Source organism: Mycobacterium sp. NGS63 (assembly GCF_059812295.1).
In genome coordinates, this window is sequence record NZ_JCALCJ010000005.1 from 280,748 (window position 1) to 393,615 (window position 112,868).

Consider the following 112,868-nt stretch of genomic DNA (forward strand, 5'->3'; position numbering starts at 1 on the left):
GGCGCTGCAGCGCGCGATCGACCAGGGCTGGCACGCCGGTCCGCGGATCGTGCCGGCCGGCCACGCCGTCACGCCGTACGGCGGGCACCTGGACCCGACGGTCTTTCAACGGCTGGCCCCGGGCATCATGCCGCTGAGCGTGGCCGAGGGAATCGCCAACGGGGTGCCCGACGTCCGGGCGTGCGTGCGCTACCAGATTCGCCACGGCGCCAAGCTGATCAAGGTGTCGGCGTCCGGCGGCGTGATGTCGCACAGCACCGCGCCCGGCGCCCAGCAGTACTCCGACGAGGAGTTCGCCGCCATCGCCGACGAGGCGCACCGCGCCGGCGTCCGCGTCGCCGCGCACGCCGTCGGCGACACCGCCATCCGCGCCTGCATCAGGGCGGGCATCGACTGCATCGAACATGGCTTTCTGGCCACCGACGACACGATCCAGATGATGGTCGACCACGGCACCTTCCTGGTGTCGACTACGTATCTGACCGAGGCGATGGCCGTGGACCGGATCGCGCCGGAACTGCGCAAGAAGGCCAACGAGGTGTTCCCGCGGGCAAAGTCCATGCTGCCCAAGGCGATTGCCGCCGGCGTACGCATCGCCTGCGGGACCGACGCGCCGGCCATCCCGCACGGCCAGAATGCCAAGGAGCTGTGCGCGCTGGTGGACCGCGGCATGACGCCGATGCAGGCGATCCGCGCGGCGACGGTGACCAGCGCCGAGCTGATCGAGGCCGAGCACGAGCTGGGGCGCCTCGCCCCCGGTTATCTCGCCGACGTCATCGCGGTGCCGGGGGATCCCTCGCGGGACATCGCGACCACCCTCGACGTTCGCTTTGTCATGAAAGACGGCCGCGTGCACCGGGTTTCGGAGCCGGGCGCATGAACCCCGCCGAGCTCACCGACAACATCCTGTGGCTGCTCAAGCAGGCGTTCCACTTCTCGCTCACCACCGTCAACGAGGCCATCAGCGGACACGGTGTGACGACCGCCCAGATCGGTCTGATGCGCCAGCTTGCCGACGACCCCGGCCTGTCGGGCGCCGAGCTGGCCCGCCGGCTGCTGATCAGCCCGCAAGGAGTCCAGCTCGCCCTGTCCGCACTCGAGAGGCGCGGCCTGGTGGAGCGCAAGCAGGATCCGCAGCACGGACGGATCATGCAGACTTACCTCACCGACGAGGGACGCGCCGTCACCGCGGCGGTGCTGGCCGATGCGATCGCCGCCCACGAGAGCGTGTTCGGGGTGCTGACCGAAGACGAACAACAGCTGCTGCACGATCTGCTCGCCCGCGTAGTCGAGAAGGGCACCGGACACACGTTGCTCAGCGAGCGCAACGAATCCTGATCGGCGCGTGATGGCTGAGGCGGTACTTGTCACCGGTGCCTTTGGCCTGGTCGGCTCGGCGATGGTGAAGCGGCTGGCGGCCGACGGCCGCCGGGTGATCGCGACCGGCCGCGACAGCCCGGCCAATCGCAAAGCCGCGCAACGACTCCCGGCCGGTGTGGACCTTCGCTGGGCCGATCTCGCCGATCCCGCCGACATCGAGCGGGTGGTCGCCGAGGTCAAGCCGACCGCGATCATCCACCTCGCGGCCGTCATCCCGCCCGGGATATATCGCGACGCCGTCTTTGCCCGCAAGGTCAACGTCGACGCGACCGCGGCCCTGGTGCGCAGCGCCGAGGCCCTGCCGAATCCGCCGCGTTTCGTGCACGCGTCGAGCTCGGCCGTGTACGGCGCGCCCAACCCGCATCGGTTCCCGGAGCTGTGTCGCCCCGACACGCCGACCCGGCCGTGCGATCTGTACGGCGGGCACAAGCTCGAAGCCGAGCAGGCGGTCCGGGCGTCGGGCCTGGAGTGGGTGATCGCGCGGCTCGGTGCGGTGTTCACCGTCGATCCGGCCGAAGAGCACTTCGACACCGACATCGCGTTTTTCGGCAGCCTGCTGCCGACGGATGAACGGGTGCACTCCGTCGACTCGCGCGATGTTGCCGTCGCACTGGCGGCGGCAACGACCGCGAACGTCGTCGGGGAAACCCTGCTGGTCGCCGGCGACGAGTCACACCTGTTGACGCAGCGGGACACGACAGAGGGTCCGGGGGACGCGCGGGGGCTGCAAGGACTGAGCGAGGCGATGTGCGGGCGGCCGGGAAATCCCGACGGCGACGACGACTGGTTCCTCAACTGCTGGATGGACGTCAGCCGGGCCCAGGAGGCCCTGTCGTTTCAGCGGCATTCGTGGCCGGACATGCTCGAGGAGATGCGGGCGATCGCGGGCTGGAAGCGCTACCCGATGCGGCTGGCCGCCCCGCTCGTGCGCAGCGCGCTCAACCGCCGATGCGCCTACCGCGATCGGCCCGGCGAGTACGCCGATCCGTGGCCCGGGCTGCGCGCGCGATACGGCGAACCCAGCCTGGACGCCACCGCGCCCTAGGCCTATGTCAAGTACTTGATAACTATGACAAGTGCTTGATACTCTGACGCGGATGGGACAGCCAGGTGGAGGTCCGGATCCCCAAGACGATTCGGCGGCCGACGGTTTCGCGGCGCTGCGCATCAAGCGGGTGGTGCGGGAAACCGGCGACGCCGTGTCGCTGGTGCTCGACGTGCCCGCCTCGGACGAGCCCCGGTTCTGCTACCAGGCCGGCCAATTCCTCACGCTGCGGGTTCGGGTGAACGGCCTCGAACACCGGCGCTGCTACTCCATGTCGTCGACGCCGGTCGCGGGGGAGGACCTGCGCATCACGGTCAAACGCGACGCCGGCGGGGTGGTCTCGAACTGGATCAACGACACCGCATCGGCCGGCGACGAAATCCACGCGGAACCGCCGGCCGGGCGCTTCGTCCTGCATGACAGCGATCGCGACCTGGTGGCCTTCGCCGGGGGCAGCGGCATCACCCCGGTTTTCTCGCTGATCCGCTGGGCGTTGGCGAACACGAGCCGGACGGTCCGGCTGTTCTATGCCAACCGCAGCCGAGATTCGGTCATCTTCGCCGACGCGCTGGCCCGGCTGGCAGCGCACCACCCCGACCGGCTGGTGGTCGAGCACCACGTCGACGACGACAGCGGGGTGGTCCGCGCGGACCAGATCAACGGGTTCCTAGGGCGTCCCGACCACGCCGACGTCTACATCTGCGGGCCCGCGGCCTTCATGGACATCGCGGAGGGGGCCGTGCTCGGCAGCGGCGTGCCCCGCGACCGAGTCCACTTGGAGCGCTTCGACATTCCGCAGGTGCCCCAAGCCCCGGCCGGAGGTCCGGCCACCGCGGAGGTAACCATCCATCTCGACCGCCAGAAGACCAGGGTCGCCTACCGCGGCGGCGAGACCCTGCTGCAGACGGCGCGCTCGGCGGGACTGCGGGCGCCGTCGTCGTGCGAAACCGGTTCCTGCGGAACGTGCATGGCCCGGCTGACCGAGGGCAGCGCGCGAATGATCAACAACGACGCACTGACCGAGGAGGAGGTCGCCGACGGCTGGGTCTTGACCTGCCAGTCGGTGCCGACCAGCCGAACGGTCACGGTGGTCTACGAGTGATGGGACGGACAACAGTGAGGCACACACGATGACGCGGGTGGCGGTGGTGACGGGCGGCGCGTCGGGCATGGGCGAGGCCACGTGCCACGAGCTGGGCCGGCGCGGGCACAAGGTCGCGGTGCTCGACGTCAACGGTGAAGCGGCGCAGCGGGTTTCCGAGGAGCTGCGCGGTGACGGGGTCGCGGCGCTCGGCGTCGCCGTCGACGTCACCGACCGCCCCGCGGTGGAGGAGGCCTTCGCCAAGGTGCGCAACGAGCTGGGGCCCGTGGGCATCCTGGTGACCAGCGCCGGGGCGGTCGGCTTCGACGACTTCATCGACATCAAACCGGAGGCGTGGACGCGGATCATCGACGTCAACCTCAACGGCACCTTCCACTGCTGCCAGGTGGCGCTGCCCGACATGATCGCCGCCAAATGGGGCCGCATCGTGATGATTTCGTCGTCCAGCGCGCAGCGCGGATCACCGAGGATGGCCCACTACGCGGCCTCCAAGGGCGCGGTGATCACGCTGACCAAGTCGCTGGCCAACGAGTACGCGCGGCTGGGCATCACGGTGAACAACATCCCCCCGTCGGGCATCGACACCCCGATGCAACGGCAGTCGCAGGCCGACGGGAACGTGCGCTCCAACGAGGAGATGGCCGCCCGGATCCCCATGGGCCACCTCGGCACCGGCGACGACATCGCCGCGGCGGTGGGCTTCTTGTGTTCGGAGGAGGCCGGCTTCATCACCGGCCAGGTGCTCGGGATCAACGGTGGGGCCGTGATGTGAGCAGAGCAGATGATTTCGGACAGCCACGGAAAACCTTCAAGAGAGGCGGATTCTGATGGGTCGATGGCCTAAGCCGGCGGAGGGCAGCTGGACCGAGCACTACCCGGAGCTGGGTACCGGACCGATCTCCTTCCGGGATTCGACGTCGCCGGAGTTCTACGACCTCGAACGGGAGGCGATCTTCAAACGGGCCTGGCTCAACGTCGGGCGCGTCGAGGAGCTGCCGAAAGCCGGCAGCTACTTCACCAAGGAGATCGAGGCCGCGCGCGCGTCGGTCATCGTGGTCAAGGGCAAGGACGAGGTGGTCCGCGCCTTTTACAACGTCTGCCGCCACCGCGGTAACAAGTTGGTGTGGAACGACTTTCCGCGCGAGGAAGCCCGCGGGACCTGCCGGCAGTTCACCTGCAAGTACCACGGGTGGCGCTACGACCTCAACGGCGCGCTGACGTTCGTGCAGCAGGACTCGGAGTTCTTCGACCTCGACACCGACGACTACGGCCTGCGGCCGGTGCACTGCGACGTGTGGAACGGCTTCATCTTCATCAACCTCGACGAGCACCCGCGCCAAGGCCTGCGTGAGTTCCTCGGGCCGATGATCACCGGGCTCGACGACTACCCGTTCGGGGCGCTCACCGAGCGCTACGACTTTCTGGCGCACAACAACAGCAACTGGAAGATCTTCGCCGACGCCTTCCAGGAGTACTACCACGTCCCGTCGCTGCATCCCCAGCAGGTGCCGTCGGAAGTGCGCGACCCCAACGCCGGGTTCGAGTGCGCGCACTTCCAGATCGACGGGCCGCACCGGGTGGTCTCCACCGCGGGGACCCGCCGCTGGCTGCTGGCACCGGAATGCATGTACCCGATCGAACGGGCCACCCGCAGCGGGCTGGTCGGGCCTTGGCGCACACCGGATCTCGGTAAACTGCCCGACGGGCTCAACCCCGGCGGCATCGAGCCCTGGGGCATCAGCAACTTCCAGATCTTCCCCAACCTCGAGATCTTGATCTACGGCGGCTGGTATCTGCTCTACCGGTACTGGCCGACGTCGCACAACACCCATCGGTTCGAGGCGTACACCGCGTTTCACCCCGCCCGCACCGTGCGTGAGCGGATCGAGCACGAAGTGGCCGCGGTGGTGCTCAAGGAGTTCGCCCTGCAGGACGCCGGCATGCTCGGCGGGACCCAGGCGGCCCTGGAAACCGGCGTCGTCGACGAGTTCCCGCTCAACGACCAGGAGATCCTGGTCCGCCACCTGCACAAGGAGGTCGTCGACTGGGTCGAGCGGTATCAGCGCGAGCTGCAGCCGGCGGGGGTGTGAGCCATGACCAAGCCCCTATTGCCCAGCGCCTTCGCCGAACTCGAAGGGTTCGCGCAAACCTGGTGTCTGGCAACCGAAGCCGAGCGCTGGAACCAGCGGATGGCCAGCAGCATGCCCGAGATGCGCAAGTTCTACGACGCGTTCTTTCCCCGGCTGGAAGAGGCGATCGACTACTGCGACAAGTTCCCGCTCGACGACCTTCCCGAGGACGCGTTGCACCTGCTGCACCTGATCTATTCGTTGGTGATGGTCGCGATGGCGGTCGAAGTCTTCGCCCAGCCCAAGCCCACCGACTCCGCCGACGCCGTCCTCGACCGCGTCGGCGAACCAGTGCCGTGACTCCCACCAGAAAGGACGGGCGATGAGCCTGATCACCATCAACAAACTGACCGCGTCGGTCGGCGCCGAAGTCCTCGGCGTGGACGCCGAGCGGTTGGCCTCCGATGACCTGCTCGGCGCCGCGGTGATGGAGGCGCTGGAGGACAACGGCGTCTTGGTCTTTGGCGGGCTCGGGCTAGACCCCGAGGCGCAGGTGGAGTTCTGCCGCCGCCTCGGCGAGGTGGACTATTCGTCCGACGGCCACCACCCGGTGGCGGGCATCTACCCGATCACGCTCGACACGTCGAAGAACTCGTCGGCCGCCTACCTTCGGGCCACCTTCGACTGGCACATCGACGGCTGCACCCCCGTCAACGACGAGTGCCCACAGAAGGCGACCCTGCTGTCGGCCGTGGCGGTCGCGGAACGCGGCGGCGAGACGGAATTCGCCAATTCCTATGCGGCCTACGAGGAATTGACCGACGAGGAAAAGCGGCGGTTCGGCTCGCTGCGGGTGGTGCACTCCCTGGAGGCCTCCCAGCGCCGCGTCACCCCCGACCCCACGCCGGAGCAGGTGCGGCGCTGGCGGCAGCGGCGCACGCACGAGCATCCCCTGGTATGGACGCACCGCAGCGGCCGCAAGTCGTTGGTGCTGGGCGCCTCGGCCGACTACATCGTCGGCATGGACCTCGACGAGGGCCGCGCGCTGTTGGCCGAATTGCTCGACCGCTCAACGAGTCCCGACAAGGTGTACCGCCACAACTGGTCGGTCGGTGACACCGTCATCTGGGACAACCAGGGCGTGCTGCACCGGGCGGCGCCCTACGACCCGAACTCTCCGCGGGAGATGCTGCGCACCACCGTGCTCGGCAACGAACCGATCGAGTAGAGCAACCGACCCGAGGAGCTCCATATGCGGCTGCCGCCGCTGCCCGACGGCGACTGGGACGACGACGCCCGCGCCTCCGTCAAGGCCCTGCTGCCGCCCCAGCGCGCCAACGCGCGCGACGCCGGCAACGTGCTGGCGACCATGGTCCGCCACCCCGACCTCACCCGCGCGTATCTGCGCTTCAACGCCTACCTGCTGCGGGACTCCACGCTGAGCGCGCGGGTGCGCGAGGTCGCGTTGCTGCGCATCGTGCACCGGTGCGACTGCGACTACCTGTGGTCACACCACGTGCCGATCGCGCACCGCGCGGGGCTGACGTCAGCGGAGATCGACGCGATCCGCGACGGCGGGCTGAGCCGGGAGCCGGACCGGCTGGTGGTCCGCGCGGTGGACGAACTCGACGAGCACAGCGCGATTTGCGATGCGACTTGGGCGGAACTCGGCCACCACTTCGATGACCGCCAACGCATGGACCTGGTGTTCACCGTGGGTGGCTACCGCCTGCTCGCGATGGCGGTCAACACGTTCGGAATCCAGGAGGAAGACCCCCATGCGCGGGACTGATCTATAGCGGTGTGGCCTGCTGGGCCAGGTTCAGCAACATGTAGGCGAGGCAGAACAGGAAGTTGAGCACGACCAGAACCAGCCCCACGAACATCAGGGAGCGGGTGCCGCGCCGCTTCAGGCGCTTCAGCTTCGCGCCGCGCGCCTCCCGGTTCAACTGCATCGCGATCAAGGCGAAATTCACATCCGTCACTTCGTCGCGCGCGACCGGCACGCCCGCCAGCATCGCCCGCAGGCGCTCCGGCGCGGTGTAGACCCCTACGCGCGCGAAACGGTGACACAGACGCCGCGCCCTGCGGCGGCCGAGCGCCTGATAGCGCAGCTGTATTTGATGCAGGAGATGACCACGTTCGTCGCCCCAGGCGTTCGACCGGGTGGTCACAAGCCCGGAGTCTAATTCGATTCGGCGTGATTTCGGGAGGTCTGAGCCAAGAAACGAAGATTGATTCTGCGGCCATGGCGACAAAGTGCGAGAAGACTACGCCCTCAACGCAGAATCAACGCAACATCCGCCACACTGGCTTCGATGCTGCGGCCGAGGCCGCGCGCTCAGGGCCTGAGCTCAATGAACCCGGCCGCGCTGAAATCTTCGTCGAACGCGTACGCCTCGCGGAGTTTCTTCTTACGCATCAGCGCGAAACTCGCGGCATCGACGAACGAATACTCTCGCTCGTCGTGTCGCGCCAGCCATTCCCACGCCTCTTCCTCGAGCTCGGCCGTCACGTGTTCGACCCGAACGCGACTGCTGTAGCGAATGGCAGCCGCGGCAGCCGCGACTCGATGGCCGCAGCGCCGATTGAGCAGTGTCCATGTTTCGCCCAGCACGTGGTTCGACGTCATGACGACGGAAGGCTTGCCGGCCCAGAGTTCCTTGGCGGTCGCGTGGTGGGCGTCCGTGGCGTTCCCGAGAGCCGCCCAGAATGATGTGTCAACGAAGATCATCCACGTTTTCCGTAGACCACGTCATCAATGGACGTGGATAGGTCCGCTCCGCCGTCGAATGAACCGATGAAGGCATCGACCGGGTCCGGGTCGCGCGCCCGAAGACGATCGGCCACGTACGCCCGGATGAGAGCGGCTTTCGATTTGCGCTGCCGGCGAGCCTCGGCGCCAAGGGCTTGATCCAGCTCTTCTTCGATGTAGATCTGCAGCCGCTTCATGCGCCGATCATACGTCGTCGCGTGCAGTGATGTATACATCACTTAGGCGCGGCGATCCGATCGCGCAGTCGCTCAGCCTCGGGCAGGTCCAGGTAGCGCTCGAGGTTGCGGTGCATGTTGATCACGCGCCGCTCCTCGCCGGAGAGCGCCAGGTGGGTGAAGCCGGGCTGGTGCAGGCCGCGCTGCAGGCCGGCGAGCAGGCGGATGTCCTGGGTGAGCACCAGGCCGGGCTCGGCCTCGCCGGCGGTGGTGCGCATCTCGGCCGGCTTGGCGCGCGGCGCGCCGGGCGCCATCCGGGTCATCAGGAAGATGACCAGCTCGCCGTGATCGGGATCGGACCCGGGCCGCGAGCACATGATGGTCAGGTGGTCGGCGTTGGCCAGAAACGTCATGTTCGGGAACACGTTGTACTGGTGCAGCCGGGTGATCCGGTCGGTGTCGGCCCAGTCGAGGTCGACGCCGCGGGAAGCCGCGAACGCCCGGGTGCGTTCGGCGATCAGGTCGGCGACCGTCTGCCCGGGCCGGCGCTCGTCGGCCGGGAAGGGGGTGCCCTCGGCCGCCCCCATCAGCGCGCCCTGCGTGTAGACGTAGGCGTCCCACACCTCTTCGTCGCTCAACGCGCCGCCGAAGCGGGGGCTCTGCACGCCGTAGGGCTGGTCCGACTTGCCGGTGTGACCCCAGATCCGTTGCGGCGCATGGATATCGTCGACGCACCGCAGCAGCTCGGGATGCAGCGTCTGGATGTGGTAGGTCTCGCTGTACCCGTCGGCGATCGTCTTCCAGTTCGCGTCGACGTCGACGGTGAGGGTGGCATAGCAGCGGAAGTCGCCCAGCCGGCACCAGGCGATGTCGTCGGGCACCGCCTCCAGGTAGTCGAGCAGCGGCATCGCGCCGAGGTCTAGGTTGACGAAGACCATCCCCTCCCAGGCGTCGACCCGGGCCGGGATCAACGGGAAGTCGGACATCTTCAGCGAGCCGAAGCCCTTGCGGTTGGGGACCCGCTTGAGGGCGCCGGCCAGGTCCCACGTCCAGCCGTGGTATCCGCACTTGAGCTCGCGCAGCCCCGAACCCGAGCCGGCGCACAGCGAGTTGCCGCGATGGCGGCAGACGTTCTGGAACGCGCGCAGCACGCCGTCGTCCCCGCGGACGATCAGCACCCCGTATGGGCCGCAGCGGTATTCGAAGTAGTCGCCGGGCTCGGCGACATGGTCGACCATGCACGCCAGCTGCCACACTTTCGGCCACATCCGCTCGACCTCGAGCGCGGCGAACGCCGGCGAGTAGTAGCGCTCGGCCGGCACCAGGGTGGGGCGGTCGGGCGGGGTGCCGATCGCGTCCGCGTCCATCGAGGGACCCCTAGCGCGCTCCGCGCACCAGCCGTCCCGGCCGCGCCCCGGTGTCGACGTCCTTGCGGCGCGTGACCGTCCCGCTGACGATGGTCGCCGCGTAACCGCTTGCGCCCTGCAGGATCCGGTTTCCGCCGGCCGGCAGGTCGAAGGCCATCGCCGCGGGGTGCAGCCGCAGGGCGTCCATGTCGATGACGTTGATGTCGGCCTTCTTGCCCGGCTCGATGGTGCCGCGGTCGGTGAGCCCGAACAGGTGCGCGGTGTCGCGGGACTGCTTGCGGATCACGTACTCCAGCGGCAACTTCTCGCCCCGGCGGCGGTCCCGCGCCCAGTGCGTCAGCAGGAAGGTGGGATAGGAAGCGTCGCAGATCATCCCGCAGTGGGCGCCGCCGTCGGAGAGCCCCAGCACTCCCGCGGGGTGCAGCATCATCTCGCGGATCGCGTCGCAGTTGCCGTCGGCGTAGTTGAACAGCGGCAGCATCAGCATGTTGGTCGCGTCGGACTCGAGCATGAGGTCGTAGAGGGTCGCCAGCGGGTCCTCGCCGCGCGCCTTGGCGATCGCCGCGACCGTGCGGTCGGGCGTGGGCTCGTAGTCGGGCGGATTGCCCAGGGCGTAGAGCCGGTGCAGCGAGTGCTGCACCAGCGCGAACATCCCGTCGAACAGCAACGTCGGGTCGACGGGCAGGTCGTCCTCGGCAAGGATCGCCGCCTTCACGGCGGGGTCGGCCAGCCGCTGCGCCAGCTCGGCGCGGCCGCATTCGGCGGCCAGCCGGCGGTAGGTGGGCCGATGGCTGAAGCCGTGATGGCCCTGGAAACCGATCATCATGCCGAACGGGCGCGCCGCGATCTGGGGGTACAGGCGGGCGCCCGCCGCGTGCGCGTCGGCGGACAGGTCCAGCATCTCGCGCCAGAGCTTGGGGTCGGCATCGACCTGAATGAGGGCGAACGACACCGGCCGGTCGATCTCGCCGCTGAGCCGCCGCATCCAGTCGAGTTCCTTCTTGGGCCCGATGATGTCCTCGCCCGCGGCGCCCTGCGGGGCCAGCTCGAAGACGGCCTGGCCGCCGGCCGCCATGGCGCGGCCCAGGCCGAACAGCTCTTCCTCGGCGGCGAAGGTGCCGGGCACGGGTTCGCCGTCCATCGCGCGGTGGCCCATGGTGCGCGACGTCGAAAAGCCAAGGGCGCCGGCCTCGACCGCCTCGGTGACCAAACGGGCCATGGCCGCGATGTCGTCGGGAGTGGCGGGCTCGTTGCGGGCGCCCCGCTCGCCCATGGCGTACGCGCGGATGGCGCCGTGCGCGACCTGGCTGCCGACGTCGATCGCGAAATGGTGTTTGTCGATCGCGTCGAGGTATTCGGGGTAGCTCTCCCAGCCCCAGGTGATGCCCTCGGTGAGCGCGGTGCCCGGAATGTCCTCGACGCCCTCCATCAACTCGATCAGCCACTGCTCGCTGCCGGGCCGGACCGGCGCGAAGCCGACGCCGCAGTTCCCGGTGACCACCGTGGTGACGCCGTGCCCGCTGGACGGCTCCAGCAGGCCGTCCCAGCTGACCTGGCCGTCGTAGTGGGTGTGGATGTCGACGAAGCCGGGGGCCACCACATGACCCGTCGCGTCGATGGTTTCGGCTGCCTCGCCGGCCATCTCGGCGTCGCCGGCGCTCGGGTTGTCTGGAAGGCGGACTATGTCGACGATCTTGCCGTCCTTGATGCCGATGTCGGCCCGGTAGCGCTGCGCGCCGGTGCCGTCGACGACGGTGCCGCCGGTGATCTTCAGGTCGAACATGAGACTCCTCTTCGCCGCCGCGGGCTGTCTCGGAGGGATGAGCGGAAGGCGCCCAGCATTTCGCTACGGTAGGTAGCGTAACTCGTGGCGCGGCGAAGGCAATAGCTTCGGCCGAATTCGCCCAGCCCTACAAAGAACCCTTGAGGGCGGCAACGGTTTCCAGGTCGTCGAGCGCCGCGACACCGCGCCGCAGGCCTTCCATGGCGATGCCCTCGGCCTGCATTCCGCCCATCCCCGCGGTGATCAGCGGGGCCACGTACGCGTACAGGGCGGCCTGCCGGTACCGCAGCCACAGATCGTCGCGGTCGAGGTCGGGCCCGCCCGCCGCCGCCAGCGCGCGCCGGTAGTCGTCGAGCAGTTCGCGTTGCGTCGCCCGGCGGTCCTCGGTCGTCAGGCTGGTGATCAGCGTGTACGCCAGCTCGCGTGAGGGATGTCCGCGCCGCACCGCCTGCCAGTCCAGCAGCCCCGCCTTGCCGCCGTGGAAGTACATGTTGCCGGGGTGGGCGTCGCCGTGCATGACGGTGTGCGGGGGAGTGTCGATCAGCGTCGCGACCGCGCGGTAGTTGTCGGCGATGAACCGACCGTTTTCCACCGGGACGTCGGTGCGCTCGGCGAGGCGCTTGATCGACGCGTGCATCAGCGAGCCGGTCAGCAGCGAGGTCACGTCGCCCGACGGGGTGTACAGCCAGCCCAGCGGCCCGCGGCCGTCGCGCGGCAGGCGGTCCCAGAAGCCGGCGTGCAGGCCGGCCAGCAATTCGATGACGAGGCTGGCCCGGTCGGGGGAAAGCGGGTGCAGGGTGTCCGGGAATTCGCACGACTCGACCGGCAGGTCCTCGAGGACCAACAGGTACCGGCCCGTCCAGCTGTCGAACGCCGCGCCGTGGGCGTGCGGGACGCCGTGAACTTGTGGTGCGAGCTGGCTGTAGAAGCGCACCTCGGTGTCGCCGAGCCGCCCGAGTTCACCCATCAGGCGGGTGGCCGCGGTCTCGGCGGCGACCTTGACGAACACCGACTCGGGCACGTCCTTGCCGGTCAGCACGAGCCGGGCCCGCGACGACGTCCCCGCGTCCCGGCCCAGGATGCGCACCGTCCGGACGGTGGTTCCCATGACCTTGGACAGGACCCGGGCGTCGATGTCGTCGACCGTGCGGGGCAATCCCAGGCGGGCGCCCACCAGCGCGTCGGTGGTCACCCGGCCGACGCCGCGGCCCAGGTGAGCGGCCAGGCCCACGAACGAAAGAGCCTGTCCCACAGCGTTTTTCATATCCACACCGTCCTGGTTCGGGACCCTGCGCCGGTCGGGGGGAGCACCGGCGCAGCATCCCGTCAGACAAAAATAGCAGAACGTCTGGACTTCAGACAATCCGCGGTTATTGTCTGATCTGTGGCACCAGGGCCCGCACCACGAACTGCTCGACGAATTCGCGTTTGTCGGCCACCGGGCGGCGCCGCCACGAGGGTGCCAGCAGGAACAGCGTCGTGCTGTGCAGCCACTCGACGATTGATCGAAAGTCCAGGTCGCCGTGCAGGCGCCCCGCCGCCCGCCACCGCGTCAGCAGTGGTTCGTAGTGCCGCAGCAGCACCTCCACGAACGGCTCCGAGCTTTTCCCCAGGGCCGAGGCCACCGCGGTGCTCTCGGCGGCGAACAGCGCCTCGTTCAGCGGGTTGCCGTCCACCGACTCGACGCGGGCCAGGACCATCTCCGGAACCGACCGAACCGGGTCGTCGGGCGCCGGCAGCGAGCGCACCAGCTCGCCGAGCGCGTTGTCGACCCGCATCAGCATCAGGCCCAGCAGGACGTCGTCGCGGCCGGGGAAGTACCGGTATACCGTCGAGCGCGACACGCCTGCCTCGTCGGCCACTTCGCCCATCCGGAACTGGGTGTTGCCGCGGCGCACGATGCAGCGGCCCGCGGCGTCGAGGATCCGCCTGCGGGCCTCCTCGTCGTCGAGGATCGCGCGGTCGGCTCCCCACCACCGGCTCGGTTCCATGGCGCCGATGGTACGGGATGCGTTGTGCTACTTCGGTATCTGATGTCGACCCGTTTTGCGCCAGGTCCGGCCGGACACGAGTCCCGTTGCGGCGCAATGGCTTAACCGGCCGGGGAGGGCGATGATGGGGTACTCCGCCGCCGACGAGTCGTTCACCCACCAGGCGCCGACGACCTTCGACCACGTGCACGACCCCGATCCGACGTGGTCGGACCGGTGCTATTTCTTCGCCGCGTCGCCGGACGGCACGATGCTGCTGGCCAGCGGCTACGGCAACAATCCGAACACCGCCAGCGGCTTGGGCTACGTCAAGGTCAGCCTCGCCGACGGGCGGCACTGGGATCTGTTGTCGGGCCGGCCGGTGACGGGCGCCGACCGCGACGACCTGCGCGCCGGGCCCATGCGCTGGACGTGCGTCGAGCCGCTGAAGAAATGGCGGCTCGACGTCGAACCGAACGGGTCCGGAATCGAGTGGGAGCTGTACTACGAGCCCACCGCCCCGATGTGGGAGCTGCTGCCGATGACGGTGCGTGACCCGGCCGGCCGGCTGCTGGCCGACATGTACCACATGAAGGAACCCGGGCGGTGGAGCGGCTGGGCGCAGATCGACGGCGAGCGCGTCAGCGTCGACGGGTTCCACGGCGGTCGCGACCGCACCTTCGGCGTGCGGGTCGCCGACCAGATCGACTTCTGGCTGTGGCTGGACGCGGGATTCGACGACCACGCGATCGAAGCGTGGATCATCGAATCCTGCGACGGCACGGTCAATTACGTCGACGGCGGCATCACCTACGCGAACGGCGAGATGTCGAAGCGATTCGTCAAGATCGAGCACGACGTCGAATTCGACGGCGACCGCAAGCGCCCGGCCCGCGCGGTCCTGGTGTTCACCGACGAGGACGGCGCGACCCACCGCGTGACCGCCGACGCCGCCCATCAGCACGTCAACGCCTACTACGGGCTGCCGATGGCGCACTGCGCATACGAGGACCTGGGTGGCGGCGCCTACTTCATCCACTTCCGTTGGGACAGCACCGATTCGGCGCAGCTGGCGGAGACGGAGGACAAGTCGATGGCGCTCGACCAGCTGATGCGGTTCGAGCGCGACGGCGACACCGGTTGGGGCATCTTCGAATTGCTGCTCGGCGGCCGGGGCTACCGCCGCTATCCCAACTGGACGGCGATGGACATGTCGGCGTTCACCCAGGACAAGACTCCAATCGAGCGCCTGCCCTCGGACGGTGCGGGCCAATGACGCTGAGCGCCAACGCCGAACGCCGCCTGGCCGCGTGGTTGCGCGCGCAGGCGCCCGACGCCGACGACGTCCGCATCGAGGGCCTGGACCGGGTGAACTTCGGGCATTCGGCCGAGATGATGACGCTGGATGTCGTGACCCGCCGCGGCGAACACGACAGCCGCCGGCCCGTGGTGCTGCGGCTGCGGCCCAAGCCGCCCGCCCTGCTGGAACCCTACGACCTGGCGCGCCAGTTCACGATCCTGCGCGCCCTGGCGGACACGCCGGTGCGCGCCCCGCGGGCGCTGTGGCTCGAGGACACCGGCGGCGTGCTCGGGCGGCCGTTCTTCGTGATGGAACGCGCGGCGGGGCAGGTCTACGAGATGGAGCCGCCGGCCGACGTCGCGGACGCGACCGTGGTGCGGATGTGTCGGAGCCTGGTCGAACAACTCGCGGCGATCCATGCCGTCGACCTCGCGCAGACCGGCCTCGACGCGCTCGACGGTGGGCGCGAGCACCTCGACCGCGAGCTCGACCACTGGGCGGCCGAGATGAACAGGGTCAAGCGCGGCCCGCTGCCCGCCCTGGAGCGGCTCCGGGAGTCGCTGCTGGCCACCAAGCCCGAGCCCTGCCCGCGGATCACGCTGGTGCACGGCGACGCCAAACCGGGCAACTTCGCCTTCACCAACGGCGAGGTGAGCGCGGTGTTCGATTGGGAGATGACCACGGTCGGCGATCCGCTGACCGACATCGGCTGGCTGGAAATGCTGTGGATGCAGCCCGTCGGCATCAACACCCATCCCGCGGCGCTCACGATCGATGCCCTGCTGGCGCATTACGAGTCGGTCAGCGGGATCCGGGTCGCCAACCGGGCCTGGTATCGGGCGCTGAACGCCTACAAGATGGCCGTCATCTGCCTCATCGGCGCCATGCTCGTCGAGGACGGTCACAGCGACGACCAAAAACTCGTGCTGGCCGCCTACGGCACCTCGCTGCTGACCAGGGCCGGGCTCACCGAGCTGGGCGTCGACGAAGCCCTCGACGACGGCCCCGTCCTGCCGCGCGACGAACGCATCCAGCAGGTCCTGGCGGGCGCGACGTAGCGGATTTCACCCCTCGGTGACGCTGTTCAGCGCGCCATCTAGCGTGCTGAACAGCGACAAAACGCCGTCCAAGCCGGTGAGCTTGATCGGCCTGCTGGTGGCCGGCCCGTTGGCGACGACCGCGAAGCGAGTGGGCGGCGCGACCTCGGACTGCGCCGTGACCAGCACGGTCATTCCGGCCGAGGCCAGAAAGTCCACCTTCGACAGGTCGACGATCACAGCCGCGGGCCCGGCGGCCAGCGCGGTGCGGATCGCCTCGTCCAGCTGCGGCGCGCTGAGCATGTCCACCTCGCCCGAGACGCTGAGCACTACGGCCCCGTCCACCTGGCGCTTTCCTATGTCGAAGGGCGCCGCGTCGGCCGTATCGCTGGATTGTTCGATCATGCTTTTCACTCACATTCGCCCGCGCGGAACACCGAAGAATCGAAATAGCCTGCAAAGACCCTCGCCAATCGGGGCTGTCGACTCAACCCGCACCACGCCGTATTGACAAGAAACACTCCATCGATTCTGCGCCACCATTCCGAGGCGCAGCCCGCGCGTGATTAGTCGATCGTAAGCCATGACGAAAACGACACCCGTAACCGCGGCCCGGAGCGGGCCGCGGCTGAACGAATTTGGGCGCCCCGACGTGGTCCGCAGTGGGCGATTTGGGCCCGGACAAATTCGAAAGGACGGTGGGCATGGAGCCCGATGACCACGGGGGCGGCCCGGGCGGCGCGCCCGGCGATACCGAGCCCGATAGGCCCCGCGTGACGCGGCGCAGCGCGCTGCTGGGAGCGGGCGCCATCGCCGGTTTCGCCGCGGCGGACGTGGGCGCGTTCGCCTACGCCGGCGGGTGGCGGCGGCCCGGGGCGGCGGCGCCGCTCACCCCGGCGGCGTTCGCGGATCGGTTCGAACAGGTCTACGGCCGCCACGCCGGGTTCCGGCGCAACCATGCCAAAGGGCTGAGCGCCACCGGATCCTTCGTGAGCAACGGCGCGGGCGCGGCCGTCTGCCGGGCCGCCGTCTTTCGCCCCGGCACCGTCCCGCTCGTGGGGCGGTTTTCGCTGGGCGGGGGCCTGCCGGAGGCGCCCGACAAGCCCGACACCGTCCGCGGCCTCGGCCTGCTGTTCGTAGCGCAAGGCCAGCAGTGGCGCACCGCGATGGTCAACCTGCCCGTCTTCACCGACAGCACCCCGCAGGGGTTCTACGAGCGGTTGCTGGCGTCGAAGCCGCGGCCCGACACGGGTAAGCCCGATCCCCATGAGCTGGCGGCATTCCTCGATCGCCATCCCGAGACCGTCGCGGCTATGAAGGTCATCAAGCGGTCACCGCCCAGCGCGGGATTCGCCGACAGCACGTTTTACGGGCTGAACGCCTTCCGGTTCACCAACGGCGCCGGCGCCACCGTTCCGGTGCGCTGGTCGGCGGTCCCGCAGGATGCCGCCGGGAGCGGCGCCCCGCCGCCGGGCCGGGATTACCTGTTCGACGACCTCATCCGCGCGGTGGCGCGGCGGCCGCTGACATGGCGGCTGATCCTCACCGTGGGCGAGCCCGGTGATCCCACCAACGACGCCACCAAGCCCTGGCCGCGATCGCGACGATCCATCGACGCCGGCACCATCACCATCACCGGTGTGCAGACCGAGCGGGCCGGCAACGCGCGCGACATCAACTTCGACCCGATGGTGCTGCCGGACGGCATCACCGCCTCCGACGACCCGCTGCTTCCGGCGAGATCGGCGGTCTACGCCCGCTCCTTCACCCGCCGCGCCGGAGAGCCCAAGTCGCCCAGCGGGGTCACCGTGGCAGGGGTGCTCTCGTGACCACAGCGGAAACCGCCGGGCCCGCAAAGCGTTTCGCCCTCACCTCCCGGATATTGCACTGGCTGACGGCGCCGATGGTCGTCGCGCAGCTGCTCGTCGGCGTCGCCATGGTCGCCTCGCTGAGCTACTACCCGTCGCTGCTGGCCGTGCACCGGCCGCTGGGGATGTTGATCCTGGTTTTCGCCGTGGCGCGCCTGGCCAACCGGCTCACGCACCGGCTGCCGCCGTTCCTGGCCACGATGGGCCCGGTCGAACGGCGCGCCGCGTCGGGGTCGGAGTACCTGCTGTATGCCTTGCTCCTGGTGCAGCCCCTGATCGGGTGGGCGATGCTGTCGGCCGCGCGATTCCCGGTCGCGCTGGCGGGACCGCTGCACCTGCCGGGCATCGCTCCGGCCCGCCTCGACCTTTACGCGGTGCTGCGGCAGGCCCACGGCGTCGTCGCCGTCCTGCTTTTCGCGACGTTCACCGCCCACGTCTGCGCGGTGCTGTTTCACACGCTGGTCCTGCGTGACGGGCTGCTGGATCGGATGGCGCTGTGGCGCACCAAGGACTCCAGCCAATAGCCGGATCCCATGCGAACATGACCGTCGTGACGTACGACAGCGACCTCACCGGCCTGGTGGTCATCGACCCGTACAACGATTTCATCTCCGAGGGCGGGAAGGTGTGGGACCGGCTCAAGGGTGTCGCCGAGGCCAACCGGTGCGTGCCGCATATGCGCCAGGTCCTCGACGCCGCGCGCGGCGCCGGCATCCGCGTTTTCTATGCGCTGCATCGCCGGTACCGGCCCGGTGACTACGAGACGTGGAAGTACGTCGCCCCGATCCAGCGGGCGGCGTGGTCGCGCAAGACGTTCGAATACGGAACCTGGGGCGCCCAGCTGCACCCCGGCTTCGAGCCGCAGCCCGGCGACGTCGTCGCCAAGGAGCACTGGTGTTCCAGCGGATTCGCCAACACCGACCTGGACCTCCTGCTCAAGAAGCACGGCATCCAGCGGCTCATCATGATGGGGCTCATCGCGCACACCTGCCTGGAGGCGACCGTGCGATTCGGCGCCGAGCTGGGCTACGACGTCACGGTGGTCAAGGACGCGACCGCGAGTTATTCCTAGCGGGAGATGCACGCCGCGCTCGAGGTCAACATCCCGAACTACGCCGGCGCGGTGCTCACCGCGGACGAAGTCGTCGCCGCGATGACCGCCCGCTGATGTAGGCGTTGCATGCTCGCGAATATGATCGGCACGATCTGAGCTTGGCGGTGCGCCGTCACCGACAGTGCCCCGAGGGAGTGGAGAGTTTCATGTCGAACCAGCAGCAAGCCGACCGGATGACGTCGGGCAAGGGGTTCATCGCAGCGCTCGACCAGAGCGGCGGCTCGACGCCGAAGGCGCTTCGCCTCTACGGCATCGAGGAGGACGCGTACTCCTCCGAGAAGGAGATGTTCGACCTCATCCACGAGATGCGTTCGCGGATCATCACCTCCCCGGTCTTCACCGGCGACCGGGTGCTGGCCGCGATCCTGTTCGAGCAGACCATGGACCGCGACATCGAGGGCAAGCCGTCGACCACCTACCTGTGGGAGACCAAGGGCGTGGTGCCCATCCTCAAGATCGACAAGGGGCTGGCCGAGGCGTCCGACGACGTGCAGCTGATGAAGCCGATGCCGGGACTCGACGACTTGCTGGAGCGGGCCGTGGCCAAGGGCGTCTTCGGCACCAAGGAGCGGTCGGTGATCGGCGGCGCCAACGCCGACGGCATCGCCGCGGTGGTCGCCCAGCAGTTCGAGGTCGGCCACCAGGTGCTCTCGCACGGCCTGGTGCCCATCCTCGAGCCCGAGGTGACCATCTCGATCGCGGACAAGGCCGAGGCCGAGGCCATCCTGCGGAACGAGATCACGAAGCGACTCGACACCGTGCCCGACGGGCAGCGGGTGATGCTCAAGCTGAGCCTGCCCACCGAGGCCAACTACTACCGGCCGCTGATCGAGCACCCGAAGGTGATGCGGGTGGTCGCGCTCTCCGGCGGCTACTCCCGCGAGGAGGCCAACGAGCTGCTGGCCAAGAACACGGGCCTGATCGCCAGCTTCAGCCGGGCGCTCACCGAGGGGCTCTCGGCCGACCAGTCCGACGAGCAGTTCAACGACACCCTGGACAAGTCGATCCAGTCGATCTACGACGCCTCGGTCGCCGGCTGAGGCTCGCGCCTTGTCTGAGGCGCCGAATGTGAATCTCGCGACGCGACTCGCCGTTGATTCGTCGTGAAATTCACTCTCGGCGAGCCGACGCTTCAGTAGCGGTGGTTGGCGAGGGGCGGCCCGCCGTGGCCGGTGTCGCCTTCGTCGGACACCAGGGCGGGCACCATTTCGCTGGTCACCAACCCCGCGTGCCGGGTGAGTTCGTCGACGACGTCGAAGCAGTCGGCGATGTTGGCGGGCGTGTCGACGACGACGGTGACGACGGGGACGCGGCGTCCCAGGGCGAGCAGCTTGTCGCCGTGGGGTGGGTGATCGCCGTGGAAGCCCCACACGCCGCGTAGCACGGTGGCGCCGTCGGGCGTTTCGCGGCGCCGCAGCCGCTGGAGCAGGGCGCGGTGAATCGGGGAACCGCCGTGGCGGGCCGTCTCGGAGGTGTAGATGGTCAGCTTCTGCCACAGCGGCAGGCCGTCCTGATCGGTCTGCGGCAACGCGTGCGGCCGCTCGAGCAATTCGCCGTCGCGCTTGCACACCCGGACCCGTTCGACGGTGACCATGGGCCGGCGCAGCAGCCCGCCGAGCTCGGGCAGGACCCGGCCGATGCGCTCCCCGGAGCCCACGGCAACGATCACCATCGGGACGTCGGCGTTGCGGCCGAGAAAGCGGGCGCGCTGCCGCTGCCCGTGCGCGGTGCCGTCGACGCCCAGGAACACCGATGCGCCGGCCAGTCGGCGGCGATACATCAGGTCGCAGATCGCGACGTGGGCGGGCACCCCGTAGACGCGTTCCTTGCGGCCGACGTAGATGGTCAGCTTGACGGCCTCGTTCAACTCGTCGGCCAGCTGAAGCGGCCCGATTTCGTAGCGCAGCAGCCGCGCCCGCTCCAGCGTGACCAGGCCGCGCTGCTTGATCGCGAGCACCGGGTCCAGCAGCGCCTCGATCGCCTTTCTGGTGTCCACCGCGACGATCGCCACGGGCGGGTCCTCGGACAGTGTCAGGGATTCGTCGGTCCGCAGGTGGCGGCCCGTGCCGAATCCGCCGATGCCGCGCAGCACGACGCTGCTGGCGATGCGGTGCTGCGCGTACAGCCGCAGCAGCACGTCGGAGACGAAGCCCTCGCGGGTCCGCCGGCGCTCGGCCATGTAGGTGGTGAGCTTCAGGCAATCTTCGTCCACGGCCGCTCCTCAGGCCTTGCCGGGCGCGCCGAGCGCCCCGACGATGATCCGGGTGGTGCGTTCGGCTCGGCGCCGCGAATACCGTTGCGGCTCGGACAAAATCGGGTACACGACCCCGCCGACGATGGCGTCCGCCGCCGACTCGGCTGCGGGCGCGTCGATGCCGCCGGCCACGAGCCGGGCCCGGACGCTGTCGTGCAGCGGCTCGCTGAACCCGGCGCGCAGCTTCACGGCGGTGTCCTCGTGCTCCATGCCGGCGACGGTCAGAATGCGCAGCATGGCCGAGCCGCGCGCCGTGGTCAGGCTGGCGACGAGCTTGCCCACCCAGCGCACCAGGTCGGCCGCCAGGTCGTCGGTGTGGTCCACCGACGCCAGGATCTTGTCGGCGTCCTCGAGCATGACGTCGGCGACCAGTGCGGGACGGCTGGGCCACCAGCGATAGATGGTCTGTTTCCCCACCCCGGCCCGCGCGGCGACGGCCTCGATCGTCAGGCCGTCGAATCCGCGCTCGAGAAGCAGCTCTCGGGTCGCGGTGACGATCGCCGTGCGCGACTTCTCGCTGCGGCGCCTCGGCGTGAGACCGGTTGGCATCTGGTGTCCTCGTTGGCGGGTCGAGCCCGCTTTACTTCTCCGGACCCGGCCCGTAGTCTGCCACAAGACGAGACGGTTCGTCTTGTAAGGAAAGGGCAGCGGTCTTCCATGGCGTGTCGTCTCAGCCGCGCGGGAGCGCCGTTATGACCCTGGGATTGACCCCGGAGCAGCAGGACCTCGGCGCCGCCGTCGCCCAATTCGCCCACCGGCACGCCCCCATCGCCGCCACCCGCGACAGCTTCGACGCGCTGGCGGCGGGGCACCTCCCGGACTGGTGGGATGCCCTGGTTGCCAACGGCTTTCACGCCGTGCACCTGCCGGAGCGCCTGGGCGGCCAGGGCGGGCGGCCGGTGGACGTCGCCTGCGTGCTGGAGGCCGCGGCCAAGGCCTTGCTGCCCGGCCCGCTGCTGCCGACCGTGATCGCGGGAGCCGTTGCGCTGCTGGCCGATCCGGGGCCGGCGGCCGAATCGCTGATCCGTGACCTTGCCGCCGGCGCACCCGCCGCGGTTGTCCTGCCCGGCGGCGCGGACTTCCGGGCCCGTCGCGACGGCGGGCGCTGGGTGCTGACCGGCAGCTCGCAGGTCACCGCGGGTGTGCGCGCGGCGCGGGTGATCCTGGTCGGGGCCGGCGCCGACGACGGCGAGGTCGTCTGGGTGCCGGTGGAAACCGGACAGCCCAGTGCCACAGTCGAATCCGTGCCCGGAACCGACCTGGTGGCCGACGTGGGAATCCTGCGGCTCACCGACTACCCTGCGGCCGAAACGCTTACCGGTATCGACCCGGACCGCGCGGCATCCGTCGCGGTGGGGCTGGTCGCCAGCACTACGGCCGGCATCGCGCAGTGGTGCGTGGACGCGGTCACCGCGCACCTGCGCACGCGCGAACAGTTCGGCAAGGTGATCGGGACCTTCCAGGCCCTGCAGCACGGTGCGGCGATGCTCCTGGTCAACAGCGAGCTGGCCACCGCGGCGGCCTGGGATGCGGTGCGCGCCGTGGACGAACCACTCGACCAGCACCGCCTCGCGGCGGCGGGGGCGGCGACGATCGCGGTCTCGCCGATCCCGGACCTGGTCCTCGACGCCCTGACGATGCTCGGCGCCATCGGTTTCACCTGGGAGCACGACGCGCACCTGTACTGGCGGCGCGCCATCAGCCTGGCGGGATCGATAGGTCCGGCGAATCGCTGGGCGCGGCGGCTGGGGGAGCTTGCGTGCACCCAGACGCGCGACATGTCGGTCAACCTCGGCGACGCGGAAGCCGAATTCCGGTCGTGGGTCGCCGAAACGCTGGATGCCGCAATGCAGTTGCGCAACGACACGCGCGCGCCGCACGGCGACTACCCGGACCAGGCCTCCGGTCCCCAGCGCACGTTGCTCGCCGACGCCGGCCTCATTGTGCCGCACTGGCCGGCGCCGTGGGGCGTCGACGCTGGCCCGTTGAAACAGCTCATCATCGACGAGGAGTTCGCCAAGCGACCCGGGCTGGTCCGGCCGTCGCTGAACATCGCCGAGTGGATCCTGCCCTCGGTGCTGGCCGCCGCGCCAAAAGAGCTGCAGGAGCGGCTGATCCCGCCGACCCAACGCGGCGACATTCATTGGTGCCAGCTGTTCAGCGAGCCGGGCGCCGGCTCCGACCTCGCGTCGCTGGCCACCCGGGCGACCAAGGTCGACGGCGGCTGGCGGATCAACGGTCACAAGATCTGGACGTCGCTGGCGCAGTACGCAGACCTGGGTGCGCTGCTGGCGCGCACCGACCCGGAAGCCAGCAAGCACCGCGGCATCGGTTACTTCATCCTCGACATGCAATCGTCCGGCATCGAAATCCAGCCGATCAAGACGGCGACCGGGCAGGCGCACTTCAACGAGGTGTTCCTCAACGACGTGTTCGTGCCCGACGAGATGCTGCTGGGCGCCCCTACCGACGGCTGGAGCCTTGCGATCGCCACCATGGCCGAAGAGCGTTCCGCCATCAGCGGATACGTCAAGTTCGACCGGGCCATTGCGCTGCGGCGGCTCGCCGCACAACCGGGGCCCGACCGCGACGACGCCTTGCGCGAGCTCGGCGAACTCGACGCCTACACCAACGCCATCAGGGCGCTCGGGGTGCGGGAAACCATCCGGCTGCTCGACGGCCAGGCGTCCGGCCCGGCCTCCAGCATCGCCAAGGTCGCGATGAATGTGCTGCTGCGGCGGACCTTCCAGGCCACGTTGCAGCTGACCGGGCAGGTCGCGATGGTCGACGACCCCGACGCCGCGGTCGTGGAACCCTACCTGCACCTGCCCGCGGAACTGATCGGCGGGGGAACGCGGGAGATCCAGCTCAACATCATCGCGCAGATGATCCTCGGATTGCCGCGAAAGTAGGACAGCTCATGGGATTACGTGGAGAAGCCGCGATCGTCGGATACGTCGAACTTCCGCCCGAACGCATGACCAAGGCGTCGCCCGCGCCGTTCGTCCTGGAACAATGGGCGGAACTCGGCGCCGCCGCTCTCGCCGACGCGGGACTGCCATTCGAGGTCGTCGACGGCATCGTGGCGTCGCACCTGGCCGAGTCGGAGATCTTCGTCCCGTCGACCATTGCCGAATACCTCGGCGTGGGAGCGAGATTCGCCGAACACGTGGACCTGGGCGGTGCCAGCGCCGCGGCCATGGTGTGGCGGGCCGCCGCCGCCGTCGAACTGGGCATCTGCGACGCGGTGCTGTGCGCGCTGCCCGCCCGGTACATCACCCCGATGTCGCCGAAGAAGCCCAGATCGCTGGGCGACGCGTTGTATTTCGGGTCGTCGAGCAACCAATACGGCTCCCCGCAGGCCGAATTCGAGATCCCCTACGGCAACCTCGGCCAGAACGGCCCGTACGGCCAGGTGGCCCAGCGCTACGCGGCGGTCTACGGATACGACGAACGGGCGATGGCCAAGATCGTGGTCGACACCCGGGTCAACGCCAACCACACCGAGGGCGCGATCTGGAAGGACAAACCGCTCACCGTCGAGGACGTGCTGGCCAGCCCGGTCATCGCCGATCCGCTGCGCATGCTCGAGATCGTGATGCCCTGCGTCGGGGGTGCCGCTGTCGTCGTCGCGAACGCCGACCTGGCGCGGCGGTCGCGCAATCGGCCGGTGTGGATCAAGGGATTCGGCGAGCACGTGCCGTTCAAGACGCCGACCTACGCCGAGGACCTGTTGCGCACCCCGATCGCCGCGGCCGCCGACACAGTCTTCGCCATGACCGACCTGAGCCGCGACGACATGGACATGGTCTCGATCTACGACTGCTACACCATCACCGTGCTGCTGTCGCTCGAGGACGCCGGCTTCTGCGAAAAGGGCACGGGCATGGAGTTCGTCGCCAACCACGACCTGACCTTCCGCGGCGACTTCCCGCTCAACACCGCCGGCGGGCAGCTGGGCTTCGGGCAGGCGGGGCTGGCGGGCGGCATGCACCACGTGTGCGACGCCACCCGCCAGATCATGGGCCGCGCGGGCGCCGCGCAGGTCGGCGACTGCGACCGCGCCTTCGTGTCCGGCAACGGCGGCATCCTGTCCGAGCAGACGACGCTCATCCTGCAGGGAGACTGACCATGGCGAAATTCGAACGACCGATGCCGGTCAAAACGCCGACGTCCGCGCCCTTTTGGGACGCGCTGGCGCAGCACCGCATCGTCATCCAGTACTCGCCGTCCACGCAGAGCTACGTGTTCTACCCGCGGGTGCGGGCCCCGCGCACCCTGGCCGACGACCTGGAATGGCGCGAGATATCCGGCATGGGAACGCTGTACTCGTTCACCGTGGCCCGCCGGCCCGTCGGCCCGCACTTCGCCGACGCCGTCCCGCAGTTGCTGGCCATCGTCGAATGGGACGAGGGCCCGAGGTTTTCCACCGAGATGGTCAACGTCGATCCCGGCCGGCTACGCGTCGGGATGCGGGTGCGGCCGGTGTTCTGCGACTACCCCGAGCACGACGTCACCATGCTGCGCTACGAGCCTGCCGACTAGGTTCACATCCGTGAACGTGCTTCTGGCCGCACACTCGAACGCCAACGTGCGGCTGACCGCACACTCGGCGAGGGATCAGCGCAGCTGTTCGGTCGGCACCCCGTAGCGGTCCTGGTACGCGCGCACCCGGTCGCGGACCTCGGCGGCGTCCAGGCCGGTGTCCGACCAGGTGTAGCGGCTGCCGCCGCCGTCGCCGGGATGGGCGGCCAGGAAGTCGCGCATCCGCTGCGCGGTCTCGGGTTTCAGTTCGCGGCCCAGCCGCCGATAGATATCGTCGATCGTGGTCCACGGGTCGTTCATGAAATCGGTGAACAGCACGTCGATCACGCGGCCGGCCGGGACGGCGCCGGCGTCGCGCAGGGACATCTCACGGTCGAGGCCGACGGCGATCTCCTCATAGGACTGGGCGGCGCACTCGGCGATGTCCGACTCGTCGCTGCCCATCCGCCGCAGGTGATGGGTCAGCGCGGCGATCGAGGAGATGACGTTGAGCGGGTCGCGGTGGGTCTGCACGATCAGTGCGTCGGGGTACTCGGCCAACAGGTCGTCGAGGTGCCACAGGTGCGCGGGCGACTTCAGCAGCCACTGGCCCCGCACGCCGGACTGCAGGTGCTGCAGGAAGATTCGGTGGAATCGGTAGGCGCCGGCGTGGTCCGCCTCGTACAGCAGCCAGCGGTAGTAGCTCGGCAGTCGGTACTGCACCGAAAAGATCATGCTGGTGAACTCGCTGGCGGTGATGCGGACGCACTCCTGCCCGACGAGGGCGCCCATCGGATGAAACGCCAGGAACCCGGGGATGATCTGCTCGGAGAGCTCGATGCCGGCCTGCGTCTGCGCGATGCGCGGATCGCTGTGGTAGGTCTCGGGCCGCGGGACCGGACAGGGCGCGTCGACCTCCCAGGTCAGCGGGGCGCGCAGGTCGGGGTCCTGGGCGAGCAGGTCGTAGAGGATCGTGGTGCCGGTGCGCGGCTGGCCGACGATGAAGATCGGCGAAGCGATCGGCTTGCCCGCGACGTCGGGATGTTGTTTGCGCCAGGCGATCACGTCGAGCCGGTTCTTCAGCGCGCGCATGATGTCGAGGTAGGCGATCTCGATGCCGATCGCCGACAGCCGCGCCTCGCTGACCAGTCCGTCGGTCAGGCAGTGCAGGCCCGGCTGCCAACCGTCCGCGCCGAAGTCGTCGCCTCCCGCCTCCTCGCAGGCGGCCTCGATGAGCCGTTCCGGCGTGAACCGCTCGCGCAGCGTCATGCCCGGTCCCCGCCTTCGCGGACGGACACCGAGACGTCGGGCGGCGTGGGGTTGTCCAGCCAGCGCACGACCACGAACCCGCGATGCCGTCCGCCGGTGTCGAGCCAATGGCCAAACCCCAAGTCCTGCGCGGAGATTGCGATCCGCACCCGGCCGTCCGCGTCGGGCCGCGCCCCGCGGTTGGTCACCGAACTGTGCCGGCGGCGCGGCTCCAGGCACTCGTGCCAGACGCTTTCCAGCGTCACGTTCCAATAGCGGGTGTCGGGCGGCGCGATGTCGAGCACGAGCGCCTGGCCGGGTTCGAGCCGGAAGGTCCCCATCATGTACAGGTTGTCCGGGGTGGTGTCGGCCGCGCCGAGGTCGGCGGCCTCCGCCGTCACCAGCGTGTTCGGCGCATTCAACAGCTCGGGCTTGATAGTGCGGTGCAGCGTAACGAGTTTCATCAGCGTCCACGCCATCGCGGTGAACTGCTCGGCAAGCTCGCCGTCGGTCACCGGCGTCACCGGGTCGGGGTCGAGCGCCTCGATGCGCAGCGTGGCCAGCCGCTCGGCGGCGGGATCGCCGATGTACTCCCGGACCACGACCGACGACGCGTCGTCGGGGATCTTGACCCACTGGGCGCCGGCGAGGTCGGCGGGCTCCTGTGGCGAGAGCACCAGCGCGAATTCGCCGCCGCTGAGCGCCAGGTCGGCGTCGCTGACGTAGTTGGCCATCCGGCGCGGGGTCAGGCCGGTGCCGGCGAGGATCTGGAAGCCGAGGTAGGCGCTGGTGCCCCGGGTGCCGGTGATCCGGTAGCTGCGGTCGCCGCGGATCATCGCCAGGTAGTAGGCGCCGTCGGGGTTGGGGCCGCCGACCATCCTTGTCGGAGAGCACATGTCGAAGAACGCGGGGTGAGCGGGATCGGCCTCGACGGACAGCTGCGAGCACAACGAGGAGACCCGGGCGATGACGCGCAGCCCCTCGAGCAGTTCCCGTTCGGTTTCGGCGTCCTCGGTCACGATCTTGGTGACATCGGCCAGCATCTGCTGGAAGAACTGCCACGCGGCGCGCGCCTGGGTTTCAGCCATAGTCACATGCATAGACGATGCGCCGGCCCGCGGGCGCCGAATCGCCCGAATGTGGTGCGGCGGTTACATCTGCGCCCAGACGACCTTGGTCTGCAGGTAGGTCTCCAGGCCGGCCTTGCCCGACTCGTAGCCCCAGCCGGATTGCTTGTATCCGCCGAAGGGCATGGAGTGGTCGAATTGCATCTGGCAATTCAGGCCGACTGTCCCGGCCTTGAGCCGCTTGGCGATTCGGTGGGCGCGGCCGAGGTCCTGGGTCCAGGCCGTGGCGGCCAGTCCGTAGGTGCTGTCGTTGGCCAGGGCGACGGCTTCGTCCTCGTCGTCGAACGGGATGACCGCGACCACCGGTCCGAAGATCTCCTCCTGGAACAGCCGGCTGGTGGTGGCGACGTTGGTGAGCACTGTCGGGTGCACGAAGTAGCCTCTGCGGTCGAGCCGGTGCCCGCCGGTGACGACCTCGACGCCGTCGGAGCGGCCCTGGTCGAGGTAGCCCAGCACGCGGGTGAGCTGCTTCTGGCTGATCAGCGGGCCGATCAGGCTGCCCTCGTCCTTCGGGCCGCCCTGCGGCAGGCCGTTGGCGACGTTGGCGAGTTGTTCCACGAACTGCTCGTAGATGCCGCGCTGCACGAAGATGCGCGACCCGCACACGCACGCCTGGCCGGAGTGGATGAAGGTGCCGAACGCCGCCATCGGGACGGCCTTGGACAGGTCGGCGTCGTCGAACACCACCACCGGCGACTTGCCGCCGAGCTCCAGCGTGACCTTTTTCAGGTTGCTCTCGCCCGCCGCGTGCACGATCGCCCTGCCGACCTCGGTCGAGCCGGTGAAGGCGACCTTCTCGACGTCGCGGTGTGCGGTGATCGCGGCGCCCGCGGTGTGTCCGTAGCCCAGCAGCAGGTTCGCGACGCCCTCGGGCACGCCCGCCTCGTGCAGGATGTTGTCCAGCACCAGCGCCGACAGCGGGGTCTCCTCGGCGGGCTTGACGACGCTGCTGCAGCCCGCCGCCAGCGACGGCGCGAGCTTGGCGCAGAAATTGAAAACCGGTCCGTTCCAAGGGAATATCAGCCCGACGACGCCGTAGGGCTCCTTGAGCGTGTAGGCGTGCTGATGCGAGTCGATGCCGGTGAGGCCGCCGGTGTGCACGTCGGCCGCGATGCCCTCGATCTTGGTGCACCAGCCGGCGTAGTAGCGGAAGAACTCCGAGCCGACGGTGACGGTGCCCTGCGCCTGCAGCGGCGTCATGCCGGCGTTAAGCGATTCGAGTTCGGCGAGGATCTCCGCGTTCTGGTCGATCAGATCCCCGACGCGCCAGAGGATCTTGGCCCGCTCGCTGGGGGCCTTGTCCCGCCAGACGCCGGACTCGAAGGACGCCTTCGCGCGGGCGACGGCGGCGTCGACGGCGTCGGGGCCGCAGTCCTTGAACTCGGTGACCTGTTCCTCGGTGGCCGGATCGACCACCGCGATCGTCTGACCGGTGCCGGGTCGTTGACGGATCTCGTCCAGCACAGCTTGCACCGACATGCATGTCCTTTCCCGCGACGTTACGATTTCGACAGCCGAGGTTATGCGCTTAACCATGAATGTCCAGCGGCGGTCTAACTCCGCAGATGAGTTAGATTTTGCGCTGAACTGTGGCATATGCGCCAGTTTGCGGAGCGTTGACTAGGTCGACGACCGCTCGATCAGGCGGGCGACGTCGGCCTGCTCGGACGACGGCGGAGCGGGCAGCCCGAGCCGTTCGAAGACGGCCGCGACCGCGGCGTCGGCGACCGCGCGCGGGTTGAACTCCACCGTCGTCAACGGGGGTGTGCTCATCGCGCCCATCGGGCTCGCGTCGACGCCGATCACGGCGAGGTCGCCGGGACAGGACAAGCCGGCGCGGTGAATGCCGTACAGGACGAGGCACGCGATCTCGTCGCTCTGCCCGCACACGGCGGTCACGCCGTCGCCCACCCAGCCGGCCACCGTGTCGGCGGCGTTGTCGAGGGTGACGACGTCGACGCGGATGGACGGAAGGCCGCGCAGCCGCGCCGCCCGCGCGACGCCTTCGAACCAGTAGTCGCCCAGCGGACGCCATTTGGCGATCCCGGTGTAGGCGAACGCGATCCGGCGGTGGCCGCGCGACACGAGATGGTCGACCCGCAGCTCGCCCACCGACAGGTGCGGGCAGCGCAGCGCGGGCAGGCTGCCCACCTCGATGTGCGGTATGCGCGCCGCTTCGACCGCGCCGGCGGCGGCCGCGCTGAGCGGGAACAGGCTCGTCACCGCGACGGGGTCGAGGCTTTCGATCGCGTCGACGACGTGGCGGTCGTCCTCGGTCTCGAAGATCTGGACCTGAAGCAGTCCCTGGCGCGCGAGTTCGGTGGTCATCCGGCTGCCGGCCTGCATCGGCATCTCGCCGACCGCCACGTGCGGCAACACGTACAGCACCACTCCGCCCTTGCCGCGGGCGAGGTTTCGCGCGGCCAGGTTGGGGCGGTAGCCGAGGAGCTTCGCGGCGCGCTGGACCGCCGCGCGGGTTTCCGCGGAGATCCGCCGGCCCTCGGCGTCGTTGAGCACATAGCTGACGGTCGCGGTCGAGACGCCGGCCAGCCGGGCGACGTCGGCGGTGGTGGGCCGCACGGCCTTGTTCGCGCTCACCCGCACCACCTTCCGCGCCGCGCCATGCCCCATCGTGGCACGCCGCGCCGGCGAGGACTAATAGTCACTCACTGCTGGCGGCGTCTGAGCGGCCAACGCGTTGGCAACGCGCGATTCTGGGCGCCGGCGCCGTTGACACTGTGATCGGAATCATTGTCTACTAGTCCCTATCCCGGCACGCGAGGAGCGCGGCATGAACAAGGACGACCTGATCCTGATCAGCGTGGACGACCACATCGCCGAGCCGGCCGACATGTTCGACGCGCACGTCCCCGCCAAGTACAAAGACCGCGCGCCCCGGGTGGTCCTCGAACCCGACGGCGTCCAGCAGTGGTACTACGGGGAGGTTCGGGGACGGAACATGGGCTTGAACGCCGTCGCCGGCAAACCCCGCGAGATGTACAACATCGACGCCTCGCGCTACGACGAGATGCGGCCGGGCTGCTTCAACGTCGACGAGCGGATCCGCGACATGAACGCCGGCGGGCAGCTGGCGGGCCTGAACTTCCCGAATTTCACCGGCTTTTCGGGCCAGGTGCTCAACCAGGGTCCGGACCGCGACGTCAACCTGGTGATGATCAAGGCCTATAACGACTGGCACGTCGACGAGTGGTGCGCCGCCTACCCGGGCCGGTTCATCCCGTGCGGCATCCTGCCCCTGTTCGACGTCGCCGAGGCGGCCAAGGAAGTCAAACGACTGGCCGACAAGGGATGTCACGCGGTGACGTTCTCGGAGAACCCCGAGGCGCTGCAGATGCCGAGCATCCACACCAAATACTGGTACCCGCTGTTCGAGGCGGTGTGCGAGAACAAGACCGTGTTGTGCACTCACGTCGGTTCCGCGTCGCGGTCCCCGCAGGTGTCCAGCGACGCCCCGCCCAGCGTGCAGATGACGGCGTCGTCGATGATGAGCATGTTCACCTTCACCGAGCTGATCTGGGCCGAATTCTGGGCCGACTTCCCGGAATTGAAGTTTTCGCTCACCGAGGGCGACGTGGGCTGGATCCCGTATTTCCTCTGGCGAGCCGAGCACGTCTACAACCGGCATTCGGGCTGGACGCTGGCGCAGTTCCCACCCGGCTACGGCGGCCCCTCCGACGTCTTCCAGCGGCACTTCTACACCTGCTTCATCAGCGACAAGGTCGGCGTGCACAACATGGACTGGTTCAACGAGGACATGCTGTGCTGGGAGTCCGACTTCCCGCATTCCGACAGCAATTGGCCGTTCGCGCCCGAGGACGTCATGGAGACCATGGGCCACCTGGACGACTCGGTGATCAACAAGATCACCCACGAAAACGCCATGGCCGCATACTCGTTCGACCCGTTCCGGTACATCCCCAGGGAGCACGCCCGCGCGGGCCAGCTGCGTTCCCAGGCCGCCGACGTCGACGTCGTCACGCACGTCGGCCGCCTGGCCAGCCAGCGTGACCGCGACGCGTGGACCCGGATGACGCAATTCGCGCAGCAGTCACAGGTCACCGCCGAAGCTGCGGGCATTGCGGGCCGCGCCACCACCCTGGGCAACTGAGTGGCCGCCCGGGCGCCCTTCGCCGGCTGGCGGGTGCTGGAGCAGTCCAACGGCATCGCGGCCTCCTACTGCGGCAAGATGTTCGCCGACGCCGGCGCCGACGTCGTGAAAGTCGAATCCTCACAAGGCGATTCGATGCGACGGTGGTCGGCCGGAGGTGCCCCGGGCGCACTCTTCGGCTATCTGGCGGCCGGCAAGAAGTCGGTGGTCGCCGGCCCGCAGCAGGCGGCGGAGCTGCTGGCCGGCGCCGACATCGTGCTCACCGACCTCACCGACGGCTGGACACTCGGGCACATCACCGCCCGCACCGGGCCGGCGGCGGTGGTGGTCGCGGTGACGCCGTTCGGCACCACGGGCCCCTACGTGGACGACCAGGTGGTCGCCAACGAGTTCATCCTGCAGGCGTTGTGCGGGTCGACCGCCGGGCGCGGCTGGCCGGGCGACGAGCCGGTGCAGGCGGGCGGGCGGCTCGGCGAGTGGCTGGCGGGCACCTTCGCCGCCGCGGTCGCCGCCGCCACCGCCCGCCACGCCGCGCGGGGCGGGCGCGGGGAGGTCGTCGACGTCTCGACGTACGAGGCGATGGTCATCGCGATGGGCGGCCTGTCGACGATGTCGGCCAGCGTGCTGGGCGCGGATTCCCTGCTGTACCAACGCAGCCTGGAGCTGCCGTCGATCGTGCCCACCGCCGACGGCATGGTGGGGTTCTGCACCATCACCGCCCAGCAGTTCTCCGACTTCCTGGTCATGATCGATCGCGCCGACCTCGTCGACGACGCGGAGCTGGCGTCGTTCGCCGGCCGGGTCGAGCGCCGCGACGAGTTCCTCGGCATGGTCACGCGATGGACCCAGGCCCGCACCACCCAGGAGATCGTCGACATCGCGGTGGCGTTCCGAATCCCGGTGGCCCCCATCGCTTCTCCGGCCACGCTGCCCACCGTCGACCACTTCGTGCAACGCGGCGTCTTCGTCGAGTCAGGCCTCGGGGCGCTGCAGCCGCGGGTGCCGTATCGCAGCGCGGCGATGGCGACCCGGCCGCCGGGGGTGCCGCCGCAACTCGGCGCCGACGGCGGACGCGTCCAGTGGCCCGTCCGCCCGAGCCGGCCCGGCGCCGCCGCCGACGCGCTTCCGCTGTCCGGCATACGCGTCACCGACCTGACCGCCTTCTGGGCCGGGCCGGTCGCGACGCAGCTGCTCGGCGCCCTGGGCGCCGACGTCATCAAGCTCGAGGGCGTCCGCCGGCCCGACGGCATGAGGTTCTCCGCCGGCCGGCCCCCGGACTGGGACCAGTGGTGGGAATGGGGCCCGGTGTTCCTGTGCAGCAACAACAACAAGCGCGGCGTCAGCGTCGAGCTCGGCACCGACGCGGGACGCGCCGTCGCGTTGGAGCTGGTCGCGGCAAGCGATCTCGTGATCGAGAACTTCTCGCCGCGGGTGATGGCGAATTTCGGCATGGAGTGGGACGCGGTGAGCGCCGCCAACCCGCGCGCCATCATGGTGCGGATGCCGGCGTTCGGGCTCGACGGCCCGTGGCGCGACCGCGTCGGCTTCGCGCAGACGATGGAGCAGGCGACGGGCATGGCGTGGATGACCGGGCACGCCGACGGCCCCCCGGTGATTCCGCGCGGCGTGTGCGACCCGATCGCGGGGCTGCACGCCGCGTTCGCCGCGGTGGCGGCGCTGGTGATCCGGGACCGCGACGGCACCGGCATGCTGGTCGAGTCGACGATGGTCGAGGCCGCGCTGAACGTGGCCGCCGAGATGCTGGTGGAGCACTCGCGCAACGGAATCGAGCTGCGGCGCGACGGCAACCGCGGCCCCGGCGCGGCGCCGCAGGGCGTGTATTCGTGCCGGGGTGACGACGAATGGGTCGCGGTGGCCGCGATGGGCGACACCGCGCGTATTGCGTTGGCGGGGCTGATCGGCCGGACCGAACTCGGCCCGGGTGAAGACGCGTGGCGGGACCGGGCCGACGAGATCGACAAACAGATCTCGCAATGGACCGCTCGTCGCACCGTGGCCGAAGCCGTCGACGCGCTGCGCGCGGTTGGGGTGGCCGCGGCGCGCGTCACCGAACCGGCGGCCCTGCTGAGCGACCCGCAGTTGCTGGCTCGCGGGTTCTGGGAAACGGTCGACCATCCGGTTGCGGGCTCGTTCCTGTGCACCGGGATGCCGTTCGCGTTCCTCGGCAAGCCGCGGCGCTGGATCCGGCGGGTGCCGCCGCTGTACGGCCAGCACACCGAGGAAGTGCTCACCGGCGTCCTGGGACGCGGTCCGCGGGACCTGAGCGAACTGCGCGCCGCCGGGATCACCAGCGCGCGGCCGGCGGGACTGTGACGTGGCGGTGACGCTGTGCGTGCCGCCGCGCCCGGGCGAGCTGTGCGCGCCGGTCCGGTTTCTGGTGCGCCGGGATTCCGTGGTGATGGAATTGACTGCGCGCCACCGGATCACCGGCGTCGAATGGGACGAGCGCGAACGTGCGGTGGCGATGGTCGTCGAGCTCACCGACCCGCAAACCGCGCGGCCCGTGGACGTGCGAATCGAGGTGGTGGAAGCAGGCGGCATGGGCATCGCCGCGCGGGCCACCACGATCGGCACCATCGAACGGGACGGACGCAGATACCACGTCGTGGGCACCTACCTGGGAGTTGTCGCGGATGAAAACTAGGCCGAAGCGCACGGCGGCGATCGTCGGGGTGCACAACACCCGGCAGGGCCGCCGCCTGGACGGCGAGACCTCACGCGGCTTGGCGCTCAAGGCCATTCACGGCGCCCTGGCCGACGCCGGGCTGGGCCTCGACGACGTCGACGGGATCAGTGCCGGACCGCTGTCCACCGCGCTGATCTACGACCTGCGCCTCGGCCCGGCCTGGCAGGGACTCGCTTTCGGGGTCGGCATGATCACCGAGGCGGCCACCGCCATCGAACACGGCATGGCCGACGTCGTCGTCCTGGTGGCCGCTCAGGCGGGCGAGTACCGCGACCACGAGGCCACGGCGCCGTGGACCAGGCCCGAGAACGAATTCGTCGCGCCGTGGGGGATGTTCACCACCGCCGAGTTCGCGCTCATCGCCCGGCGCCACATGCACGTCTACGGCACGACCCGCGAACAACTGTCCATCGTGGCGGCGACCATCCGCAACAACGGTTCGCGAAACCCCGAAGCCGTGTACTACCAACGGGGCCCGTTCACGCCCGAGGACATCACCGCGTCGCGGCCCATCGCCGACCCGTTTCACCTCCTCGACTGCGCCACCACCTCGGAGGGTGGGTGTGCGCTCGTCGTCGCCAACATCGAGGCGATCGACGTCGCAAGCCGGCCCGTCTACGTGCTGGGCAGCGGCGCGGACTTCCACGGGCCGTCGTATCAGCATCCACCGGCATGGGATCTCGCCGGCCGGCGCGGCGACCACGTCAACGGCATGGTCGGCAGGCGCGCGGCCGAGCGCGCGTTCGCCCACGCCGGGCTGCGCCGCGAGGACGTCGACGTGCTGGAGCTCTACGACCCGTTCTCCTTCGAAATCATCCGTCAGCTCGAGGCTTTCGGATTCTGCGGCGACGGCGAGGGCGGCGCGTTCGTCGCCGACGGTCACATCGCCATCGACGGCAGCCACCCGGTCACCACCGACGGGGGAACGATGTCCTTCAGCCACGCGGGCTCCAACCCGCAGATGATGCAGCGGGCCGTCCGGGCCGTCCAGCAGCTGCGCGGCCACGCCGGTGACCTCCAGGTGCCCGACGCCCATATTGCGTTGTGCAGCAACGGGGGAGCCGGCGCCCTGTTCACCACCGTGCTGATCCTGGGAGACCATCCGCTATGACATTCGAGACTTCCGAATCGCTGCGGCCGCAGACCGGGCCCGTGCCGCATGCCAGCAGCCAGCTCAGCGTGCCGTTCTGGCAGGGATGCCAGGCGGGCGAGCTGCGCTACCAGCGTTGCGGGGGCTGCGGCCTGGCCAACTTTCCGCCGACCGAGCACTGCCGCCAATGCCTTTCGGCCGAATTGGGCTGGGAGACAAGCGGCGGCCTGGGCGAGATTTACAGCTGGACGGTGGTGCATCGCCCGGTCACCGCGGAGTTCGAACCGCCCTACGCGCCCGCGATCGTCACGCTGGACGAGGGCTACCAGATGCTGACCAACCTCGTCGGGGCGACCCCCGGGGATCTGGCGATCGGCATGCGCGTGCGGGTGCGGTTCCACGCCGTGGGTCCCGAGGTGATGTTGCCGTATTTCACTCCGGTCCCGTGAGCCCCGCGCGCAGCACCGATGGCCTGCCGGTAACCGCCTACCTGGTGCTGGGCGTGCTCGCGGCGAACGACGAACGACTCACCGCCGGTGAGATCAAGATGCGGGCCGAACTGTCGGTGGGGCACTTCTATTGGTCGCCCTCGGTCAGCCACGTGCGGCGTGAGCTGAACCGGTTGCTGGCGCGGGGCATGGTCGGCGAGATCGGCGCGCAGTCCGGCAAGCGCGCGATCACGCTGTACGAGACGACGGACGCCGGGCTCGACGCGCTGCGCCGGTGGGTCCAAGACTTTCCGGGCCAGGAGCAGGTGGTCATCAAGCACCCCGTCATCCTCAAGACCTGGCTTGCCCGCGGCGGCGATCCGGAACGCGTAATCGACACGCTGGACCGGCATCTCGAGGCGACCCGGGCCCGGCTGGACGAGGCGCTGTGGTCGCGGCAGCGGTCCCGTGAACTCGGCATCACCGATGACCCGGACCAGCGTTTCTCGTTCGCCGTCCTCGACTACGCGATCCGCGGACTGTACGCGGAGATCTCCAACATCGCGCAGCTGCGCGACGAGATCGCCGGCGGCACAACCCGGGACCCCGTCAAACGGGTGCGACGGGCAAAGGGGCAGATCCGCCGTCGGGCGCCGAAGGATCCGGGGTAGCGCGGCGGTACCGTGTGCCGCGAGTCTCACGCTCCCACAGCGTTTCACCGTCGCCGACCGCCGTTCCCCGGGCGATCAGATCGCGCTTGAGCACCTTGTGGGTGGCGGTGCTGGGCAGCTCGGCGGCGATGCGGACGTATCGCGGCCAGGCCTTCGGCGACAGGTCGGGCTGCGCGGCCAGGAACGCCTCGAACGTGTCGGGGTGCAGCTCGGCGCCGTCGTTGAGGACGATCGCGGCCATCACCTGATCGCCCACCCGCTCATCCGGCACGGCGTACACCGCGGCGCGGTTGATGGCCTTGTGCCGCAACAGTATTCGCTCGATGGGCGCCGCGGCCATGTTCTCGCCGTCGACCCGCATCCAATCGGCGGTGCGGCCGGCCAGGTAGATCCAGCCCTCGGCGTCGCGGTAGGCCAGGTCCCCCGACCAGTACATACCGTGGCGCATGCGTTCGGCGTTGGCGTCGGGATCGTTGTAGTAGCCGGTGAAGAAGCCCGACCCGCTCGTGTTGACCAACTCGCCGACGGCGTCGTCGGCGTTGGTCAGCGCCCCGGTGGCGTCGAAGCGGGCGACGGCGCACTCGGTGACGGTGTCGCTGTGGTAGATGGCGACCCCGTCGGCCCCCCGGCCGATCGAGCCTTTCGGTGTGCCGGGTTCGCGAATCACGATGACCGCGTTCTCCGTCGAGCCGAACCCGTCCTCGACCTGAACGCCGAAGCGGCGCGCGAACTCGTCGATGTCCTTGTCGTTGGCCTCGTTGCCGAACGCCACCCGCAGCGGGTTGTCGGCGTCGTCGTCGCGCTCGGCGGTCGCGAGGATGTAGGCGAGGGGTTTCCCGACGTAGTTCATGTACGTGGCCCCGTACCGGCGGACGTCGTCGAGGAAGTTGCTGGCCGAGAACTTCGCCGGCACGATCGACGCGCCGGAGGCCACCGCGGGCGCCCATCCCGCGACGACGGCGTTGGAGTGAAACAGCGGCATGGACACGTAGCAGGTGTCCGCGCCGGTCAGCCCGAAGCGGCCGACCAGGCTGAGTCCGGCGACGGTGGCCATCAAGTGGGATACCTGCACCGCCTTGGGATTTCCGCTGGTTCCCGACGTGAAGATCATCATGAACGCGTCCATGGCGGTGACCTCGCGGTGGGGGACCAGCTCGCCGGCGCCGCCGACGAATTCGGCCCACCGCGGCGTCGAGATGTCCAGGATCCGGCTGCCCGCCAGGTCCAGGCCGTCCAGCAGCGGCCGGTGTTCGGCGTCGGTCACGACGAACTGGCAGTCCGCGCGGCGGACGTCGGCGGCCAGCGCCTCGCCGCGCCGCGTGGTGTTCAGGCCGCACAGCACGTAGCCGCCGAGCCCGGCCGCCGCCATCTGGGCCAGCATCTCGGGCGTGTTCCCCAGCAGGGCGCCGATGTGCAGCGGCCGCCGCGGATCGGCGGCGGCGATCAGGGCCGCGGCCCGCGCGGCCGACTCCGCCAGGTATCGGCCCCAACTCCATTGCAGATCCCCGTGTTTGACGGCGATGGCGGGGTCGGTCAGGCGCTTGCGCAGCAGCGCCTGAATCGTGTCGTCAGCCATCGGCGCGGTCCACCTTCATTTACGAGACGAGACGGTCCGTCTTATCGTAGCGGCGGCCACCGGGCGGCCTTGCCTCAGCCGCCCACCATCATCAGGCCGCCGTCGACGGCGAGCAGCTGCCCGGTGATGAAGCCCGAGCCGGGCCCGGCCAGGAACACCAGCATCGGCCCGAGGTCGCGCGCGGGGTCCCCCAGCGTCCCGCCGAGCGGGATCATCATCTTCATCTGTTGATCGATGAGCGCGGCGGCCTCGGGGCCGAGGAATTCGCGCAGGCGGTTCGCGCCGGGCGTCTGCACCGCGGGCGCCAAGGCGTTGACCGTGACGTTGTCGGGGGCCCAGGCCTTTGCCGCCGATCGGGTCCAGGCCTGCACCGCGCCCTTGGTCGCGGCGTACACGGCCGAGATGGGGCTGCCCATAACGGCTTCCGAGGATCCGAAGTTGATGATCCTGCCGCCCTTGGGGTCCTGCTCCTTCATCACCGCGTACGCCGCCTGGTTGGTCAGGATGGTCGCCTTGACGTTGGTGTCCAGCAGGAACGAGATTTCGTCGTCGCCGATGTAGCCGGGGATCCCGGCCTGCCACAGCCCCGCGGCGTTCACCAGCACGTCGAGGCCGCCGAGGCGTTCGGCCGCCTGTTGCACCATTGCCGAAACCGCTTGGGCGTCACGCACATCGCACTGCAGCCAGGCGGCCGCGAGGCCGTCGGGCGGCGGGGTCTGGTGATAGGTGGCGGCGACCTCGGCCCCCGCCGCCGTGAGCGCACCGACGGCGGCCGCGCCGATTCCGGTCGCTCCGCCGGTGACCAGGATCCTTCGGCCTTGCAAAGGTGCTGTCGCGTCTGGCATGGCGGCAACGCTAGCAGCGCCGAACGTCGAGTTGTTGAGGAAAGCGCGCGGATTCGGCTCAACAACTCGACGTTCGGCGCTCCGGGGGCTAGGCGCGCACCGCGATCGACGACAGCAGGTCGGCGAGCCGCTCGGGGCGGTCCACCATCGAGAACGTGCGCGCCCCCTCGATGACCTCGAGGCGGGCGTTCGGGATGGTCGCCGCCAGCCGTTCGCCGTCCCCGAGCTCGAAGAACACGTCGTCGGCCGACCACGCGATCAGTGCGGGCTTGTCGAACTCGGGTAGCCGCGCGGCGACGCCGGTGGTGACCTCCGTGCGCAGCGACAGGGTGAACTGGCGCAGGTCCTCGGCGACGGCGGGGTCGGACAGCCCCGGTCGCACCCAGGCCGCCGTGAGGTCGTCGATGTTGCGGTGCGCCAGCCCGTCGAACGCGCGCTTGCGCGCGGCCGGCATCCGCATGGCCTGCGCCACGGCCCGGAAGGTCGTCTTCGACTTCGCCGCCAGGATCACCGGCTTGAGGACGGGCGGCGGAAAGTGTTCGAACGCATCGCAACTCGTGAGCACCAGCGCGCCGAGCCGCTCGGGACGGTGCACCGCGACGAGTTGTGCGACGACGCCGCCGGTGTCGTTGCCGACCAGGACCACGTCCTCGAGGTCGAGCGCGGCAAGCACGTCGGCGACGATGCCGGCGACCCCGGTGATGGTGCGGTCGGCGCCGGGGCGCAGCGGCTGCGGGTGCGCGCCCAGCGGCCAGGTCGGGGCGACGCAGCGCAGGCCGCGTTCGGCGAGGCGTTCGCCGACCTGGCGCCACAATTGGGCGCCCATCATGTAGCCGTGGACGAACACGACGGGCCTGCCGTCCTCGGGTCCGGTTGCTTCGTAATGGATGGTCCCGGCACTAATGTCGATCGTCGACATGGATGACTCCTACCTCGAACGGTACATTTACAAACAGGCTGTCTGTTCGTAAGTTACCAACAGGCTGTATGGAAATCAAGAGACGCACCCAGGGGGAGCGCTCCGCGGCGACCCGCGACGCGCTGATTTCGGCCGCCCGCAAGCTGTGGGGCCTGCGCGGCTACGCCGAGGTGGGTACGCCCGAGATCGCGACCGCAGCCGGTGTCACCCGCGGCGCGATGTATCACCAATTCGCGGACAAGGCAACGCTTTTCGCCGAGGTCGTGGAGGCCGTCGAGCAGGATGTGATGGCCCGGATGGCCACGCTGGTCGCCGAGTCGGGGGCGACGACGCCCGCGCACGCGATCCGGGCGGCGGTCGACGCCTGGCTCGACGTCTCCGGTGACCCCGAGGTGCGCCAGCTGATCCTGCTGGACGCGCCCAGCGTGCTCGGCTGGGCGGCCTTCCGCGACGTGGCCCAGCGGTACAGCCTGGGCATGACCGAACAGTTGCTCGGCGAGGCCATCAACGCGGGGCAGCTGGCCCGCCAGCCGCTGCGACCGTTGGCGCACATACTGATCGGCGCGCTCGACGAGGCGGCGATGTTCATCGCCACCGCCGACGATCCGAAGCGCGCTCGCCGGGACACGGGGGAGGTGCTGCACCGGCTCATCGACGCCATGCTGTCCGAACGTTGATCGCCGGCCGGCACCGGCCCGACGGCGCTAGCCGCCGCCGTGACCGCCGATGCCGCCCGCGGCGGTGCCGCCCGAAAATTGGGTGCCGCCGCCCCCGCCGCCCCCGCCGCCGATCGCGCCGGTGCCGCCTGTCGCGCCGCTGAAGCCGCCGAAGCCGGTGCCGTTGCCGCCGCTGTTGCCGGGGCCGCCGCCCGAACCGCCGGGGCCGGTGGAAAAGGTCTGGCCGCTGCCGCCGGTGCCGCCGCTGCCGCCGGTGCCGCCGGTGATCCCGCCGCCGCCCCCACCGCCGCCGCCGACCAGCGCCTCCCCCGCGGTGGCGCCGACGGTGGCGCTGCCGCCGCCGCCGCCAAACCCGGCCCCGGTGCCGTTGCCGGTGCCGCCGAAACCGCCGAGGGCCCCGATGGATACCCCGATGGCGTCGGCCCCGCCGCCGCCGCCACCACCACCCGGGCCGCCGACGGTGCCGGCCGGGCCGCCGCCCTGGCCGCCGGTGCCGCCGGTGGCGGGGAAGAGAGTCGAGATGCCCTCGCCGGCGGTGGCCCTGCCGCCGGTGCCGCCCGCGCCGCCGATGCCGCCATAGCCGCCACCGATGCTGTCGCCGCCCTGGCCGCCGCCGCCACCGGCTCCGCCGCCGGCGGCAGACGCGGTCGCGGCGTGGACGGTGGCGTTGCCGCCGTTGCCGCCGATCCCGCCGTTGCCGCCGAGGTGGCCGCTGCCGCCGTTGCCGCCGTTGCCGCCGTTGGCGCCGTTGACGACGGCGGTGCTGGCGGTGGTGGTGACGTTGATCGAGCCCCCGTTGCCGCCACTGCCGCCGGCGCCACCGTCACCGTTGGTTCCGGCATGACCCCCGAACAATCCCGCCAGCCCCTCGGCCTGGCCACCGGCCCCGCCGTTGCCGCCGTTGCCGGCATTGCCGCCATTGGTGGGGTTCAACGCGAAGGTGCCGTTGGGGAACATGCTGCCGACGACGCCGTTGCCGCCGGCTCCGCCTGCCCCGCCCGCCCCGCCGATGCCGCCGGCACCGCCATTGCCGTACAACCAGCCGCCGTTGCCGCCCGGGCCGCCGTTGCCGCCGATGCCGCCGGCGGTGCCGTCGGTGCCATTGGCCGCGGAGCCCGTGGCGCCGGCGATGCCGGCCCCGCCGGCCCCGCCCAGGCCACCGTTGCCGAACAATCCGGCGTTACCGCCTCGGCCTCCGGTTTGCCCCGGCGCCCCGGACCCGCCGTTGCCGCCATTGCCCCACAAAATCCCGCCGGGTCCGCCGTTTTGCCCGGTCCCCGCCGCCCCGTCGGTGCCGTTGCCGATCAGCGGGCGGCCCAGCAGCGTCTCGGTGGGCGCGTTGATGACGGCCAGCGCGTCCTGCTCCAGCGTCTGCAGCGGGTTGGCGTTGGCCGCCTCGGCCAGCGCGTACTGCGCGGCGCCGCCGTTGAGCAGTTGCACGAACTGTTGGTGGAAGGACTCGGCCTGGGCGCCGAGCGCCTGGAAGGCCTGTCCGTGGGCGCTGAACAGCGCGGCGATGCTCGCCGACACCTCGTCCGCGGCCGCGGCCAGCACGCTGGACGTCGGCCCGGCCGCCGCCGCGTTGGCCTGGCTGAGCAGCGAGCCGACGTTGGCCAAATCCGTTGCCGCCGCGGTCACATACTCCGGTGCGGCGATCACAAACGACATTTCGGTTCCCCCGGCTGAGACAGAGTGGTTGCCGTCGTAGTGTGCGCAGGCGGGAAGCCGGAGTTGATCGGGAAACTTCCCTATTTTTTTTGGTGATTACGGGGTGGTTTGGGACTGCCGGACGCGGGCCGCGGCCTGGGTCCGGTTGTCGACGCCGAGTTTGGCGAGGATGGCGGCGACGTGGTGACCGACGGTCTTGGGGCTGATCGCCAGTGCGGCGGCCACGTCGGCGTCGCTGTGCCCGGCGGCGATCAGCGTGAGCACTTCGCGTTGCCGGCGGGTCAACCCGTCCGGGTCCGCCAGCGTGTCGGCGGCCCGGCCGCGCCGGACGGGGCCGCGCAGCGTCGCCAGGCGCTGTTGGGCGCGGCGGGCCGCCGCCCGGGCGCCGAGCCGGCGAAACGTGGCCAGCGCCGACTCCGCCGCGGCGATGTCGCCGCCCAATTCGGCGATGGCCGCGTCGTAAGGACAGCCGCGGCCCCGCCAGGCCTGCGCGGCGGCCTGCCAGTCCCCGCTGAGCTCGAGCTGAAACGGGGTGATCGGCCCGTCGTCGCGGACGGGCACGGAAGGCGCCTCCGGGGCGCCGCCGGGCAGTTGTGCCCAGCGGCACAGCTGCCAGATCAGCCAGGGATTGCGGTCGGCGCCCATCCTGGCCAACGCGCCGCGCGCAACGTCCCGGGCCGCCTCGTCGTCGCCGGCCAGCCAGGCGGCCTCGGCGCGCGCCGCCCAGATCGGGAAGAAGCGCTGCTGGTCGACCTCCGAGCTGGCTTCGATGTCGTCGAGCAGCGAGCCGACCGGCCGTTCGCCGCGACGGGCGTGGATCAGGGCCAGGATGAGGCGCGGCGCGATCCAGTTCACCAGCGTCAGCCCGGGCCGGCTGAGCAGGTCAACCGCTCCACCGCGTCTAGTAAACCCGCCGAACGTCGAGTTATTGTCGCGAAAGCGCGATATTTTCCCGAACAAGTCGACGTTGGAGCCCGTCGACTCAGCGCCGGCTGTGGGCGAAGAATTGCCAGATCGTGTCGGTGGCGTTGAGCGCCGTGGACGGGCCGGGGATCCCCGCGAGTTCGGTGAGCGGGCTGGGCTCGCCGCCGGGCCATTGGTGGCCGGCGCCCGACACCGAGATCAACTCGACTGTGCGCCCGTCCGGGCACCCGGCCGTCAGCGTGGTCACGCTCGCGGCGGTGGCCGAGGTCGGCGGGCCGCACGCGTCGATCGACCGCCAGGTGGCGTTGACCGACTCAACCGAGGGGCCGTCCACGCGCGGATTCCCGTTGATCGCGAAGGCTTTTCCGGGCCCGCCGTGGTAGGGCACCCGGTCGTCGGCGGTGCCGTGGATCTGCAGCACCGACGTCGGCCGGGCCTGGGAGCAATCGGTCAGCAGCGTGCCCGCCACGGGTGCGATCGCGGCGAAGGTGTCGGTCTGGCATCCCAGTCGCAGAGCCATCATGGCCCCGTTGGACATGCCGGTGGCGTAGACGCGGGCGCCGTCGATGGGGATCTGCTGTTCGATGGCCCTCACCATCGCGGTGAGGAAACCGACGTCGTCGACGTTGTCGCGCTGCGGTTGTCCGCAGCACGTCCCGGCGTTCCAGGCGCGGTTGACGCCGTCGGGGTAGGCGACCAGGAAATGCCCCTGGTCGGCCTCGGCGTCCCAGTGGTAGGACCGCTCGGCCTGTGCGCCGTTGCCGAAGCCGCCGTGCAACATCACCACCAGCGGTGCCGCGTCGGGCAGGCCCTGCGGTCGATACAGGTGAAAGGTCCTGCTGATCCCGCCCGCCTGGACGGTTTGCGTGGACTGCCCGACCGGAATCGATTGGGGGCCGGGCATTCCCAGCGCGTGTCCGCCGCCCCCGCACCCGCCCAGCGCGACGGCCACGACCGACACGAGACAGACGCCGAGGGCGCGCAGCGTTCGCATGCGCCCATCGTGGCACCCGCGCCCAAATTCGACAAGTAACTTGTCAAATTCGTTGCAAGTGGGCACACTCGTCCCATGCGTGATGCCGAATGGACACCCACCGTTCCGGCGTTGGTGAACCTGGTGGCGGCCTCGGGGGCGCCCGCGTTGCGAGCGGCGTTCGCCGCGGCCGGGCTCGACGGGATCCGCCCGGCGCAAGCGGTTGCCCTGGTCCCCCTGCGGGCAGGTGGGTTGCACGCATCGGGCCTGGCCGACCGGCTCAACGTCAGTCGCCAGGCGGTGGCCCAGGGGGTGGCGAGCCTGGAGCGGCACGGCTACGTCACCCGGGCGGCCGATCCCGGGGACGCCCGGGCCCGGATCATCGAGCTGACACCACGCGGTCGGCAGGCGCTGCGCGTGATGCGCTCGCACGCAGTCGATTTGGAGAAGCGATGGGAACGGGCGCTCGGTGCCCGCCGATTGGGCGAGTTGCGGGAGACGCTGCAGGAGCTGCTCTCCGCGGGTGATGGCCCTCCCCAGGGCGCAGGCTGTACTAGGTTCGACCCATCACGATGATTAGGAGGCCGCCGTGCCCATCTTCATGGTCGAGCGCAACTTTGCCGAGGAATTGGAACCCAGCCTCGAGATCGCCGACGGCATCAACCGGATCAACGACCACGAGGGCGTGCGCTGGATGTACTCGTTCCTGTCCGCCGACAAACGAAAGACCTACTGCCTCTACGAGGCTCCCTCGCCCGAGGCCATCCGGACGGCGGCCGCGCGCGCCGGGCTGCCGGCCGACGTCATCGTCGAGGTGCGTGACCGCGTCACCCCCGACGGCGCGTTGACCGACATCTGAGACAGTTAGCCGAGCAGTTCGTGATCGGCGGCGTACATCGCCGCCTGGGTGCGGTTGGCGGCGCCGGTTTTGATCAGGATGTTGCGGACGTGGTTGGCGGCGGTGTTGGTGCTGATGTAGAGGCGCTCGCCGATGGCGCGATTGCTCAGCCCCTCGGCGAGCAGTCGCAGCACTTCGACCTCGCGGTCCGTAAGGCCGTCCGGGCCCGTCGTGTGCAACGAATCCACCAGGTCGGCGACCCGGTTCTGGCCGATGGGGGCGGCGACGGCGCGGGCCTCGTCGGCCAGGCGCCGGGCTTCCTCGGCGCGGCCCTGCGACGCGGCGAAGAGCGCGCACCGGGCCAGCGTGTCACTGATATGAACCACCGAGCCCATCCGGCGGTCCATCTCGAGGGCGGTGTCGAAATGCCGTTCGGCCGCGGCGGTATCCCCCTCCAGCGCCGCGATGCGGGCGAGGTATCGGTCGGCGCAGCCGAACAGGGCGACGAACTGGCCGGCAACCAGATTCTTGCCGGCGTAGCGGGATACGTACGGCCGCAAGGCATGGAGCGCCTCGCGGTTGCCCAGCTCCAGCGCCGCCTCGACCATGAAGACCAGTTCCATCGGCCACTGTGCCTCGTCGGTGCGGTCGCCGATCTTGCGGTTCAGCAGATGATTGAGGGCGCGGGTCATGCCGGGCTCGCAGCCGAGTTCGGTGTACAGCGCGAGCAGGCCGGGCACCCATCGTCCGGCGAATGTCTCGCTGCCGTCGACGAATCCGGCGAATCTCTTCAGGTCCGCGGTTTCGCGCCGGATCATGAACATCTGGACGCCGTGCGAGCCCTCGGTGTCGTCCGCATCGAACATATCGCCTGTGCGCAAAGCGATGTCGGCCCACCGCTCGGCGGCGGCGAAGTCGCCGCGCAGATAGGCCAGCGCCTGCTCGACGCACGCGCCGACGAACCCGAAGACGGGTTGGCCGATGGCTTGGCCCGCGCGCCGCATGTCCGCCAGCGACGCGGCGAGGTCGTCGGGCCGGCCGGCCAGATAGCTGACCATGGCGCGAAAGTGCGAGGACGCGCCCAGCACTTCGTAGTCACGCCGCGCCAACGCCATCCGGGACACCTCGGCCGACCGCTCCGCCTGGATTTCACACTGCTCCGGGATGAGCCCGTGCCACAGGCTGGTCTTCAGTGTGTGCATCAGCACCGCCGGATCGCCGAGGGTCTGGGCGCGCTCGATGGCGTTGTTGCCGACCTCCCGCGCGCGCGTCGCCTCGCCGGCGAAGGCCAGCGCCCGCCCGAAGCTGCCGAGCGCCTGCACGTAGCGCGGGTCGTCGCTGTCCAGGCCGCAGGATTCCAGCGCCGCGGCCAGCAGGTCAGCGGCCGTCGAATCCGATTGCCCGCGACGCCAATTCGCTTCCTCATAGCCGATGGCCGCGCCCAGGCGGATCAGCGGGTCGTCCATCGCGCTGAGGCGTTCGTAGATCACCCGCGCCCGCGCGAAATCGGCGGCGCGCACGTGGTTGGCCGCCGCATCGAGGTCCAGCCTCGCCCGGTCGGCGCGGCTCAGCTCGGGCAGTGACGCCGCCCGCTCGAACCAGCGCGCCGCATCCTCGTAGGCCAGGCTCTGCTCGGCCATCCGGGCCGCCTGGTGTGCGTACCGCAACGCCTGCTCGTGGTAGCCCAGCACGTGCGCCCGCAGGTAGTGGTTCGCCAGCCGGGGCACGACCGACGGGTCGGCCCGGCCCTCGAGGGCCTCGGCCGCGCGCGCGTGCATGATCCGCAGCCGCGACGCCGCCATCCCTCCGACCACGGCCTCACGGGTCAGCGCGTGCACGAACGAGAATTCGCCGTCGGAGTCACGAACGGGCCGGATCAGCCCGACGCCGTCGGCCGAATCGACCGCCGCCAGCGTGGCGGGGAGATCGCTTTCGCTCGCGGCGACGAGCGCGGGCAGGTCGAACGTCTCCCCCAGGACCGCGGCCTGCTCGATGACGCCCCGCACGCCGGCCCCCAGCCCGCTGAGGCGGCGGGCGATGGCGTCCCCGATCGACGCCGGGACGGTCTGCTGGGCGCCCAGGGTGGCCAGCCCGCCGCGGGCCTCCAGGTCATTGACGAGTTCGGTGAGGAAGAACGGGTTGCCCCCGGTCTTGTCGCGCAGCAGGGCCGCGGCCGTGCGCGCGGACGCTGGGGCCAGCTGCTGGGTTCGCCGCACGAATTCGGCGATCGCCTCGGTGTCCAGCCCGGCGAGGTCGAGGCGCCGCACACCGTCGAAGCGGTGCAGTTCGGCCAGCCTGGTGGTGAGTTCGTCGGAGCGGTCCGGTTCGGTGGTGCGGAAGGTGGCCACCACCAGCAGGCGGGCCTCGGCGCACCCGATCAGGACGCGTTCGAGCATCGCGAGGGTGGGCAGTTGCGCCCAATGCAGGTCGTCGAGGATCAGCGCGATCGGTCGATCGACGGCCAGGCGCCGCAGGAAGCCGGTCAACGCCTCGAAAAGGGCCTGCCGCGGGGACGCGACGTCCGCCGCGGGGCCCATGCCGGGCAAGTGCCGGTCCACCTGGGGGGACAGCCGCCGCAACTGCGGTCCCGCGTCGCCGAGGATGTCCGCCATCGAACCCGGCGGCGTCGCGATCAGCAGCCGGTCCAGCGCCTCGGCGAACGGGGCATACGGCACGTCCGCGTCGGCCGTCGAACTCCCGACGAGCACCGCGACGTCATGCTCGGCCAGCTTTCCGGCCACCTCCGCCGCCAGGCGCGTCTTGCCCGCGCCGGGCTCGCCGCCGATGAACACCGCCTGTCGGCTGGCACCCTCGACGCGCTCCCACGCCTGCTCGAACGCGGCCAGCTCGGTGGCGCGGCCGACGAGCGGGCCGCGGCGACGTGCCATCAGGTCCGCCGGAAGCGGGGGTGGCACCCACTGCGCCATGGAATCAACGTAATCGCGCCGGTTTTGCGGGTCGATAGTCAGTTCTGACTATCGTTGAGCGCCTCGGAAATGCGTCGTTGTGGTCATGACGCCGGCCTTTCTCGCCCCGTAGCGTCGCGGCATCGAGACCCGTGAGCAACTCCAGGAGGTGCGGGCCATGTGCGCGACAACCGCGACCGACGAACTCCGCAGCAAATTCGGGGCGCAGGCGATCCTGCCCGGCGACCCCCGATACGACGAGGCCCGGGCGCTGCACAACGGCATGATCGACAAGCGGCCCGCGGTGATCGTGCGCTGCCGGTCCGCCGGGGACGTCGCCGGCGCCCTCGAGTTCGCGCAGACCGCCCAGAACCTCGCGGTCGCCGTCCGCGGGGGCGGCCACAACGGTCCCGGATTCGGTTGCGTCGACGGCGGACTCGTCATCGACCTGTCCCCGATGAACCGCGTCGACGTGGACCCCGACCGGCGCATCGCGCGCGTCCAGGGCGGCGCGACGTGGGCGCACGTGGACGGCGCCACGCATGCGCACGGCCTGGCGACGCCGGCCGGGATCATCTCCAGCACCGGCGTCGGCGGGCTGACCCTGGGCGGCGGCCACGGCTACCTGACCCGCAAGTACGGGCTGACCATCGACAACCTGTTGGAGGCCGAAGTCGTGCTGGCCGACGGCCGTGCGGTGACGGCGTCCGAATCGGAGCATCCGGACCTGTTCTGGGCGCTGCGCGGCGGGGGCGGAAACTTCGGCGTGGTCACGTCATTCACGTTCCGGCTGCATCCGGTGCACACCGTGATCTGCGGTCCCACGGCGTGGCCGGCTTCGGCCACCGCCGACGTCCTCAAGTGGTACCGGGACTTCCTTCCGGCTCAGGACGAGGAGCTGTACGGATTTTTCGCGGGAATCACCGTCCCGCCGGCGGCGCCGTTCCCCGAGGCGTTCCACTTGCAGAAGGCGTGCGCCGTGATCTGGTGTTACAGCGGCGATCCCGCCCGCGCCGACGAGGTTTTCGCGCCGGTCCGGCAGATGAAGCCGGCCTTCGAGGCCCTCGCCGCGGCACCCTATCCCGCGCTGCAGTCCACCTTCGATGACCTGTACCCCAAAGGGCTGCAATGGTATTGGCGCGGCGACTTTTTCCGCACCGTGACCGACGGGGCGGTCGAGGCCCATGCCCGCTTCATCGAGGAGCTGCCGACGATGCACTCCACCATGCACCTGTACCCGGTCGACGGCGCGGTCCATCGGGTCGGGCAAACCGATACGGCGTGGGCATACCGGGACGTCAACTTTTCACAGGTCATCGCCGGGGTGGATCCCGACCCGGCCAACGCCGAAGTGCTGAAGGGGTGGACGGCGGATTACTGGAACGCGACTCACCCGTACTCGGCCGGCGGAGCCTACGTGAATTTCCTCATGGAAGAGGGCCAGGACCGAGTCCGCGCAACGTACGGCCCGAATTACCGGCGGCTCAGCGAGGTCAAGGCGCAATACGATCCGCGCAACGTGTTCCACATCAACCAGAACATCGTCCCGGCCGTGACAGAAGCTGTCCCTTCGCCGTAGCTCGGGCGTGGCGGATTACTCGCGGGCGCAAACGAATTCGTGGCCGGCCGGCGCTACGGCGTCTTGAGGAACACGTCGTTGAGGGTGACCGTGCGCAGGTTTCGGTCGCGGATGATGTCGACGAGCTGACCGTAGACGTGGGTGACCGGCAGGTGGTTGAGGTGGCCGATGACGATGGCCTGCGGGGTGAAGTACTCGTCGGCCATCTTGACGATGTAGTCCTCGGTGATCAGCGTCGAATCCGACAGCGAACCCGACCACAGCGTCGGGACGGTGTAGCCGAGGTCGGCGGCCACGGCGTCGACGGCGGCGTTGCGCTTCGCGTAGGGGGGCCGCCAGTACGGTTTCGCGCCGACGCCGTAGGTCTTCTTCAGGAAGTCGTCGTTGCGGGTGAGCTGTTCGGCGATCTTGTCGTGCGACAAGGTGGTCAGATCCGGGTGCGACCAGGTGTGGTTGCCCAGCTGGATCTGCCCGGAGTCGACCAGCGGGCGCAGCATCTGAAGGTTCTCGGTCCACGAGTCGTACACGCCGTTGACGAAAAACGTCAGCCGGATGCCGGTGTCCTTGGCGAACTGCGTGTAGGCGCGCACCACGTCGCTGTTGACGCCGTCGTCGACGGTCAGCGCGAGCAGGTCGCCGTCGCCGGGAATCTTGGTCAGCGCGCCGCCGCCGGGCAGCGGGATGCGGGCGCTCGGCGGAGGCGGGGGCAACAGGGCGGCCGGCGCGGTGGGACCCGAGGTCGCCACGTCCAAGGGAGGCGTCTGGGCGAAGGTCCGGGGTTGCGGGTCGACCACCAGACGGGCGGCACCCACCCCGGCGACGGTGGCGGCGGCCAGCGCCCCCAGAAAGCGGCGGCGGTTGAGCTCCGGCACGGCGCGGCTGTGGCCGGCAACGGAGCGCTTCCGGTGCGATGGTCGTGCGCGCGACCCGGTGCCCCGGGTCCCCGCGTTACCAAACTCCGCCGCCACAGCAGCGAACCGTACCATTGCCGGTTTCCTGATGCCGGGTGCGTTACAGGAGGGTCAGCTGTGAATTCGGCGTCGAAACGGTAACGGTCGGCGCTGATCAATGCGGCGCGCCGCCGCCGCGCTGCGGCAGCCCGACGGGCTCGGCGTTCGGGGTGCCCAGCGTCGACGCCAGCCAGGGCAGCGACGCGGCGAACGCCTGGGCGGCGAACGGCCAGTCGTGCTTGCCCGGCTGGCTGACCACCGCGCAGCTGATCCCGTTGGCGGTGGCGACGGCGCACAGGGCGTGGGCGGCGGCATCCTGGCCCTCCGGGTTGGCCTCGGGGTCTGTGGTGGGGGCGCCCTGGGCGGGACCGGCTTCCTGGGCGACGGTGCGCGGCCCGGACGACGCGGGGACGTCGAACCATCCCGACAGCCCGGTGTAGGGACCGTGCCGGGCGATGACGGTGGCCGGGTCGAACCCGGACCAGGCGGCGGCGTCGCCGCCGAACAGCCGGGCGACGGTCTGGTCCTTCGACCCGATCGAAGGACTGCGGTCGCCGGCGATGTCGACGAACGCGCTGAACAGCTCCGGGTGCATGACGGCCAGGTCGACGGCGCAGGTACCGCCCATCGACCACCCGGCGACGCCCCAGTTGGCCCGGTCGGCGCTCACCCCGAAGTTCGAGACGACGAAGGGCACCACGTCCTTGGTCAGGTGATCGGCGGCGTTGCCGCGGGTGCCGTTGACGCACTCGGTGTCGTTGTCGAACGAGCCGGTGGGGTCGACGAACACCAGCACCGGGGAGAAGCCGTGATGGCGGGCGGCGAAGTCGTCGATCGCGGTGAACGCGCCACCCGGGCCCAGCCAGTCGGCGGGGGTGTTGAACGCCGAGCTGATCATCATCACCGCCGGCAGCCGGGGCGGCGGGTTGCTGTTGAACCACGCCGGCGGCAGATAGACCAGTTCCTGGCGGTGCGGGAAGTGCGAGGCGTCGGCGTCGATGTTGACGGGCACCACGACGCCCTTGGCCGGCTTGGTGTGCTCGAGCTGCATCGCGGTGACTCTCAAGCGGTCGATCTGATTGGGCAGCGGTTGCGATGTCAGTTGATTCCATGCGGCCGCGACCGTGGAGAAATAACCGACCCAGCCGTTGAGGGCCAATGCCGCGCACAGCGCGCAGAGCGGCACCGACACCACCGCCACCCCGCGGCGCCACCAGCGCGCACCGGGCCAACCCAGCACCAGCACCGCGAGCGCGAGCCCGCTCATCGCGATCCACAGCCACAGCGACAGCGGCGCCGGGTCCCCGGCCAAACCGATCGACGTGATGTACCAGTAGGCCAGCGCCGTGGCCAGCGCCGCGACGCCCAGGGCCACCGCGAGGGCCCAGCCCCGCCAGCGTCGCCGCCGCACTCCGATCGCGGCCACGGCCGCCACCAGCGCGAGCGCCTGCACCGCCACCGGCAACCAGCCGTGCAGCAGGGACAGCTGTTCGACGAAATGAGGCAACGGTGATGACCTTCGCTAAATCCGATCGGCGGGCCGGATCAACTATCCCACAGGATCGTCGCGGGTCGTGGTTGCGAACGACCGCAGGCGCAGGCTGTTGCCGACGACGAACGCGCTGGAAAGCGCCATCGCGGCGCCCGCCAGCATCGGGTTGAGCAGGCCGAGCGCGGCCAGTGGGATCGCGGCGACGTTGTAGCCGAAGGCCCAGAACAGGTTCGTCTTGATCGTGCGCAGCGTGCGCCGGGAGAGCCGGATCGCGTCGACCGCGGCGCGCAGATCGCCGCGCACCAGCGTCAGGTCGGCGGCTTCGATCGCGACGTCGGTGCCCGTGCCCATGGCGAGCCCCAGGTCCGCGGCGGCCAGGGCCGCGGCGTCGTTGACGCCGTCGCCGACCATCGCGACGACCTTGCCCTCGGATTGCATGCGTTCGACGGCGGCGACCTTGTCGGCGGGCAACACCCCGGCGACCACCCGTTCGATCCCGACCTCGTCGGCGATGCGCCTCGCGGCGGTCTCGTTGTCACCGGTCAGCAAGACCGGCGCCAGCCCCAGTGCCCGGAACTGCCGGATCGCCTCCGCGCTGGTGGGTTTGACGGCGTCGGCGACGACCAGGATCCCGCGCGCGCGACCGTCCCATCCCACGGCGACGGCGGTTTGGCCGTCCCCCTCGGCGCGGGCCTTGGCGGCAGACAGCGGCGGGTCGAGGCGCCCGCCCTCGTCGGCGAGCAGTTCTTCGCGCCCGACGACGACGGCGTGGCCGTCGACCTCGCCCCGCACGCCCCTGCCGCCCTCGTTGACGAAATCCCGGGCTCGGGGCAGGGCGCCGAGTTTGGACCGGGCGGCCTTGGCGATCGCCTGCGCGACGGGGTGCTCGGAGGCGTCCTCGAGGGCCCCGGCGTAGCGCAGCAGCGTGTCACGGTCGGTGCCCGGCGCGGCGATCGCGTCGACGAGGGTCATCTTGCCGGTGGTGACGGTGCCGGTCTTGTCGAGCACGATGGTGTCCACCCGGCGGGTCGACTCGAGCACCTCGGGCCCCTTGATGAGCACGCCGAGCTGGGCGGCCCGCCCGCCGCCGACCAGCAACGCCGTCGGCGTCGCCAGCCCGAGCGCGCACGGGCAGGCGATGATGAGCACCGCGACCGCGGCCGTCAGCGCCGCCGTGACGGGGAACCCCGCGGCCAGCCAGACCCCGAGCGTGACCACCGCGATGACGATGACGACCGGGACGAACACGCCGGAGATGCGGTCGGCCATCCGCTGCACCCGGGCCTTGCCGGACTGCGCGGCGTCGACGAGCCTGGCCATCTGCGCGAGCTGGGTGTCGTCGCCCACGCGGGTGGCCCGCACGACGAGGCGCCCGCCGGCGTTCACGGTGGCGCCGGTGACCGGGTCGCCCTCGCCGACCTCGACGGGGACGGGCTCGCCGGTGAGCATCGAGGCGTCCACGGCCGAGGATCCCGCGACGACGGTCCCGTCGGTGGCGATCTTCTCGCCCGGGCGCACCACGAACTCGTCGCCGACCCGTAGCCGGGCGACGGGGACGCGCTCCTCGGTGCCGTCCCGCAGCACCGCGACGTCCTTGGCGCCCAGCTCCATCAGGGCGCGCAGCGCCGCGCCCGCGCGCCGCTTGGAGCGCTTCTCGAAGTAGCGGCCGGCCAGGACGAACAGGGTGACGCCCGCGGCGACCTCGAAGTAGACGTTGGCTGTGCCGTCCCCGCGGTTGGCGGTGAGCTCGAAGCCGTGGCGCATGCCCGGCTGCCCGGCCGTCCCCACCAACAGCGCATACACCGACCACAGGAACGCCGACAGCGTCCCGACCGAGACGAGCGTGTCCATGGTCGCGGCGCCGTGTTTGAGGTTGGCCCACGCGGCCGCATGGAACGGGCGGCCCGCCCACCCGATCACCGGTGTGGCCAGCGCCAGCGACACCCATTGCCAGTAGCGGAACTCCCACGCGGGGACCATCGCCAGGGCGATGACCGGGGTGGCCAGCGCGGCCGCGGCGACCAGCCGGGCGCGCAGCGACTTCAGCTCGGCCTCGTCAGGGGCCTCCTCGCGCCGGGGCAGCGCCGCGGTATAGCCGGCGTTTTCGACGGCGGCGATGAGCGTCCGCGGGTCGTATCCGGCCGGGACGGTGACGGCGGCCTTCTCGGTCGCGTAGTTGATCCGCGCGTTGACGCCGTCGAGCTTGTTCAGCTTCTTCTCGATGCGCGCCGCGCAGGAGGCGCAGGTCATGCCCGCGATCTCCAGCTCGATGGTGTTCACCGCATCGGTACCCGCTGTCACGCGACCAGGACCGCCTCGTAACCGGCCTCGTCGACGGCCTCCAGGATCGCCTTCGCGTCGATCGGGGCCGAGCTCACGACGACCAGCCTGCCGGTGCGCGCGCTGACGTCCACGCCGTCCACTCCCGGGACGCGGCTCACCTCGGCCTGCACGGCCGCCTCACAATGGCCGCAGCTCATCCCGGTCACCCGGTACTCGCTCGACGCCATGACGCTCCTCTCCGCCAATACCCTCAGGGGGTATGCGCTCCCGATCAACGCTGCGGTCCCAGGGGGTATTCCCGCGTTCGGCGGTGCTCACCGCAACGAACGCAGGCAGCGCCATTCTGTCATTGCCGCAGGTTTGAACCGCCGCCGATGTACCCGACCTGGCCGGTGGCGCCGCCGGCGATGACGAATGTCGTGTCGGTCCGTCCGCGCATCACACGTAACCGACGCCGATGTCGACCGACACCTGGGTGGCGGTGACCAACCTGGATTGATCGGAGGCCAGCCAGGCGACGGCGTCGGCGATGTCCTCGGGCTGCGCGATGCCCTCGGGCAGCAACGGTTTGTGCAAGCCCCGAAGGTCTTGATGCCGCCGCGGACCCGATCAGGATGATCGACCCGCCGCGGCCGCCGTCGACGATGTGGTGCGCGCCGGCCATCACGGTGTTCCAGGTGCCGATCACGTTGGTGTCGATGGTGTCCCGGAACGCCTGGGGGCGCCGGACTGCAGACCCCGGCGTTGGCGACGATGACGTCGAGACGGCCCAGCTCGCCCACCGCGCGGTCGACGGCGGATTGAGCGCGTCGAAGTCGCGGATGTCGACCGCCGCGGTGACGACCTTCCGGCCGTTGGCGCGCACCAGCTTTGCCGTCTCCGCCAGGTCGTCCGGCGTGGGCGAGTCGTAGGGAACGCTGGGGGGCAACGGCCCGGCGATGTCGACCGCGATGATGTCGGCGCCCTCGGCGGACAGGCGCACCGCGTGGGCCCGGCCCTGTCCCCGCGCGGCGCCCGTGATCAACGCGACCTTTCCCGAGAGTGACGGGCTCATCTGCGGTTTGGGTTCCCTTCCGTGTTAATCGCGGTCTAGTCGCGCGCGATCTTGTCGAGCGGGTTGGAGCGTTCGAGCATGCCGTAGGACACCTCGCCATCCCAGTTGTAGCGCACGCCGGCCTGTTGCACCGCGGGGAAGCTGGACGTCTCCTGCTTGAGCGCGTGCATGGAGTACATGTCGTCGTCGTGGTGAACGTCGTGCGTGGAAAGGACGGTCTCGCCGGCGATCTCGATGACGCCGCCGCCTGCCGTCTCCAGCACCAGCGAGACGTCCTCGCCCGGGGGTCGCAGCCGGGTGAGCCACGGCGCGCGCACCGCGCGGGCGGCGACAAGCCCGCCGTCGCCGGTGAAGACGTATCCCTCGTTGAACGTCGGCAGGCCGTCGGGACGCGGCGGGTAGGCGATATAGCCGAACGCCCGTCCGCTCGCGAACACGGCCGACTGCCAGCAGTGCCCCCAGAACCCGGCGAGCTTGCGCGCTCCGGTGCGTCGGATCCGCAACCCGCTCCCGGTGAAGCCGCGTACCTCGTCGCCCGCCCGGAATTCCCCTGTGGCGGTGAACAACTGCTCGTAGCGCGGGCCGCCCATGATGGCACCGACGGAGGTGGTCTTCAGCTGTGTGTCCGCGTCGGGCCGCAACGCGCCCTGCACCCATGGCGGCACGGCCATCGTCGCCTCGACGTTAAACCCGATGTGCACCGTCGGGCCGTCCTTGTTGCCGTCGATCAAGCCGGCCGAGGAGGTCTGCACCGCGGGGCCCTGGTAGGACATCGTCCAGGCGGCGAAGGGCTCGACGCAGCGGAACTGAAGGCCGCCGGCGCCCAGCACGGTGGGCCGCCCGTCGGGTCCCTGGGCCGGCAGGGAGGGACCGTTGGTGCGCAGCCGGTACACGCGGCCGTCGGGAAAGGCGACGTTGACCTGAATGTCGTGCGCGTCCCAGTTGGCGCCCACCGCTTCGATCCCGATGCGCGGCAGGCCGATCTCGCCGCGGTCGTCGATCACCCAGAAGCTCACGGAGTCACGCATTTCCGGATCCTCGGGGCGCTCGGCCAGCACGTATTCGCGCGACGGGTCGATACCGCCGGTCAGGTCAACGGCCATCCTTGTCAGTGCCTCCTACGTTCGGGCGGTCCACCGGGATGCGCTGTCGACATACCGCGCAAACCGGGGCCGCACCTGGTCGAAATCGATGCCGAACTCGACCGGGTCGGCATGCGAGCTCGCCTCGCGCTCGGTGGCCGCCTGCGACCACCAGCTTTGCATCCGCGCCCGGAACTCCGCGCCGACCGGGGCCCCCAGCCACGCATACAAACCCGTCACCTCGCCGATCGGGTCCGCCTGCATGGCCCGAAAATCGATGTCGTAGAACCGGTCTTCGGCGCCGCCGGCGCGGAACCGCAGCGCTCGCTCCATGCCCACAGACCAGTGCTCGACGTTGAGGCGACCGATGTAGGGGCGGTCGAGCTCGGCGCTGAACGAACCGATGATGTCGGCGTAGAGGTCGGCCACCGACAGGATGACATCGGTGGGATCGCGGTGGGTCATCACGAACCGCGCGTCGGGAAAGGCGGCGTCCAGGGCGTCGAGCCACAGCACGTGTGACGGGCATTTCAGCCGCCACGGTCGTTGCGGCTCGCCCCACTGCAGCAGTTTCATCACCCGGCGCTGATACCGGTATGTCGAAGTCAGGTCCGCGGAGTCCACCAACCACCTTGAGAGTAGGACGGTGTTTCGGCGAACGACTGGAACAGGTGCGACTTGAAATCCAGCGCCATCAGCTCATGGCATTCCATCGGGCCGTGCGTATCGGCGGGCACGTGGTAGCGGCTGCCCACCATTTCGCCCTTGTCCGGGGGGATGCGCGGGTCGACACCCCGCACGGTCGAGGGCGGCGGACAGGGCTGCGAGGACTCCCACCGGCGCAGGTAGCGCACGTCGGGGTCCTGGGCCAGCAGCATCGACAGCGCGGTGGATCCGGTTCGGGGCAAACCCAATCCGATCAGCGGGGCCGTGATGGCCACCGCGTCGATCTCGGGGTGCCGCCGATACCAGTCCTCGACCTGCAGGCGTTGGGCCAGATAGCCGACGATGCGTTGATGCAGGAATGCGCGGCCGCGGTCGTGCAACCGCGCCTCGTTCCGCAGCGAGGACAGCAGGATGTCGAGGCCTTCGGTAAACGTGTCCTCGCCGAAGTCGGCCAGCCCGGTTTGCGCCTGCGCCTCGTCCAGCACCTCGCCGGTGGTCAGCACGCCGTCAGCCCATCCACTGGCCGCCGGCGACGTCGATGGTCTGCCCAGTGCACCCAGTCCTGCTCGTCTTGCAGTGTCACCGTCGAACTCCCTTGGCTGTCAGACCGCGACGGCATCGCAACGCCGACGATATGGCCGGATCGGGGCGGCCAGGTAATACCAATTCGGGAAATCAGTCATGCCGATTTTGTATGGCTGGTAGATGTGGAGGCGATGGACACCCACCGGCTGAAGTACTTCCTGCGCATCGCGGAGGAGGGCTCGATCACCCGGGCGGCCACCGCGCTGGGCATCGCCCAGCCCGCGCTGAGCCGTCAGGTCCGCCTGCTCGAGGAGGACCTCGGCATCACGTTGTTCCACCGGACCCGCCGCGGCGTGCAACTCACCGAGGAGGGCGAACGCCTGCGCTCCTCGACGGCCGGGCCGCTGCGCCAGCTGGAGCTCGCGGTCCAGTACGCCGGGTCGCCGTTGGCGCGAATCGAGCGCGGATTGTTGTTGGGCATGCCGCCGACGACCGCCGGGGTGCTGGCGGCGCCGCTGTTGGCCAGCCTCGGCGCGGCCTTCCCCAACGTGCACTTCCACGTCGCCGTCGCCGACACCGACGACCTCGTGCAACGCATGCTCGGCGGCGCGGTCGATCTCGCGGTGATCCATCCGGTGCCGGACGACCGGCTGTTCTACCGCCACCTGCTGGTCGAGGATCTCGTCCTCGTCGGCGGCCCCGCCTCGGATCTCTCGCCCGACCGGCCGGTCCGCTTCACCGACCTGGCCGGGTTGCCGCTCGTCATGCCCAGCGCACAGATCGGGATACGGACCACGCTGGAGAACACCGCCCTGCGCCTGAAAGTCGCTATCACGACCCGGTTTTCGACCAATTCCCTCGAAGTGTCGAAGCGCCTGGTGGCGGCGGGGCTCGGGTACGCGGTGCTGCCGCCGGCCGCGTGCGTCGCCGACGCCGAGGCGGGACGGCTGCGCCACGCGCCGATCTGCGAACCGAGGCTGACCCAGCAGCTCGGGGTGGCCGCGACATCCCAGCTGGACCTGCCGCGCGAATTCGCCGCGAAGATCGGCGTCCTGATCCGCGAAGAGGTCGCCAGGCTCACCAGATCCGGGTTGTGGCCCGCACGGTTCGAGCCGTCGCCGTCATGGGACCCGAACTTCGCGGAGCCGTCGCAGTGAGTCAGGCGTAGCCTCGACTCACCGGACAGCGGAAGGAGACCGTCATGACCGTCAACGTCGTCGACGCGGGACCCCGCCAGGTGAGCCGGTCGGTCGAAGTCGAGGCCCCCGCCGCGGAGCTGTACGCGATGGCCGCCGATCCGCGGCGCCACCACGAGCTGGACGGCTCGGGCACCGTGCGCGACAACATCAAGGTTCCGGCGGAACTCGTTGTGGGCTCGAAGTTCTCGACGCACATGAAGATGTACGGCCTGCCGTACCGCATCACCAGCACCGTGACCGCGCTCGAGCCGAATCAGCTGGTCGAATGGCGCCACCCGTTGGGTCATCGGTGGCGGTGGGAATTCGCGTCGCTCTCGCCGACGCGGACGCGGGTCACCGAGACGTTCGACTACAGCCAGGCCGGCGCGATCAAGAACGGCCTGAAGTACTACGAGCGAACGGGCTTCCGCAAGGGCAACGCGGCGGGCATCGAGGCGACGCTGGCCAAGCTGCACGATCGCTACGCCGGGTAGTTTTGCGATCTTTGCACCGTGGTTTCGCCTTCGGCGACGTAATCGCCGCCGGTCAGGCATTTGACTGTGAGCCCATGGTTTTGGGAGTGAACGTAGGGCGGGATTTCGGCCCGGGCGCCGCCCACGCTTCACAATCGAAGCCCACGATTCACAATCGATAGCAAGGCCCAGCTCCACCGGCCCACTGCCATCGCCGCGGTCAGGTATTTGACTGTGAGCCCATGGCTTTGGGAGTGAACGTAGGGCGGGATTTCGGCTCGGATCCCGCCCACGCTTCACAATCGAAGCCCACGATTCACAATCGATGGCGGGGTTGTCGCCTAAGCGGAGACGCATGTGACAGCTGAGGCGGCCGGGCCGGAAATCGTTGCTAGGCGTCTCATTTCGTTGCGGCCTCGGCGCCGCCGTGCCAGTTCCTGCTCAAGGACCTCGGCGACGCGCTGGCGGCGCGAAAAGCGTTCCCCTGATCAATTCCTTGGCCGAACCCAGCGCGGCCGCATAGGCCTCGGGTGCCAGGGTGGCCGCCCGCTCGGTCAGGCCGCGGGCCAGCGCGTAGATCGCGTTGACCGCAGCGTCGGGCTCGGTGCCGGGCGGCAGCGCGTCCCGGGCGCCCTGGACGAGCTCATCGATGATGTCGCGCAACGCTTTCGGCCCGGCGTGGCGCACCCGGCCGCCGCGCGGGTGGGCCGATCCCTCGGCGCGCATTGCCCGGTCGAACGCGGCCAGGTGGGGATATTCGCGCAGCAGCCGGCCCAACTCGTCGAACACCGCCTCGACGCGCGCGACGACGTCGTCGCCGCGCGCCGCCGCGGCCCGCAGCCTCGGGGCCGCGATCTCGTCGACCTCGCCGACGGTCGCGGTGAGCAACTCGGACTTGTTGGGAAAATAGTGATACAGGCTGCCGCTGGTCATGTCGGCGGCCTTGGCGATCTCGCGAATCGTCGCCTGGGAGTAGCCCACTTCGGCGACGCAGCGCATCGCCGCGCCGAGGATCCGTGCCCGGGTCCGCTCACCGTCGGCGCCCGCGGGGCGACCCACACTCACCGCGCACCTCCGCGCCAGAGCTTTAATCGATCGCCCGATTATATTCACACGGGTGAGGACATCCACGCGGGCGCAGCTCGGCCGCCCCGTCGGCGCCAGCGGCGAGGAGACCCGTCGCCGAATCATCGCCGCCACCATGCGCTGTGTGGCCCGGGTGGGCTACTCGCGGGCGACCATCCGCGAGATCGCCCGCACGGCACAGGTGACCAGCGCCAGCCTGTACAACTACTTCCCCAACAAGTCGGAGTTGATCAAGGCGGCCGTCGCCGCCAGGACCGATGTCGCGTTGCCGCGGCTGCGTCAAGCCGCCGCGGGTCCTGGCGACGTCGTCGACCGCATCGAAGCGGTCCTCGACGAATCCGGCCGCCTGATGCGCGAGTACCCCGACCTCGCGGCGTTCGAGTGGGCGATCCGCGCCGAGAGCGGTGACAGGGGGTTCACCGCATTCCGCGACATCATCGAGGGCATCATCGGCAGCGCCGACCGGGGCGCCGTAGAAGCCGTTTACTCGCTGATCTACGGCCTGACCGAACTCGGCGCGTCGCTGCCGCCGCACGAACACCACGCGGCCCTGGCCGCGGCCAAGCAGCTGATACGGGGGACGCTGTTGGGTTCTGGCGCCGAAACTGCGTCCAGAGCGAGCAAAACGCCCACATCCACGCGCTGAGCGCAGTCTCGGCGCGAAAGTAGGCCATATGATCAAATGATTGATTATATAGTCGAGGCCGTGACCGAGACCGTGGGCGCGGCGTTCGACGTCGACGCGCTGCGACGGAAGTACGCCGAGGAGCGGGCGCGACGGCTGCGCCCCGACGGCATCGCGCAGTACGTGGAGACCGCCGGTGCCTTCGCCCGATTCGCCGACGACCCCTGGGCCGACGGAACGTTCACCCGCAAGTCCCTCACCGACGAGATCGACGTCGCGGTCATCGGCGCCGGTTTCGGCGGGCTGCTGACGGGGGCGCGGTTGCGCGAGCTCGGCGTCGAAAGCGTGCGGCTCATCGACCGGGCCGCCGACGTGGGCGGCACCTGGTACTGGAACCGCTATCCCGGGATCGCCTGTGACGTCGAGTCCTACGTGTACATGCCGCTGCTGGAGGAGCTCGGCTACATTCCCGCCGACAAGTACGCCAAGGGAGCGGAGATCTTCGCGCACTGCCGGCGCATCGCCGAGCATTACGACCTCTACCGCGACGCGTGCCTGCGCACCGACGTGCACGAGATACGCTGGGACGCAGCGACTTCCCGCTGGATCATCCGGACCAACCACGGCGACGAGATGCGGGCCCGGTTCGTCTCGATGGCCAACGGCTATCAGGCCAAGCCCAAGCTGCCGGGCATCGACGGCCTCGGCCGCTTTCGCGGGCACAGCTTTCACACCAGCCGCTGGGACTACGGCTACACCGGCGAGCAGCTGGAGAACCTGGCGACAAGGCGCGTCGGCATCATCGGCACCGGGGCCACCGCAATCCAGTGCGTGCCGCACCTCGGCGCTGCCGCACAACACCTCTACGTCTTCCAGCGCACGCCGTCGTCGGTCGACGTGCGCGCCAACCGGCCCACGGATTACCAGTGGGCCAACGCATTACCGCCCGGCTGGCAGCACCAGCGCATCCGCAACTTCCAGGTCCTGACCGCCGGCGGGCAGGCCGACGAAGACCTGGTCGCCGACGCCTGGACGAGCATCACGCGCAAGCTCCCGGTCATGCGCCATGACGGCGCCGGCGCACCGAACATCGAACTCGCCGACTTCGCCAAGATGGAGGAGATCCGGGCACGAGTCGACGAGATCGTGGCCGATCCCGCCACCGCCGAGGCGCTCAAGCCGTGGTACGGCTACTTCTGCAAGCGGCCCTGTTTCCACGACGACTATCTGCAGACGTTCAACCGCGACAACGTCACCCTGGTCGACACGCGAGGCCGCGGCGTGGAACGCATCGACGAAGCCGGCGTCGTCGTCGACGGAGTCACTTACGAACTCGACTGCCTGATCTTCGCGACGGGTTTCGAGGTGGGCACCGACTACTGCCGGCGCACCGGGTTCGAGCTGATCGGCCGCGGCGGCGACACGCTGACCGACCGCTGGCGCGACGGCGTGCGCACCTTCCAGGGCTTGTGCGCCAACGGTTTCCCGAACTGCTTCATCGAAAGCATCGCACAGGCGGGCCTCACGGTGAACTTCCCCTACCTGCTGGACGTGCAGGCGACCCACGCCGCGTGGATCATCGCCTGGGCGCTGGAGCGCGGCGTGACCGAAATCGAGGCGTCACCCGCCGCCGAGGCCGCTTGGGTGGACATGGTCGTGGCCCGCTCCGCCGCGACCGCCGAGCGGGCCAGGACGTGCACCCCGGGCTACTACAACCGGGAGGGAAAGGCCGACGCCAAGACCCGGCAGGGCAGCTTCTTCATCGGTGCGCCAACCGAATACGCCGACATTCTCGAGGCGTGGCGGGCGGACGGGGACCTGGACGGCTTCCAGATCCGCGGGACCGGTCTATGAGGTACGTGATCGGCCGGATACGGGCGGCGACACGGCGCCGGCGCCCACCGAAGGTGGCGATCATCGGCGCCGGCTTCGGCGGCCTCGGCGCGGCCGTGGCGCTGCGCCGCGCCGGCATCGACGACCTGGTCATCATCGACGCCGCCGACGGGGTCGGCGGCACCTGGCGGCGCAACACCTACCCCGGCGCGGCGTGCGACATTCAGAGCCACCTGTACTCGTTTTCCTTCGCGCCCAACAAGTCCTGGTCCCGCACCTACGCCCGGCAGCCCGAGATCCTGGCGTACCTCGAGTCCGTGGCCGACGACTTCGACCTGCGCCGCCACCTCATGCTCGGCACGAAGGTGTGTGTCGTGCGCTGGAACTCCCATACATCAAGCTGGGATTGCGAAGTGGACCGCGCCGGCCAAGCGGAGACGTTGCGCGTCGACGTCGTTGTCAGCGCCGTCGGGCTGTTCGGATCGCCGAAGCTGCCCGACATCGAGGGCCTGAGCGGATTCGGCGGCGCGCTCATGCACACCGCGCGATGGGACCACGGCGTCGAGCTGGCCGGCAAGAAGGTGGCGGTGATCGGCACCGGCGCCAGCGGGGTGCAGGTCGTTCCCGAGCTCGCCAAGACCGCGCGGCGCGTGACGGTGTTTCAGCGGACCCCGCCGTGGATGGTGCCCAAGGACGACCGGCCTTACAGCGCAAGCGAATTGGCGCGATTCCGGCGCGATCCCCTGGCGGTGCGCCGCACGCGTTGGCGGATCTGGAAGTTCCAGCACGACAACACGGCGACCTTCGCCGACGATCCGGTGGTCGCCGCCCGCACCCAGGTCGCGTCGTCGTTCCTGGAGCGCACCGTGGCCGACGCGGCGCTGCGGCGCGCGCTGACGCCGGACTATCCGTTCCGCTGCAAGCGGGTGCTGCTGGGCGACGAGTACTACCGGGCGCTGCAGGCGGACAACGTCGAGCTGGTCACCGAGCCGATCGCGCGGATCGCCGAGCAATCGGTGATCACCGCGGGCGGCCGGTCCGTCGACGCCGAGGTGATCGTGCTGGCCACCGGATTCGAGACGTCCCGATACCTGTCTGGCATCGAGGTCATCGGGACCCACGGGCGGCGGCTGCACGAGCGCTGGGGCGCCGACCCCAGCGCCTACCTGGGCGTCGCGGTCGGCGGCTTCCCGAACTTCTTCATGCTGTACGGCCCCAACACCAACCAGGGCGGCAACTCGATCGTCTACATCCTCGAGGCCGGGGCGCGGCTGGTGGCCAGCGCGGTGAGCCGGGTGGCGCGCCGGGGCGGGTACGTCGACGTGCGCGCCGAAGCCGAAAGGCGTTACAACGAGCGGCTTTCCGCGGACCTGGAGCGCACGGTCTGGACGTTGTGCGACAGCTATTTCCGCTCGCCCACCGGCCGGATCGTGACGCAGTGGCCCTACACCGAGCTGGAATACGCGCGCCGCACCTGGCGGCTGCGGCCCCGGGAGTGGGTGCATGTCGTCACGCCGGCCACTCGGGTGCCGTGGGGCGCGGGCATGTCGCGATGAAAAACGTGATGTCGCATGTGACATCGACTTGGAGAAGATGTTGTGCCAAGCCCGCAGGGACGCGCGCGACTGATGTGACGGGTGCGGCTACCCCTTGGCCGCGGCCGCCCTGGCGCGCTCCGTCATCGAGGCGACCACCCCGCCGTCGTTGAGGATGTCGGTGCCGGTGAGATAACCGGCCTTGTCGCTGGCGCAGAAGGCGAGTAGCTCGGCCATCTCCTCCGGCTTGCCCCACCGCGGCACCGCGGCATCGGCGACCATCGCGCCGGCGCCGGCCTGCTCCTCGAGTCTGCCCATCTCGGTGTCGATGGACCCCGGGGACACCGAGACGATGCGCAAGCCGCGGGCGGTGAACCGCTCGGCCTGGGCCTGGCTGTACCACCGCACGAAGCTCTTGCTCAGGGCGTAGGCGATGCCGGGCCGGAGATCCTCGGGAACGATGTCGCACGCGCCCACCATGGCGTCCATGAATGCATCGGGATCGTCGAGCGCCACCGGAAATTGTGCTGTCGGAATCATTTCCGCGGGCAGCATGTGCGCCGCCATCGATGCCACGTTGACGATCGCGGCGCCCTCCTCGGCTATGGCGTAAAACGCCTCGTCGACGTTCACGGTGCCGATGGCATTGGTCCGCATGACGTAGTCGGCGGAACCCATGCTCGGGCTGACCCCCGCGGTGTGGATGACGGAGGCGAGCGTGCCGAGGCCGGTCGCGGTGTCGAACAGGTCGGCAACCGCGCCCCGGTCGGTGACATCGCAGTTGACGATCGTCGGAGTGATCCCGAGGTCTTGCAGGGTCGTGCCCGCGGCCGTGAGCCGGTCCTGCCGGACGTCGCAGAGGACCAGAGTGTGGTCGCGGCCGACGAGCTTGGCGGTGGCCAGGCCCATGCCGCCCGCACCGCCGGTGATCACCGATACTCGATTCATACCTGGACCGTATACGTAGCGTGAACCCGGGCGGAGTCGGGTTACACCATTTCCCGCGCCCAGGCGATATGCCCCTCGAGGCCAAGCGAATTCGCCATCTCGCGGTAGCGGTCGCGCAAGTCGCGATAGGACACCTCGTCACCGCGGGCCTGCGCCTCCCACGCCCGCATCGGCAACAGCCACAACTCATGCAGAACGAAACCGGGTTCGGTAGGCACCGCCGCCAGCCGATCGATGGCGGCCTGTGCCTCCCGGATGTCCGAGGGCTCGCCCCGGCGCAGCAGTGCTTGCACCAGATCGGCGACGGTCGCCGCGCGCACAGTCATGTCCCCAGAGGCGTATTCGCGTTCGACCGCGGGGCTCAGCAATTCGATCGCGCCGTCGAGATCGCCGGTACGGACCTTCTCCTTGGCGACCCATGTATCAGCGTAGGTGGCCGCCAGAAGGGTATAGCGCTCTTGCAGGGCGGCTTCCCGGACGGCGGCCAACAGGGGAAAGGCCTCGGCGCGTCGCGGTCCGCCGTGGGTCAAGAGCACGATCGCGTGCACATGCCGAGCGCAGGCGAGCGTCAGATCGTCGCCGGATCGTTCCGCGATTTCCAGGACCTCACCCGTTTCCTGTAGGTCCGCTGCGTCCGGCACCCACGCCCCGTTAGGCACGCCCGCGTATTTGAATAGCAGCATCAACGCGCGCATCGTCGGCTCGAACGAACGGACCATGGTGGCGGCCCGGTCCACATCGGCTCTCCAACGTTGGTCCCCCAAGAAGAATCGTGCGCAACCGCCCAGCATGATGGCGCCTGCCAACGGAGATCCGATGATGAGGTTGCCTCGGGTGGCGTCGCCCTCGGCCAGCTCGATCATCCGTTGCGCCAGGCGCAGGGCCTCGGCGACCTCGCCGCATTGGAGCTTGGCGGAGAGGGGCCCATAGAGCAACCCGAGCGTCAGCGTTGGGTCGCCGATCGACTCGAGCAGGCTCACGAGTTCGGAAGCCAAGTCCGAGGCTTCGCGGAATCGGGCATGCACGATCAGCGCCGGTACCCAACCCGCCATCGCCATCGCCAGCGACACCTTGTCGCCGGCGGCACTGGCCAGCTCGCGCAGTTCGTCGAACCCGGTGTCGGCCAGGCTCCCGCCGGCCAGCCAGGCGCTGGCGCACAACAACGTTCGCGGGGCGATCCGCATCGCGCCGCGCTCGGGGACCGTGTGTGGGACTTGATCGGCAATGTCGCAGGCATGCCGCCAGCTGGCCCGGGCCGCGGTGATGTGGCGGTGGGTCAGCCACTCACCCGCGCGCATGTACCAGTTGAACGCCGCGACGAGATCCCCCGCCGCTTTGAGATGTTCAGCGATAAGCGCCGCGTTCTCGCCGGCCGTACCCGGCTCGTGCTGCTCGATTGCGGCGGCCAGTCGCCGGTGTAGCTCGGCCCGATCCGACTTCAGTTGCGATTCGTAGGCGACGGAACGGATCAGCGGATGCCGGAACGCGTATTCGACCCGCGGGCTGAAGCCGACCTGATCGACCAGTTCACCCGCGACCAACTCATCGATGGCCGGGTCGATGCCCAGGGCGGCAACCAGATCCGGGCTGAACCGTGAGCCGATGACCGCCGCGGCGCCGAGCGTGCGTTTGGCCGCGGCGCTGAGGCGGTCGATGCGCGCGGCGATGACGGCCTGCAGCGTGGCCGGCACCGCGGCGTCGGAAGCGTCGCCGCGCAGCAGGTAGGAGCCGCGCTCGCCGTGAATCGAGCCCCGTTCGGCGAGGTCCCGGACGATCTCCTCGGCGAAAAACGGGTTGCCGCCGGCGCGTTCGGCGATGACGCCGGTCAGCTCGCCCAGCGAGGAATCGGTGCCGAGCAACTCACCGATCAGCGCCATCGTCTGCGCCGCGTTGAGCGGCCGCAGGGCGATCGTCTGCGCCCCGGGGATCGCCGTGAACGCGCCGCGGTACTCGGGTCGGTACGTGATCAGCACCATCGAGGGGGTTTGCCGAATCACCGCCATGAAGTCGGCCAACATCGACTCGCTGACCTCGTCGATCCAATGGGCGTCCTCTATCACGTACAGCACGGGTTCGGTCCGGGCCAGCGATGCGGCGTTGACCAGCGCGGTGAGGCGACGCCGCCGGGCGTCGCCTTCGACGCCGGGCGCGTCGACTGCGGGGTCGGCGACGCCGAGCAGGTCGTCGAGCAGCCAGAGATCCTCGGCGTCGGCGGCGGGAAACCGCGCCCGGAGCTGCGCCCGCGCGCCCTCGCCGGCCAGCCCGTCGACCCCGAGGCCGGCCCGTAATAGCCCCGTCACCGCGTGGAACGGGATGTCGCTGGTATGGGACTCGCAGCAGGTGGTAAAGACTTCCATGCCACGGCGTTTCGCCAGCGCTTCCGATTCACGGACGGTGCGGCTCTTACCGATGCCCGCCGGGCCGACGACACCGATGACGCAGCCGGTCCCACCGATGGCCTCGTCGAGAAGGCCGGCAATGGTGTTGAGTTCCCAGCTGCGGCCCACCAACCGCGGGTCCGTTCTGCTGCGCCGATCGCTGCCGGCCGCGATCAGGCGGCGGGCCGGCACCGGAGCCTCGGATCCCTTGATGCGGACGTTTTCCGACGCCGCGAGGGTCGCGGTGTCTTCGACCAGCCGGGCCGTCGACTCGCTGAGCATCGCCCCACCGGGTGGCGCAACCGATTCCATCCGCTGGGCCATGCCTACCTGCTCGCCGATCGCGGTGTAACCCAGTGCACCCGAACCGATTTCGCCGGCGATCACCCGGCCGGAGTTGAGGCCCACGCGCAGCCGCAGGTCGACGCCGTCGCGGGCGCGGACATCGGCGGCGAGGCGGGCGGCCTCATCCTGCAGCCCCAGGGCCGCCAGACACGCTCGGAAAGCGTGGTCTTCCAGGGCGATTGGTGCGCCGAACACGGCCATGATCCCGTCGCCGGTGAACTTGTCCACCGTGCCGCCGAATCGATGCACTACCGCCGAGGCCCGCTCCACCAACTCGGCCATGATCTCGCGCAACCGTTCGGCGCCCACGGCGGCGGCGATGTCCATCGAATGCACGGCGTCGGCGAACAGCACTGTCACTTGCTTGTATTCCGCCGGCTTGTCCGACGGACCAACCCGCGCGCCGCACTCGTCGCAGAACTTCGCCGTGGCGCGCAACTGCGCGCCGCACGGCACGCACGCCAGTCCGGCTTGGGATGCCCGAGCCACGCGAGCACCATAACCCAATCGGCACGAATCGGTGGCTTACCAGCGGAAAACTCGGTATCGATGCGTTGCTGGGAGCTAATCCTCGGGCGCATGGTGCGGGTGACCGCTGTGCCGAATCGCCCTCCCGACGAACGGTGCCTGGACGGTGGCGACCAGGTGACCGCGGTTGAAGATCAGCCCGGCGACGCCCAGCGCGGTGTAGATCGCGCACAGCACCAGCCGCTGCTGCGTGGAGACCAGGGGGAACTGCACGAGGAACAACGCCAGCAGCGCCCACGCCGCGGCGCGGGGGAAGCGCAGCCCCAGGATCAGCGCGACCCCCATCAAGGTCTGGGTGGCGGTCAGCAGCACTTCCTCGGCCTGGCGGGAATCGAGCACCAGCGAGAACCCGCCCCCGCCGAGCAGGTGGGCCACCGGCAGCGAACCGATCAGCAGCGTCCACTGGTTGACCTTCGACGAGATGAGCGTGGCGATGGCCGCCGTGCCCTTGCCGCGGCTGGCGAAGATGACCGCGATGATGAACTCCGGGGCTTCGGACGCCAGCGGGGCCAGCCACTGCACCAGCAGGAATCGGTCGATGCCCAATTCGGTACCGGCGGCAACCAGGTTGTCCGCGAACGGCTTTGCGCACAGCAGGATCACGGCGCCCGACACGGCGAACAGCCCGATCACCGCAATCCGCCGGCCGCGATCGGGCAGCTCGCCCAGCGCGGCGGCGGTGCCGACGAGGTCCGGCTCCTCGACGTCGCCGTGGCTGACCTTGTAGAGGTAGAAGCCGAACCAGGCCAGCAGCACCAGACCCACCCCGAGGTGGATTTCGCCGCTCGCCGGAATGGCGAATGCGAGCACGCCGGCGAACAACAGGAACCCGAGTTCGACGCGATTGGCGGGCTCCAGCGCCAGGCCGGTGGGTTTGCCGGCGCCAACTTTTCGCGCCACCAGGATGCTGACCAACACCACCACCGGCCAACCCAACCCCATCAGCAACCGGTTGGATCCGGTCATGTTGGCGGCGGCGTACTGGGTATAGACGGCGTTGTGGCCGGAGGCGTAGGCGTAGTAGAGGTCGACGGCGTACTCGGGCAGCACCGCGACCAGCGCCAGCGCCGCGATCGCCAGCCCGCCCGAGACGTCGATCTGGGCGGCCTCGGCGGCCCACGCGAGCAGGAAGCTCGCCGCCACCACCGCCGCCCCGAAGATCAGCAGGGCGGCGACCGGATCCGCGTGCAGGCCGGCGATCCGGACCACGACCGCCGGGGCGATGAATACCGCGGTGATCAGCCCCGAACGGATCAAGGTGAGCCGCCGCGCGCGTGGTGTGGTGGGTGCTGCGGCAACGGGCCTGTCTGCGGCCAGCATCGTCATCCTTCACTTCATCGGAGGGGGTGCCGGTCTGGAAACGGCTCTTTTGCCGTCGCGAACTATCTTTTCCCAAGCTACCGGTCGCACGCCCGGCCAGCAACGTCGCAGGTCGCTGCGCCGGCGGCTAACCCGCACCTGTCTTTGCTGGTTACTCGCGTCGACGCCGAAAGTTCGGGCGGGCTGATCCGAAACTTTGGCAAACCAGCTACGACGTTGTGGTGGCCGTTTCGCGCGTGGCGCGGTTAGTTTCTGGGGGTGGCTTCCGGCGAACAACCGTGGAACATCAACATTCACTACGACGCGCTGCTGGCGTCCAAGGTTCCGCCGACGGCCCGACGGGTCCTCGACGTCGGATGCGGGGACGGGTTCCTCGCCGCTCGCTTGACGCGGCGGGTGCCCGACGTCACCGCGCTGGACGTCGATGGCCCCGTCCTGCAACGCGCCCGGGCCCGGTTTGCCGCGGAGCCCATCGTGTGGGTGCAGGGCGACGTCATGACGGCCGACCTCCCACGCGGCGGTTTCGACGCCGTGCTTTCCAACGCCGCCTTACATCACATCGACGACACCCGCGCGGCGCTGCAACGCATCGCCGGTCTGGTAAGCCCCGGTGGAACCCTGGCCGTGGTCACCTTCGTCAAACCCTCGCTCCGAAACGGCTTGTGGCACTTGGCAAGTTGGACAGCAGGCGGTGCCGTCATCCGGTTCAGGGGCAAGTGGGAACACACCGCTCCGATCAAGTGGCCACCCGGGGACACCCTGCAACAACTGCGCCGCCACGTCCGCGTGGCGCTGCCCGGGGCTCGCATCCGCCGTCTGCTCTACGGCCGCGCGCTGATCTCTTGGCGCGCGCCCGGTTAGCCCCCGGGGCCCATCGCCGCGGCGCTGGCCTGAATCATCAGTTCGACGACCTGGTTGCGGGTCAGCGACCCCATCAGCTGCGCGGCGGCGCGCATGTCCTCGCCCACCATCCAGGTCGGGCCGTTGGTCAGGTTCGCGAACGCCTCGGCGATGACGTCCTCCACCGCGGCCGCTCCCGGCGGCACGTCGTCGGGCGAGCTGATCTGCCCGCGACTGTGCTCGAGTTCGCGCAACGCGGGCGTGTTGGTCTTGCCCAGGATGAGGCCCAGGACGTCGACGCCCTTGTCATGCAGTTCGGCCCACAGCGCTTCGGCGAACACCATGTCGAAGGCCTTGGAGGCGCCGTAGGCGACCATGTTGGGGCCCCCGGCCAGCCCGGCGCCGGACCCGAAGATGACGATGCCGCCGCTGCCGCGCGCCACCATCGCGGGGGCGAAGTGGTGGCACAACTGCATCGGCACCAGGCAGTTGCGCTGCACCATCGCCTCGGCCGCTTCGAGCGGGACATCGAGGAACGGCTTGAAGTTCGGGTCGGCGCCGGCGCAGTACACCAGGAACCCGATTTCGAGATCGCCGGTGGCCGCAACGATCGCGGATGCCGCGCCGGGCTCGGCGAGGTCGATCGCCAGGGTCCGCGCTTCGACCGGAAACTGCGAGTTGATCTGTGCCGCAACCCGTTCCAGCACCGATTGGCGGCGGGCCAGCAGCACGACGTTCACGCCGCGCTCGGCGAGTCCTGCGGCGAACGCAGCGCCCAGGCCGTCGGAGGCCCCGGCGACCAGCGCCCACGGCCCGTATTTGGTCGCAAACGTCACCTCAACTGCCCCCCACCGTGACCAGCCGCACCTGGGTGTAGCGGCGGCGCGCGATGCGCCACCCGCCCTCGGTGCGGACGATCTCGTCGTCGTAGAAGCCGATCGCGTTGACGCCGGATGCGTTGTCGCCGGCCATGATCAGCCCGTCGATGTACGTGCGGGCGGTCGCCCTGTCGCCGTCGAGCGTGATGGCCAGGTTGCTCAGCCGGTGCATGGTGTGCCCCGCCATCGCATGCACCTGCTCCATGAACTCCGCGACGGCGTCGACGCCCTGCCACGCGCCGATCACGCCGTAGTCGAGTTCGCAGTCGTCGGTGAACACGGTCCGGAACAGCGGCCAGTCACGCCGGTCGATCCCGGTGGCGTAGCGCACCAGGAGATCCGAGATGTCTTGGCGGTCTTCTCGTTCGGTCATCGGACGTCCCCGTTCGGATGCACCACGATGCGCGGCGGCCCGTCGGACCTGCGGGCCAGTTCGAGCGCTTCCGGGACCTCGTCGAGACCGATGATCTTGCCCACGCTCGGCAGCGGGTCCAGGCGTCCCGACGCGATGGCCTCCAGCGTTCCGTACCAGTCTTGCGGATGGGGGCCGCCGCCGAACTGGATGGTGACGCCCTGGCGCGTGGCGGTGGTGACGTCCAGCGTGTCGCCGGTGTACCAGCCGCCCGCGCAGTAGATCCGGGTGGCCATTTCGGCCGACTCGACGATGTTCTGCAACAGGCCCGCGACGCCGACACACTCGAATACCACGGCGGGGCCGGGCATTCCGCGTTCGGCGCGAACGTTGCGGAACGCGTCGAACGCCGACGTCTCGGCGGGGTCGACGAGGACGTGCGCGCCGAAGCGGTCACGCGCGAGCTCGCGGCGGTCGGCCTTGTAGTCGGCCACGATGATCGGCTCGATGCCGCGGGCGGCCAGCGCGGCGACCGCCGAGAGGCCGATCGCCCCGGCGCCGACGACGACGGGGATCTCGCCCTGCTGCAGCTGCGCCGACCGCACGTAGAACTCGCCGACGGCGAACGCATCGGTCAGCGCGGCGGCGTCGCTGGAGACGTCCCCCGGCACCGGTTTGGCGGCCGTCTCCGAAATCACCAGCAGCTCACCGAAACTGCCCTGCGCCTCCGGGTGCTGACCGATGATGCGCACGCCGCCCGCGCCCCCGTCGACCAGGCGAATCGGGATCGACGTCACCCGCGTGCCGACCGCGAACTGCTCGGTGCATCCCGGCCCGTGCCCCACGACCTCGCCGACGAACTCGTGGCCGAGCACGATGTCGCGGTCGGCGTCATACAGCGAACGGCCGGTCGGGTCGTCGATCGCCAATTCGGGGTGGTCCATGAAGTGCACGTCGGACGCGCAAATGGCGGTGCTCAGCGTCCGCAGCAGCAATTCGCCCGTGCCCGGCTTGGGGTCCGGCGTCTCCCGGACCTGTAGCCGGCCGTCTCTCAACACCACTGCGCGCAAGGAACCAACCTCATTTATTTTCTCGAATAATCGATATAGAATCTCGAATGCTCGCGATCACTGTATGAATTTCGACGTAAGGGAGTCAAGGCATTCGCGGATCGCCCTCGGCGCCGACCTCCCGGGTGCTCGACGTCGTCGAGCTCCTGGCCCGGTCCGCGCACGCGCGGCTGCGGTTCTCCGACATCGCGCGCGAGCTCGATCTCACCCAGGCGACGGCACACGCGATCCTGAAGACCCTGTGCGACCGCGGCTGGGCCAGCCGCGATCCCGTCGCGAAGACGTTCACGCTCGGGCCCGCCCTGGCCGTGGTGGCCGCGCGCACCGACACCGCGCGCCCGCTGGCGCACGCCGCTCGCGACGCGGCGCTGCGGCTGTCGCGCGATGTCGGCTACGCCGGCTCGGTGGTCGAGCGATTCGGTGATTCGTTGGTGGTCACCGCCTTTGAGGGTGATCCCGCGACCCAGCCGGCCGGCATCCCCGGTGATCGGATCCCGTACGCGCCGCCGTTCGGCGTCGCACTCGCCGCCTGGGACACCGAGGAGGAGCAGCGGGCCTGGGTCCGCCGCGGCGCGGGGACCAACGCCGACCGCGTTGAGCGGCTGGAGCGCGTCTTGGCGCACACCCGGGAGCGCGGGTTCGACGTCGACTGGACGACGCCGGCGCTGGCGCAGGCCGTCCAAGTCGTCGGCACGCTCGACAGCGACGAGATGCCGACCCCGGTGCGGCATATCCTGGACCAGTTGCTGGTCGAGTTCAGCACCATCGGCTTCCTCTCCGACGACAATCCCGGCCGGCGCAAGCAACCGGTGGTCACCATCGCCGCACCGGTGTTCGACGACCGCGGGCAGGTGGCCCTGATGCTGGCCGTTCATCCGCTGTGCCCGTTGAGCGCGCGGCAGATCCGGGTCATCGGCAAGAAGCTCACCGACGAAACGGCGGCCATCACCAAATCCCACGCGCGGGCCGTCTAGTTTGGCAATACGGACATATGGGGGCGACCGTAGGGTGTTTGAGTGCTGACAAGCGGGTCGGTGGTGTGCGGGTACCGCATCGAGCGGGTGCTCGGCACCGGGGGTATGGGCACGGTGTACTTGGCCGCCGACCCCAGCCTGCCGCGCCAGACCGCGCTGAAGGTGCTCTCGGCCGAACTGTCGCGTGACCCCGACTTTCGGGCCCGATTCATACGCGAGGCCGATACGGCCGCCTCCCTCGAGCACCCCCAGATCGTCTCGGTCTACAACCGCGGGCAAACCGAGGACGGCCAGCTATGGATCGCGATGCAGTTCGTCGACGGCATCGACGCCGACGCCGCGCTGCGCGAGGGGACCATGGCCCCGCAGCGCGCCGTGCACATCGTCGCCCAGGTCGCCAGGGCGCTGGACTTCGCCCACGCCCACAACGTGGTGCACCGCGACATCAAGCCGGGCAACTTCCTGCTGTCGGGCCCCGCGGGCCCCGACGAGCGAGTCCTGCTGGGCGACTTCGGAATTGCCCGCGCTTTCGACGACGTCGGGCTCACCGCGACCGGTTCGGTGATGGCCACCGTCGCCTACGCGGCGCCCGAGGTGCTGTCGAACGCGCCCATCGACGGCCGTGTCGACATCTACTCGCTGGGTTGCGCGCTGTTCCGGCTGCTGACGGGCCAGACGCCGTTCCCGGCCACCAACGGCGCGGCCGCGGTGATGATGGCGCACCTGTTCAGCCCGCCACCGCGGGTGACCGACGCGGTGCCGTCGCTGCCGCCCGCCCTGGACGCGGTGATCGCCACGGCCATGGCGAAGGACCCGGCGGCCCGGTTCGGTTCGGCGGGCGCGCTCGCCGAGGCCGCCGCCGGCGCCCTGCGCGACCCCATGCGGCGCGCGCCGCTGCCGCCGGTGCCCAGGGGGGCGGTCGGGCCCGCCCCCGTCGGCTCCCCGGCTCCGCCCTGGTGGCAGCACGGCGGACCGCGCACGATGGCGCAGGGGCCCGGACGCCCGCCCAAGCGCCGGCGTCGGCGGGCCCTGATCGGCGCCGCGGTGGGCGGCGTCGCGTTGATCGCCGCCGCGGTCACCGTGGTGGCCTGGCCCGACGGCGGGCCGGCGAATTCGGGCCCGGGGCCGGGCGCGGCCCCCGGATCGGGCACGGTGCCGGCGGCCGCGCAGGGCCCGCCGGCGACCAACGTCGCGGCCGCCCAGCTGCGCTCCATCCTGCTGACGTCCGCGCAGATTCCGAGCGGAAGCGGCGGGGGACCGCTGGTCCTCGAACGCGACGGCGCCACCCTGCTGGACGACTCCGCGACCCTCGACAACCCGCAGTGCGTCGGCGCGTGGGCGCCCGCGCAGCAGGCGACGTACGGCCCCAGCGCCTACACCGGCGTGGCCGTGCAGGACCTGCGGGCGCTGAACGAGACGGAGTGGCAGGACAGCGTCACCCAGGCCGTCCTCGCGTTCCCGCCGGACAAGGCCGGGCCGTTCTACATCATGCAGCGCGGGCAGTGGGGTTTGTGCGGCGGCAAGACGGTCACGGTGACCCAACCGGGCGCTCCCGGCCAGGCATGGGAGTTCGGCCAGCCGACCACCACCTCCGGCGTGCTCACCCTGACCGCCACCCTGCGCGGCGGCGGCTCGTGTCAGCACGGGATCCAGGTGCGCGGCAACGTCCTCATCGACATCCGGCAATGCCGCGCCGCCGGTGACGCCGACGTCGCGGCCCTCGTCACCGCGACCGCCGCCAAGGTGCCGCGCCAATGAGGGGTGAAATGACAACCACGACAACGAAAGTCGCCACGGTCGCCGCCGCGCTGGCCATCGCCGCCAGCGCCGCCTCCTGCTCGACGGTGACCGGCGGCACCGCGGTGTCGCCACGCACCACCACCCCGGCGTCGGTGGGGGCCGCGCCCAACCCGTCCGTCGCCCCGCCGGCGCCGACGACGGAGTCCGCCGAGGACCAGATACGCCAGACCGTCATGGCATTTCAGGACGCCTACAACACCCAGAACTGGGACGCCTACACCGAATTGATGTGCACGGCGATGCGGGTCGAGTTCACCGGGCCCACCATGGATTACCTGAAGAAGACCCGCGTACAGAACGGGCTCACCACGGTCAAGGTCACCTCGGTCGCGGTCACCGGCGACACGGCCACCGCCACGATGGACGCCCAGAATGAGGCCTTGGGGTTCCGTTCGGTGAGCCTGCCGCTCAGACTCGAAGACGGTTGGAAGATCTGCAAGCCATGAGCAAGCATGGTGAGTGAAGTGAAAAGCCCAGCGCCACACACGAAACCGCTCGCACTCGCGGCGCTGCTCGCCGCCGTCCTGGTGGGCTGCCACGATGCGACCGTCGCGGGCACCGCGCGGCCCGCCCCCCAATCGCCGGCAACCGCGCCGGCCCCGGTCAACGCTTCCCAGCTCGACCCGGGCAACTATCCCACGGCCCCGTCGCCCCCGCTGGGCAACGCCGGTTCCGAGGAAGCCGGGCGGCTCGTCGAGGGCCGCCGCATGGCCGCCTACGTCGTCGGGCCCTGGCAGGCCGACGCCTCGCTCTCCACCCCGGGCTCCAACTTCGCGGCCACGGTGATCAAGGACGTCGACCAGTTCTCCCATGTCACGTGGGCGCCGATCGCCGGCGGCGCGTACAACCTTCCGTTCGTGGTCGGGTTCTCCTCCGAGCGGCAGACCCCGGGCCCGAATCCGCAGATGTCGCTGCGCAACGCGGTCCTGCGCTTCGCCAACTCGGCCGCGGCGACGTCGGCCGCACAGGGCATGCACGACAGGGCGATGCACATGCCCCGCGTCCCCGACGTCACCCCGATCGTGACCGACCCGGAGCGGTCCATCCCCATCCCCGGCCACCCCGATGCCGCCGGGACGGTGCTGACCTTCCAGGACGGCACCCAGACGGTGCGGGAGCTGTCGGCCTTCACCGCGCACGGCCCCTACGTTCTGGCTCAGGTCGTGCGCTGCGCCGCCGGCCCCGACTGCGAAGCGCCGCTGGCCGCGCGGACCCTGGATCTGCAAGTGCCGCTGATCGACACGTTCCGGCCCACCGACGCCAACCAATTCGCCACCCTGCCGCTGGACCCGACCGGGCTCGTTGCCCGCACCCTGCCGCTGCCGGCCGACCAGGTCACGCAGATGTCCGGGGCCGCCTACGAGACGGCGGGCGCACTGCACTTGGAAGACGACCCCGTTGCAGTCGGCGCCGCGCTGTCCGCCGCCGGCGTGGACTACGTGTCCACCGCGCTGGCCACGGTGTACCAGGCCAAAGACCCCGCCGCCGCGCAGACGCTCGCCGGGTCCTACAGCGACATCGCGGCGAAAACCCCGGCGGCCCAAGCCGCTTCGCCGGCGCCGGGACTGCCGCAGAGCCGGTGCACGCGGGTCGCGGGGTCCAACGGCCTGGTGCCCCGCTACTGGTGCGTGGCCGCGGCGGGCCGCTACACGATCAAAACCGTTGCGCGGCAACTCGACAACGCACACCAGCAATTGGCCGCTCAATACCGGATGCTGGCGGGCTAGCCGTGACGCACGACTACGTGGTCGACGACCTGGCCCGCTTCGTCGTCGCAGCCGAGCAGGCGGACCTGAGCGGCCCACCGCGCGCAGCGCTGAAGCGCAACGTGCTGGACAGCGTGGCCTGTGCCGTCGGCTCGCTGGACGGCGAGCTCATCGCCACCCTGCGCGAGCACACCGGCCAGTTCAGCGGTGCCCCGACGGCGACCCTCGTCGGGGGCGGGCGGGCGTCGGTCGACCAGGCCGCGTTCTTCAACGCGGTGCTGGTGCGCTACCCCGACCTGCTCGACACCTACCTGACGGTGGGCGGGCTGTGCCACCCCGCCGACAACTTCGGCGCGGTGCTGGCCGTGGCCGAGCAGGTCGGCGCCGGCGGGGCGGACTTCCTGCTGGCCCTGGCGGTGGCGTACGAGGTGCAGTGCCGGTTCAGCGCCCAGGTTCCGCTGATGGCGCGCGGGCTCAATCACGCGCTGCAACTGGCGATGTCGGTCGCGGCCGGGTCGGCGAGGCTGCTCGGGCTCGACGCCGAGCAGACCGCCAACGCCATCGCCGCCGCGGCGGCGGACAACGTCTCGCTCGCCACCGTGCACGCCGAGCCGGTCTCGAACTGGAAGGGCATCTCACCGGCGATCACCGGCATGCGCGCGGTCTACACGACGATGCTGGCGGCCCGCGGGGTCACCGGGCCCAAGTCCCTGTTCGAGGGGCCGCACGGCCTGGCGCAGCTCCTCGACCAGCCCGTCGACTTTCACACCGCCGACCGCGCGCTGACCTGCGCGCAGCAGACCTACCTCAAGCAGTACTGCTCACTTATCCACGGGCAGGCCGTCATTGACGCGGTCCTGGCGATCCGCACCGAGAACGGCTTGCGCGGCGACGACATCGCCCGGGTCAACCTCGAGGTCTTCCAGGGCGCGTACGACTTCGCCGGCGGGGGAGCGTACGGCGACAAGGATCACCCCCGCACCAAGGAGCAGGCCGACTACAACCTGAAATACCTCAGCGCGGTGGCCCTGCTCGACGGGGGCGTCGGCCCCGAACAGCTCGAGACCGAACGGGTGTCGCGCGCCGACGTGCAGGCCCTGCTGGCCCGGGTGGACGTCACGGCCGCCGCCGACCTGACCGCGGACTATCCGCAACGCACGGCGGTCCGCGTGCACGTGGCCACCCGCGACGGGCGGGAATTCCACCGGGAGCAAAGCGATTACGAGGGATCGCCCACCCGGCCGCTGTCCTGGGGACGGGTGGTCGACAAGTTCACCTGGCTCGCCGAACCGTTCTGCGGGGAAGCGCTGCGCGCCGACATCGTCGCCGCGGTCGACCACCTCGACGAGATCCCGGTCGCCGAATTCACCGCCCTGCTGGGCGCGGTGAGCCCGACCGCCCACCGCCCACGGAGCAGCGCCCGCTTCTAGGCCCGTCCGTGCGCGCCCCCTTGCATGGTCCGCCGTCGGCAGTCGATGATCGGCCATGCGCAAAGATCGCGGCACCAACCGGTGGGAACTGGTCACCTGTGCGCTTGCAGGCCACGTCACCTACGCGCCGGACGAGGAGGCGCTGGCCGGCCGGCTCAGCGGCAGGACCGGCCTGGGCGAAGTCTGGCGCTGCCTGCGCTGCGGTGAATTCGTCGTCGGCGCCCCGCACGGGCGCGGCGACGCCCAGGACGCGCCGATGATCATGCGCGGCAAGGCTTTACGCCAGGCGATCATCATCAGGGCACTCGCGGTCGAGCGGCTGTTCCGCGCGGTGGTGATCGCGCTGGCGGCGTATGCGGTGTGGAAGTTCCGCGGGGCGCGGGGTGCCATCCAGGCGACCCTGGACCGCGACCTGCCGATCTTTCGCGCCGCCGGGTTCAAGGTCGACCAGATGACGATCGTGCACGAGCTGGAAAAGGCGCTGGCCGCCAAGCCGTCCACCCTGGCCCTGCTGACCCTGATGCTGGCCGGCTACGCGCTGATCGAGATCGTCGAGGCGGCCGGCCTGTGGCTGCTGAAGCGCTGGGGCGAGTACTTCGCGGTGGTGGCGACCTCGGTCTTCCTGCCGCTGGAGATCCACGACCTGGCCAAGGGCATCACGATGACCCGGCTGGTCACCTTCACGATCAATGTGGCCGCCGTGGTCTACCTGCTGGTGTCCAAGCGGTTGTTCGGCCTGCGGGGCGGCCGCAAGGCCTACGACGAGGAGCGGAAAGGCGAGCAGCTTCTCGACGTCGAGCGCGCGGCCGCAAGCAGCTGACGGCGCCGGTCACGCGAGGGGGCGCTTGGGATGGATGAAGACGCCCTCGGCCTCGACGGTCACGCCGTGCTCGTCGGCGATGTGCCCCACGGCGAACGTCTTGGCGCCTTCCGTGCGCTCGACCTGGGCCTGCGCGCGCAGCGGATGTCCGAGCGGGGTGCGGCGCCGGTACCGCAGCGTCAGGGTGCCCGTGTAGGCGGGCCGGCCGGGCTGGTGGGCCGTGGCGCCCAGCACGTGGTCGAGGATCAGCGCACACACCCCGCCATGGACGTGCTCCGGCGGCCCCTCGTACGCCGCGCCGAGAACGAATTCCGACCACACCAGCCCGTCGGGCTCGTGGTGCATCACCAGGGGTGGGGCCACCGGGTTGCGCGCCCCGACCACGACGTTGCCCCACGCGATGTTCTGGCCGTCGGGCGTGCGGCGCACCCCGAACGATCCCGGCCGCAGGGCTTGGCTCAATTCGTCAGCGGCACGGTCGATTTTCGCCTGCGCGGCCGCGACCGTCGCGGGGTCGGCCTCGCTGCGGATGCTGACGTCGATGAGCCGCCGGATGGACTCGGCCAGCGGCCCGTACACCGATTCCAGCAGGCGGTGATCGGCGCAGAGCTCTTGGTCAGTCACATAGATAACCTAACAGTGCCGCGCGATCGCCCGGCGGGCATACTGCGCCACGAGGAACGGAGACTCCAATGGGCACCTACGCGATCAGCGGGTCGGCCTCCGGGATGGGCCGGGAGACCGCGCAGCGGCTGCGCGCCGACGGGCACACCGTGATCGGTGTCGACGTCAAGGGCGCCGACGTCGTCGCGGACCTGTCGACCCCGGACGGCCGCGCCGGCGCCGCCGACGGCGTGCTGGCGGCGTGCGGCGGCAGGCTCGACGGCGCCGTGCTGGCCGCCGGCCTGGGCCCCCGCCCGGGCCGGGATCGGCCCCGCCAGATCGCTCAGGTCAATTACCTCGGGGTGGTCGAACTGCTCACCGCCCTGCGGCCCGCGCTGGCCGCGGCGGACCGCGCCAAGGCCGTCGTCATCTCCAGCAACTCCACGACGACGGTGCCCGCGGTGCCCCGTCGCACCGTGCGTGCCCTGCTCGCCCACGACGCGGACAAGGCGGTGCGGTCGGTGCGGCTGTACGGCCCGGGCGCGCCGACGATGATGTATGCGGCATCGAAGATCGCGGTCAGCCGGTGGGTGCGCCGGCACGCGGTGCTGCCGGAGTGGGCGGGCGCGGGGGTGCGGTTGAACGCGCTGGCGCCCGGCGCGATCATGACCCCGCTGTTGGAGGAACAGCTCGCCGACCCCCGGCAGGCCAAGGCGGTCCGGAGATTCCCCGTTCCGGTCGGTGGCTTCGGCGACGCCGGGCAGATGGCCGACTGGATCCGCTTCATGCTGTCGGACTCGGCCGACTTCCTTTGCGGCAGCGTGATTTTCGTCGACGGCGGGACCGACGCCTACTTCCGCACCGACGACTGGCCGAAGGCGTTTCCCGCGCGCCGGCTGGTCGGCTATCTGCGCCGGTTCCGCGCCACCGTGTGACGAGCCGGGCGGCCGGCGGGACAATGTGGGTGACGCCACAAAACGGGTTTTCGTGACGTTTACTGCGGCGCGGCGCGCCCGTAAGGCGAGCCCGGTGCAATTCAATTGAGTCCAACCGGCCGAACAGAGTGAGGGGTGAATCGTGCCGACACTGCAGGACAGGTTGGGTCAGGCCTCGGCCAAACTCGGCGCCCGGGCGCGCGACGCCTTGCTGAGAGCCGAACCGCGCCAAGCGGATTCCAATCCGCCGATCATGCGCAGGGGCGCCGAGCGCTGCTGAGAAGGCCGCCGACCGCTGGCGGCGAACGCCGAGCGTGCAGCTACGGCGAAAAAATCGTGGAAATCTCGCAGTGGCTGCACGTTCGGCGCACGGGGTTCGCCGAGACGCGCGGCGCGCCCGCGTGTTTGGATAGCGGCATGGAACCGCCGGAACGCATCGTGAGCGCCACCCGCGTCATCGCCGCCAGCGCCGAACGGATCTTCGAGCTGATCGCCGACCCCGCTCGCCAGCCGAGGTGGGACGGCAACGACAACCTCGCGGCGTCGGCCCCGGGGCAACGCGTCCGTGCCGTGGGCGACGTGTTCACGACGACGCTGACCAACGGCGCCGTGCGGGAGAACCACGTCGTGGAATTCATCGAAGGCAGCAGGATCGCCTGGCGCCCGGCCGAACCCAAAAGGCAGCCGCCGGGCCACCTGTGGCGCTGGGAGCTCAGCCCGATCAACGCCACCCTGACCACCGTGACGCACACCTATGACTGGACGGAGCTGACCGACAGCACCCGGCTGGCCAGGGCGAGCTCGACGACGCCCGACATGCTGCGCGCATCGATGGACCGGCTCGCCGTGCTCGCCCAGGCCGGCGACGAAGGCGCCTGAGACTCAGCCGTTTTTGCCGCGCACCCACTGAAACGTGCCGTAGTTCCTGACCCGCACGCTGACGAAACCGTTGCCTTCCAGGATGTCGGCGATCTCGTCGTCGTCGAACGCATGCGCCCCGACGTTCGGCAGCTTTTGCCAGAGCCGGGCCGCCGGCCCGACGGTGGGCACCATGACGGCCAGCCGTCCGCCCGGCCGCAGCACCCGCGCCATCTCGGCGAGGGCCGCCGCCGGATGGGGGACCAGCTGCAGCACGGCGGTCGAGACCACCGCGTCGACGGTGTTGTCGCGCAGCGGAAGTCGCTGCGCATCGGCCTTGATGAAGCCGACTTGCGGTCCCGCCTCGTTGCGCACCGCGCGGGCCAGCATGGGCTCGGAGATGTCGATTCCCAGCGCCAGTCCCTCGGGGCCGGCGGCGCGGGCCAGCGACGCGGTGACGTTGCCGGGACCGGAGCCGATGTCCAGCGCCACCCCGCCCTGCGGGATGTTCAGCCACTCGATGGGCAACTGCCACGCGGACAGCAGCCGGCGCGACAAGGCCTGGGCGTTGTCGTACAGCATCGAGCCGAGGGGCGACGCCCACGCCGCCTGGATCGGGCCGGTGTTCTTTTCGACGGGGTCGTCCTCGTCGGGTTCCGCGCCGAGCAGATCCAGGTAGCCGTTGCTGACGTCGGGATCCGCCGGCGGGTCGGCGACCAGCTCCATCGCTCGGCGCAGCGCGGGCGGCAGCGAGACATGCACGTCGGTCACGCGTACTCCTTCTTATCTCCTGGCCACCGCGCGCTCGCGGACCAGGGCGCACAGGCGCCATTCGCCCGGCACGCCCTTGAGTGCACTCTCGCCGCGGTCGGCAAACCTGTGCCGCGAGCCGGTGACGATGTCGCGCACGGTCGACGACACCAGCACCTCGCTGGGCCCGGCCAGCGCCGCCACCCGCGCGCCGATGTGCACGGCCATCCCGGCGACGTCGGTTTTCAGCGCGCCGCGCACCTCGACCTCGCCCGCGTGGATGCCCACCCGCACCTCGATGCCCAGCACCCGCACCGCGTCGACGATGTCGTCGGCGCAGGCGAGCGCGGCGCTGGGGCTGGAGAAGGTGGCGACGAATCCGTCTCCGGCCGTGTTGACTTCGCGCCCGCCGTACCGCTGGAGTTCGTGGCGAATGATGGTGTCGTGGTTGTCCAGCAGGTCGCGCCAGCGGTGGTCGCCGAGCAGCGCGGCGCGTTCGGTGGAGCCGACGATGTCGGTGAACACGATCGTGGTGAGCAGGCGTTCGGCGTCGGAGCCGCCGCGCATGCCGGTGATGAACTCCTCGATCTCGTCGAGCATGGGCCCGGTGTTGCCGACCCAGTACAGGGTGTCCTCGCCGGGTAGTTCGACGAGCCGCGCTCCGGCGATGTGCTCGGCGAGATAGTGGCCGTGCGCGAGTGGGGTGAAGCTCGAGTCGGCCCGGTGCAGGATCAGTGTGGGCGCGGTGATGCGCGGCAGCGCGTGACGCACGTCGCAGTTGCGGACCGCCAGGATCATCGCGCGGGCCATGCTGGGTGAGGCGGCGCGGTTGCCGGCCCCGTCCCACCAGGCGCGGAAGGCGTCGTCGCGGGCGACGCTGGGGGCGATGATGCCCAGCATGTCGAAGCCCTGGTCGACGGCGTCCGGGTCGATCGCGACGGTCGTGTACGGGTCGAGGGCCTCGATCTTGGAGCCCATCGGGTAGTCGGCGGCGTACATGGTGCGGGCGGCGCCGTTGATGATCACCAGGCTGCTGACCCGGTCGGGGTGCTCGGCGGCCAGCACCAGCCCGGTCATCGAGGTGAAGCTCGGCGCCACGATCGTCGCCCGCTCGCACCCGACCGCGTTCATGACCGCGATGACGTCCTTGGCCCAGAATTCCGGCCCGATCACGTCCACCGAGGGGACCCGCGACGACAGCCCGATCCCGCGCTGGTCCAGCCGGATCACGCGGGCGAACGACGCCAGCCGCCGGTGGAAGCGGTACATCGACGGCTCGGCGTCGACCGAGTCGATCGGAATGGACGGCCCGGGCAGCAGCACCAGGTCGATCGGCCCATCGCCGAACACCTGGTAGGCGATGTCCGTGTCGCCGCAACTGGCGTACCGGGTGCGTGGTGCCCCTGGAAACCCAGACACGGCTATCAGGCTAATTCAGGGCCCCGACAAGACGAACAGTTAGCGGCCGATGATCGGAACCAGGTAGCGCGCGGCGTAGTCGCGGACCGCCGCGGGATCCGAGGTGTCGAGGCGGTCGGTGGGGAACACGATGATGCCCAGCGCGACGCGCAGCAAAATGTCGGCGATGTTGGCCAGGTCCGGCTCGGGGATGTCGGTCCCGCAGCGCCGCAGCGTATGGGCGATCCCGTCGGCGAACTGGCGGATCGGGAAGACGTGCGATCGCGAGAACATGCCGAACAGCTCGGGCTCGCTTTCGACGATCCGCGAATACAGGGGCGAATCCTGGACCAGCCGCACCCCCAACGCGAACGCCTCGATCACCGCCTGCTGCGGGGTGCAGCCCGCGGTGGCCCGGTCGAGCGTGCCGAAGAAGAGTTCGGCCTCGCGCCGCACCACGTGCTCGAACAGGTCGTCCTTGGTCGGAAACCGCCGGTAGATGGTGCTGCGGCTGACGCCGGCCCGCGCGGCGACGTCTTCGATGTTGGCGCGGCGCACCCCGTAGGTCTCGAAGACCGCGCGCGCGGTGTCGAGGATGCTGCGCTCGAGATCGGTCCTTTCACCGAGATCGCCGTCAAGGCTGCGGTTCTGCATGGATCACGACCCCCAGGGCAATCTCGGCGCGCCGATGCTATCGTGACACAAAGATACTCGTTTGTTTCTCTGTATCACAACCGCGGGGCAAGGGGGTTGCGATGACCGCTGGACAGGATTTCGACAGCGGCGTCCGCGAGGCGGAGCCCATGCCGGTCGACGAGAACGACACCGCGCCCCGGCTGGGGCCCGAGTCGTTGACGTGGAAGTTCTACGGCGATCACCGCACCCAGTTCTTCGGGTTCCAGCGCACGGCCGGCGTCGAGAACTGCATCGAGCAGCTCGCCCAGGGGGTGCTCGACCATTCGGTGGTGTTCAGCGACACGCTGGGACGGGCCAGGCGCACCGCCCCGCCCCTGATGAAGACCGTGTACTCCGACGACCCGCACGAGTGGGGCCGCAAGGTCCGCGATTTCCACAAGCCGATCAAGGGCACGATCAGCGACGGCTCCCGCTACCACGCCCTGAACCCGGAGTTGTTCTACTGGGCGCACGCCACCTTCGTCGACCAGGTCATCTACACGACCGACACGTTCATCCGCCGGTTGTCGCGCGCGGAGAAGGAGCAGATCTTCAACGAGGGCAAGGTCTGGTACGGCCTCTACGGCGTCAGCGACCGCGGGCAACCGCAGACGTACGACGAGTTCGTCGCCTACTGGGAGGAGATGCTCGAGCGTTTCGTGCCGCACAAGACCGTCCTGTACGGCACCGGCTACATCCGCAAAGGCATCCCGGGCCCGCGCCGGATTCCCCGGCCGCTCTGGAAAATGCTGTCCGCCCCGCTCAACGCCTACACCCGCCTGGTGCTGGTCGGGACCCTGCCGCCGCAGATGCGCGAGGTGTGTCAGCTGGAGTGGGATGCCAAGAGGGAGAAGCGGTTTCAGCGCTTCGCCGCCGTCATGCGCGCGCTCAACCCGCTCATCAACCGGCTGCCGCTCGCGTTCATCTACCTGCCCTGGGCGGTGCGGGCGTGGCGGCGCGCGGGCGTCGACCCGCGCCGGCTGCACAACCGCGCGGCCTGACAACCCTCCCGCTACGGGGGGTCGGCGCGCGAAGATGGGTGGTTAGCCGACTGCGCATCGGGGCATCCGCTACGTCGGTCGACGGCCTCACCGCAGTGCATCCGAAGGAGAAGCGGCCATGCAGATGACGGGCAACACAGTGCTGGTCACCGGGGGCGGCACCGGAATCGGCCGCGGCTTGGCCGAGTCGCTGCACCGCCTGGGCAACACCGTCGTCATCGCGGGGCGACGCCGCGAGCCGCTGCAGGCGGTCGCCGACGCGAACCCGGGCATCCAGACGCTGTCGCTGGATCAGGGCGATCCGGCCGACATCCGCCGCTTCGCCACCGAGGTGACCGACCACTTCCCGGACCTCAACGTCGTCGTCAACAACGCCGGCATCCAGCGCGTCGAGGACCTCACCACCAGTGGGCCCAGCACCGCGGAGCAGACCGTGTTGATCAACCTGCTGGGCCCGATCCGGCTCACCGCGGCGCTGTTGCCGTCGCTGCTGAAGAAGCCGCGGGCGGCGATCCTCAACGTGACGTCGGGGCTGGCGTTCATGCCCAGCGCGCTGACGCCGACGTATTGCGCCACCAAGGCGGCGCTGCATTCCTACACCCAGTCGCTGCGTTTCCAGCTGCGCGGGACCGCGGTCCAGGTGATCGAAATCGTTCCGCCGCAGGTGCAGACCGCGCTGCGGGGCGAGCGGGGCCTGCAGGCGAACGCGATGCCCCTGGACGCCTACATCAGCGAGACCATGACCCTGTTGGAGCGGCAGCCCGAAGCCGACGAGATCCTCGTCGAGCGCGTCAAGGGGTTCCGGTTCGCCGAACGCGACGGCGCCTTCGACGACATCTATCCCGTCTTCAACGAGGCGATCACCGCGGGCGCCGGCCGGGCGCCCACTCCGTGATCAGCTCAGCTGCCGAAGCCCCCGCCGGGCGTTCCGGCGGGCGCGGCGGCGGGATTGCCGTTGAGGCGACTGGCCGCAAAGGCCGCGCCCTTGTCGATCATCTCGCCGCCGGACGCGTAGGTGTCGTGGGCGGCGAAGTTCATCCCGTCGGAGCACACCGGGTCCTCGGGCGCGCACACCTTGATCGTCTTCGACTGATAAAGCGGGCCGATGGCGACCGGTGGCTCGTTGAGGAAGTTCATCGCCCGGACGTTGGGCATTCCGAAGAGCACGACCGACGAGACATGGTCGGCCACCGCGGGATCCATCGGTTTGGGCACCGTCGCGGGGTCGATGCCGTCGGGCACGGCGGACGAGGTGACAAAGCCCATCACGGCCGCGCCCTGCGAGTAACCGCCGAGCACCATCTTGGTGTTGGGGCAGTCGTGCGCCATGGAGACGATGTGAGCGCCGGCGTCCCGAATTCCGTCGAGGCCGGTGTCCCAGTCGTTGCTGGCTGGGTAGTTGACGGGGTACACGTCGAGCGACTTGCCGCCGATGCGCCCGCGCAGGTTGTCGATGAACGCCTGTCCGGTCGGGCCGACACCGGGGTCCTCACCGGTGCCGCGCGCGAATACCACTTGGGCGTCAGGACACTGGGCGGAGGCGGAGGGGAGAGCGGGCGCGAGGATCGAGGCGCTGACCCCCGACGCCGCGACTACTGCGGGACCAAGGTAACGGGCGAGGTGACGTGCGATCATGCCGCAATTGTGCCCATGTAAACCGTTGCCTAAACAGAGTTTTTTCTGGCAATTTTTTGAGCTTTCGCACCCGCGCCCGCGTCTCCGCGGATCCGGCGAGATCGCTTGGGTGCTATGGCCCCCCGCGAGCCCGCCGCGATCGATGTGTTTCGCTAGCTGTGGTCCGGGTCGGGGCGCGCGGCCAAGCCAGGAGCCGCGCCCCCCGGCGTGCACTTCGGAACGATTGCGGCAGTGAGCGTGAACGTGATAGCCCAACCCTTTTCGCGCGCCGTTCGGGCGGCCACCGACCGACTGGCCAACCCCGCGCGAATCTCAGATCCCGACCGGCTGCGCAACGCCGTCTTTGGCAAGACCGCGTTGGTGACCGGCGCGTCCTACGGAATCGGCGAGGCGACGGCCCGCAAGATGGCCGCCGCCGGAGCGACCGTGCTCGTGGTCGCCCGGTCGGCCGAACGGCTCGAGGACGTCGCGGCGGCGATCAACGCCGGCGGGGGCCGCGCCGTCGCCTACCCGACCGACCTGTCCGACGAGTCGGCCGTCAGCGAGCTGACGAAGCAGATCAACGAGAACCACGGCCCGCTCGACATCGTGGTGAGCAACGCCGGAAAGTCGTTGCGCCGCTCGCTGCATCACCAGTACGACCGCCCGCACGACTTCCAGCGCACCATCGACATCAACTACCTGGGACCGATCTGGTTGCTGCTGGGGCTGCTGCCGGCGATGCGGGAGCGCGGCGGCGGGCACATCGTGAACGTCTCCAGCGTCGGGGTCCGGGTGGTGCCCGGTCCCCAATGGGGTGCCTACCAGGCGTCCAAGGGCGCGTTCGATCGCTGGCTGCGCAGCGTGGCACCGGAATTGCACGCCGACGGGGTGGATGTCACGTCGGTCTACTTCGCGCTGGTGCGGACCCGGATGATCGCGCCGACGCCGACGCTGGGCCGGCTTCCCGGGCTGTCCGCGGACGAGGCCGCCGACGCGATCGCCAAAGTGGTGATCGAGCGGCCCCGCACCAGCGAGCCGCCCTGGGTGTGGCCCGCCGAGCTGGCGTCGGTGCTGCTGGCCGGGCCCGCCGACCGCGCGGCCCGGCTGTGGCACCGGCGCTTTCTCTCCCGCTCCGATGCGGCGCAGCGATGACCGCCCCGCCGTCCGGGCAGGGCGTGGGCGCCACCGCGGCGCGGGCGCTGCTGCGTTCCGGGCTGCTCAGCCCGCCGTCGCCCCTTGCGGTGGCGCGGCTGCTCAACGAGGCGCGCCGCGGCGGCACCAACCCCTACACGCTGTTGGCGGTCACGGCGGCCCGGTGGCCGAAGAAGACGGCGATCGTCGACGACGACGGCGCCTTCACCTACCGCGAGCTGCAATCGGAAACCGAATCGCTGGCACGCGAATTGTGCGGCGGCGGCGCCGGACCCGGCGCGGCGGTGGGGGTCATGTGCCGCAACGGCCGCGGGTTCGTCAAGGGATTCTTCGCGATCGCGCTGGCCGGCGCCGACGTGGTGCTCGTCAACACGGACTTCCGCACCGATGCGCTGGCCGCCGCGTTGAGCTCACACAACATCACCACGCTGATCGCCGACGCGGAGTTCGCCGAACGGGTGCGCGCCGCTGACGATTCGGTCGCCGTCATCGACCCGGCCACCGTCGGGGCGCGCGACGAAAGCCGGCGCCCCGCGCGCCCGACGGTGGCCGCACCGGGGCGCATCGTGCTACTGACGTCGGGGACGACCGGCAAGCCCAAAGGTGTGCCGCGCACGCCGCAGCTGCGTTCGGCGGTCGGCGTCTGGGTGACGATCCTGGATCGCACCGGGCTGCGCACCGGCTCGCGAATCTCGGTGGCAATGCCCATGTTTCACGGGCTGGGGTTGGGCATGCTGATGCTGACGGTGGCACTCGGCGGCACCGTGCTGACGCACCGCCACTTCGACGCCGAAGCCGCACTCGCGCAGGCGTCGCTGCATCGCGCCGACGCGTTCACCGCGGTGCCGGTCGTGCTCGCCCGCATCCTGGACCTGCCGCGACGGGTGCGGGCGCGAAACCCGCTGCCCTACCTGCGGGTGGCGCTGTCCAGCGGCGACCGCCTCGATCCCACGCTGGGGCAACGGTTCATGGACGCCTACGGCGACGTGCTCTACAACGGCTACGGCTCAACCGAAGTCGGCATCGGCGCACTGGCGACACCGGCCGACCTGCGGGAGGCTCCCGAGACCGTCGGCAAACCCGTGGCCGGCTGCCCGGTGCGGATCTTCGACAAGAACGACCGGCCCGTGGGCCCGCGCGTCACCGGGCGCATCTTCGTCGGCGGCGAGCTGGCCGGCGAGGGGTACACCGACGGCGCAGCGAAGGCCGTCATCGAGGGCATGACGAGCACGGGGGACATGGGCTATCTCGACAACGCCGGACGGCTCTTCATCGTCGGGCGCGAGGACGACATGATCATCTCGGGCGGAGAGAACGTCTACCCGCGCGCGGTCGAGAACGCGCTCGCCGAGCACCCAGACGTCGCCGACAATGCCGTCATCGGCGTCCCCGACGGGCAGTTCGGTCAACGGCTGGCCGCCTTCGTGGTCCGCCAGCCCGGCGCCAGCATCGACCCGTCGGCGTTACGGGATTACCTGAAGGGCAAGGTTTCCCGCTTCGAACAGCCGCGGGACATCAACATCGTCGACGCCATCCCGCGCAATCCGGCCGGCAAGGTCGTGCGCAAGGAGTTGCCGACCTGACCGTTCTTGCCGAGGCGGCGTTTCCGGCAACCGGCGCGGGGTACGCCGATGCGATAGCCGCGAATGCGGCATGCATCGCAATCGAATAACCCGCCAGGTGACGGGCCCCTCTGAAGAATGGAAACCCCTGCCATGTTCACCGGAATCACCAGCCAGGTGACCGCCCTGGTCACCGCGGTCGCGGCGCTCACCGGCGCCCCGACGCTGAGCGGCGGCGCGGCATTCGCCGACCCCGGCCAGGACGACCAGTTTCTGGCAATCCTCGATCAAGAAAACATCCCCGCCGTCAAGAACGTGCCCAGCCTCATCGCCACGGCCCACAAGGTTTGCCGCAAGCTCGACGGCGGAATGACCGCGGGCGACGTCGTGGACATGATGGTCAACGACGCGTACGCCATCGACCCGCCCGAGCGGCTCTACCCGCGGGACCGCCTGGCGCGCACCGAGACTCGGTTCGTCATCGCGGCGGTCGAGGCCTACTGCCCGGGCGAGCGAGACAAGCTCGCCGCGGTCATGGCCAACCCCGCGCCGGCCTACCGCGCCAGCGGCTACCCGCGTCGCGCGGTCGACCCGGCGGGCGCCGGGGCGGTTGTCCCGGTGGGGATCACCGCGCCCGATCCGCCGCAGATACCGCCACCCCCACCGCCGGCGGCGAAGGACCTGACACCACCGCGGCCGGTCGCGGCGCCGCCCCCACCCCGGCGGCCGCCGGGCGGCGATGCCGGCAGCGGCGGCGGTACCGGCGGCGCGGGCAGCGGTGGCAGCGGCGGAATCGGCGGCGGCGCTCCCGCGGAGCCGTCACCGGCGCCGCAAATGCCGCCGGGCTTCGTCAGGCTCGCCCCGTAGCGGTGCCCGGCGTCCCGCCGTCCTTGGGTTCCAGGGCGGCGACCCGGTTGGCCAGCCAGTTGGGCGCCAGCACCGACACGGCGGTGGCGCCCGCCGTCGAACCGATCACGCCCGTCCAGGCGACGGGCCCCAGCGGCGTGCACCCGAAAAACTGGCTGACTCCGGGTGTTTGGACGATGGCGACCAGCACGCCCGCGCTGCCCAGCGCCGTCCACAGCACGAGCGGGCTGTGCCGGCGGGTCAGCAGGGTCTGTGCGAGCTGCGTCGTCACCAGCGCGGTGAGACCCATTGTCGCGGTGCGGCGTTCGGTGCCCGGCGTCCACCGCCCGATCGCCCACGCCGCCGTCGCGCCCGCCGCGGTGACGGCGCCGCGGGTGACGATCTGGCGCATGAGCGGCGCGTCCAGCGACGGCGGGGGTTCGGACAGCGCCGCCAGCTGAAACGCGCGCTGCAACTCCTCGGCGTCGCGGTCGGCGGCCCCGTCGCGGAGTTCGGGATCCTCTTCGGGCTGCGGGTATTGGGGCGTGACCGCCACCGCGAGCGCGGGAAACATGTCGGTGAGCAGGTTCACCAACAGCAGTTGCCGGGTGCCCACCGGCGCCCGGCCGGTGCCCAGCGCCGTGCCGATGATGGTGAAGAGCACCTCGCCGACGTTGCCGCCGACCAGGATGCTCACCGCGTCCCGCACGCCGCCCCACATGCCGCGGCCCTCGACCAGGGCGTCGAGCAGCACACCGAGGTCGTCGTCGGTCAACACGATGTCGGCGGCCCCGCGCGCGGCCGACGAGCCCCGGCCGCTCACGCCGATCCCGACGTCGGCCATCCGGATCGCGGCGGCGTCGTTGGCCCCGTCGCCGACCATCGCGACCGCCTGGCCGCTGCGCTGCAGCGCGGCGACGATCTGGACCTTCTGTTCCGGGCTGACCCGGGCGAACACCTGCACGTCGGCGGCGAGCCTGGCCCGGGCGTCCTCGTCGAGGGCGGCGAGCTCGGCGCCGCTGACCTCGCGCGCATCCGAGGGCAGGCCGAGTTGACGCGCGATCGCCCGCGCGGTCACCGGGTGGTCGCCGGTGATCAGCACCACCCGGCGACCGGACTCGACCAGCGCCTCGATCAGCGGCCGCGCCGACGCGCGCGCGGTGTCGGCCAAGCCGACGTAGCCGATCAGCTCGAGGTCGTGCGCGGCGGCGTCGACCTCGTCGGCGTCGGTTTCCTCCTCGCTGACCCCGAGCTCCCAGCGGCGCTGCGCCACGGCCAGCACGCGCAGGCCCTGCTCGGCGAGGCGCAACACCAGGGACTCGGCACGCTCTTGGTCGGCGGCCGAATCGGCGAAGCGGCACCGCGGCAGGATCTCCTCGGGCGCGCCCTTGACCACCAGCATCGGCGGCGCACCGTCTGCCGCCACTCTGCCGATCGACGCGGAGTAGCCCCGACTGGACTCGAACGGCACCTCCGCGAGCACCGTCCAATCCGAATCGCCTTGCCCGTTCAGGGAATTCGCGGCCGTGAGGATCGCCTCGTCGGTCGCGTGCGCGTGTCCCTGCCCGTTATGGGGCTGGGTGCAGGCGCGCGCGGCGGCCCGCAACACGCCGACGGCGCGCGGATCGGTCGCATCGAGGAAGGGATCGTCCGCGTTCGTGGTGTGCGGCACGCTGCGAACCAGTCGCAGCCGGTTTTCGGTCAGCGTGCCGGTCTTGTCGAAACAGACCGTCTGAACGCGGCCCAGCGCTTCGACGGCGCGCGGCGTGCGAACCAAGGCTCCCTGCCGCGACAGGCGCTGGGCGGCGGCGAGCTGCGCCAGGGTGGCCACCAGCGGCAGGCCCTCCGGGACGGCCGCGACGGCGATCGCGACGCCATCGGCGACGGCTTGGCGCAGCGAGCTGCGGTGCGCCAGGGCCAGACCGGCCACCGCCGCGCCGCCGGCGAGCGTCAGCGGCAACACCTTGCTGGTCAACTCCCGCAGCCGCGCCTGCACCCCGGCGGCCGACTCGACGTCGGCGATCGCCGAAATCGCGCGCTGCGCGGCGGTGCCCGCCCCGGTCGCCACGACGATCGCGCGCGCCCGCCCGGCCACGATGGTGCTGCCCTCGAACAGCATGCTGGCCCGGTCGGCGTCGGCGACGGCGACGGGCTCGACCTGCTTGTCCACCGGCAGCGACTCGCCGGTGAGGAAGGATTCGTCGACCTCCAGGTCCTCGGCCACCAGCAGGCGCGCGTCCGCCGGCACCACTTCGGGCGCCGTCAGGTCGATGATGTCGCCGGGGCGCAGCGATTTCGCGCTCACGGTCACCGTGCGTTCGGTGCTGCGGGCCGCCTCCAGCCGGCGGTGTGCGGTGGCCACGGTGGGCAGCACGACGCGGCGCGCGTGCTGGTCCTGTTCGGCGAACAGTTCGGCGACCGCGGCCTCGGCCCGCAGCCGTTGCACGCCACCGGCGATCGCGTTGGCGGTCATCACGCCCGCGACCAGCAGCGCGTCGATGTTGCTGCCGACGATCGCCGAGGCGGCCGCCCCCACCGCCAGGATCGGGGTGAGCGGGTCGGCCAGCTCGGCGCGGGTGGCCACCAGCAGCCGTCCCACCCGCGCACCCGGGCCGCGCAGCGGCGCGACGATCGGGTTGTAGGACAGGTCGTCGAGGAGCTGGCGCCAGGGCGCGACCCCGGGCTCGACGGCCAGCGGCCGCGTCCGGCTGGTCAGCCGCGAGTAGACGATCTCCGGGTCCAGGGCGTGCCACGCCGTCAGCGGCTGCGGAGTGGGATCGGACAGCCGCAGCACCCTGCTGGCCGAAAAGGCGCCCGCCACCAGCGCCGCCGCGGCGGCCGCGTTGACCGGGTTGAGCCAGCGCTGGATCGCCAACGGGTTGACCGAGCGGGGGTCGCCGCCGGTGACCAGCAACAGCCCGGCCAGCGTGCTGCCGCCCTTGGCCAGGCGCACCGACGACTCGGTGGCCTCCCGGGCCACCGGCAGCGCCGACAGGATCCGCACCGCGGCGGCGAGGTCGGTGCCGGTGATGATGTCGGCGGTCCACGGCGTCGCGGCCTGCGGATCGTCGAGCGCCACCCCGACGTCGGCGACCGCGAGCGCCGCCAACGTGTCGGTGGACGCGAAATCCCGGTGCAGGGCGGTGATCAGCAGCACCGGCCCGCGATCGGTGCGCAGGTCGCGGACCAACTGCAGCAACGGCGTGCCCGCCGGATGACTGACGGCGACGCTGGCGGTCAGGTCCTCGGTCCCCGCGACGTGGCGCAACACCACCCGGGCCCCGGTGCGGTGCGCGGTCTGCAGCAGCGGGATCGCGAACGGGTCGACCTCCCAGCCGACGTCGACGCCGCCGACGCGTTCCCCGTCGACCACCAAGTCGGCGCGCTCGAGCCCCTGTGCGGGCGCCGCCGACGGTCCCTGCGCTCGCACCCAGCGCAGGCGCGCGCCGGTGGCCGGCAGCTCGTCGGGGTCGGGCTCGGGCGCCTCCTCGCCGTGCAGCAGCGCGTCGGCGACCTCATAGACCCGGTCCTCGTCCCAGCCCGGGACGTCCCCGCGCGCCTCCAGCACGGCGCGGGCGTCGCCGCGCAGCGCCGCCCCGTCGATGACGACCACCTTCACCCGATCCAGCCGGCGCAGGGCGCCCGGATCGAGGATCAGTTGCCCGTCGTTGGCCAGCCCACGCCCCAGGACTGCGGCGAACGACTGGCGGCCCACGTGCGCGGCCCGGGGCACGCCGGCCAGCAGCGCGCCCGCCGCGTCCTCGGTGCCGCCGCCGGCCAGCAGCGCGCCCGCCGCGGCGATCAACGAGGCGTTGGCGGCCTGGTCGGTGTACTCCTCGACCGGGCCGGCCATCGAGCCCTTCGCGGTGTCGATGGCGGCGTCGATCGCGCCGCCGACCATGACGTGGGAGACCTCGCCCGCGGCCGCGGCGGCCCAGTTGTGCCGCGGGGCCTGGGAATTCGGTCCCGCCGACGAGATGATCGGCACCACCGGGGCCTGCGGGCGCTTGGGGGTGGCCAGTTCCGGCTCCCGCTCCCGCCAGCGCTGGCGATGGGCCGAGGCCTCGGAGATCTGCAGGCTCCGCTGCGCGAGGTCGAGCAGCGGGGTGCCGACGGCGTGGGTCAGCCCGTTGGCCAGGGCGGTCGAAGCGCTCAGCGCGATGTCGGTGCCGACGCGGCCCAGCCGCGACTCCAGCACCGCCACCACGCGCGGTTGGTGGTTGAGCAGGGCCGCCGCGGCGCGGGCGCTGCGCGGGGCGACGGGCAGCCGGCCCAACCAGCCGGTCACCGCGGCGCCGATGGCCGCGACGTCCATCGCCGCCGCGGTGAACGGCACCACGACCGCCAGCGGATTACCGGGGTCGGCGAACGGCGCGGTGCGCACCGCCGGCCGGACCCCGGTCGAATCCAGGTCGGCGGCCACGTTGCACACCGTGTCCCGCACCTCGTCGAGGACGCGGTCGGTGTCGGCGTCGGCGTCGAGTTCGACCACGAGCCGGCCGAGCGCGCCCTCGACGTGGGCCGAGGCCACGCCCGCGATCCGGCGGACCGGTTCCTCGACCACGGCCGCATGCTCGTGCCAGTCGGGGAACGGCAGCAGCGGGTCGAGGTCCAGATGCACCCGCCGCCCGCTCTGCCAACGCACCGGCGGCGAGGCGCCGTTGCGGGAGGCGTTGGGCGGCGCGCTGATGCCGATCGCGCGGCCGGTCGTGTGCGCCATCGACTGGACGACGGGCCCGGCCAATTCGACGACGGGGTTGGTGAACGTCTGCACCGCGCCCGCGGCGCCGGCCGCAGTGGAGACGCCGGCCCGCACCAGCTGCGCGGCTCCGCCGGTCACGCCAGCGACGACACTGGCCACGCCCGGAACCTTCACTCCCTCACCCTTCGACTTCCGCGCCTAATGATCCTGCCGTGTTCGGGGCCTGTCCACACGGCGGGCCGGGTGGAGGGCCGGGCGATCACACCTACGAGTGCGGCGCGTCGAGACTCGCTTACCAGGGGGTGCAATCGCTTCCTGGCACACAGGTTACCGGCTTGGACGCAGACCAAACCTGCGCGACGAGCGCGCATCGCCCAACCCGGCTGCGGCCCGGTTGCCGGTTGCGGCCGGAATCGCGACTCCCACCCGCCCTCGTCGCTGAACGCCTTGGCCGGCAAGGTATTTCGGACGCCGACGCGCGCCGTGGCGGCCCTGGAAACACGAATGCGCGGTAGCCGTCGACCGGCTACGCGCGCACCATGTGGGATCCGGGAACCCCGGCTACAGAATTCGGTGGTTCGCCCTACCGACGTGATAACCGGCCGGGAAAGACTTCTCGATGACCTGCAACTGGTGGTCGATTCGCGACTCGAGCTCGAGAACCACGCAGCTGTCGCTGAGGGTTTTCGCTTCGAGAACTATGTACCGCTGACCACAATCGGTGATCGGGTCGCCCGAGTGCAATTTCTCGACCGGCACCGACTCCGGTGTTCCGTCCGCCTCCATCCATGACACGTTAGGTCAATTCGACGGGTGAGGGAATAGCCCGCGCCGCGGGGCGCGCTACGCGCCGGCCGCGCCCGGTTGCTTGAAGAACACGCTGACACGAGAGATCAGTCCGCCCGCGTCGCGCTCGAATACGAGGCATTCGGGCCAGGTGGCCACGGCGCCGTCGATCTCGAACGACTCGCTCAACTCGACATAGGACAGGCGATCGTCGACGTGCGAGACGCGGGTGACGTCCAACCGGTGGCCGCTGAGGTTGGTGATCACCTTGCGCAGGTAGGCGACGTAGTGCTGCTTGCCCTCGACGGCGTCGCAGAAGGGGCCCTCCCGGGTCAGGCCCTCGTCGGCGATGGTCGTGGCCAGGCCGTCCCAATCGTGTGCGGCCAGGCACTTGAGGTAGCGCTCCACCACACCGGCGCCGGTGTCAGTCACGGGGTGACCTCACGAAAGACACAGTAAGGCAGCGCGGTGGCGCGCGGAATAGCGCGGAAATCACCGAGAAGGCGACGACACGGCGAGAATGATGCGATGAGTGCACCGCGCCGGCCGGAGTCGACGGCGCCGACCTGCTACCGGCATCCCGATCGCCAAACTCACCTGCGCTGCAACCGCTGTGAGCGCTACATCTGCGTCGACTGCATGCGCACCGCCGCGGTCGGCCACCAGTGCGTGGAGTGCGTGCGGTCCGGGGCGCGCACGATTCGCCGGCCGCGCGCCCACTTCGGGGGTCGGCAGCGGTCGGGCTCGCCGGCGGTCACCTACGCGCTGATCGCGGTCAACGTCGCGGTTTTCGTCGCGCAGCTGGCGTCGGGGGGCCTGGAACAGCACCTGACCCTGTGGCCACCGGCGGTGGCCGACGGCCAGCTGTATCGACTGGCGACGGCGGCGTTCTTGCATTACGGCGCAATGCATTTGCTGCTGAACATGTGGGCGCTGTACGTCGTGGGCCCGCCGCTCGAGATGTGGCTGGGCCGACTGCGATTCGGCGCGCTGTACGCGTTGAGCGGGCTGGGCGGCTCGGTGCTGGTCTACCTGCTGTCGCCGCTGAGCACCGCGACGGCGGGCGCGTCGGGCGCGATTTTCGGGCTCTTCGGCGCGACGTTCGTGGTGGCCAAGCGGCTCACCCTCGACGCCCGCTGGGTCGGCGCGGTCATCGTGATCAACCTGATGTTCACCTTCGCCGCCCCGGCGGCCGGTTCGCAACCGATCAGCTGGCAGGCGCACGTCGGCGGGCTGGTCACCGGCGGAGTGGTGGCCGCGGCCTACGTCTACCCGCCGGCCCCGCGGCGCAACGCGGTGCAGGCCGCGGTGACGGTCGCCGCCGTGGTGGTGTTCGCGGCGCTGATCTGGTGGCGCACAAACGATATCCTCGCGGAGTTCGGTGGGCATCTTTATCTGCGCTGACGGAGGTTCTTATGACCTGGTGGGTCGCGCGCTCCGAGCACACGCTGTCCGAGGACGTGCCCGCGCCGCCCGGCGACGTCCGCGACTTCTACGTGGATCTGGACAACATCAAGCTCGTCCACCCGCTGATCGTGTCGGTCCAGCCGACGTCGCGCACCGAAACTCCGGAGGGCTACCGGCAGAGCTATCGGGTGGTCGACCGGATCCCGTTGGGGCCGTTCACCATCCGGATCACCTACCGCGCGCGCCTGGATGTCCGCGCCGGCGGCGAGGTGCTGACCGAGGCCGACCAGTCGCCGGGGGTCCGCCTGCGCGGAACGGTGAGCTTCACGCCGATCGACGGCGGCACTCGCGTCACCGAGCGGATACGGATCGCCGCGCCCCGCCCGTTGGCGCCGACGACCACGCGCGAGGCCGTCAAGGCGCACCAAGAGATGCTGGCGGGCATCCGGCGGCACTTCGAGTCCGCCTGACCCCCGCGTGTCGTCTGCCGAATCCGGCCGCGTCGAAATTAGGCTTGCTGCGATCAAGAGGAGGGGCAGCGACGTATCGGCAGCAACTTTGGCGCCGGACGAGGTGGTCAGGGCGCGCTAGCGGAGGACTCTGAGCCGGGCGGGAGGCACCCCGCCCCGGCCCGTGCTGCCCGCAAGCCGCGCTGGGTTGCCCCGGTCCGCCGCGCCGGCCGGCTCGCAATCTGGGACCAACCGGACCGGCGCAGCGGCATTCCCGCGCTGGATGGGCTCCGCGCGATCGCGGTCGCGCTGGTGCTCGTCGGGCACGGCGGCATCCCCGGCGTGGGCGGCGGTTTCATCGGCGTCGACGTCTTCTTCGTCCTCAGCGGGTTTTTGATCACCTCGCTGCTCCTCGACGAGCTGCGGCGCACCGGCCGCATTGAGCTGACCGGCTTTTGGATTCGGCGGGCGCGACGGCTGCTGCCGGCGCTGCTGTTGATGGTGCTCAGCGTGGGCGCGGCCCGCGAGCTGCTGCCGGCCCAGGCGCTGACCGGGTTGCGCGACGACGCGATCGCGGCCTTCCTGTGGGTGGCGAACTGGCGGTTCGTGGCCCAGAAGACGGACTACTTCACCCAGGGTGCCCCGCCGTCGCCGCTGCAGCACACGTGGTCGCTCGGGGTGGAGGAGCAGTACTACTTCGTGTGGCCGGTCCTGCTGATCGCGGTGACCCTGCTGTTGGCGGCGCGAGCCAGGCGCTACTTCAGGCGGGCCACCGTGGGCGGCGTACGGTTCGCCACCTTCGTGATCGCCACCGTGGGCGCCCTGGCGTCCGCCGCGATCGCCATCGCCCTGGCGTCCGACAGCACGCGTGACCGGATCTATTTCGGCACCGATACCCGGGCGCAGGCGCTGCTGATCGGCTCCGCGGCCGCGGCCCTGCTGGTGCGGGACTGGCCGTCGATGAACCGCGGCTGGTGCCTGATCCGGACCCGGTGGGGACGCCGCGTCGCCCGCCTCTTGCCGCTGCTCGGCGTGGCGGGGCTGGCGGCGGCGACGCACTACGCGACCGGCGCGGCCGCCGAGTTTCACCACGGCCTGCTGATCGGGGTCGCCATCTCGTCCGTCCTCGTGATCGCCCCGGTGGCACTGGAGCAGCGCGGGGCCGTCGCCCGCATCCTGGCGCTGCGTCCGCTGGTGTGGGTGGGCACCATCTCCTACGGCGTCTACCTGTGGCACTGGCCAATCTTCTTGGCCCTCAACGGGGAACGCACCGGCTGGTCGGGTCTGCCGCTGTTCGCCGTCCGCTGCGCCGCCACCGTGGTGGTCGCGGCCGCGTCGTGGTGGCTGATCGAACAACCGATCCGCCGCTGGCGGCCGGTGCGGGTGCCGCTGTTGCCGCTGGCGGCGGCGACCGTGGCCAGCGCCGCCGCGGTGACGCTGCTGGTGATTCCGGTGGGAACCGGGCCCGGCCTGCGCGAGGCGGGCCTGCCGCCGGGCGTCTCGGCCGTCGCCGCGGTGTCCCCCTCACCGCCCGGCGGCGCCCGCCCGGCGCCGCGGGATCCCCACCGGCCCTTCACGGTTTCGGTGTTCGGCGACTCGATCGGATGGACGTGGATGCACTACCTGCCCCCGACGCCGGGGTTCGCGTTCCTCGACCACACCGTCATCGGCTGCAGCCTGGTGCGCGGCACGCCCTATCGCTACATCGGCCAAACCCTGGAGCAGCGGCCGGAATGCGACGGCTGGCCCATCAGGTGGTCGGCGCAGATCGCCCAGGACCAGCCGGATGTCGCGCTGCTGATCATCGGCCGCTGGGAGACGGTCGATCGGGTCAACGAGGGGCAATGGACCCACATCGGCGACCCGACGTTCGACGCTTATCTCAACGGTGAGCTGGAGCGGGCGCTGAACATCGTGGGCTCCACCGGTGTTCGCGTCGTCGTGGCCACCGTGCCCTACAGCCGGGGTGGCGAAAAGCCCGACGGGCGCTTGTATCCGGAGGACCAACCCGACCGGGTCAATCTCTGGAACACCATGCTGCGCAAGACGGTTGCGCACCATCGAGGAGTCCAGATCCTCGATCTGAACAAAAAGCTCGGTCCCGACGGCGTTTACACCGCCAAGGTCGACGGCATCAAGGTGCGCAGCGACGGCGTCCACCTCACCCCGGAAGGGGTGAAATGGTTGACGCCGTGGCTCGAGGAATCCCTGCGATAGCGCCTAATCGCCGGTGCGACAGCTGATTTCCATGCTGTCGCTGTCCCGGACGTTGAAGTTGAAGCTCACGTATCCGTTGGCCGGGTTGCGCACGCGGTCGAGGTAGGGCTGGGTGTCCGCGGCGTTGGCGTTGTCGGCGACCACCAGCGCGCCGGTCGCCAGGCGCGGCTCGAGCAGCTCGATCACCGGCAGGTACAGGTCCTTCCAGCCGTCGAGCAGGACGAAGTCGACGGGCCCGTCCAGGTCGGCCAGCGTGGTCAGGGCGTCCCCCTCGAGGATGGTGATCGCGTCGGCCAGACCGGTCTCGGCGAAGGTCTGCCGGGCCGCGGCGATTTTGGTGTTGCTGAGCTCGGTGGTCACCACGCGGCCGGCGCCGTTGTCGCGCACCGCCGATGCCAGGTGGACGGCGGAGATTCCGAACGACATCCCGAACTCGACCACCGTCGCCGGCCGGGTGGCGCGCACCAGCGCGTAGAGCAGGCGCCCGGCCTCCGGCGTCACCGGGATGTAGAACTCGCTCATGGCCTCCGCGCGCTCCTGCGCGCTCATCGGGCGGTCGAAGTCACCGTGCCGCTCACGCAACTTCGACATCTGATCCCTGGTTTCGGCGTACATCCGGTCGAGCACCGTCGCGACCTTCGGGTCCTGCAAAGTGTTGGCCATGCCGTCGAGGGTAGGCGCCCAGCGTTTGACGGGCACAAGGGCGCAGGGCAAGATGGTCGTGCAAGCACCTCGGTAGGTGAGGCGTCTGCACGGATACAGGCCACTGACCCCGAACGTCGAGAGACGCCCCGGGTCAGGACAGCTCTTCCCGGACCCAAGGGTTGAGCCCAAGTGGCTTCCGGACATCGATTGAGTCCGGATACGCCGTGCAGTGCCGAAGCTCCGACGAGAGGGGTGCGGTCGGCGGCCTGCCGCCGGTCATTCGTGCCTCTTCCGTTCAGGTGAGTGTGACGACACCCGCGTGTGTCCCGGCCGTGAGGAGGTGAGGGCGAGATGAGTCCCGGCGACAGTTCCTATCCGAAATCCGTCTTGTCCCGATCCGGTTCCGGCATCCTTTGCGCCGCCTGAACTTTCCCTGGACGCCCGTCGGCCCCGCGCGGTGAATCCCCGCGCGGCTCGCGGGAAGCCGGGGTGCAGTCGGCGCTCTGAACCACACGAGCCGATCGGGCCCTCCGACAGGGGAAAGATCATGGCTTTTGTTGTCACGCACCGCTTTACCGGCCTCAAGGGGGGCCAGGGTGGTTCGATGCTGCGCGTCGGCCGGCTGTTGGCCGGCAAGCTGCACGCCCGCAGCGCCCTGACTCCGCAGGAGCGGGCCAACCTCTACGTCTCGCGGACGCCGATCGCGGTCGTCACGGCCTCGCTCGGCGGGCATCCGTCGGAGCGCGCGAGCCACCACCGGTAGTTTGCCACGCGAACTCGTTGAGATAACGGAGAATTCGATGCCTTCGAGCTCCACCCGGCTAGGCCGGAGCGCGGCCTCGGTACCGGACACCCGCCCCCGGGTGTCCGGTCAGGCCGTGCTGGACTCCGCGCACGCCGGCGACATCGTCGGCGCTTTCGGCCGCATCCGCCGCGACGACACCGGGGGTTTTGACGGTCGCTGGCGGCGCCTGCGGACGCTGATGGTCATCACCGGTCCCGGCCTGATCGTCATGGTGGGCGACAACGACGCCGGCGGCGTCGCCACCTACGCCCAGGCCGGGCAGAACTACGGAATGGGCCTGCTGTGGACGCTGGTGCTGTTGATCCCGGTGCTGTACGTGAACCAGGAAATGGTGCTGCGGCTGGGCGCGGTCGCCCGGGTCGGACACGCGCGGCTGATCTTCGAGCGCTTCGGAAAGTTCTGGGGGGCCTTCAGCGTCGGGGACCTGTTGATCCTCAACGCCTTGACCATCGTCACCGAATTCATCGGTGTATCACTGGCACTCGGATTCCTGGGCTGCCCGAGGATCGTTGCGATCCCGGCCGCGGCCGTGTTGTTGTTCGCCGTGGTGGCCGGGGGCTCGTTCCGGCGCTGGGAAGCGTTGATGTTCCTGCTGATCGCGGTGAACGTGCTGATCATTCCGATGGTGCTGCTGGTGCATCCCACCCTGAACGGCACCGCCGGTGGGCTGCTGCCGCACTTTCCCGGCGGGCTCGACTCCACCGTGCTGTTGCTGGTCGTCGCGATCGTGGGCACCACGGTAGCGCCGTGGCAGTTGTTCTTCCAGCAGTCCAACGTGGTGGACAAGCGCATCACGGCGCGCTGGATCCCGTACGCGCGAGCCGATCTGGTCATCGGCATCGTGGTGGTGATCGTCGGGGCGACGGCCCTGATGGCGGTGACGGCCTTCGGGTTGGCCGACACCGCCGACGTGGGCGCCTTCGCCGACGCCGGCGCGGTCGCATCCGCCCTGTCCACCCACCTCGGCCACACCGTCGGCGTCCTGTTCGCGATCATCCTGCTGGACGCGTCTTTGATCGGGGCTAACGCCATCGGGCTGGCCACGACCTATGCCATCGGTGATGCGATGGGTAGGCGGCACTCGCTGCACTGGAAGATCCGCGAGGCGCCACTGTTTTACGGCGGCTACGCGTTGTTGCTCGCGGTGTCGGCCGCGGTCGCGTTCAGCCCCGACCACATCCTGGGCCTGGTGACCCAGGGCGTGCAGGCGCTCGCCGGCGTCCTGCTGCCGTCGGCGACGGTGTTTTTGGTCCTGCTCTGCAACGACCGCGCCGTGCTCGGCCCATGGGTAAACACCGTGCGGCAGAACATCATCGCGTGGACCATCGTGTGGTCCTTGGTGCTGCTGTCGCTGGCGCTGACCGCGACCACGTTCTTCCCTGGCCTGTCCACATCCACCATCGAAACGGGTCTCGCCGTCGGCGCGGCCGTCGGCATCGTCGGCGGCGCGGTCGCGATCGTCGCCGGCCGGCGGCATCGCGACCTGCGCAATGCGGAGGCCATCGTGGGGACGCTCGGCGGCGGCCTGGATCCCGAACAGGTCGACGAGCTCGACGACACCCCGCTGCTGACGCGCGCCGAACGCCGCGCCCTCCGCCAACAGGACCGGGCGAGCTGGCAGACACCCGACCTCGCCACGCTCGACCGGCCGGCCATGTCGCCGATCCGGCGCTTGGGGCTGTTGACGCTGCGCGGCTATCTGGTGGTGGCCGTCGCGTTCGTGATCATCAAGATCGTGCAGACCGGCGTCGTCGGGCCGGCCATGTCGTTCTGAATCAGTACGAATCGGCCGGCAGCAGAACGATTTTGCCGCGCGTGTGCCGCTTCTCGAGTTCCTCGAAGGCGTCGGCGACCCGGTCGAGCGGATACGTCGCGGCGATCTCGAAGTCGATGGCGCCGGAGGCGACCAGGTCGGCCATCTCGGCGAGCACCTCCGGTGTCGACGCGTCCACGCTGCCCTCGGTCTTGGCGCCGACTTCGCCGGCCTTCTGGAACGAGATGATGGTGTCGATGCGCTCGGGCGCGACGCCGAGGTCCACGGCCAATTGGACGTAGTCCGGCCCGAACAGGTCGATGAACGCGTCGATCCCGTCGGGCGCCGCCTCGCGCAGCCGCTCGGCAAGTCCGTCTCCATAGGCGATCGAAGTGACGCCGTGGGCGCGCAGCCACTCGGCGTTGCCCGGCCCGGCGATGCCCAGCACCTCCGCCCCGCGGCGGACCAACAGCTGCACGACGAGGCCGCCGACCCCGCCGGCGGCGGCCGACACCGCGACCGTGTCGCCGGCTCGCGGTGCGACCGCGCGCACGGCCGCATACGCCGTCGCGCCGACAACGTACAGCGAACCCGCCACCTCCCAACTCAATTGGGGAGGTTTGCGAATCAGCTGATCGACAGGGACGGCGGTGTGGGTGGCGTGGCTGGACCGGCGGAAGCTGAACCCCAGTACCTCGTCGCCGACGGAGAACTCGGTGACGTCGGGCCCGACGGCGGTCACCACGCCCGCGAGGTCGCTGCCCTCCCCGGAGGGGAACGTGGCGGGGAAGATCTCGTGCATCGCGCCACTCCGGATGGCGGCCTCGCCGGGGTTGATCCCGGCGGCGCGGACCTCGACCACGACCTCGCCCGGCCCGGGGGACGGCATCTCGACATCGGTCACGTACAACACGTCGCGGCCCCCGTAGCGGTCGAACCGTACGGCGCGTGCCTTGCCAGCCGTCATCCTGTGCTCCTCCACCCCGAACGGCCCGTGCCCACGCCAGCATAGGCGCGAACCCCGTCCTTGTTCGTTCCGGCGTTTCGCAGTAGCGTCAGGCGCCGCGGCCCAACTGTGGATCGACGCGGAAGGAACGCTCATGGAGCTCGCCCGGATCACCGTCGCCGGCTGGGCGGTCGCGACGATTGTCGTCGGCACCGCGGCCACCGCGTGCGGCGGTGACCACGAAACCTTGGCGCCCCCCTCTTCGACGACGTCCGCCACCGCCGCCACCACGTCGGGCGGTTCGGTCACCAGCCCATCACCGGGCCAGCCGGGCCAGCCCACCGACTACAGTTCGTTGCTGATCAAGGCGAGCGACATCGGCGGAGATTTCACGACACCCCAACCGCCCGTACAGAATCCGAACAACGCGGCCGGCGTCGCCCAGCTATTCGCCAGCCCCGACAACAGCAGGCGCATCGGGGTCACCATCCTGATCGTCGCCGATCCCGCGGTAATACCGGCGGGGATCGACAACACCAAGACCAACTACGCGGGCAAGGTCAGCGGCACGTGGCAACCGGTCGACGTCGGCGCCAACGGTTTCATCATCTCTGGCACTTCGCCGGGCAATTCCCAAGCGGTGACGGTGTTGTTGTTCAGCGAGGGCAAGGCGATCGTGAACATGGAATTCGACAGCGCCCCCAACGATCCCATCGATCCGGCCGTGGCGACCGACATCGGCCGTAAGCAGGACGCGGCGATCAAGGCCGGACTGCCGAGCTAGCGAACGCTCCCCGGCGCCGAACGTCGAGTTGTTGCGGGAAAATTTGCGAAATCGCGCAACAAGTCGACGTTGGCTGAGGAGTCGACGGGCGTCAGGCCACGACCTCGATGGGATCGCCGACGTTGACCTGGTTGAAATACCACGCGGCGTTGTCCGGGCTGAGGTTGATGCAGCCGTGGCTGACGTTGGCGTGGCCCTGCGAATCGACCGACCACGGCGCCGAGTGGACGTAGACACCGCTCCAGGTGACCCGCACCGCGTACTGGGCGGTGATCTTGTAGCCCTCGGGCGAGCTCAGCGGGATGCCGATGGTCCGCGAGTCCATCACCACGGTGCGCTCCTTCTCCAGCGCCGTGAAGTTGCCGATCGGGGTCGGGCGGCTGGGCTTGCCCATCGACGCCGGCATCGTGCGCAGGATTTCCCCGTTGCGGCTGACGGTGAAGGTGTGCCCGGACAGGCTGGCGACACCGAGAAACGCGTCACCGGTGTCATAGCCCGTCGTCAGCGCCTGCACCCCGACCGAGACGTGGGTGTGAGCGGGCCAGTAGTGGTTCGGAACCCACTGCACGACGTTGTTGTCGAGCCACTCGAAATGGCCCGGCATCCGGACCGGCGACGTCACGCGGATGGACCGCTCCGCCGCGACGCGGTCGGTGACCGGCGCGGTGAATGTGACCACGACCGGGTGCGCCACGCCCACCACCGCGCCGTTAGCGGGCGAAACTGAGGCAACTCCGGGGACCGGGTTGGGCAGCGGCATCGAGGCCACGCTGCGCGCACCGCTGCCCAACGCGCCCATGCCCGCGATCGCTACCATTACGAATAGATAACGAACCGCTCGGCGCATGGCGTTCATCCTTCGGGATGGTTCAACGGACACAACGATATTCTACCTGGCGGTCGGTCCATTGCGTTTCCCAGCAAACACTGGCGGGTTCGCTGGGCCGCCGCCGGCGCGCTCAGGTCGTGGCCGCGCCGGCCGGGTTGCGGCCGGCCAGGTGGCCGCTTTCCACGCCGGCGGCCGGGTCCAGCTCGCAGTCGATGACCGACGGCCCCCCCGACGCGATCGCCTCGGTCAGCGCCGAGCGCAGCTCCGACGGCGTGCCGACGTGGTATCCCTTGCCGCCGAACGCCTCTGCGATCAGCTCGTGCCGCGCCCGCGCGTTGAGCACGGTCGGCGCGGGATCGTCACCGGACGAGGATTCGTCGCCCCGGTAGACGCCGCCGTTGTTGAGGATGACCACGGTCACCGGTAGCCGGTAGCGGCAGATCGTCTCGACCTCCATCCCGGAAAAGCCGAACGCGCTGTCACCCTCGATCGCGACGACGGGATCGCCGGTCTCCACCGCGGCGCCGATCGCGTACCCCATCCCGATGCCCATCACGCCCCAGGTGCCCGTGTCGAGCCGGTGCCGCGGCAGCTGCATGTCGAGGACGTTGCGGGCCAGGTCCAGCGCGTTGGCCCCCTCGTTGACCACGTACGTCCCCGGGTTGTCCTGCAGCACAGAACGAATGGCGGCCAGCGCGTTGTAAAACCGCATCGGGTGCGCGTCGTCGGCCAGGCGCTCGCGCATCTTGGCGTCGTTGCGGGTCCGGCGATCGGCCAACTCGGCGGTCCAGTCCGCGGGCACGGCGATCGGGCGGGTGGCCAGGGCGTCGTTCAGCGCCGCCAGCACTGAGCCGATGTCGCCGGCCAGCGGCGCGGCGATCGGCCGGTTGCTGTCGAATTCGGACGCCGCGATGTCCACCTGCACGAACTGGGCGTCGGCCGACCACTGCGGCGAGTCCCCGTGGCCGAGAAGCCAATTCAGCCGGGCCCCGACCAGCAGCACCGCATCGGCGCGGGCGATCGCCAGCGAGCGCGCGGCCGCGACCGACTGCGGGTGCGCGTCGGGCAGCAGCCCCTTGGCCATCGACATTGGCAGGAACGGAATCCCGGTGTCGGCGACGAACTTCCGGATCGCGTCGTCGGCCCGCGCGTACGCGGCGCCCTTGCCGAGCACCAGCAAGGGACGCCGCGCGCGCCGCAGCACCTCCAGCGCGCGCTCGATCGCCTCCGGCGCCGGCAGCTGCCGCGGGGCGGGATCGACCACGCGCCACACGGTGTCGGCCGCGGCCGCGGCGTCCATGCTCTGGCCCAGGACGTCACCGGGGATGTCGAGGTAGACGCCGCCCGGACGCCCGGAGACCGCGGTGCGCACCGCGCGCGCCACGCCGCGCCCGATGTCCTCGACCCGGCCGATCCGATACGCCGCCTTCGCGAAAGGCTTTGCGGCGTCCAGCTGGTCGAGATCCTGGTAGTCGCCGCGCTGCAGGTCCACCATCGCCCGATCGCTCGAACCCGAGATCTGGATCATCGGAAAGCAGTTCGCGGTGGCGTTGGCCAGCGCCGGCAGACCGTTGAGAAAGCCCGGCCCCGACGTCGTCAGGCACACGCCCGGTCGCCGCGTCAGAAACCCGGCGGCGGCGGCCGCGTTGCCGGCGGAGGCCTCGTGCCGGAAGCCGATGTAGCGGATTCCTGACGCCTGCGCGGTGCGGGCGAGGTCGGTGATCGGGATGCCCACGATGCCGTAGATGGTGTCGACGTCGTTGGCCCTGAGCGCGTCCACGAAGAGGTGGAAGCCGTCGGTCAGACGTGTGGTCATGGGGGCAACTCCTCGAAGTAGTCCTCGGGTAGTCAGTGCCTCGACGGTAACGCGGGCACGGTAGAAGTGTGGTTATGGGAATCAGCGACGAAACCCCGCGCATCGCGGACCTGGTCGAGGCGGCCGCGCGCGACCGGCCGGACGCGCCGGCGCTGGTCGTCACCGCCGATCGGGTACCGGTGAGCTACCGCGACCTGGTCCGCCTGGTCGACGACCTGGCCGGGCAGCTGCAGCGGGCCGGCCTGCGGCCGGGTGATCGGGTCGCGCTGCGCGCGGCCAGCAACGCCGAGTTCGTCGTCGCGCTGCTGGGGGCGTCGCGGGCCGGGCTGATCGTGGTCCCGTTGGACCCGGCCCTGCCCGTCGGCGAGCAGCGCGCCCGAAGCGAGACCGTGGGCGCGCGGGCGGTGCTCGTCGACGAACCCGAGCCCGGCTTCTGGCCGGTGGCGGTGACGCCCGGCGCCGGCGAGGTGCGCCTCGACGCGGCCACGGCGCCGGCGAGCGACGTGGCCGCGCCGGAGGGGCTGCGCGACGACGACGCCATGATCATGTTCACCGGCGGGACCACGGGCATGCCGAAGATGGTGCCCTGGACGCACCACAACGTCGCGGCCTCGGTGCGGGCCATCGTCGCCGGCTACGGGCTGGGCCCGGGGGACGCGACGGTCGCGGTGATGCCGCTCTATCACGGCCACGGCCTGATGGCCGCGCTGCTGTCGACCCTGGCGTCCGGGGGCACGGTGCTGCTGCCGGCGCGGGGCCGGTTCTCCGCGCACACGTTCTGGGACGACACCGAGGCCGTCGAAGCCACCTGGTACACCGCGGTCCCGACGATTCACCAGATCCTGTTGGAGCGCACCAGGACCGAACGCCCGCACACCGCGCGCGCGGCGCTGCGGTTCATCCGCAGCTGCAGCGCGCCGCTCACCCCGGAGGCGGCTCAGGCGCTGCACGAGACGTTCTCGGCGCCCGTGGTGTGCGCCTTCGGCATGACCGAGGCGACCCACCAGGTCGCCACGACGGGCATCGAGGCCGCCGAAAATCTCGAAACCCCCGCCGCCACAACCGGTCTGGTGGGCCACTCGACCGGCCCGGAAATCCGCATCGCCGGACCCGACGGTCAACCCCTGCCCGCCGACGCCGTCGGGGAGGTCTGGCTGCGCGGCCCGACCGTGGTGCGCGGCTACCTCGGCGACCCGGCCATCACCGCCGCCAACTTCACCGACGGCTGGCTGCGCACCGGCGACCTGGGGTCGCTGTCGCCGGCCGGGGACCTGAGCATCCGCGGCCGGATCAAGGAACTGATCAACCGTGGCGGGGAAAAGATTTCGCCCGAGCGCGTCGAGGGCGTGCTGGCCACCCACCCCAACGTCGTGGAGGTGGCCGTGTTCGGCCTGCCCGACGAGATGTACGGGGAGACGGTGGCCGCGGTGATCGTGCCCCGGGAGTCACCCGCGCCGACGCCGGACGAACTCTCGGCGTTCTCCCGTGAGCGGCTGGCCCCCTTCGAGGTGCCCGCCACCGTCCGGGAGGCCGCCGAACTGCCGCACACCGCGAAGGGCTCGCTGGACCGGCGCGCCGTGGCCGCCGAATTCGGTCAGGGGCCGTGACTACCCTGGAAATTCCGGGCCGTCACGTTGCCCCACGCGGCGCGCGCACCCGAATCACCGATGCGATAGGTCTGCACCAGGGTGGCCACCGCGGCGACGATCACCAACACACCGACCACCGCGTGCACCGCGAATTTCACGGTGCGTCCGCGACCCTGACGCAGGTGGACGGCGGCCAGCAGCGCGACGGTGGCCACCAGCGCCGCCACGACGTAGACGAGGGTTCCGCCGAGTTCCTCGTGCGTCGTCAAAACGGGTGACGCGGGGCCGACGCGGGCCGCCAGCCACCCACCCGAGCTGGTGGTCAGGGGGACCAGGACCAGGGTGCCCACCGCCAGCAGCAGCACCAGCCAGATCAGCCGCCGGCGCGCGGCGGGCCACAGCGCGCACAGGATCGCCAGGACCGCGGCGAGCGGAGCCAGCACGACGACGAAGTGGTTGAGCAGGATGTGCGCAGGCAGCCCATGGAAGGTCGACATGCGCAGATATGTTGTCACGCCGTGGTTTTCACCCGGGTGGCGGCGGACTCCGGCATGGGCTCGTAGCGGGCGAAGGAGCGGGTGAACGACGCCGCCCCATGCGACAGCGAACGCAGGTCGATGGCGTACCGCGTCAGCTCGACCTGCGGCACCTCGGCCTTGACCACCGTGCGGTCGTGGCCGACGGTGTCTGTGCCGAGCACCCGGCCGCGCCGCCCGGACAGGTCGCCCATCACCGCGCCGACGAAGTCGTCGGGCACCAGCACCGAGATCTCGTCGATCGGCTCGAGCAGGCTGACTTTCGTCGCCGCGGCCGCCTCCCGCAACGCCAGGGCGCCCGCGGCCTGGAACGCGAAGTCCGACGAGTCGACGCTGTGCGCCTTGCCGTCGAACAGCGTGACGCGGATGTCGACGACGGGGTAGCCGGCGTGCACGCCCTTCTCCATCTGCGCGCGCACCCCCTTTTCCACGCTCGGGATGAAGTTCCGCGGCACCGCGCCGCCGACCACCTTGTCGACGAACTCGAAGCCCGAGCCCTCCGGCAGCGGCTCCACCTCGATGTCGCACACGGCGTACTGGCCGTGCCCGCCGGACTGCTTGATGTGGCGGCCGTGGCCTTTCGACTTGCCGCCGAACGTTTCTCGCAGCGGCACCCGCAACTCGACGGTGTCCACCGTGACGCCGTAGCGGTTGGCCAGCGCGTCGAGGACGACCCCGGCGTGCGCCTCACCCATGCACCACAACACGATCTGGTGCGTTTCCTGGTTCTGCTCGATGCGCAGCGTCGGGTCCTCGGCCGCCAGCCGCCCCAGCCCGACCGACAGTTTGTCCTCGTCGGTCTTGGCGTGCGCCTGGATGGCCACCGGCAGCAGCGGCTCGGGCATCGTCCAGGGCTTGAGCACCAGCGGCTCGGCCTTGTCCGAAAGCGTGTCGCCGGTCTCGGCGCGGCTCAGCTTGCCGATCGCGCAGATGTCGCCGGCCACCACGGCGGCCGCGGGGCGCTGCTGCTTGCCGAGCGGGAACGACAGCACCCCGATGCGTTCGTCCTCGTCGTGGTCGGCGTGCGAGTGGCCGTTCCCGTTGGTCTCGCCGAAAAACGACGCAAAATGGCCCGACACGTGAACCGTCGTGTCGGGCCTGATGGTCCCGGAGAACACCCGGACCAGGCTGACCCTGCCGACGTAGGGATCCGACGTCGTCTTCACCACCTCCGCGAGCAGCGGGGCGCCGACGTCGCACGCCAGCTTCGCGTGCGCGGCGCCGTTCGGCGTGAACACGTCGGGCAGCGGGTGCTCCATCGGGGACGGGAAGCCGCGAGTGGCGACCTCGAGCAATTCCAGGGTGCCGACGCCGGTGGCGCTGCACACCGGGATCACCGGGAAAAACGAACCCCGGGCGACGGCCCGCTCTAGGTCCTCGATGAGCGCCGACTCGTCGATCGCCTCCCCGCCGAGGTAGCGGTCCATCAGGGACTCGTCCTCGGACTCCTCGATGATTCCCTCGATCAGCGCGCCGCGCGCCTCCTCGATGCGCTCGGCGTCGTCCGGGTCCGGCTCCTGCACGGTCCGCTTACCGTCCTGGTAGAGGTAGCGCTTCTGCGAGAGCAGCCCGATCAGCCCGTCGCAATTGTTTTGGGAGGTCGGCAGGTAGAGCGGGAGGATCTTGTCGCCGAACGCATTCTGGGCGGCGGCCAGCGCCTCCTGATAGTTCGCCCGGGCGTGGTCGAGCTTGGTGATCACCACGGCGCGGGGCATGCCGACCTGGCTGCACTCCTGCCACAGCGACTTGGTCGGCTCATCGACGCCCTCGTTGGCCGCGATCACGAACAGCGCGCAGTCGGCGGCGCGCAGCCCGGCGCGCAGCTCGCCCACGAAGTCGGCGTAGCCGGGCGTGTCCACCAGGTTGATCTTGATGCCGTCGTGTGCCAGGGACGCCACGGCGACGCCGACGGACCGCTGCTGGCGGATCTCCGCGTCGTCGTAGTCGCAGACCGTGCTGCCCTCGGTCACCGAGCCCGGCCGCGTCA

102 protein-coding genes, 2 pseudogenes and 1 riboswitch (2 of these 105 running past the window's edge) are annotated in these 112,868 nt (G+C 70.2%); of the genes and pseudogenes, 55 read left to right on the plus strand and 49 right to left on the minus strand.

The annotated features are described in order from the left end of the window. The 9 genes in view from AC5Y4Z_RS15385 to AC5Y4Z_RS15425 are tightly spaced (at most 55 nt apart) and all read left to right on the plus strand, a layout consistent with a single transcriptional unit that may run on beyond the window. Positions 1-880, plus strand: partial view of a metal-dependent hydrolase family protein gene (locus AC5Y4Z_RS15385; protein ID WP_499965314.1) — the 3' portion only. It extends 374 nt beyond the left edge of the window; 880 of the gene's 1,254 nt are visible here — the last part of the coding sequence; the start codon falls outside the window, past its left edge; it ends in the stop codon at positions 878-880. Then, positions 877-1,338 carry a MarR family winged helix-turn-helix transcriptional regulator gene (locus AC5Y4Z_RS15390; RefSeq protein WP_499965315.1) on the plus strand — a complete coding sequence of 154 codons (462 nt, stop codon included), beginning with the start codon at positions 877-879 and terminating at the stop codon, positions 1,336-1,338. Before AC5Y4Z_RS15385 ends, AC5Y4Z_RS15390 begins: the two co-directional genes overlap by 4 nt. 10 nt (positions 1,339-1,348) lie before the next feature. Then, positions 1,349-2,425 carry an NAD-dependent epimerase/dehydratase family protein gene (locus AC5Y4Z_RS15395; RefSeq protein ID WP_499965316.1) on the plus strand — a complete coding sequence of 359 codons (1,077 nt, stop codon included), beginning with the start codon at positions 1,349-1,351 and terminating at the stop codon, positions 2,423-2,425. A 52-nt stretch (positions 2,426-2,477) separates the two neighbouring features. Then, positions 2,478-3,527, plus strand: a complete 1,050-nt coding sequence (locus AC5Y4Z_RS15400; RefSeq protein WP_499965317.1) for a 2Fe-2S iron-sulfur cluster-binding protein — start codon at positions 2,478-2,480, stop codon at positions 3,525-3,527. 28 nt (positions 3,528-3,555) lie between these two features. After that, positions 3,556-4,299 carry an SDR family NAD(P)-dependent oxidoreductase gene (locus AC5Y4Z_RS15405; RefSeq protein WP_499965318.1) on the plus strand — a complete coding sequence of 248 codons (744 nt, stop codon included), beginning with the start codon at positions 3,556-3,558 and terminating at the stop codon, positions 4,297-4,299. 55 nt (positions 4,300-4,354) lie between these two features. After that, positions 4,355-5,617 carry an aromatic ring-hydroxylating oxygenase subunit alpha gene (locus AC5Y4Z_RS15410; protein WP_499965319.1) on the plus strand — a complete coding sequence of 421 codons (1,263 nt, stop codon included), beginning with the start codon at positions 4,355-4,357 and terminating at the stop codon, positions 5,615-5,617. A gap of 3 nt (positions 5,618-5,620) precedes the next feature. After that, a complete protein-coding gene (locus tag AC5Y4Z_RS15415; RefSeq protein ID WP_499965320.1) occupies positions 5,621-5,956 on the plus strand; it encodes a hypothetical protein in 336 nt (111 codons plus the stop codon). A 22-nt stretch (positions 5,957-5,978) separates the two neighbouring features. Continuing rightward, on the plus strand, positions 5,979-6,824 hold the full coding sequence (locus tag AC5Y4Z_RS15420) for a TauD/TfdA dioxygenase family protein (RefSeq protein WP_499965321.1): 846 nt from the start codon (positions 5,979-5,981) through the stop codon (positions 6,822-6,824). 24 nt (positions 6,825-6,848) lie between these two features. Continuing rightward, positions 6,849-7,388, plus strand: a complete 540-nt coding sequence (locus tag AC5Y4Z_RS15425; RefSeq protein ID WP_499965322.1) for a carboxymuconolactone decarboxylase family protein — start codon at positions 6,849-6,851, stop codon at positions 7,386-7,388. A 1-nt stretch (position 7,389) separates the two neighbouring features. Here the strand turns inward: AC5Y4Z_RS15425 and AC5Y4Z_RS15430 are convergent, their stop codons facing one another. The 7 genes from AC5Y4Z_RS15430 to AC5Y4Z_RS15460 form a co-directional block, all read right to left on the minus strand. Beyond that, positions 7,390-7,770: a hypothetical protein gene (locus tag AC5Y4Z_RS15430; RefSeq protein ID WP_499965323.1), complete on the minus strand. Its 381-nt coding sequence runs from the start codon at positions 7,768-7,770 to the stop codon at positions 7,390-7,392. Between the two features lie 167 nt (positions 7,771-7,937). After that, a complete protein-coding gene (locus AC5Y4Z_RS15435; RefSeq protein WP_499965324.1) occupies positions 7,938-8,330 on the minus strand; it encodes a PIN domain-containing protein in 393 nt (130 codons plus the stop codon). Then, on the minus strand, positions 8,327-8,548 hold the full coding sequence (locus AC5Y4Z_RS15440; protein ID WP_499965325.1) for a ribbon-helix-helix domain-containing protein: 222 nt from the start codon (positions 8,546-8,548) through the stop codon (positions 8,327-8,329). The genes AC5Y4Z_RS15435 and AC5Y4Z_RS15440 overlap by 4 nt, the downstream gene beginning before the upstream one ends. A 38-nt stretch (positions 8,549-8,586) precedes the next feature. Further along, positions 8,587-9,894, minus strand: coding sequence for an aromatic ring-hydroxylating oxygenase subunit alpha (locus tag AC5Y4Z_RS15445; RefSeq protein WP_499965326.1), 1,308 nt, complete (start codon positions 9,892-9,894; stop codon positions 8,587-8,589). A gap of 10 nt (positions 9,895-9,904) precedes the next feature. Then, complete coding sequence (locus AC5Y4Z_RS15450; protein WP_499965327.1) at positions 9,905-11,677, minus strand: N-acyl-D-amino-acid deacylase family protein; 1,773 nt, start codon at positions 11,675-11,677, stop codon at positions 9,905-9,907. A gap of 127 nt (positions 11,678-11,804) precedes the next feature. After that, positions 11,805-12,941 carry a phosphotransferase gene (locus AC5Y4Z_RS15455; RefSeq protein ID WP_499965328.1) on the minus strand — a complete coding sequence of 379 codons (1,137 nt, stop codon included), beginning with the start codon at positions 12,939-12,941 and terminating at the stop codon, positions 11,805-11,807. 106 nt (positions 12,942-13,047) lie between these two features. Continuing rightward, the gene (locus AC5Y4Z_RS15460; RefSeq protein WP_499965329.1) at positions 13,048-13,668 is read right to left on the minus strand and encodes a TetR/AcrR family transcriptional regulator; all 621 of its coding nucleotides are present in this window, start codon (positions 13,666-13,668) and stop codon (positions 13,048-13,050) included. Positions 13,669-13,792: 124 nt separating this feature from the next. Here AC5Y4Z_RS15460 and AC5Y4Z_RS15465 point away from each other — a divergent pair, with 124 nt between their 5' ends. Next, a complete protein-coding gene (locus AC5Y4Z_RS15465; RefSeq protein ID WP_499965330.1) occupies positions 13,793-14,923 on the plus strand; it encodes an Rv3169 family protein in 1,131 nt (376 codons plus the stop codon). Beyond that, on the plus strand, positions 14,920-16,005 hold the full coding sequence (locus tag AC5Y4Z_RS15470) for a phosphotransferase family protein (RefSeq protein WP_499965331.1): 1,086 nt from the start codon (positions 14,920-14,922) through the stop codon (positions 16,003-16,005). The genes AC5Y4Z_RS15465 and AC5Y4Z_RS15470 overlap by 4 nt, the downstream gene beginning before the upstream one ends. A gap of 6 nt (positions 16,006-16,011) precedes the next feature. Here the strand turns inward: AC5Y4Z_RS15470 and AC5Y4Z_RS15475 are convergent, their stop codons facing one another. Further along, the gene (locus AC5Y4Z_RS15475) at positions 16,012-16,389 is read right to left on the minus strand and encodes an STAS domain-containing protein (protein WP_499965332.1); all 378 of its coding nucleotides are present in this window, start codon (positions 16,387-16,389) and stop codon (positions 16,012-16,014) included. A 299-nt stretch (positions 16,390-16,688) separates the two neighbouring features. Here AC5Y4Z_RS15475 and AC5Y4Z_RS15480 point away from each other — a divergent pair, with 299 nt between their 5' ends. The 4 genes from AC5Y4Z_RS15480 to AC5Y4Z_RS15495 all read left to right on the plus strand — a co-directional run bounded on the left by AC5Y4Z_RS15480 (position 16,689) and on the right by AC5Y4Z_RS15495 (position 20,006). Continuing rightward, entirely contained in the window at positions 16,689-17,813 is a 1,125-nt protein-coding gene (locus AC5Y4Z_RS15480) for a catalase family peroxidase (protein WP_499965333.1), read from the plus strand. Next, the gene (locus tag AC5Y4Z_RS15485) at positions 17,810-18,376 is read left to right on the plus strand and encodes a cytochrome b (protein ID WP_499965334.1); all 567 of its coding nucleotides are present in this window, start codon (positions 17,810-17,812) and stop codon (positions 18,374-18,376) included. The genes AC5Y4Z_RS15480 and AC5Y4Z_RS15485 overlap by 4 nt, the downstream gene beginning before the upstream one ends. Positions 18,377-18,393: 17 nt before the next feature. Next, complete coding sequence (locus AC5Y4Z_RS15490; protein WP_499965335.1) at positions 18,394-18,924, plus strand: cysteine hydrolase family protein; 531 nt, start codon at positions 18,394-18,396, stop codon at positions 18,922-18,924. A 188-nt stretch (positions 18,925-19,112) separates the two neighbouring features. Continuing rightward, positions 19,113-20,006, plus strand: coding sequence for a fructose bisphosphate aldolase (locus AC5Y4Z_RS15495; protein ID WP_499965336.1), 894 nt, complete (start codon positions 19,113-19,115; stop codon positions 20,004-20,006). 92 nt (positions 20,007-20,098) lie between these two features. Here AC5Y4Z_RS15495 and AC5Y4Z_RS15500 read toward each other — a convergent pair whose 3' ends face one another. Further along, a complete protein-coding gene (locus tag AC5Y4Z_RS15500; RefSeq protein ID WP_499965337.1) occupies positions 20,099-21,178 on the minus strand; it encodes a DUF190 domain-containing protein in 1,080 nt (359 codons plus the stop codon). A 9-nt stretch (positions 21,179-21,187) separates the two neighbouring features. After that, positions 21,188-21,769: a TetR/AcrR family transcriptional regulator gene (locus AC5Y4Z_RS15505; RefSeq protein ID WP_499965338.1), complete on the minus strand. Its 582-nt coding sequence runs from the start codon at positions 21,767-21,769 to the stop codon at positions 21,188-21,190. 143 nt (positions 21,770-21,912) lie between these two features. On the opposite strand from AC5Y4Z_RS15505, the gene AC5Y4Z_RS15510 reads away from it, so the two are divergent. Genes AC5Y4Z_RS15510 through AC5Y4Z_RS15520 form a run of 3 tightly spaced genes read left to right on the plus strand, consistent with a single transcriptional unit; the run spans position 21,913 to position 25,765 of the window. Beyond that, a complete protein-coding gene (locus AC5Y4Z_RS15510) occupies positions 21,913-24,132 on the plus strand; it encodes an acyl-CoA dehydrogenase family protein (RefSeq protein WP_499965339.1) in 2,220 nt (739 codons plus the stop codon). Positions 24,133-24,140: 8 nt separating this feature from the next. Beyond that, positions 24,141-25,349: a thiolase family protein gene (locus AC5Y4Z_RS15515; protein WP_499965340.1), complete on the plus strand. Its 1,209-nt coding sequence runs from the start codon at positions 24,141-24,143 to the stop codon at positions 25,347-25,349. 2 nt (positions 25,350-25,351) lie between these two features. Then, entirely contained in the window at positions 25,352-25,765 is a 414-nt protein-coding gene (locus AC5Y4Z_RS15520) for a Zn-ribbon domain-containing OB-fold protein (protein WP_499965341.1), read from the plus strand. A gap of 75 nt (positions 25,766-25,840) precedes the next feature. On the opposite strand, the gene AC5Y4Z_RS15525 is transcribed toward AC5Y4Z_RS15520, so the two are convergent. The 4 genes from AC5Y4Z_RS15525 to AC5Y4Z_RS15540 form a co-directional block, all read right to left on the minus strand. Next, the gene (locus tag AC5Y4Z_RS15525) at positions 25,841-27,013 is read right to left on the minus strand and encodes a sulfotransferase family protein (RefSeq protein WP_499965342.1); all 1,173 of its coding nucleotides are present in this window, start codon (positions 27,011-27,013) and stop codon (positions 25,841-25,843) included. Next, a complete protein-coding gene (locus AC5Y4Z_RS15530; protein WP_499965343.1) occupies positions 27,010-28,080 on the minus strand; it encodes a DUF1214 domain-containing protein in 1,071 nt (356 codons plus the stop codon). The genes AC5Y4Z_RS15525 and AC5Y4Z_RS15530 overlap by 4 nt, the downstream gene beginning before the upstream one ends. A gap of 63 nt (positions 28,081-28,143) precedes the next feature. Beyond that, positions 28,144-29,598: an aldehyde dehydrogenase family protein gene (locus AC5Y4Z_RS15535; protein WP_499965344.1), complete on the minus strand. Its 1,455-nt coding sequence runs from the start codon at positions 29,596-29,598 to the stop codon at positions 28,144-28,146. A 141-nt stretch (positions 29,599-29,739) separates the two neighbouring features. Continuing rightward, positions 29,740-30,750 (minus strand): LacI family DNA-binding transcriptional regulator, encoded by a 1,011-nt coding sequence (locus AC5Y4Z_RS15540; protein ID WP_499965345.1) that lies wholly within the window; start codon positions 30,748-30,750, stop codon positions 29,740-29,742. 160 nt (positions 30,751-30,910) lie between these two features. Here AC5Y4Z_RS15540 and AC5Y4Z_RS15545 point away from each other — a divergent pair, with 160 nt between their 5' ends. Genes AC5Y4Z_RS15545 through AC5Y4Z_RS15570 form a run of 6 tightly spaced genes read left to right on the plus strand, consistent with a single transcriptional unit; the run spans position 30,911 to position 37,144 of the window. Next, positions 30,911-32,248, plus strand: coding sequence for an amidohydrolase family protein (locus tag AC5Y4Z_RS15545; protein WP_499965346.1), 1,338 nt, complete (start codon positions 30,911-30,913; stop codon positions 32,246-32,248). Beyond that, positions 32,249-34,582, plus strand: a complete 2,334-nt coding sequence (locus tag AC5Y4Z_RS15550; protein WP_499965347.1) for a CaiB/BaiF CoA-transferase family protein — start codon at positions 32,249-32,251, stop codon at positions 34,580-34,582. Position 34,583: 1 nt separating this feature from the next. After that, positions 34,584-34,913 carry a hypothetical protein gene (locus AC5Y4Z_RS15555; protein ID WP_499965348.1) on the plus strand — a complete coding sequence of 110 codons (330 nt, stop codon included), beginning with the start codon at positions 34,584-34,586 and terminating at the stop codon, positions 34,911-34,913. Beyond that, complete coding sequence (locus tag AC5Y4Z_RS15560) at positions 34,903-36,066, plus strand: thiolase family protein (protein ID WP_499965349.1); 1,164 nt, start codon at positions 34,903-34,905, stop codon at positions 36,064-36,066. The genes AC5Y4Z_RS15555 and AC5Y4Z_RS15560 overlap by 11 nt, the downstream gene beginning before the upstream one ends. Then, positions 36,063-36,494, plus strand: coding sequence for a Zn-ribbon domain-containing OB-fold protein (locus AC5Y4Z_RS15565; protein WP_499965350.1), 432 nt, complete (start codon positions 36,063-36,065; stop codon positions 36,492-36,494). Before AC5Y4Z_RS15560 ends, AC5Y4Z_RS15565 begins: the two co-directional genes overlap by 4 nt. Next, a complete protein-coding gene (locus AC5Y4Z_RS15570; protein WP_499965351.1) occupies positions 36,491-37,144 on the plus strand; it encodes a PadR family transcriptional regulator in 654 nt (217 codons plus the stop codon). The genes AC5Y4Z_RS15565 and AC5Y4Z_RS15570 overlap by 4 nt, the downstream gene beginning before the upstream one ends. Here the strand turns inward: AC5Y4Z_RS15570 and fadD1 are convergent. From fadD1 to AC5Y4Z_RS15585, 3 genes are all read right to left on the minus strand, one after another. After that, a complete protein-coding gene (fadD1, locus tag AC5Y4Z_RS15575; protein ID WP_499965352.1) occupies positions 37,083-38,720 on the minus strand; it encodes a fatty-acid--CoA ligase FadD1 in 1,638 nt (545 codons plus the stop codon). The two genes, AC5Y4Z_RS15570 and fadD1, sit on opposite strands and share 62 nt — an antisense overlap. 74 nt (positions 38,721-38,794) lie before the next feature. Further along, the gene (locus AC5Y4Z_RS15580) at positions 38,795-39,565 is read right to left on the minus strand and encodes an SDR family NAD(P)-dependent oxidoreductase (protein WP_499965353.1); all 771 of its coding nucleotides are present in this window, start codon (positions 39,563-39,565) and stop codon (positions 38,795-38,797) included. An 88-nt stretch (positions 39,566-39,653) separates the two neighbouring features. After that, positions 39,654-40,484 (minus strand): alpha/beta fold hydrolase, encoded by an 831-nt coding sequence (locus tag AC5Y4Z_RS15585; protein ID WP_499965354.1) that lies wholly within the window; start codon positions 40,482-40,484, stop codon positions 39,654-39,656. Between the two features lie 68 nt (positions 40,485-40,552). Here AC5Y4Z_RS15585 and AC5Y4Z_RS15590 point away from each other — a divergent pair, with 68 nt between their 5' ends. Next, a complete protein-coding gene (locus AC5Y4Z_RS15590) occupies positions 40,553-41,161 on the plus strand; it encodes a TetR/AcrR family transcriptional regulator (RefSeq protein ID WP_499965355.1) in 609 nt (202 codons plus the stop codon). A 27-nt stretch (positions 41,162-41,188) separates the two neighbouring features. Here AC5Y4Z_RS15590 and AC5Y4Z_RS15595 read toward each other — a convergent pair whose 3' ends face one another. The 3 genes from AC5Y4Z_RS15595 to AC5Y4Z_RS15605 form a co-directional block, all read right to left on the minus strand. Beyond that, positions 41,189-42,829, minus strand: coding sequence for a PE family protein (locus AC5Y4Z_RS15595; protein WP_499965356.1), 1,641 nt, complete (start codon positions 42,827-42,829; stop codon positions 41,189-41,191). A 96-nt stretch (positions 42,830-42,925) separates the two neighbouring features. Beyond that, positions 42,926-43,684, minus strand: coding sequence for a helix-turn-helix transcriptional regulator (locus tag AC5Y4Z_RS15600; protein ID WP_499965357.1), 759 nt, complete (start codon positions 43,682-43,684; stop codon positions 42,926-42,928). A gap of 127 nt (positions 43,685-43,811) precedes the next feature. Beyond that, positions 43,812-44,747 (minus strand): CE1 family esterase, encoded by a 936-nt coding sequence (locus AC5Y4Z_RS15605; protein ID WP_499965358.1) that lies wholly within the window; start codon positions 44,745-44,747, stop codon positions 43,812-43,814. Positions 44,748-44,822: 75 nt separating this feature from the next. On the opposite strand from AC5Y4Z_RS15605, the gene AC5Y4Z_RS15610 reads away from it, so the two are divergent. Next, complete coding sequence (locus tag AC5Y4Z_RS15610) at positions 44,823-45,302, plus strand: MarR family winged helix-turn-helix transcriptional regulator (protein ID WP_499965359.1); 480 nt, start codon at positions 44,823-44,825, stop codon at positions 45,300-45,302. A gap of 13 nt (positions 45,303-45,315) precedes the next feature. Beyond that, positions 45,316-45,585 (plus strand): DUF4242 domain-containing protein, encoded by a 270-nt coding sequence (locus tag AC5Y4Z_RS15615; RefSeq protein ID WP_499965360.1) that lies wholly within the window; start codon positions 45,316-45,318, stop codon positions 45,583-45,585. Positions 45,586-45,590: 5 nt separating this feature from the next. Here AC5Y4Z_RS15615 and AC5Y4Z_RS15620 read toward each other — a convergent pair whose 3' ends face one another. After that, positions 45,591-48,491, minus strand: a complete 2,901-nt coding sequence (locus AC5Y4Z_RS15620) for a helix-turn-helix transcriptional regulator (protein WP_499965361.1) — start codon at positions 48,489-48,491, stop codon at positions 45,591-45,593. A gap of 157 nt (positions 48,492-48,648) precedes the next feature. On the opposite strand from AC5Y4Z_RS15620, the gene AC5Y4Z_RS15625 reads away from it, so the two are divergent. Then, positions 48,649-50,049, plus strand: coding sequence for an FAD-binding oxidoreductase (locus tag AC5Y4Z_RS15625; protein ID WP_499965362.1), 1,401 nt, complete (start codon positions 48,649-48,651; stop codon positions 50,047-50,049). A 53-nt stretch (positions 50,050-50,102) separates the two neighbouring features. Here the strand turns inward: AC5Y4Z_RS15625 and AC5Y4Z_RS15630 are convergent, their stop codons facing one another. The 7 genes and pseudogenes from AC5Y4Z_RS15630 to AC5Y4Z_RS15660 all read right to left on the minus strand — a co-directional run bounded on the left by AC5Y4Z_RS15630 (position 50,103) and on the right by AC5Y4Z_RS15660 (position 58,079). Then, positions 50,103-50,921: a polysaccharide deacetylase family protein gene (locus AC5Y4Z_RS15630; RefSeq protein WP_499965363.1), complete on the minus strand. Its 819-nt coding sequence runs from the start codon at positions 50,919-50,921 to the stop codon at positions 50,103-50,105. Positions 50,922-51,114: 193 nt separating this feature from the next. Next, positions 51,115-52,506: an alpha/beta hydrolase gene (locus AC5Y4Z_RS15635; RefSeq protein ID WP_499965364.1), complete on the minus strand. Its 1,392-nt coding sequence runs from the start codon at positions 52,504-52,506 to the stop codon at positions 51,115-51,117. Between the two features lie 42 nt (positions 52,507-52,548). After that, a complete protein-coding gene (locus tag AC5Y4Z_RS15640; RefSeq protein WP_499965365.1) occupies positions 52,549-54,792 on the minus strand; it encodes a heavy metal translocating P-type ATPase in 2,244 nt (747 codons plus the stop codon). Next, entirely contained in the window at positions 54,789-55,001 is a 213-nt protein-coding gene (locus tag AC5Y4Z_RS15645) for a heavy-metal-associated domain-containing protein (RefSeq protein WP_499965366.1), read from the minus strand. The genes AC5Y4Z_RS15640 and AC5Y4Z_RS15645 overlap by 4 nt, the downstream gene beginning before the upstream one ends. A gap of 211 nt (positions 55,002-55,212) precedes the next feature. Next, a pseudogene (locus AC5Y4Z_RS15650) lies at positions 55,213-55,828 on the minus strand (SDR family NAD(P)-dependent oxidoreductase). 35 nt (positions 55,829-55,863) lie between these two features. Next, entirely contained in the window at positions 55,864-56,931 is a 1,068-nt protein-coding gene (locus AC5Y4Z_RS15655; protein ID WP_499965367.1) for a DUF7064 domain-containing protein, read from the minus strand. A 15-nt stretch (positions 56,932-56,946) separates the two neighbouring features. Beyond that, positions 56,947-58,079, minus strand: a pseudogene (locus AC5Y4Z_RS15660) (sulfotransferase family protein). A 213-nt stretch (positions 58,080-58,292) separates the two neighbouring features. On the opposite strand from AC5Y4Z_RS15660, the gene AC5Y4Z_RS15665 reads away from it, so the two are divergent. Continuing rightward, the gene (locus tag AC5Y4Z_RS15665) at positions 58,293-59,258 is read left to right on the plus strand and encodes a LysR family transcriptional regulator (protein ID WP_499965368.1); all 966 of its coding nucleotides are present in this window, start codon (positions 58,293-58,295) and stop codon (positions 59,256-59,258) included. A 44-nt stretch (positions 59,259-59,302) separates the two neighbouring features. After that, positions 59,303-59,773 (plus strand): SRPBCC family protein, encoded by a 471-nt coding sequence (locus AC5Y4Z_RS15670; protein WP_499965369.1) that lies wholly within the window; start codon positions 59,303-59,305, stop codon positions 59,771-59,773. Between the two features lie 420 nt (positions 59,774-60,193). Here the strand turns inward: AC5Y4Z_RS15670 and AC5Y4Z_RS15675 are convergent, their stop codons facing one another. Next, positions 60,194-60,817: a TetR/AcrR family transcriptional regulator gene (locus AC5Y4Z_RS15675; protein WP_499965370.1), complete on the minus strand. Its 624-nt coding sequence runs from the start codon at positions 60,815-60,817 to the stop codon at positions 60,194-60,196. Between the two features lie 52 nt (positions 60,818-60,869). Between AC5Y4Z_RS15675 and AC5Y4Z_RS15680 the strand changes: the two genes are divergently transcribed. The 3 genes from AC5Y4Z_RS15680 to AC5Y4Z_RS15690 are packed head-to-tail and all read left to right on the plus strand — an operon-like array spanning position 60,870 to position 64,852. Beyond that, positions 60,870-61,484, plus strand: a complete 615-nt coding sequence (locus AC5Y4Z_RS15680) for a TetR/AcrR family transcriptional regulator (protein WP_499965371.1) — start codon at positions 60,870-60,872, stop codon at positions 61,482-61,484. 60 nt (positions 61,485-61,544) lie between these two features. Next, on the plus strand, positions 61,545-63,317 hold the full coding sequence (locus tag AC5Y4Z_RS15685; protein ID WP_499965372.1) for a flavin-containing monooxygenase: 1,773 nt from the start codon (positions 61,545-61,547) through the stop codon (positions 63,315-63,317). Continuing rightward, entirely contained in the window at positions 63,314-64,852 is a 1,539-nt protein-coding gene (locus AC5Y4Z_RS15690; RefSeq protein ID WP_499965373.1) for a flavin-containing monooxygenase, read from the plus strand. The genes AC5Y4Z_RS15685 and AC5Y4Z_RS15690 overlap by 4 nt, the downstream gene beginning before the upstream one ends. An 87-nt stretch (positions 64,853-64,939) precedes the next feature. On the opposite strand, the gene AC5Y4Z_RS15695 is transcribed toward AC5Y4Z_RS15690, so the two are convergent. The 3 genes from AC5Y4Z_RS15695 to AC5Y4Z_RS15705 all read right to left on the minus strand — a co-directional run bounded on the left by AC5Y4Z_RS15695 (position 64,940) and on the right by AC5Y4Z_RS15705 (position 70,356). Beyond that, positions 64,940-65,779 (minus strand): SDR family oxidoreductase, encoded by an 840-nt coding sequence (locus tag AC5Y4Z_RS15695; RefSeq protein ID WP_499965374.1) that lies wholly within the window; start codon positions 65,777-65,779, stop codon positions 64,940-64,942. Between the two features lie 41 nt (positions 65,780-65,820). Beyond that, positions 65,821-68,991 (minus strand): ATP-binding protein, encoded by a 3,171-nt coding sequence (locus AC5Y4Z_RS15700; protein ID WP_499965375.1) that lies wholly within the window; start codon positions 68,989-68,991, stop codon positions 65,821-65,823. 75 nt (positions 68,992-69,066) lie between these two features. Further along, positions 69,067-70,356, minus strand: a complete 1,290-nt coding sequence (locus AC5Y4Z_RS15705) for a calcium:cation antiporter family protein (protein ID WP_499965376.1) — start codon at positions 70,354-70,356, stop codon at positions 69,067-69,069. A 252-nt stretch (positions 70,357-70,608) separates the two neighbouring features. On the opposite strand from AC5Y4Z_RS15705, the gene AC5Y4Z_RS15710 reads away from it, so the two are divergent. Next, the gene (locus tag AC5Y4Z_RS15710; protein ID WP_499965377.1) at positions 70,609-71,211 is read left to right on the plus strand and encodes a class I SAM-dependent methyltransferase; all 603 of its coding nucleotides are present in this window, start codon (positions 70,609-70,611) and stop codon (positions 71,209-71,211) included. On the opposite strand, the gene AC5Y4Z_RS15715 is transcribed toward AC5Y4Z_RS15710, so the two are convergent. Genes AC5Y4Z_RS15715 through AC5Y4Z_RS15725 form a run of 3 tightly spaced genes read right to left on the minus strand, consistent with a single transcriptional unit; the run spans position 71,208 to position 73,481 of the window. Next, positions 71,208-72,026 (minus strand): SDR family NAD(P)-dependent oxidoreductase, encoded by an 819-nt coding sequence (locus tag AC5Y4Z_RS15715; RefSeq protein WP_499965378.1) that lies wholly within the window; start codon positions 72,024-72,026, stop codon positions 71,208-71,210. The two genes, AC5Y4Z_RS15710 and AC5Y4Z_RS15715, sit on opposite strands and share 4 nt — an antisense overlap. Before the next feature lies 1 nt (position 72,027). Beyond that, complete coding sequence (locus AC5Y4Z_RS15720; RefSeq protein WP_499965379.1) at positions 72,028-72,441, minus strand: nuclear transport factor 2 family protein; 414 nt, start codon at positions 72,439-72,441, stop codon at positions 72,028-72,030. Then, on the minus strand, positions 72,438-73,481 hold the full coding sequence (locus AC5Y4Z_RS15725) for a zinc-binding dehydrogenase (protein ID WP_499965380.1): 1,044 nt from the start codon (positions 73,479-73,481) through the stop codon (positions 72,438-72,440). The genes AC5Y4Z_RS15720 and AC5Y4Z_RS15725 overlap by 4 nt, the downstream gene beginning before the upstream one ends. 134 nt (positions 73,482-73,615) lie before the next feature. On the opposite strand from AC5Y4Z_RS15725, the gene AC5Y4Z_RS15730 reads away from it, so the two are divergent. From AC5Y4Z_RS15730 to AC5Y4Z_RS15755, 6 genes are read left to right on the plus strand one after another with little or no spacing between them, the layout of a single operon-like run. Further along, positions 73,616-74,464, plus strand: coding sequence for a helix-turn-helix domain-containing protein (locus tag AC5Y4Z_RS15730; protein ID WP_499965381.1), 849 nt, complete (start codon positions 73,616-73,618; stop codon positions 74,462-74,464). Between the two features lie 42 nt (positions 74,465-74,506). Then, positions 74,507-76,222: a serine/threonine-protein kinase PknH/PknJ gene (locus AC5Y4Z_RS15735; protein WP_499965382.1), complete on the plus strand. Its 1,716-nt coding sequence runs from the start codon at positions 74,507-74,509 to the stop codon at positions 76,220-76,222. Between the two features lie 8 nt (positions 76,223-76,230). Then, a complete protein-coding gene (locus tag AC5Y4Z_RS15740; RefSeq protein ID WP_499965383.1) occupies positions 76,231-76,710 on the plus strand; it encodes an Rv0361 family membrane protein in 480 nt (159 codons plus the stop codon). 18 nt (positions 76,711-76,728) lie between these two features. Beyond that, entirely contained in the window at positions 76,729-77,991 is a 1,263-nt protein-coding gene (locus AC5Y4Z_RS15745) for a DUF7373 family lipoprotein (RefSeq protein ID WP_499965384.1), read from the plus strand. A gap of 2 nt (positions 77,992-77,993) precedes the next feature. After that, a complete protein-coding gene (locus AC5Y4Z_RS15750; protein ID WP_499965385.1) occupies positions 77,994-79,400 on the plus strand; it encodes an MmgE/PrpD family protein in 1,407 nt (468 codons plus the stop codon). Between the two features lie 55 nt (positions 79,401-79,455). Continuing rightward, positions 79,456-80,220 (plus strand): DUF2127 domain-containing protein, encoded by a 765-nt coding sequence (locus AC5Y4Z_RS15755; protein WP_499965386.1) that lies wholly within the window; start codon positions 79,456-79,458, stop codon positions 80,218-80,220. Between the two features lie 9 nt (positions 80,221-80,229). Here AC5Y4Z_RS15755 and AC5Y4Z_RS15760 read toward each other — a convergent pair whose 3' ends face one another. Further along, positions 80,230-80,844 (minus strand): PaaI family thioesterase, encoded by a 615-nt coding sequence (locus tag AC5Y4Z_RS15760; RefSeq protein ID WP_499965387.1) that lies wholly within the window; start codon positions 80,842-80,844, stop codon positions 80,230-80,232. 68 nt (positions 80,845-80,912) lie between these two features. Here AC5Y4Z_RS15760 and AC5Y4Z_RS15765 point away from each other — a divergent pair, with 68 nt between their 5' ends. From AC5Y4Z_RS15765 to AC5Y4Z_RS15775, 3 genes are all read left to right on the plus strand, one after another. Then, the gene (locus tag AC5Y4Z_RS15765; protein ID WP_499965388.1) at positions 80,913-81,758 is read left to right on the plus strand and encodes an SDR family oxidoreductase; all 846 of its coding nucleotides are present in this window, start codon (positions 80,913-80,915) and stop codon (positions 81,756-81,758) included. A 142-nt stretch (positions 81,759-81,900) separates the two neighbouring features. Then, complete coding sequence (locus tag AC5Y4Z_RS15770; RefSeq protein ID WP_499965389.1) at positions 81,901-82,038, plus strand: hypothetical protein; 138 nt, start codon at positions 81,901-81,903, stop codon at positions 82,036-82,038. A 137-nt stretch (positions 82,039-82,175) separates the two neighbouring features. After that, positions 82,176-82,637, plus strand: a complete 462-nt coding sequence (locus AC5Y4Z_RS15775) for an SRPBCC family protein (RefSeq protein ID WP_499965511.1) — start codon at positions 82,176-82,178, stop codon at positions 82,635-82,637. Positions 82,638-82,640: 3 nt separating this feature from the next. On the opposite strand, the gene AC5Y4Z_RS15780 is transcribed toward AC5Y4Z_RS15775, so the two are convergent. Genes AC5Y4Z_RS15780 through AC5Y4Z_RS15790 form a run of 3 tightly spaced genes read right to left on the minus strand, consistent with a single transcriptional unit; the run spans position 82,641 to position 85,418 of the window. Next, on the minus strand, positions 82,641-83,387 hold the full coding sequence (locus AC5Y4Z_RS15780; RefSeq protein WP_499965390.1) for a class I SAM-dependent methyltransferase: 747 nt from the start codon (positions 83,385-83,387) through the stop codon (positions 82,641-82,643). Between the two features lie 12 nt (positions 83,388-83,399). Beyond that, complete coding sequence (gene lipJ, locus AC5Y4Z_RS15785; RefSeq protein ID WP_499965391.1) at positions 83,400-84,785, minus strand: bifunctional lipase/adenylate cyclase LipJ; 1,386 nt, start codon at positions 84,783-84,785, stop codon at positions 83,400-83,402. A 39-nt stretch (positions 84,786-84,824) separates the two neighbouring features. Further along, on the minus strand, positions 84,825-85,418 hold the full coding sequence (locus tag AC5Y4Z_RS15790; protein WP_499965392.1) for a TetR/AcrR family transcriptional regulator: 594 nt from the start codon (positions 85,416-85,418) through the stop codon (positions 84,825-84,827). Positions 85,419-85,519: 101 nt separating this feature from the next. Here AC5Y4Z_RS15790 and AC5Y4Z_RS15795 point away from each other — a divergent pair, with 101 nt between their 5' ends. Both AC5Y4Z_RS15795 and AC5Y4Z_RS15800 read left to right on the plus strand, forming a co-directional pair. Further along, positions 85,520-86,440: an oxygenase MpaB family protein gene (locus tag AC5Y4Z_RS15795; RefSeq protein WP_499965393.1), complete on the plus strand. Its 921-nt coding sequence runs from the start codon at positions 85,520-85,522 to the stop codon at positions 86,438-86,440. A gap of 118 nt (positions 86,441-86,558) precedes the next feature. After that, complete coding sequence (locus AC5Y4Z_RS15800; protein WP_499965394.1) at positions 86,559-87,335, plus strand: SDR family oxidoreductase; 777 nt, start codon at positions 86,559-86,561, stop codon at positions 87,333-87,335. A gap of 5 nt (positions 87,336-87,340) precedes the next feature. Here AC5Y4Z_RS15800 and AC5Y4Z_RS15805 read toward each other — a convergent pair whose 3' ends face one another. Next, a complete protein-coding gene (locus AC5Y4Z_RS15805; RefSeq protein ID WP_499965395.1) occupies positions 87,341-88,075 on the minus strand; it encodes a cutinase family protein in 735 nt (244 codons plus the stop codon). A 237-nt stretch (positions 88,076-88,312) separates the two neighbouring features. Between AC5Y4Z_RS15805 and AC5Y4Z_RS15810 the strand changes: the two genes are divergently transcribed. The 3 genes from AC5Y4Z_RS15810 (at position 88,313) to AC5Y4Z_RS15820 (ending at position 91,638) form a co-directional block, all read left to right on the plus strand. Beyond that, entirely contained in the window at positions 88,313-89,209 is an 897-nt protein-coding gene (locus tag AC5Y4Z_RS15810) for an SDR family NAD(P)-dependent oxidoreductase (protein WP_499965512.1), read from the plus strand. Then, positions 89,206-90,792, plus strand: coding sequence for an AMP-binding protein (locus tag AC5Y4Z_RS15815; protein ID WP_499965396.1), 1,587 nt, complete (start codon positions 89,206-89,208; stop codon positions 90,790-90,792). The genes AC5Y4Z_RS15810 and AC5Y4Z_RS15815 overlap by 4 nt, the downstream gene beginning before the upstream one ends. Positions 90,793-90,909: 117 nt before the next feature. Further along, the gene (locus tag AC5Y4Z_RS15820) at positions 90,910-91,638 is read left to right on the plus strand and encodes a DUF732 domain-containing protein (protein WP_499965397.1); all 729 of its coding nucleotides are present in this window, start codon (positions 90,910-90,912) and stop codon (positions 91,636-91,638) included. Here AC5Y4Z_RS15820 and AC5Y4Z_RS15825 read toward each other — a convergent pair. From AC5Y4Z_RS15825 to AC5Y4Z_RS15835, 3 genes are all read right to left on the minus strand, one after another. Next, a complete protein-coding gene (locus AC5Y4Z_RS15825; RefSeq protein WP_499965398.1) occupies positions 91,622-96,493 on the minus strand; it encodes a cation-translocating P-type ATPase in 4,872 nt (1,623 codons plus the stop codon). The two genes, AC5Y4Z_RS15820 and AC5Y4Z_RS15825, sit on opposite strands and share 17 nt — an antisense overlap. Before the next feature lie 387 nt (positions 96,494-96,880). After that, entirely contained in the window at positions 96,881-97,105 is a 225-nt protein-coding gene (locus tag AC5Y4Z_RS15830; RefSeq protein WP_499965399.1) for a hypothetical protein, read from the minus strand. Between the two features lie 57 nt (positions 97,106-97,162). Then, complete coding sequence (locus AC5Y4Z_RS15835) at positions 97,163-97,537, minus strand: nuclear transport factor 2 family protein (RefSeq protein WP_499965400.1); 375 nt, start codon at positions 97,535-97,537, stop codon at positions 97,163-97,165. Positions 97,538-97,633: 96 nt separating this feature from the next. Here AC5Y4Z_RS15835 and AC5Y4Z_RS15840 point away from each other — a divergent pair, with 96 nt between their 5' ends. The 3 genes from AC5Y4Z_RS15840 to AC5Y4Z_RS15850 all read left to right on the plus strand — a co-directional run bounded on the left by AC5Y4Z_RS15840 (position 97,634) and on the right by AC5Y4Z_RS15850 (position 101,178). Beyond that, positions 97,634-98,509, plus strand: coding sequence for a rhomboid family intramembrane serine protease (locus AC5Y4Z_RS15840; protein WP_499965401.1), 876 nt, complete (start codon positions 97,634-97,636; stop codon positions 98,507-98,509). Between the two features lie 11 nt (positions 98,510-98,520). Continuing rightward, positions 98,521-98,982, plus strand: coding sequence for an SRPBCC family protein (locus tag AC5Y4Z_RS15845; RefSeq protein ID WP_499965402.1), 462 nt, complete (start codon positions 98,521-98,523; stop codon positions 98,980-98,982). 219 nt (positions 98,983-99,201) lie between these two features. Continuing rightward, a complete protein-coding gene (locus tag AC5Y4Z_RS15850) occupies positions 99,202-101,178 on the plus strand; it encodes an SGNH/GDSL hydrolase family protein (protein ID WP_499965513.1) in 1,977 nt (658 codons plus the stop codon). 3 nt (positions 101,179-101,181) lie between these two features. Here the strand turns inward: AC5Y4Z_RS15850 and AC5Y4Z_RS15855 are convergent, their stop codons facing one another. Beyond that, entirely contained in the window at positions 101,182-101,841 is a 660-nt protein-coding gene (locus AC5Y4Z_RS15855) for an O-methyltransferase (protein WP_499965403.1), read from the minus strand. 61 nt (positions 101,842-101,902) lie between these two features. Beyond that, positions 101,903-102,082: riboswitch (M-box (ykoK) riboswitch) on the plus strand. A 288-nt stretch (positions 102,083-102,370) separates the two neighbouring features. Between AC5Y4Z_RS15855 and AC5Y4Z_RS15860 the strand changes: the two genes are divergently transcribed. Both AC5Y4Z_RS15860 and AC5Y4Z_RS15865 read left to right on the plus strand, forming a co-directional pair. Beyond that, entirely contained in the window at positions 102,371-102,586 is a 216-nt protein-coding gene (locus AC5Y4Z_RS15860; RefSeq protein WP_499965522.1) for a hypothetical protein, read from the plus strand. A gap of 37 nt (positions 102,587-102,623) precedes the next feature. Further along, positions 102,624-104,402 (plus strand): NRAMP family divalent metal transporter, encoded by a 1,779-nt coding sequence (locus AC5Y4Z_RS15865; RefSeq protein WP_499965404.1) that lies wholly within the window; start codon positions 102,624-102,626, stop codon positions 104,400-104,402. Between the two features lies 1 nt (position 104,403). On the opposite strand, the gene AC5Y4Z_RS15870 is transcribed toward AC5Y4Z_RS15865, so the two are convergent. Continuing rightward, positions 104,404-105,348 (minus strand): NADP-dependent oxidoreductase, encoded by a 945-nt coding sequence (locus AC5Y4Z_RS15870; RefSeq protein WP_499965405.1) that lies wholly within the window; start codon positions 105,346-105,348, stop codon positions 104,404-104,406. Positions 105,349-105,481: 133 nt separating this feature from the next. Between AC5Y4Z_RS15870 and AC5Y4Z_RS15875 the strand changes: the two genes are divergently transcribed. Continuing rightward, positions 105,482-106,111 (plus strand): hypothetical protein, encoded by a 630-nt coding sequence (locus AC5Y4Z_RS15875; RefSeq protein WP_499965406.1) that lies wholly within the window; start codon positions 105,482-105,484, stop codon positions 106,109-106,111. A gap of 91 nt (positions 106,112-106,202) precedes the next feature. Here the strand turns inward: AC5Y4Z_RS15875 and AC5Y4Z_RS15880 are convergent, their stop codons facing one another. Both AC5Y4Z_RS15880 and oxc read right to left on the minus strand, forming a co-directional pair. Further along, on the minus strand, positions 106,203-106,958 hold the full coding sequence (locus AC5Y4Z_RS15880) for a L,D-transpeptidase (RefSeq protein ID WP_499965407.1): 756 nt from the start codon (positions 106,956-106,958) through the stop codon (positions 106,203-106,205). A 112-nt stretch (positions 106,959-107,070) separates the two neighbouring features. After that, positions 107,071-108,756, minus strand: coding sequence for an oxalyl-CoA decarboxylase (gene oxc / locus AC5Y4Z_RS15885; protein WP_499965408.1), 1,686 nt, complete (start codon positions 108,754-108,756; stop codon positions 107,071-107,073). A 74-nt stretch (positions 108,757-108,830) separates the two neighbouring features. Here oxc and AC5Y4Z_RS15890 point away from each other — a divergent pair, with 74 nt between their 5' ends. Next, positions 108,831-110,363, plus strand: a complete 1,533-nt coding sequence (locus AC5Y4Z_RS15890) for a FadD7 family fatty acid--CoA ligase (RefSeq protein WP_499965409.1) — start codon at positions 108,831-108,833, stop codon at positions 110,361-110,363. On the opposite strand, the gene AC5Y4Z_RS15895 is transcribed toward AC5Y4Z_RS15890, so the two are convergent. Then, positions 110,351-110,842 carry a DUF2231 domain-containing protein gene (locus AC5Y4Z_RS15895; protein ID WP_499965410.1) on the minus strand — a complete coding sequence of 164 codons (492 nt, stop codon included), beginning with the start codon at positions 110,840-110,842 and terminating at the stop codon, positions 110,351-110,353. The two genes, AC5Y4Z_RS15890 and AC5Y4Z_RS15895, sit on opposite strands and share 13 nt — an antisense overlap. 14 nt (positions 110,843-110,856) lie before the next feature. Then, a protein-coding gene (locus AC5Y4Z_RS15900) for an elongation factor G-like protein EF-G2 (RefSeq protein WP_499965411.1) crosses the window boundary here: on the minus strand, positions 110,857-112,868 show its 3' portion. It continues 142 nt past the right edge of the window; 2,012 of the gene's 2,154 nt are visible here — the last part of the coding sequence; the start codon falls outside the window, past its right edge — the gene reads right to left on this strand; its stop codon occupies positions 110,857-110,859.

What these genes read in the sequence shown, in the direction of transcription:
- AC5Y4Z_RS15845 (WP_499965402.1), top strand. Translation starts at nt 98,521, where the DNA reads ATGACCTGGTGGGTCGCGCGCTCCGAGCACACGCTGTCCGAGGACGTG.
- AC5Y4Z_RS15520 (WP_499965341.1), top strand. Translation starts at nt 25,352, where the DNA reads ATGGCGAAATTCGAACGACCGATGCCGGTCAAAACGCCGACGTCCGCG.
- AC5Y4Z_RS15580 (WP_499965353.1), bottom strand. Translation starts at nt 39,565, where the DNA reads ATGCCAGACGCGACAGCACCTTTGCAAGGCCGAAGGATCCTGGTCACC.
- AC5Y4Z_RS15595 (WP_499965356.1), bottom strand. Translation starts at nt 42,829, where the DNA reads ATGTCGTTTGTGATCGCCGCACCGGAGTATGTGACCGCGGCGGCAACG.
- AC5Y4Z_RS15540 (WP_499965345.1), bottom strand. Translation starts at nt 30,750, where the DNA reads ATGGGGCATGGCGCGGCGCGGAAGGTGGTGCGGGTGAGCGCGAACAAG.
- AC5Y4Z_RS15665 (WP_499965368.1), top strand. Translation starts at nt 58,293, where the DNA reads ATGGACACCCACCGGCTGAAGTACTTCCTGCGCATCGCGGAGGAGGGC.
- AC5Y4Z_RS15860 (WP_499965522.1), top strand. Translation starts at nt 102,371, where the DNA reads ATGGCTTTTGTTGTCACGCACCGCTTTACCGGCCTCAAGGGGGGCCAG.
- AC5Y4Z_RS15425 (WP_499965322.1), top strand. Translation starts at nt 6,849, where the DNA reads ATGCGGCTGCCGCCGCTGCCCGACGGCGACTGGGACGACGACGCCCGC.
- AC5Y4Z_RS15815 (WP_499965396.1), top strand. Translation starts at nt 89,206, where the DNA reads ATGACCGCCCCGCCGTCCGGGCAGGGCGTGGGCGCCACCGCGGCGCGG.
- AC5Y4Z_RS15400 (WP_499965317.1), top strand. Translation starts at nt 2,478, where the DNA reads ATGGGACAGCCAGGTGGAGGTCCGGATCCCCAAGACGATTCGGCGGCC.
- AC5Y4Z_RS15460 (WP_499965329.1), bottom strand. Translation starts at nt 13,668, where the DNA reads ATGGAACCGAGCCGGTGGTGGGGAGCCGACCGCGCGATCCTCGACGAC.
- AC5Y4Z_RS15790 (WP_499965392.1), bottom strand. Translation starts at nt 85,418, where the DNA reads ATGCAGAACCGCAGCCTTGACGGCGATCTCGGTGAAAGGACCGATCTC.
- AC5Y4Z_RS15475 (WP_499965332.1), bottom strand. Translation starts at nt 16,389, where the DNA reads ATGATCGAACAATCCAGCGATACGGCCGACGCGGCGCCCTTCGACATA.
- AC5Y4Z_RS15765 (WP_499965388.1), top strand. Translation starts at nt 80,913, where the DNA reads ATGGGCACCTACGCGATCAGCGGGTCGGCCTCCGGGATGGGCCGGGAG.
- AC5Y4Z_RS15705 (WP_499965376.1), bottom strand. Translation starts at nt 70,356, where the DNA reads ATGACGATGCTGGCCGCAGACAGGCCCGTTGCCGCAGCACCCACCACA.
- AC5Y4Z_RS15820 (WP_499965397.1), top strand. Translation starts at nt 90,910, where the DNA reads ATGGAAACCCCTGCCATGTTCACCGGAATCACCAGCCAGGTGACCGCC.
- AC5Y4Z_RS15565 (WP_499965350.1), top strand. Translation starts at nt 36,063, where the DNA reads ATGACATTCGAGACTTCCGAATCGCTGCGGCCGCAGACCGGGCCCGTG.
- AC5Y4Z_RS15695 (WP_499965374.1), bottom strand. Translation starts at nt 65,779, where the DNA reads ATGAATCGAGTATCGGTGATCACCGGCGGTGCGGGCGGCATGGGCCTG.
- AC5Y4Z_RS15865 (WP_499965404.1), top strand. Translation starts at nt 102,624, where the DNA reads ATGCCTTCGAGCTCCACCCGGCTAGGCCGGAGCGCGGCCTCGGTACCG.
- AC5Y4Z_RS15440 (WP_499965325.1), bottom strand. Translation starts at nt 8,548, where the DNA reads ATGAAGCGGCTGCAGATCTACATCGAAGAAGAGCTGGATCAAGCCCTT.
- AC5Y4Z_RS15465 (WP_499965330.1), top strand. Translation starts at nt 13,793, where the DNA reads ATGGGGTACTCCGCCGCCGACGAGTCGTTCACCCACCAGGCGCCGACG.
- AC5Y4Z_RS15530 (WP_499965343.1), bottom strand. Translation starts at nt 28,080, where the DNA reads ATGGCTGAAACCCAGGCGCGCGCCGCGTGGCAGTTCTTCCAGCAGATG.
- AC5Y4Z_RS15420 (WP_499965321.1), top strand. Translation starts at nt 5,979, where the DNA reads ATGAGCCTGATCACCATCAACAAACTGACCGCGTCGGTCGGCGCCGAA.
- AC5Y4Z_RS15795 (WP_499965393.1), top strand. Translation starts at nt 85,520, where the DNA reads ATGACCGCTGGACAGGATTTCGACAGCGGCGTCCGCGAGGCGGAGCCC.
- AC5Y4Z_RS15775 (WP_499965511.1), top strand. Translation starts at nt 82,176, where the DNA reads ATGGAACCGCCGGAACGCATCGTGAGCGCCACCCGCGTCATCGCCGCC.
- AC5Y4Z_RS15895 (WP_499965410.1), bottom strand. Translation starts at nt 110,842, where the DNA reads ATGTCGACCTTCCATGGGCTGCCTGCGCACATCCTGCTCAACCACTTC.
- AC5Y4Z_RS15405 (WP_499965318.1), top strand. Translation starts at nt 3,556, where the DNA reads ATGACGCGGGTGGCGGTGGTGACGGGCGGCGCGTCGGGCATGGGCGAG.
- AC5Y4Z_RS15690 (WP_499965373.1), top strand. Translation starts at nt 63,314, where the DNA reads ATGAGGTACGTGATCGGCCGGATACGGGCGGCGACACGGCGCCGGCGC.
- AC5Y4Z_RS15490 (WP_499965335.1), top strand. Translation starts at nt 18,394, where the DNA reads ATGACCGTCGTGACGTACGACAGCGACCTCACCGGCCTGGTGGTCATC.
- AC5Y4Z_RS15830 (WP_499965399.1), bottom strand. Translation starts at nt 97,105, where the DNA reads ATGGAGGCGGACGGAACACCGGAGTCGGTGCCGGTCGAGAAATTGCAC.
- fadD1 (WP_499965352.1), bottom strand. Translation starts at nt 38,720, where the DNA reads ATGGCTGACGACACGATTCAGGCGCTGCTGCGCAAGCGCCTGACCGAC.
- AC5Y4Z_RS15390 (WP_499965315.1), top strand. Translation starts at nt 877, where the DNA reads ATGAACCCCGCCGAGCTCACCGACAACATCCTGTGGCTGCTCAAGCAG.
- AC5Y4Z_RS15610 (WP_499965359.1), top strand. Translation starts at nt 44,823, where the DNA reads ATGCGTGATGCCGAATGGACACCCACCGTTCCGGCGTTGGTGAACCTG.
- AC5Y4Z_RS15455 (WP_499965328.1), bottom strand. Translation starts at nt 12,941, where the DNA reads ATGAAAAACGCTGTGGGACAGGCTCTTTCGTTCGTGGGCCTGGCCGCT.
- AC5Y4Z_RS15495 (WP_499965336.1), top strand. Translation starts at nt 19,113, where the DNA reads ATGTCGAACCAGCAGCAAGCCGACCGGATGACGTCGGGCAAGGGGTTC.
- AC5Y4Z_RS15855 (WP_499965403.1), bottom strand. Translation starts at nt 101,841, where the DNA reads ATGGCCAACACTTTGCAGGACCCGAAGGTCGCGACGGTGCTCGACCGG.
- AC5Y4Z_RS15505 (WP_499965338.1), bottom strand. Translation starts at nt 21,769, where the DNA reads ATGCCAACCGGTCTCACGCCGAGGCGCCGCAGCGAGAAGTCGCGCACG.
- AC5Y4Z_RS15515 (WP_499965340.1), top strand. Translation starts at nt 24,141, where the DNA reads ATGGGATTACGTGGAGAAGCCGCGATCGTCGGATACGTCGAACTTCCG.
- AC5Y4Z_RS15605 (WP_499965358.1), bottom strand. Translation starts at nt 44,747, where the DNA reads ATGCGAACGCTGCGCGCCCTCGGCGTCTGTCTCGTGTCGGTCGTGGCC.
- AC5Y4Z_RS15620 (WP_499965361.1), bottom strand. Translation starts at nt 48,491, where the DNA reads ATGGCGCAGTGGGTGCCACCCCCGCTTCCGGCGGACCTGATGGCACGT.
- AC5Y4Z_RS15545 (WP_499965346.1), top strand. Translation starts at nt 30,911, where the DNA reads ATGAACAAGGACGACCTGATCCTGATCAGCGTGGACGACCACATCGCC.
- AC5Y4Z_RS15585 (WP_499965354.1), bottom strand. Translation starts at nt 40,484, where the DNA reads ATGTCGACGATCGACATTAGTGCCGGGACCATCCATTACGAAGCAACC.
- AC5Y4Z_RS15655 (WP_499965367.1), bottom strand. Translation starts at nt 56,931, where the DNA reads ATGGCCGTTGACCTGACCGGCGGTATCGACCCGTCGCGCGAATACGTG.
- AC5Y4Z_RS15395 (WP_499965316.1), top strand. Translation starts at nt 1,349, where the DNA reads ATGGCTGAGGCGGTACTTGTCACCGGTGCCTTTGGCCTGGTCGGCTCG.
- AC5Y4Z_RS15470 (WP_499965331.1), top strand. Translation starts at nt 14,920, where the DNA reads ATGACGCTGAGCGCCAACGCCGAACGCCGCCTGGCCGCGTGGTTGCGC.
- AC5Y4Z_RS15870 (WP_499965405.1), bottom strand. Translation starts at nt 105,348, where the DNA reads ATGACGGCTGGCAAGGCACGCGCCGTACGGTTCGACCGCTACGGGGGC.
- AC5Y4Z_RS15535 (WP_499965344.1), bottom strand. Translation starts at nt 29,598, where the DNA reads ATGTCGGTGCAAGCTGTGCTGGACGAGATCCGTCAACGACCCGGCACC.
- AC5Y4Z_RS15805 (WP_499965395.1), bottom strand. Translation starts at nt 88,075, where the DNA reads ATGATCGCACGTCACCTCGCCCGTTACCTTGGTCCCGCAGTAGTCGCG.
- AC5Y4Z_RS15875 (WP_499965406.1), top strand. Translation starts at nt 105,482, where the DNA reads ATGGAGCTCGCCCGGATCACCGTCGCCGGCTGGGCGGTCGCGACGATT.
- AC5Y4Z_RS15670 (WP_499965369.1), top strand. Translation starts at nt 59,303, where the DNA reads ATGACCGTCAACGTCGTCGACGCGGGACCCCGCCAGGTGAGCCGGTCG.
- AC5Y4Z_RS15840 (WP_499965401.1), top strand. Translation starts at nt 97,634, where the DNA reads ATGAGTGCACCGCGCCGGCCGGAGTCGACGGCGCCGACCTGCTACCGG.
- AC5Y4Z_RS15590 (WP_499965355.1), top strand. Translation starts at nt 40,553, where the DNA reads ATGGAAATCAAGAGACGCACCCAGGGGGAGCGCTCCGCGGCGACCCGC.
- AC5Y4Z_RS15450 (WP_499965327.1), bottom strand. Translation starts at nt 11,677, where the DNA reads ATGTTCGACCTGAAGATCACCGGCGGCACCGTCGTCGACGGCACCGGC.
- AC5Y4Z_RS15645 (WP_499965366.1), bottom strand. Translation starts at nt 55,001, where the DNA reads ATGGCGTCGAGCGAGTACCGGGTGACCGGGATGAGCTGCGGCCATTGT.
- AC5Y4Z_RS15800 (WP_499965394.1), top strand. Translation starts at nt 86,559, where the DNA reads ATGCAGATGACGGGCAACACAGTGCTGGTCACCGGGGGCGGCACCGGA.
- AC5Y4Z_RS15625 (WP_499965362.1), top strand. Translation starts at nt 48,649, where the DNA reads ATGTGCGCGACAACCGCGACCGACGAACTCCGCAGCAAATTCGGGGCG.
- AC5Y4Z_RS15755 (WP_499965386.1), top strand. Translation starts at nt 79,456, where the DNA reads ATGCGCAAAGATCGCGGCACCAACCGGTGGGAACTGGTCACCTGTGCG.
- AC5Y4Z_RS15880 (WP_499965407.1), bottom strand. Translation starts at nt 106,958, where the DNA reads ATGCGCCGAGCGGTTCGTTATCTATTCGTAATGGTAGCGATCGCGGGC.
- AC5Y4Z_RS15740 (WP_499965383.1), top strand. Translation starts at nt 76,231, where the DNA reads ATGACAACCACGACAACGAAAGTCGCCACGGTCGCCGCCGCGCTGGCC.
- AC5Y4Z_RS15510 (WP_499965339.1), top strand. Translation starts at nt 21,913, where the DNA reads ATGACCCTGGGATTGACCCCGGAGCAGCAGGACCTCGGCGCCGCCGTC.
- AC5Y4Z_RS15410 (WP_499965319.1), top strand. Translation starts at nt 4,355, where the DNA reads ATGGGTCGATGGCCTAAGCCGGCGGAGGGCAGCTGGACCGAGCACTAC.
- AC5Y4Z_RS15445 (WP_499965326.1), bottom strand. Translation starts at nt 9,894, where the DNA reads ATGGACGCGGACGCGATCGGCACCCCGCCCGACCGCCCCACCCTGGTG.
- AC5Y4Z_RS15415 (WP_499965320.1), top strand. Translation starts at nt 5,621, where the DNA reads ATGACCAAGCCCCTATTGCCCAGCGCCTTCGCCGAACTCGAAGGGTTC.
- AC5Y4Z_RS15720 (WP_499965379.1), bottom strand. Translation starts at nt 72,441, where the DNA reads ATGACCGAACGAGAAGACCGCCAAGACATCTCGGATCTCCTGGTGCGC.
- AC5Y4Z_RS15480 (WP_499965333.1), top strand. Translation starts at nt 16,689, where the DNA reads ATGGAGCCCGATGACCACGGGGGCGGCCCGGGCGGCGCGCCCGGCGAT.
- AC5Y4Z_RS15435 (WP_499965324.1), bottom strand. Translation starts at nt 8,330, where the DNA reads ATGATCTTCGTTGACACATCATTCTGGGCGGCTCTCGGGAACGCCACG.
- oxc (WP_499965408.1), bottom strand. Translation starts at nt 108,756, where the DNA reads ATGACCACACGTCTGACCGACGGCTTCCACCTCTTCGTGGACGCGCTC.
- AC5Y4Z_RS15560 (WP_499965349.1), top strand. Translation starts at nt 34,903, where the DNA reads ATGAAAACTAGGCCGAAGCGCACGGCGGCGATCGTCGGGGTGCACAAC.
- AC5Y4Z_RS15525 (WP_499965342.1), bottom strand. Translation starts at nt 27,013, where the DNA reads ATGACGCTGCGCGAGCGGTTCACGCCGGAACGGCTCATCGAGGCCGCC.
- AC5Y4Z_RS15890 (WP_499965409.1), top strand. Translation starts at nt 108,831, where the DNA reads ATGGGAATCAGCGACGAAACCCCGCGCATCGCGGACCTGGTCGAGGCG.